Consider the following 112,459-nt stretch of genomic DNA (forward strand, 5'->3'; position numbering starts at 1 on the left):
GGCGACCGGACCGTCGTTGGTGCCGGTGATCGTGAAGGTCACCCTGGCATAGCTCAACGTTCCGTTCCCGAGGCGGATGGCGTAGACGAAGGAATCCGTCGCCGAATCTCCGACAGCGAGCGAGTTGATCTTCGCCAGGTAGTCCGGGTTGCTCCGGAAATCGATATAGACCTTGCCATTTGCAATCCAGATGCTCGCACCCCCCGCCGTCTTGTTTTCCGCGGCGGCGGCGCTGTCGCGCGCGACATTGACGTCGGTCGTCGATAGATCCTTCATGAACTCTTGCGGTGTTTCGACGCCGTCGTCCACAGAGAAAAGCGTCTTGGAATTCCCCCCCAGATCGTTGGCCATCACGTCCAGGCAGATCACTCCTTCCGTCTTTGTTTCATCAAAGGTGTACGTATCGTCCTTCGCCTGCGGCGCGTTGGAAAACGAAACCTGGTTGATGCCAAGATAGGAGTTGGTGGTACTGCTGGCCATGTTTCTCTCCTGCAAATCCGCCCATGAGGTGAGCGAAGCCGAAACCGTTATGAATGTCGGAACGACGGGGAGCGCCAGTGTAGAAGTTGACAGTCTTCTTGTAAGTGTTCGTTACAAAAACCAAGGGAAAATCCTAGGATATTCGTAGCGGCTGACTTGGTGGAGCAGCTCTCCGGACGGCGGAACCGTATTTGAGTACGTTCGTAGTATGCATTTGGAGAAGAAGGAGTGTGGCCGCCTGCACACCCAAAGATCGGCCCTGTGATCCACCGCGGTAGTTGCGGCGTTAGGCGTCTCATTGATCGGCCGGCCTCATACCCCTCCAAGCCTCAACAGTTGACTCCAGATCGCCAGCACCGCTGGGCCAAGCCTCCCGGAAGGGCTCACTGTGCTGGCTCAACGGTGCCGGCGCAATCCCTCGCTTACTCCCATGCACCCGCGTCACTGCCGCCGTCCGCGTGTACCGCAAACGCTTCTCTCGATTTGTTCCAGGTGCTTGTGCACCGTGCGCGAACTGATGGCAAGCAGCGTGGCTATAGCCACGTCGGTCTTGCCGGAGGCGAGCCAGCACATCGCATCCGCCTCACGTTGGGTCAGCGGCAGCGCCGGCAACAAGCTCAGACGTTCAGCCACGGCGAAATGCGGACAGCCCAGTCTGGATCAAGCGTCGCCCGCGGACTTGCAATCCGCCGCTTGAGAGTCATGCGCTACTGAATAAGTTGGGAGGCTGACTTCGAGTTCTGACCACGTGTAGCCATGCTGCAACTTCAGCCACGAGCATCGATGCGCTCTCCTCGGGGCGAACACCTTCGGCCGCAATCCAAGAAAACGCACGAGCGCTAACGTCCCCAATCCGGATGCTGCGAGGAAGACGAGGACTAGCTCCCAAGGAGAAGCCAAAGAGGGCAGCTGACGAGGAGCGAAATGCCGTGGCGAACGTCACGATTTGGTTGAGATCCGGCTTGTTCCAGTCAGGCGCCAAAACCCTGTACTTCACGTCCCCGACAGCCAAACTTTCCCCGAAGACTAGGTCTGGGTTCATCGAAAGTCCCGAGTCACCCAGCATCAGACGCCGCTTGGTGATCGCTGTGTCGGTCAGGCCGCTTTGGAGGATCGAGCGGAGGCCATCTTCAATGAGCTCTGGCGTCCTTACCAAGAACGCCCGCCCGAGACTTCGGCCCGATGCCACTGTGATGCCCAGGCCAGAGAGGACGAGCATCGAGAGGGGAAGCACATTGGAGTAGCTTTTAGAAAGCCGATCAACTCTAGCTCTCAGGTCCGCAACCCGTAAGGCGCCAACAGAATCCAAGCGGAACGCCACCTGACGCGCTCTCGCACGCGTAGCCACATCGATTCTGGCCGTGCTTGAAATTCTGAGGCACGCAGCCTTGACGATTCGATTCAAGGCGGTGTCCTCCGAGAACTCCTGGAAGTCGCACAGGGCGCGAGGCACTCCACTCGCTATGAGCAAAGCCGTTTCTAGGGGGAGGACACGTCCTCGAATCTCCTCGATGCCCTCGACGCAATCCGCGTAGTCGCTTAGCAGCCCGGAACGCAAGAGCTTCTCGGCGGCATCGACACACCACCGCGCGAGCACGATCGCAAAATCATTTCCTTGATCGAGAGCTACCCGAGCATCACTGAATCGTGGCGCGATTTCTGAACAGCTAGCGAGGAACGCAAAATGGTTGAAGGGGATCTTGGGCCTCACGCAAAACTGCTTAGCCCCTACGCTTACGACCCCGACTACGTCACGAAAACTGACACTGCATCTTCCGCCACGCAGACTCTCCACTGAAATCACCGAACGCGTTGGCTCGGAAGTAGAACTGCCCCACCAAGCAGCCTTGGCCGCAAGTTCCCGTCCGAGGGCAATGAGAGTATCGCCCTCCTCTTCTGTTAGCTGCAAAACCGCTACGCGAGATTCCGTCAGCTCGAATGTCTCAACTACTGGCAACACTGGGCCAGAACCTCTCACACGAAAACTCCGCAGCCAGCTCCGGCTGGTCGAAGAAGAACTCTTCGATGAGCGGAAACACCTTTCTCGTCCAAATTCCCTGTAGACCGGTAGGAGTGAGCCCTGGCCGCATAAAGAAGGCATGGCCGATCGTGTGATGTCGGTCGAGCGATATCCTCAGCGCATCATTCAGACTGAGGAATCCGTCGATGAGATCCGGAACTAGCAGATTCCCGTTCTGTTCATGAAACCGCTCAAGAATCGTCGGATCGGGTCCGAGCTCAAACACATCAAATCTGCGTCGCAAGGCGACATCGATGGAACGAATACTGCGGTCCGCCGTATTCATCGTCGCGATGAAGCGCAGGTTCCTCGGAAGCGAAAACGGACCTGAGTACTGCAGGTGAGCCACTTCGCCGCGGTACTCGAAAAGGAACATGAGCTCGCCCAGCACACGAGTCAGATTCGCGCGGTTCGCCTCGTCGATGATGATGACGTGATCTTCGCCATCGACGTCGACAACTTCCGTTCGCCTCATTCGATCCACGACGTCCAGAACGACGCCGTTCCTAAGCTCGAAACCAACAGCATTCTCTTTGGCGACCGGTCGCAGGCCTTCCATGAATGCCTCATAGCTGTAGCCCTGATGGAACTGCACAAACGTCACGTGTTCCGGTCGGTTCCCCGAAAGAAAAAGCGCGAGCTGACGAGCGACCCATGTCTTACTCGTGCCCGGCGGTCCGGCCAAGATGATCTGCGGCGCAGGGCCGCGCAGTGATTCGGTCAGTTCAGCGAGGAGCTCTCGCGAGAGCCCGGTTCTCGCTTCTAGCCAATCCATAGACAAGGCTTGTGCTGGAGCCGCTTCAATCTTGACTGATACTGAGCTGATGATCTCATTCGCCTCAGTCGCGGACTCATCAATAACGTAACCAAAGCTGTTCTGGTTGATAAGGTTCTCGGGCGTAGATAAACCGGGCGCGATCTCGAAGTCCTCCACACGCTTAGGTTCCGGAAAAACCTCGATGTTCCCAACCTTGAACCACGTCTTGCAAACATCCGATTGCCGCGGCCCTGATCGGGTTATCCCCTTCCACTCGTCGTAGGTTTGCTCCGGCCATGGCGACGCAATCCCGTCAGCGCCATTCACAGAGACATATTCGTCAACACGCAAACGAACACCGAGCCGACCGCGTCCTTGGTATCCGTACAAGAAGAATGGGGGCTTCAGTCGCCTTTTGGCTTCTTCCTTGAGAGGGAAACTCCACCAACTTGCCCAAGCTCCGTGTTCGCTGATGAAGCGCTTGATGCGGGCTGCCTCCTCCGGCAACTCGCGTGCAGTACCAATCAGGCTAAGAGCTCTCTCGTCGCGAAGTGCTGGCGCTGCGCTACCCTTCGCCTCATTCACGTAGCTCTCATACGTCTCTAGCAATGCCTCCAAGTCAGTGAGAAGCCGCCCGTCATCCGGAATCGCGTCGACCGGATAGTACTTAGAGGCAACAGTGGAAGCCTCGTAAAGCAGCCCGAGCCGCTGAGAAGTCGCCAAGTCGGTTCGCCCAGACAAGTCGAATCCCTTAGCACCGAGATGTTCGCACCGGCTCCGGATCTCATCGGCTCTCCTCCCTAGGATCTCCACCGCTTTGGCGCCATACTCCTTCTCCGCCGCAGTCACTCCCTGAGCAAGTTTGAGGTAGCAGCCCTGCCCATCTTCGCGGAAAAGGTAGACGACGTAGGTGCCACGCTGGGTCGTGCGCGTTTCGCGGTCATCGAGGAATGAGATCCATGGGATGGTCGCCCAATTACCCTTCCCGTAGGAGGCTACGACGCTTAGATGGCTGCGATGTTGCACCGTGGGTGCGTCTTGAAGGATTTTCCGCGCGCGTGAGAACAGCTCCTTGATCTCATGATGTCCTCCGAACGGCAGCGCCCGCCTTGCCGGCCCGTACCGCTCGAGGATTAGCCGAAGCGTCTCAGCGAGGGTTGACTCGCGCAGCCTGCTGACCAAGAACCCCCTTTCCGCCAAGAAGTCATTCGACTCCGGGCCACCGGAGAAGGAACCAACAGGTGCGCCAGTGGCCAGCGATATGATCTTCTTCGGGGGATACCGCTTGCCGTCGTGCACCAGAACCCACGCCTGGGCTTTGTTATCCTCCCAGCTGGACCACTCCGGAGAATTTCGAAGAGTGCGATCGAATTCATCGATAGCGCGTCGAACTGCCTCTGCGTCTACGTTTGGGATTGTCATATCAGAATGGGTGGGAGAACGCCCTTACTGTGCCATAGCGGGTCTGCTGGGGTCTGTGAAGCCGCGGCACGTCCTAACGCAGCCACTTAAGAACTTCTGAGCGCGTCCTGCCGCAGGGGTCGTTTAGGACGGACTGACAATCCGTCGGTAATGGTCTCGCTGCGCTGCACGGGAGAAGGGCTGCCGCCGGAGAGCGTCCAGGCTGCGCGTGGAGCGACGTGCCCTACCCGCCGCGCACGCGAGCCCCGCGCGATCTATCAACCCATCAAGCTGTCTTGAAATCGGCGACTGAAGCCTTAGATCCGATGCGACTTCTCAGGTAATCACGAACCCCGAGATCAGTGGCGTACACGAAGCAGCCCTTCATGCCACGGGTCATGAGTGTGCGATATGTATTACGGATGATGGCGTCTGCTTGCGCTTTTGCGGCGATCGGGTCGCGTTTGGCCATGCCGGCGTAGCCCTTCATCGTCTTGTCGTGACGTGCTCTGCCCCCTGGCACTGGTTCGAGCGAGGCTCCGGCGCTGACAAGGTCGGGGCCGATGATGACTCCAATGTAGTCGAGTTCAAGCCCCTGGCATGTGTGGATGCAGCCTACCTGGTCTACAGATTTGGGAGCGATCAACCAGAGGCTTCCGTCGTCGGTCAGGTTCCACTGACGCCGGTAAGACCCAATCACGATATCCACAGCACCGGAATTCTTCTTGCTCTTCCAGTCCCAGCAGTAACCCGCGACCACGCGCGCACGATTGCCATGATTCTTTGCTTGTACAGCCTCGTGCATCGCCGTGACGTCGTCGAACACTTGGAAGTCGTAGTCGATTCCGTCGAGAGTTGGATTGGCGGTCTCTCGGATCGCCAAGGTGTTGTCAAGCCAAGCCAGGTAGCCGTCTGACCCCGCGCACCGAAACTGCGAGCGGAGTGAGTGCTCTTCGACATGCGCTCCACGCATTTCGGCGTAGTCGCGAATCAACTGCTTCGACCCGACGTCTTTCAGCGTGACGCGTTGGTCTTCGTCGATGAAGAACACCGCGCATGATGCTGCACGGATGATCTCTTTGATCTGGTGGTCTCCCTCGTTGCCGTAGAAGCCGCTCTTTTCCGTGAGGCGGTGCGCTTCGTCGACGATCAGGGCGTCGAACGCTCCGTGGGGCGAGTTCACGAATGCACCAGACCCGGCAAACAGGTTTCGCAGGTGCGCGTTGCCGCGTCCTCCAAGCCTGTGACTGTAGACCTCGCGAGGGGCGGCGTTCCGCGACACGTACTTGACGTTCAAGCCGTCTTTCAAGGCGGCCAACAGGTTCACAGCTACTACTGACTTGCCGGTGCCCGGGCCACCTTCGATGATCACAACACGGGGGCTAGACTCTGTTGCTTGCCGTATCGCGGCACGAGCTGCCTCGAAGACTTCCTTCTGGTCGTCGATGAGGGTGAACTCCGCGTTCCCCTTCAGCAGCTTAGAAATTGAGTCAGCAAGCCCCTTCGAGGGGCGAATGCGCCCGTTCTCCAGTTTGTAGAGAACAGCTTTGCCGGCCCCGTGCTTAACGTGTTGTTTGATGAACGCCCGAAGGCGCTCGCGGTCCGCCTCGCCTTTCAGAAAAAGCGGAGCCTTTTCTACATAGGCGTGGTACTGAGGTGCATCAAGCACCCCCGAATGCGCGAAGTTGTGGAGATAGGCGCACGGGTGAAGTCCAATGCCGCCCTCATAGACGGCCTCATTAAACCCCTCCAAGAATGCTGCGTATGACCAGGCTTGATACGACGGATGGACCGTCGCCCGCTCGGCGCCTCCAAGGCGAGTGACAACCATGCCGTCGCTGCTGGTCGCCTGGGCTTCGGTCCAGCGTTTCAGTTCGACTACAACCGCCCGTCCGCGACCCTCAGCGTCAATACCAGCGAGCGTTACGTCGATGCGCTTCGAGCTCTGAGGAAGAATGAACTCGACTGCAACGCCTAAATCGTTCGGGATCTCCTCATCCCGAAGCACTTTCGCAAGCGCGTTAAGGGAGTCTCGCCACGATCCTAGCTCGCTCTGTCCGACCTTGCGCCCGGTGGCCGCTTGATAGCGCTCGTGGACCACCTGCTCGATATCATGGTGGTCGTTGTCGAACAGGAACTCACGCTTGTCCGCCTGGTAGACGATCATTCGGCCCGGCCCTCAGAAGACTTCCGACTCGATCCGCGGAACCTTTCTGCCGGGTATTTCGCAGCGTTCAAAGCGAGCTTGGCTTTAACAGCCGCATCAAGGTCGACACCAAGCACATCGGCAAGCCGTACGAGGTACAAAGTGACGTCTGCAATCTCGTCCCGAACAGCACTTGCAGTGCGGGGATCAGACGCGGCGCGACGGGATTCATCTTCCGTGGACCACTGAAAAAGCTCAGCGAGTTCTCCCAGTTCTCCCGTCAAGGCCATGACCAGGTTCTTGGGGGAATGGAACTGCTCCCAGTCGCGATCCTCTGCGAAACGGCGCAGCTCCGCCTGCAGTGGCCCGACTTCCAGCAAGGGGCTCGCCTTAGAGTCGCTCATGTCTGGTTTCTCCTGGGCTACATTCTCCCTGAACTCATCGTGGACCTAGCAATGGAGGTAGTACCGGTGGACCAGCTTCAGACTGAGTGTCTTTTTTGCTCCATTCCTCGCCAGCGAGTGATCGCAGAGAACGACCTTGCTTTCGCCATTCGAGATGCTTTCCCGGTCACTCCTCTGCACACGCTCGTCATTCCGAAGCGGCATGTGGTCGATTTCTTCGACATGACCGACGCTGAGACCGCGGCCAGCACGGGTCTCCTGCACGACTTGAAGGCGCTCATCATCCAGGAAGACGACTCCGTAAAGGGCTTCAACATTGGTATGAATGCAGGGGCAGCAGCTGGGCAGACCATCTTCCACAGCCACATACACCTTATCCCTCGTCGGCTCGGCGATGTTCAGGATCCGCGAGGCGGAGTTCGGCACCTGATCCCGGGCAAGGGCCATTACCAGGCCTGACCGTGGTTCCTGTTCCTCGGATCCATGCACAAGGTAACGCATCGGAGCCCACCCTAATCGATCAGTGGCGGGCGATCACCCTATTCGGTCGGAACGTAGCGAGCTACAAGTTCGCGCTTGAGGAGGCCCTCCTCACCTTACGACCGCCTGAAGGCAGCGTCGTCAAGCTAGGTGACTTGGCCGAGCCGTTCGCCATGGCGATCTGCCGTCACCTTAGGGTGGAGGACAAGCAGACGACGTCGCGTAGTAGTGCGTTTCTTGACGCATGCCGCCAGTTCAACGCCGGGGAGATAGAACGTTCCAAGCTGCTTTCGATAACGGAAGCTCGTGGCTTCAACAACGTTATCGACGCATTCCACATCGTCGCCGGTGCTGACGTACCAGATCGCTTCTTCCATGACGAACGCGGAACGAGTGACGGAGTCCGCGTCACAGACAACTTCAACCGCTTGCTAGAAGCCGCCGGCGGCGGCGATATCGGAAACGAGAACGAGGCTCGCTGGCGGCTGGTCGAAACGGCCTGGCGACTGGAAATCGGCAGTTCCATGCTGGCGACTTACGAGGAGACCACGGGGGCGCTCCTGTTGCCGGACCGTCACCGGCGACGCACGTCGGTCACGTCGTCGCGAGCCGCCCTGAACGGCTATCAGCAAGGTCGGTGCTTCTATTGCTCCTCGCAGATCTCGACTTCGGATCTCGCAACTCTCGCAGACGTTGATCACTTTTTCCCCCACACCTTGAAGCGGACAGAGATCGGCCAGGCTGTTGACGGCGTATGGAACCTCGTCCTCGCCTGCCGCTGGTGCAACAGAGGCTCAGGCGGCAAGTTCGACAAAGTGCCTGCCGAGTACTTACTTGAGCGCCTACACGCCCGCAACGAATTCCTGATTGGCAGCCACCATCCGCTTCGAGAGACACTGATCATGCAGACGGGGCTGACTGAGGGAGCGCGACGCTCATTCCTCCGTGACTTCGACGGCCGTGCTGTCCGGCACCTCGTACATCGGTGGAGACCCACATAGTAGGTCTCAAGCTGCCCACGTAGAGGCACCGAACCACTCCGTGGACCCGCGATCAGCCCAGAAGGGGGATGCGACCTGCGGACGTGCAATCCGTTGGTGAAATGCTGCCGTTGGGACAATACCCGTCCCAACGCCCACTCAGTCACAGCGGCTCTGTACATCGGAAACAGCCGACTCGTATTCATCTTGAGCATTCCGAGTCCGTCGGAACTCAATGCTGCAGTCGTCTGAAAGGTCGCCAGCTTCGGCGCAATTGCGGAGACGACGAGCATAGTCAGCGAGCTCGGACGCCGCCGAACGCGCCTCCGAAATTGCATCGCGACACTCTTGAGATTGACCCGAGCCGTCCTCCCTAGCCCTAAGAAGTTGGTGCACCTTCAGCACTTCCGTACGCTCTTGCGGAGAAAGCTGCTCAAGCTTCTTGCGGCCGCTCATAACCTCCTGGTAGTTACGAAGGCCACGCTGCATGTCCTGGGCCGAAGCAAGTTGACCCATTCCTAGAACAGCCACAGCCAAGACTGTAAGAAGCCACTTTGACATTTGGCGGAAACGGAGCAAGGGTGAACGATCTGCAAGCACCTAGTTGGGTCGGCAGTCGTTCTTTACTTCGGGACCCAAGACACCTTTGAGCGAATTACCGGCGTACTTGCGCTTCTTGCCATCCATAAAATCGATCTCCACAACATTAAATCTTCACACACTCAGTCGTAGCGTTGTACCAGACCGGATCCCAGCCGCGCCAAGCTGCCTCCTCACCACTTCGAAAGGGTCCTGTAGCCCGAATCCATGTTGTCGAATGGGAACCGATACGAGTCCGGAATACGTCGCCAACCGCGTTGTAGGGCGTCACTTGCAGTCGAATATACTTGATCGCCGACGACTTGTTCGGGTTCACAAAACGAGCCTCCAACTCCACTCCCCCAGCAGAATTAACTTCTTCTATACCGAAGAATTCAACGACATGTACAGGATCACGTGCCGGCAGTGTCGGAGTGAAGTTACCTGTGTCAAGCGAGGACGGGCTCTTGACGAGCGATGAACTATTCGCAGCGTCGAGCAAGCACTTGGCGACGGCGGCTCGCCGGGCAGCGCCTTCACCAAGGAAGTTCATCTCGGCCTCGCACTCGAGAGCTGACTTTGAGGCAAGTGACGCGCCCGACATACCCACAGCCAAGATGAACAACAATGGCCGAAACATCACGCCTCCAATAAAGATGAGCAAGCATTGTAGGCTCAAGCCTTAGCCGGATCTGCCAGACCGTAAGGAGCAAGATCCAAGCTTCCACTGGTGCGCTCAAACTCCGGAGCTCGCGGGACGTGCATGCAACGGCTAGAGGCAGCAGAGATTCAGTGCCCGAGTGGGCGTCACCTTCTCGGGCCCTCTTGCGTACGGCTGAAAGTGCACGTCCACCAGTCGTCCGCTGTCTGTCGACGTGATCCTTCCGCCATCCGCGCCCCTCCCTCTCCCGACCGTTCTACTTTCAAGCAACACTCAGGGTCGCCAAGCTTGACTGTGCAGGCAAGTTCGGAACACAGTCTCGTTAACCAACTGAGAGTTTATCTTGGAATTATTCGCCCTCTGGTTGCTATTCTCCGTCGTCACTTGGATTGCAGCGTCGTCTCGGGGACGATCTGGATTCGGATGGTTCCTGCTGTCGCTGCTTATTTCGCCACTGATTGCAATTATCCTTATCCTGATCCTTCCTAATCTCAAGAAAGAAGCCGAAGCAGCAGCGGGCGCCCCCAATCCCAAGACGCATGTCAAGTGTCCCGACTGCCGCGAGTTCGTCCTCCGAGATGCTCGCAAGTGCAAGCACTGTGGCACTACGCTCGTCCCACAATGAGCAGTTTGCGACCCGTAGCTGGTTTAGCCTGCTATAGCCATCCGCTGGGGCTGCACAGGTAACATCATCTTTACCAGCTTCGAAGAGCGCTCGCGAGACTCCGGCCTCTGCAGACCTCCGGACCTGAGGCACAGGTCAGTTGCTCACGAGCATTCCTCGGCTTGGGTGTTCGACAGTCTTAAACGTGACGAACTCGTGCTCGGAGATCCGTTCTGGGCAAAGAGGTCACCACCCTTTGCCTCAGGCGGTCGTGACGAAGGAAGCCCTGCACAGTGAGTGCTCGGCCCTTTTCGGAACGTCGATCACTGGAAAGTTCTTCCTGTCGACACGTCCAAGTACCACCGGTTGTTGCGATGCATGCCACCACAATACGTAAAGTAGACTCCGGCGCCTTTCTGTGTGGACTTCGACCAGCCGCCGTTGTCCTTGAAGTCCTGGAGCTTGCAACGACCGGAATCAATGAGCGCCTGTGACGCTTTGAGGAATGTCGCCGAGTGCTTTCCGAACTGATCCGAGTCCTTCAGAGCTTGTCCGAGAGGTGTACCGCCGCCTGCAACGTTGTCATCTGGAGGGCGCGTTGGGCTCAAGCTGCTGGCAGGAACCCATCGTGCCACCTGACCACTCAAGCCCTCCACCCGGCCGTCGTAGTAACGGGAGACCCGGGCCCAGCCCCCCTTGACCTCCTCAACAGAAACCTTCTGGCGTTTGTACAGCGTATTCGTGCTCTTCCCAGACTCGCTGGGCGCGAGCCGCTCCGGCACCTGTTCAAGGCTCACGTAGTAGTCGCCAGGTTTCGTTGCCGCGGCGGAAGTCACAGACGCCGCCGCCCAAAGAACGGCGGATACGACAGCTTGTCGCCTCCAATTGATGGTATCCATGAATGCAATGTAGCCCGGGACCTAACACAGTCGTTCTGGTAGAAACCATGCAGTAAATACCCAACGTGGACATGCGGTTCCAAGCTACGCGCGATGAAGCCCTGCACATGCCGCCAGGCGCGGACTGAGAGTCCGGTGGTCGTAAATCGGTTCGGCCAGCCAGTAGCATTGGGGACTCGGTGTCCACTTCCAACCGAATTTGCGGACCTAGCGCCCGTCGCGCATACGTCTCGACTGCTCGCAGAAAGTTGAGGTATGGCTTCAACCCCTCGGCGCTGCAGAAGCAATAAGCGTGTACTCTATGCCGCGCTGGCGAAATTGATCCTGCATCCAAGCCACTGTTTTCAGGACGGTAACCACCTGAGCAACAGCCAACCTCTTCTTCATATCAGCCTCTCCCCAGGGAATGGTGTGCTGCCGTCTTTCACCCGACGGACCAACACCCTCGAGCAAGAGCTCGAACTGCTCGCAGGGGACGAACCCACCACCGCCTGCAAGATCATCAACTGAACGCCTCAAAGCATCAAATGCATTCTGCTCGATCTTGTACTTCCGGCGATGAGAATAGCGATTGCGGATCGTGTTAACGCGATCTAGCACCTCTGCAAAGGATTTATCGAGCCCAAGATTCACGCACACTGACAGTTTTGTACTGAACGGGACAAACGTACCTGCGAACAGATCTTCGGTGCCAGTGAGCCGGGCAGCCCAAATGTTCAGAAACTCTTCGAGTATCAGATGCGCGCGAAGCACGACTGTCTGCTCATCAAGAGCATTCACAATGGTGAGGTAGTCCTCGGGATCGAACACGCGAGCGAAGTCGCCGCCGACCTCCACATGCGTTGGGCCAGGACCCAAATTAAGCAACATTTTAGTTGACGTCATTGCAAATTCTCGTTCGAATCGGGTTCATCAACTTCGCCTCCGCTGGTGTCGGTCTGCTCTTGGTCGGTATCATCGGCTCCTAATTGGATCTGGTCTGACGCCAGTGCCGGCTTTGCCACAACTGGGGGTACCGAGTTAACATAGATAATCCAGTTCTTGAACGTCTCGATATCGACGCGGAGACCAACCTCCTGAGCAGTTGCACTTACCGTATGAGACTGCACCGGCTGCTCGTCTACTCGAAGCTCACGAATGACTGCGCGACGGCACGAGTTCTGGCTAACCAGATAGATTTCAGCACCTACATCGACCCGGCAACTCTCGAGCGGTGCAACGCAGACTGCGCGCTCGTTGGTTTTCACGAAAGTTATTTTTCCGGCACGCGACCACTGACCATGCTCCTCATGCCACTTCAATGACGATAGAGTCAGCGCCTCCACCAGTGCTTCGGAAAGCTGCCGAATAAAGTCAGCATACGCGATGAGCAATTCTTCACCCAACACCTGGCTGACGCGCCTTGTTGCGTGCGATGCTTCATTCCGGAGCTCTACGAAAGCAACCAAGCAACGGTCGACACTTGAATGCCCAAGCACAACAAGGCTGTCGTGTCTGGATATTCGGTGCTGTTTCAGCCATTCAGCGATCTGTATCTTGATCCCGCAACCGCGGAAGATCGCCGCGAGCTCGTCAACTCGCAAATTTCTATCATGCAGCAGAAACGCATCTGGATAAAGCGTGTAGCCGCGCACCCCGGACAACGCGGCGTGATATTCACGGATGATTGCACTCGCTGACAGGCTCTCATACCGACGACCATCCAAGTTTTGTAGCAAATAGCCGATTCCATTTCGATAACCCACCTGTACTTCATCAGGAAGATCTGGATAAGGAACTAGCTGACAAAGGTCTGCAAGCCACTCCGAAACACAATCATGCACGAGCGATTCATAGACCTGGTAAAGCCTCGTTACCGTCGTCGAGTAATCCAATCGCCTCCACTCGTCGAGAGGAGGGCTCCTTGGCAACTCGGGCGGGAGCACACCCCCACCAGCAACGAACCTCCGCGCAGAGAGGTTGAAGGTAAGACTGTCCTTGAGGGCGTCGATAGCCTTCAAAGCACCGGTTAGCGGCACGTGAAACATCTAGACCTCAGCCAGCATTTCTCGGTAGAGTCGAAGACGATCAAGCAAATCTCGCTTTGTGCTCTTCCGGCCGGTGAATGTGCCGGGCTCATGCCGTTCGAAAAGCTCCTTAGTCCGGGTTAGAACGAGCTCGCGCTGTGCAAGTAGTACGTTCCGCTTCCGAAGATTCCAAGAGATTCCCGTTAGAACACAATCGGCGAAGCCTTTGTTTGGCGCACTAGCCCACTGACGTGTATCGGCATCCCACGGTCGGAATAAATGCTCCCCATAGATTTCGGCGGCTACATGCATCACATCAGTGAAAACGTCATGCAGCAGGCTCAGGTCTGCTGGCGTCGATGCTTGCATTTTGAACATATAATTATCCAAAAACTGCTGAAGCGGACCCTCGATTGCATCTGCGTGACGCAGGGCAAAGAAACGAAGCACAACTTCAAGGTCGCCCATTTTCTGGAACATCAGGTTGCGTTTTGCTTGCGACTCGTCCAGTGGAATCTTCCATGCCTCTCGGAACTGTTCTTGCTGAGCCAAGCTGTGCAGAAGCTGGTTGAAATCCGACGCGAATAGAGCATTCCGGATCTCTTGTCGCTCAAGTCGTACCCCCCCCCTGTTTAAGCGATCAAAGACTACGCGCCGAATGAGCGAAACTTCTCTATCGTCTGTCGCGGACTCCTTCAAAAGGACAATTGAAGATAGGGACCTTCGATCTATTCCCGCTCGGATCTTCTCAGGGAGCGTTGTGTACGTTCGTCCCTCGAGCTCCGGCCAGTACTCAAGATTTGTTAACCTGAAATCGTCCTCGTAGAAGTCCTTCAGTGCGCTAATCCGTTGCTGCCCGTCCATGACCTCGTATTGGTTGAACTCTTTTTCATACAAGAATACCGGAGGCACCGGAATATTCATGATAAAAGATTCAATTAGAAGGCTTTTTCGTTCAACTGACCAGCGCTCACGGCGCTGGTAGAAGGGAGCCAGTTCGATGTAGCCTGGCTTTCTCAGCGACTCTACGAATACGGACAGGCGTTCGCGATTTGTCTCGATCAAAATCCGACCTTCACCACTAACGTAACGATCGTTGATCTGTTCATCGCTCAGCCCTCCTGGAGAGGAGTGCTCTTCATCGTCGAAGATGCGTTCTTCGATAGGCGCAAGGTGGTGCATTTCAGATTCTTTCGGAGCGCAGCTTGGGCTCGGCTGCATCGCATGCGGTAAACAAACGGAAGCTGCGAGAGTCTACTCACCTGCTCAGCACCTCCACTTGAGGGCCGCCCCGGGTTTGCAGCTTGGCGGCATGCTGAAGGCCGTGACTAGAAACTGCATGCACGGAGAACGCTGGTTAATTTAGAGGTCGCATAGGCACTTCGGTGTACTCGAGCATTCCTATCCGAGTTAAGCGTGTGCCCTGCTCTGGCATGCGCGGCTGACATCGGCGGCGGCGCTCTCGGACACGGTGTAACTGTGCATATCCGGCCTCGGCGGCAGCGCGGGCTCGGTGCGAGTTGGATGCTGGGGTGTCCTATTGCCCTGAGCCGGGCCCGTGAGGTGACCTTCCCGTTTCTCGTTGAGCCTTAGGCGGCGCGCCGAAACGGACGGACAATCCGGCGGTCGCGCCCTCCTGTGCCTTCCTATCCCTGCGACATCTCGCGCAGCCGGCTGATGCGTGGACGCAGCTCATTCACAAACGCGTTCAGGGTTGCTCGCAACCATTCGCGACGCTCGTCGTCGTTTGCGAACTCCCCCCAGTCCTTCTGAATCGAAAGACGGCTTCCGGGCACGAACTCAACTCCTTCTGGGAGCTCCGCAAGAATGGAGTCGATGTCTGGCTCTAGCGCTTGGAGCAGCTGCAGTAGCGGCAACTCGCGACCGCGCAAGCTCACTCCAACCCTTGCCTTCGGCCCAGAAGTTCTATAGGCCAGCAACCATGTCCCCGGCCATGGGAGCGATCCTCGAATGTTGTGAATCCAGTAGTACCGGAAATTGGGCTGTTCTGGATCATCCAGCTTCGCTGCGAGAACGGGTGCCCACCAAGCCTCCGCTGAAGCCTTCTCCGCTGGATCGATAGACGCCGGTTCGGAGTCCGTGGACTCGCTCGGATCGACCTCTTTGAGGGTGGTCTCGCCTGACTCCTCTCGCACCACGATTACAGTCCGTTCGATGATCTGCGTCCTTACGAGTGTCCGAGGCTGAACCAGCAGTTCGCCTCGCGGTCCTCGGTAGATCGCAACCTCAAACATCCCGAACGAATAACCCGAGGTGGCGTTCCGGTTGATCAGCTCACCGAGGGCTTTTACATCCTCCCGAATGCCATCACCAGCGATGAGCAACTGGAATCTGCCACCTCGAAGGGCGCGAGCCACGGCATCTGCAAACTGGTGCTCCGAGAGCTCGGGATGTCGACTGTGAACCCGAGAGAACACGGGCAGTTCGTCGCTGCTGGTCCTAGCGCTCACCTGCCTCTGAAAGTCAGCATACGACCATGTGGAGAGCTCCTTCGCATAGTCGAGCACCTGTGCCACGACCTTGCGGCGCGCCTCAGGATTTCGCCAAAGCTTGCACTCGACCAGTGTGAGCCGTCCATGCCGATCGATGAACACGTTGTCGATCGGCCCCGCCGGCGTGCGCAGCTCTGTACAGACGGGAATCAGCGGTCCGAAGCTTGGGTCGATCTCACCGATCGGAATCAGCGAAGGGTTGGCGTGCAGGAGGTCGCGCAGCCACGCCTCGTTCCGCCCTCCGGTGTCTCCTAGCGGTAGCCGCTGCCAAAGCTGGGGAGTTCCCGCCCCTCCGTCCACCTGAACAAACTCGCCGTATGACACGTTCTCTCCTGGTCAATGCGGCACATGCCGTTGCAAGCTGACCGCGGAAGCAGAATCTACCAAGAGCCGTGCTACAGCGTGTTCGTCGGAAGGCCTGCCTGCAGACATGCCCCGGCTAGTGGATCTAGACCACCGCGGATTCGGCTGACTGAATCCGCTATCCGACGCTAACCAAGAGCCCGGAGACCGTGCCCGCCCGCCTGGTGCCCTTTAGGCCACGACGACCGCCATCCCCGGGCGAGCAGGCGATCTAGGTTCGGCTGTCACGCCCCTTCGGCTTACACGAACCGAGGTTCAGGTCGTTGATTCACTGCGTCGCAAACTGAAGAAGCGAGCTTGGTGTAATCTCGCGTCTAGCGGTGTCTAGATGCGCTGACAGGTGAGCTGGCCCGGGCTGTTAATCCGTAGGTCCCTGGTTCGAGCCCAGGTCGGGGAGCCAAAAAACAGCAAGGCCCCGCACGCAAGTGCGGGGCTTTCGCCTTTCTGAACGTGACGAAAACGGGGCGGGTCCACCCTGTTCCGTCCGACCTCCTCCCCGTTCGATCATTCGATCGCAAGGGACGGCTACTCCCTCGCCGCATCGGCCAACATCGCTTCCGTCCTTTTGCCGGCCCGATCCACTACCCAGCCGCACCCAGCCCCGAGACCATCTCCAGCAACTGCGGCCCCACCTCGCCCTCTAACTGCCCCGGCTTCACGACCGAAGCGCCGAGCACGCAGTTGAAGACGAACAGGTCACCGCGCGCCTCGTGGCGATACGGCACCCCTACGGTGCAGACGTCCGGCCTGTACTCGCCATAGGAGAAGCAGAACCCGAGCCGGCACCAATCCTCGATGGCCTGCTGCGCCGAGGCGTTGTAGGTGCGGTAGGCCTCGGGCGCTTTCACGCGAATCTCGTTCAGCAGCGTTCCGCGTTCGTGCGGCGACAGCCCCGCGAGATAGGCGCGGCCATTGGCAGTCGCGATGATCGGGTGCGACATCCCGATATCGGACCACCGCTGCGCCTGCGGTGACCGGCTTCGGCTCGTCTCCACGTAGACGATGCTCAAGCGATCGCGCATGCCCAGAGAGACCGAGCCGCCGATCTTTTCAGCAAGCTTTCGCATCGGAAAGCGCACCACCTGCCGCAGCGGAATGTTCGCGAGCAAAGGATAGGAGATGGTCAGCACCGCGGTGCCCAGCCGGTACCTGCCGGTGTCGCGGTCGGGCTGCAGGTATCCCAGCTGAGTGAGTGTGTAGGTGAAGCGCGAGACGGTCGGCTTCGACAGACCAGTGCGGTCGGCCAGCTCCCGATTGCCGAGCACAGGCTGCTCTGGCGTGAAGCAGCGCAACAGCTCCAGGCCGCGCGCAAGCGTCGTGGCGAACTGCCGGTCGCCTTCGATGTCCGGGTTGTGCGCAAGCATGCGTCAGCATAGTCAAACAGCGTTCTGCATGTCAAAACAGACATGCAGCTTGCGCAGGCTGCGGCCTAGCATTGGTTGCACCAAAGGAGACACACGCATGAACCCCATCAAGCACGTGCTGGCCGCAATGGTGAGCGTTGCTGCCCTGGCCACTCCATTGCACGCCATGGCCGCAGACGCCTATCCGACGCGGCCGATCCGGCTGCTGGTTCCATTCGGGCCCGGCGGCATAACCGACCTGATCGCACGGCAACTGGCGCAAGGCATGGGTGCCAAGCTCGGGCAACAGATCGTGGTCGAGAACAAGCCCAGCGCCGGGCATATCGTGGCCATGCAGACGACCGTGCAGGCAGCGCCCGACGGCTACACCGTCATGCTCGGCTCCAACACCGGCCTGACCGTGGCCCCCCACATGTACAAGGACCTCGGGTTCGACGTCGGCAGCCTGCAGCTGATCGCGCCGGTCATTACCGCCCCCACAGTGCTCGTCGCCCGACCCGAGTACCCGGCGAACAACATGGCCGACCTGGTGCGAATTGCCAAGAGCAAGCCCGGCGGCATCAACTATGCGTCGTTCGGCGCCGGCTCGAGTGCCCACCTGGGCATGGAAATCATCAAGAAGGACTTGGGACTCGAGGCCACGCACGTGCCCTACCGCGGCGATGCGCCGGTCTACACCGCCCTCATGGGCAAGCAGGTGGATGTGGGCTTCATGACCATGTTCAGCGCCAAGCAGCGGCTGGAGACGGGCGAGCTGAAGGCGCTTGCCACCCTGCAGGCCGAGCGCATGCCGGGATATCCGTCAATCCAGAGCACCGTAGAGGCAGGCGCGAAGAACTCCAACTTGCCGGTGTGGATCGCCCTGTTCGCGCCGCCCGGCACATCGCCCGCGATCATGACCAAGCTCGAGGAAGTCACCCGCTCGGTCGTCGCCTCCGATGAGTTCGGTCAGTTCCTGCGCAGCCGCGGAGCCGAGCCGATGACGATGACCAACGCCCGGATGCACGAGTTCATCAAGTCGCAGTCGGCAAAGATCGAGCCGATCGTCCAGGAAATCGGTTTGAAGCCGGGACAGTGAGGCAGGCCGGGATGCGCGTCATAATTGCGGGCTGCGGCATCGGCGGGGCCACCCTTGCGCTGGCACTTCAGCGTTTTGGCATCGACTGTGTGGTGCTGGAGCAGGCGCAACGCCTGGAGGAAGTGGGCGCCGGGGTGCAACTGAGCCCCAATGGCGTCGTGGTGTTGAAGCACCTCGGGGTCCATGAGGCGCTTGCCACCGTGGCGTTCGAGCCGCGTGAATTGTTGTACCGCGACTGGCAGTCGGGGGAAGTGCTCATGCGCAACCCGCTGATGCCGCAGATCGGCGTGCACTTCGGCTCTCCCTACTACCACGCACACCGTGCCGACCTGATTGCCGTGCTCACCGGCGCACTGGATGCGGCGCGCGTGCGCCTGGGATGCAGGATCACGGCGGTTGAACAGGTGGGCGACCGCGTACGTGCGCGTCTGGGCGACGGACGCTGCGAGGAAGGCGACGTTCTCGTGGGAGCCGATGGCATTCACTCCCTGGTGCGCACGCAGCTGTTCCAGGCGGATGCGCCGCACTCTTCCGGCTGCGTGGCATGGCGCGGGCTGGTGGACGCGGACGCGGCCCGGCACCTGAACATCAGCCCGTCTGCGCATGTGTGGATGGGCCCGGGCCACAGCGCAGTCATCTACTACGTGTCCGGCGGCCGCAAGATCAACTGGATCTGCATCGGAAGCTCTCCCGAGAACCGCAAGGAGTCCTGGTCCGCGACGGCGACGGTGGAGGAAGTCCTGCAGGAGCACGCCGGATGGAACGAGGAAGTGCTCGGACTGGTCCGGCTCACCGCCAAACCGTTCGTGACCGCGCTGTACGACCGCAACCCGCTCACCTCGTGGGTCCGCGGGCGCATCGCTTTGCTGGGGGACTCCGCGCACGCGATGCTTCCCTACCATGCGCAGGGTGCGGTGCAGAGCATGGAAGACGCCTGGGTGCTGGCGCGCGTGCTGCAGCTCGAGAGCGACCCGGAGCGCGCCCTCGCGCGCTACCAGGCCCTTCGCCTGGACCGCGCCACCCGGGTGCAGGCCCAATCGCGGTCCGCCGAAGAGCGGTTCCACATGAGCGATGCGGCGCAGGTTGCCGAGCGCAACGCGAAGTTCCGCAAGTACGACGCGCAGTACAGCGGCACGTTCCTGCCGCAGCAGGAGTGGCTTTTCGGCTATGACGCCGATGCCGCCGCACGCGGCACCGACGACGCATGGCGCTCCCTTCGCGCGTGGTGAGGAGAACCCCCTTGAACGAACACATCCTCTATGAGACCGACGGCGCCATCGCCCACATCTGGCACAACCGTCCGCATGCTCGCAACGCCGAAAGCCAGGGCCTGCTGCAGGAGCTGGACGATGCCTTGCAGGCGGCCAGCGCGGACGATGCCGTTCGCGTGATCGTCATCGGCGGCAAGGGCGACCACTTCTCTGCGGGCCACGACCTGAAGGAAGCGGCGGCCAAGCGCAGCAACTTCACCGTCGAAGAGCGCTGGGCCTTTGAGGAGCGCTACTACTTCCGCTACGCGATGAACATCTGGGACTGCCCCAAGCCCACCATCGCGCAGGTGAGCGGCGCCTGCATCGCAGGCGGCTTCATGGTGGCGAACATGTGCGATCTCATCGTCGCATCGGAGGACGCGTTCTTCTCAGATCCGGTGTGCCACACGCTGGGCGCCGCTGCAGTCGAGGTGCTGATTCATCCGTGGGTGATGAATGCACGCAAGGCCAAGGAGTTTCTGTTCACCGGCAGCCGCTTGACGGCGCGGGAGGCCCATGAACTCGGCATGGTCAACACGGTGGTGCCGCGCGCCGACCTCGAGGCCGAGACTTTGCGCATGGCCGGGCGCATTGCGCAGTGCGATCCGTTTGCCCTCAAGCTGGTCAAACGCTCTATCAATCGCGGCCTCGATGCGCAGGGCCTGCGCACGTCGGTGCAGGCGCACTTCGACAGCCACCAGCTGAGCCACCAGTCGGAAGGTTTCCAGCGGCGCCGCACCGAGGGCCTCGCCAATGCCATTCAACGTTCTCCCGGCGCATCGCGGAGCTGATGTCGTGGCGCAGGACCCTCTCCGTTCCATCGCCGAGGACTTTCGCCGCCTGTATGCCGGCTGGGGGCCGGGCACCACGATCGGCGAGATGCGCCGGCAGTGGGACACGTTTCTGCGCAGCGGACACGTTGCAGCGGAGCTCGAGCCGGTGGACGCGAACGGCGTGCCCTGCCGCTGGGTGCGGGCACCGGGCGCGAGCCGCGAGCGCGCGATCGTGTATCTGCACGGCGGCGGCTACCAGGTCGGCTCGCTCGATTCGCATCACAACGTGATGGTTGCCTTTTCTGCGGCGTCGGGCTGCTCGGTGCTCGGCATCGACTATCGCCTCGCCCCCGAACACCGCTTCCCTGCGCCTGTCGAGGATTCGCTGCTGGTGTGGCGCTGGCTCCTCGCGCGGGGCTTCACGGGCGAGCAGGTCGGCATCGCGGGCGACTCCGCCGGTGCGGGGATCGCGGTCGCCCTCATGACCTTGCTGCGCGACAAGTCGCTCCCGCTGCCAGCTGCAGCGGTGGCGATGTCTCCGTGGGTGGACATGGAGGCTAGCGGTGCGTCGTATGCACGCAATGCCGCGCGCGATCCGGTGACGCAGCGCACGGTGATTCTGCAGATGGCGCGAACGTACCTGGGCAAGATGGCCGACCCGCGTGAGCCGCTGGCTTCGCCGATCCACGCCAACCTGGCGCGGCTGCCGCCGCTCCTGGTGCAGGTCGGAAGCGACGAAGTGCTTCTGGACGACGCGGTCCAGCTGGTGGAACGCGCCGCCTCGCAAGGCACCGATGCGCGCCTGAGCGTCTGGAACGGCATGGTGCACGTGTTCCAGCTGTTCACCGGGCGCCTGCCCGAAGCCGACGCCGCCATCGAGCAAGCGGCAACGTTCTTGCGCGCCGCGATGGATAGCCACGCCCTGACAAGAAGCAACGCATGAAGACAGCACTCGGACACATCAAGGTTCTCGATCTCACCCGGGTTCTGGCGGGCCCGTGGGGCACGCAGATCCTCGCCGACATGGGAGCCGAAGTGATCAAGATCGAACGCCCCGGCGCGGGCGACGATCTGCGCGGCTGGGGCCCGCCATTCCTCAAGGACCCGGAGGGCAAGGACACCTCGGATGCCGCGTACTTCCTGAGCGCGAACCGCGGAAAGAAGTCGGTGACCCTCGATATAGCGACTGCCGAGGGCCAGGAGATCGTGCGACGGCTCGCGCGGGACGCAGACGTGCTGGTGGAAAACTACAAGGTCGGCACGCTGTCACGCTATGGCCTGGGCCATGAGGACCTGCGCACGCTCAACCCCCGCCTGGTCTATTGCTCCGTCACCGGATTCGGGCAAAGCGGGCCCTATGCACACCTGCCCGGCTATGACTATATTTTCCAGGGCATGGGTGGGCTCATGAGCATCACGGGGCTGCCCGACGACGAGCCGGGAGGCGGGCCGCTGAAGACCGGCATTCCGATCACCGACATCGTGACAGGCATCTACGCGGCCACGGCAATCCTCGCTGCGCTGGAACACCGGCATGTGAGCGGAGAGGGACAGCACATCGACATTTCGCTGCTGGACTGCCTCGTCAATGTCACGAGCTGCGCGGCCATGAACTACTTCCTGTCGGGACACATCCCGCAGCGGCTGGGCAACGGCCACTCGAACATGGTCCCCTACCAGGTGTTTCGCTGCAGGGAGGGCGACATCATCGTGGCGATCGGGAACGACACCCAGTACGCCACCTTCTGCAAGCTGATTGGGCGTCCCGACCTGGCCAGCGACCCGCGCTTCGAATCCCCGGCCCAGCGAAGCCGCAACCGCGAGCTGCTCGTGCCCCAGGTGGCAGAAGCCATGCTTCGCAAGACCATGGCGGAATGGGTCGCACTGCTGGAGCCGTCCAACGTCCCCTGCGGTCCGATCAACGACCTGCGCCAGGTGTTCGAAGATCCGCAGGTGCAGCACCGGGGCCTGAAGGTCACCCTGCCCCACGCCTGCGGCGTGCAGTCGCCCGCGGTCGCCAGCCCGATCCGCTACTCAGCCACCCCGATTCGCTACGGGTCGGCCGCACCGACCATCGGCCAGCACACCGAGCAGGTGCTGCGTGAGCAGGTCGGCCTGACAGAGGAACAGATCGCGAAGATGCGCGAACTGCACGTGGTCTGAAGCGCTTTCGCCAGTGCTCCTCGACAGGGCACGGCGAGTTCACGGCGTGCGCAAACGATGGGAGCGCCGAGCCGGCGCGTACCGCCGGCACTTCGCCACCTCCCCGGCCAGGGCCGCGGCCAGGTGCGGGTCGAGGCTGCCGGGGAACAAGGCTCAGCTGGGCTTCACGTCGAACTCGACGACCAGCTTGCGCCACTCCTCCACGTCGTTGCGAATCGTTCGCGCGAATTCTTCTGGCGTGGAGCCCACCGGCTCGATCCCCTGGTCCCGCATGATCTTGGACACCTCGGGGTCGGTGAGGATCTCCTTCACGTCCCGGTAGATCTTGTCGATGACGGGCTGCGGAGTGCCGGACGGCGCGAGAAAACCGAACCACCCGCCTCGCTCCATGCCCTTGATACCCAGCTCCTTGAAAGTGGGCACGTCGGGCAGGACCTTCGAGCGCTCGGACGTGATGATGCCGAGCGGTCGCACCTTGCCAGCGCGGATGTGCGGCAGCGCCGTGCCGACGGAGTTGAAGCTGGATTCGATGTGTCCGCCCAGCAGGTCGTTCATCTGCAGCGCCTCGCCCTTGTACGGCACGGGCAGCACCTGGATTCCGGCGTCGCGGCCGACCATCAATCCATACACGTGGAAACTGGAGCCGTTGCCGAAGTGTGCATAGCGAAGCGGCCTGTTGGCCGCCTTCACGCCCGCCACCAGCTCCTGGAACGTCTTGTACGGCGAGTCGGTGTGCACCGCAAAGATGGACTCCGGCGTGGCGTACTGCGTGATGGCGGCGAAGTCGTTGACCGGGTCGTATGGCGTCTGCGGATAGAGCAGCTTGACGGTGGAGTGCGTCACGAAGGTCGACAGCAGCGTGTAGCCATCGGGCGCCGAGCGGGCCACGATTTCCGCGCCCACACGCGTGGACGCGCCCGGCTTGTTGTCGATCACCACCGGCTGTCCCCACTTGTTGCTCAGGCGCTCGGCGATCAGGCGCGTGATGCGGTCCGGGCTGCTGCCCGGGGGGCCGGGAAGCACAAACTTCACCGGCTTGGTCGGCCACGCCTGGGCGATGGAGGACATGGGGGCGCATGCCAGGACGGCAGCACACACCAGGCCCCAGATGTTCTTCTTCATGCTTGTCTCTCTCTCTTTGCTAGGGTTGATGGACGGGGGTTCAGGTCAGGTCAAGAGTGCCGGAATGTGCGCTGCGTCGGCATCAGGTTTCGCTGCCGGGCGGCGCAGCCTGGCCAGCACGTGGCTGCCGAACAGGCGCGCGGATCGCTGAGAGTCTTCGCAGCGGAGATCGCCGAACGCGAGCCGACACACCAGGTAGTTGATGCCGGTGCGCTGCACTTCGTCCTCGACCCAGTGGCGGACCGTCTCCGCTGAGCCGGCGATGCCCAGGCCCGCAGCCTGCGCGTCGTCGAATTCCTCCGGGAAAGCCAGCGTGGCGGGCTTGGTGCCATGCTGGACCCACAGGTGCATCAGGCGTTCGCGCCACATCCTGTAAGCGGGCCGTGCGATGCGCACTGCCTCCGCATCGGTGTCTGCCACGACGACGTGGCGGCTCACCCCCATGCGGGGCATGGGTCCGTTCGCGCCTCTGGCAGTCCAGTGCTCTCGATAGCGATCGGTGACCGCCTTGACGCTGCCGGACGGCCCGTTGCAGACGATGTTGATCCCGTTGTCCGCGGCCCACTTGGCCCCCTCGGGCAGGCCGACGCCGTACCAGATCGGCGGGACGGGCTTCTGGTAGCACTCCAGGACCGTGGGCACGTCCCGGAAGGTGTAGTGCTTGCCGCTGAAATTGACGCTGCGCTGCGTGAGCGCCTGCAGGATGACCTGGTAGCCCTCGTGGTACAGGCCCTGCGCCTGCGCGGGATCGACGCCGTAGTACCCGACCTCGTACGGAGACACGCCGCGGCCGAAGCCGACCTCCAGCCGCCCGCGGCTCATCTGGTCCAGCATGCAGATCTCCTCGGCCACGCGTAACGGGTGGTGGAGGCTGAGCGTATACACCAGCGGGCCGAAGCGGATCCGGCTGGTGCGCTGCGCCACGGCTGCCAGGTACACGCTGGGCGACGGCGCGATGCCAAGTGGCGTCGAATGGTGCTCGGCAACGTGGTACGCATGGAAGCCCGCCTGCTCGTAGGCCTGCACCAGCTGCAGCCGCTGCTCGAACTGGTCGGCCAAGGGCAGCGGCCCGCGGTCCATGTGGTCGAAGACGCCGAAAGAGGGGTCGTGGGGAGTCACTGTGGTCATGGGGGTAGCAGCTGGAGGCCGGGGGGGAGTTCGCGGGTGGCCGGCGGGAGAACCTTCCATTGCCAGGGGCGCGCCCGGCTCCTCTCAGGCGGGGATGAACTCGCCGCTCTTGTAGAGCAACGAGCGCTGGTCCTGCTGGCTGATCTGGAGGATCTCGCCGACGAAGATGGTGTGGGTGCCGCAATCGACGGTCTGTACGACGCGGCACGCAAACGAGACGAGCGCGCCGCGCAGCAGCGGCACACCACCGATGCCGGGGTCCCACTCGGCCTCCTGGAAGCGCTGGTCGGCGTCTTCCACCGGGCGGGAGAACGCGAGCGCCAGATCGATCTGCGACTCGGCAAGGTAGTTGATGCCGAAGGCACTCGCCTGCGCGATGCAGCAGTGGGCGCGCCCGTCCTTGTTGACGCAGGCCAGCACCTGCGGCGGATCGGCGCTGACGCTGCAGACCGCCGTGGCGGTGAGTCCGCGCCTGCGCCCTTCGTGTTCCGCGGTGACGACTGCCACGGCCGAAGGCACCTTGCGCATGGCCTGGCGGTACGACGCGGAGTCCACCCAGGGCGTTTGCTCGTTTTCCACCATTTTCAACAATGTTGAAGTCTTTGATAATGATCAAAATTGTAGACGCCGGGCCGCTCCCGTGGGCCCCGGGAAAATCCGAACACATGCCTGACTCTTCAGCCGCCGATGTCCCGACTACCCGCCCCAGCGGACCACGTGGCATCCAGTCCATCGAACTCGGCTACCGCATCCTCACGGCCATCCAGCAGGGGCCGGATGCCGTGGCCCTGAAGACGATCTCCGCCCGGGCCGGCATGTCCCCCAGCGCAGTGCACAACTACCTGGCCAGTTTCATCCGCACGGGGATGGTTGCGGCGGACGCGCGGGGCCAGTACCGGCTCGGGCCGAGCCTCGCGGCGCTGGGCCTCGCGGCGGCGCGGCAGGTGGACCGATTCGAGCTGATCCGTACACGAGCGGTGGCGCTCAGCGAGCAGACCGGGCTGGGCGTGGCCGTGCTGATCTGGAGCGCGCAAGGACCGGTGATCCTCTTCAACAAGCCGGACCCGCGCAACCACATGTTCGAGCTGCGCAACGGGCCGGTGTCCATGCTGTCCACCGCCGGCGGCCACGTGTTCGCTACCTTGCTGCCGCGCGAAGCCACGCGGCCGGTGGTCCTGAAGGAACGTGGCGGCCGAATGGCGCGCGCCGAATGCGACCGCCTGCTGGACAGCATCGCCGCGGCGGTGCGCCGCACGGGCCATGCCGACGTGATGCTGGACGCCCTGCCCGGCTACGGCGCCTTGAGCGTCCCGATCTGGGACGAACGCGACGGCGTGGCGTATGCGCTCACGATCACCGCCCCCGTCGAGCTGATCGACAAGTCGCCGACCGGCAACCACGTCGCGGCACTGCACGCCGCCGGCCGCGAGCTGTCCCGGCTGCTGGGGGCGCCGGCGCAACGCTGGGCGGCCGCGGTCCCAATGCCATGAGCACCCTAGTGACCGCGCACAACCTCATCACCTTGCATCCGGCGACGCCACTGGCCTGGCACGCTGGCAACAACAAAGCGCTGGCCGACGTGCGTCGGCCGCACAAGCGGGACCGTCCGTTCGAGCTGCCCTTCGCCTGCTCAGTCGCTCAACGGCCGACGCGGCCGCCCTGCCCCCGCGATTTGGGCAGAGCATCGGCCAGCAGGAGATCATGGAAGGCCACAGCGGCAGCCGAGAGACTGCGGTCCCTTCGACGCACGAGGTAGATAGGCCGGCTCGAGTTCTCCGCCTTGAGCACGACCGCCGCCACTCCCGGCCGCTGGCACAACTGCAGGGCGAACTGCGGCACGATGCTGATGCCGAAGCCCGCCGCCACCAGCCCCCCCAGCGTGCCGAGCTGGTTGACCTCGAGCCCCGTGTCGCGTACCTCGGCGGCCTGAACGATCGGCTGCAGGTGCTGCCAGACACTGCCGGTGCGCAGCGTATGGACGAAGGGCTGGTGCCGCAGGTCACGCAGTCCGATGCTTTTCCTGGCGGCCAGCGGGTTGTCGTCTCGGCAGATGACGAAGCTCGGCTCCTGGAAAAGCAGTTGCGCCTGGAGTTCGTGTTCCGGGCCAGGCTGCGCGTTGAGCCCGAAATCGACGTCGCCGCGGGCGATCATCTGCAGGCAGCGGTCCGAGATCTCGTCGAACAGCCTCAGTTCGATGCCCGGATGCAGGCGCGCGAATTTCGCCATGCGCTCAGGCAGCCAGGCCGCGGAGAGCGTAGGCGGGGCCGCCACGCTGACCCGCCCCACCCTGTGCTGCGCACGGTCGCGCAGTGCGTCCAAGGTCGCCTTCATCTCGAGCGCGATGCGATGCGCGCCCTGGGAGAAAACCTCGCCTTCGGGCGTGAGCGAGACGTTGCGCGTGTCGCGGTCGAACAGCCGCGTGCCCACCTGATCTTCCAGGCGGCTGATCAGCTGGCTGAAGGCCGAGGGCGACATATGGCAGCGCTCGGCCGCCCGCGCGAACCGACGCGTTTCTTCCAGCGCCACGAAAGCATCGACGAGTCGCCCGGAGAGATTCATCAGAAAACTGGAACAGTCGTTCGAATAAGTCCAGTTTACTTTCATGGCGTGCCGGCGCACAGTGGCCACCGATATCGAAGGATTGAAGGGAACCTGCCGTGAAAACACTTGCCGTCGGATGCGGCGCCGGCTTCTCCGGGGACCGCGTCGATGCGGCACCGCCGGTGGTCCGCACGCTCATTGCCCGGGGTGGCCCCGCCGCCCTGATTTTCGAGAACCTCGCCGAGCGCACGCTGGCCCAGCAGCAGCTGGCGCGCAAGGCCAGGCCCGAGGCTGGCTACGAGCCGCTGCTGCAGCAGGAGCTTCGCCCGGTGCTGGCCGATTGCCTGGCTCATGGCATCACGATCGTGGGCAACTTCGGCGCGGCCAACCCGGATGGCGCGGCCCGCGCGATCGCGGCGCTCTCGGCCGAACTGGGGCTGCCCATGCCACGCATCGCCGTCGTCAAGGGCGACGACCTGTCCGATGCCAGGGGGCGCGCGATCGTGCGCGAGCACCTGGGCGCCTTCGACGACCAGCGCTTCGTCTGCGCCAACGCCTACCAGGGTGCGTTCGAGATCGCGCGCGCCATCGAGGCCGGCGCCCAGGTGGTGGTCACGGGCCGGGTGGCGGATCCGTCCCTGGTGCTGGGGCCGGCCATCGCCCACTTCGGCTGGCAACCCGATGACCTGGACCCGCTTGCCGGCGGGACCATGGCGGGCCATCTGCTCGAATGCGGCGCGCAGGTCAGCGGTGGCTATTTCGCGGACCCTGGGCGCAAGGACGTGCCGGGCCTGGAGAACGTCGGCTTCCCCATCGCCGAGATCGAGGCCGACGGCAGCTGCGTCATCGGCAAGGCCGATGCGACCGGCGGCCTGGTCGATTGCCGCACCGTCAAGGAACAACTGCTGTACGAAGTACACGACCCGGCCGCGTACCTCACCCCCGACGTGGTGGCCGACATCACCGAGGCCACCGTCACCCAGGTCGGCCCCGACCGCGTGCGGCTCGCTGGCGTCAAGGGCCACCCGCGCACGGGCACCTTGAAGGCGCTGGTGTATTTCGACGGCGGCTGGCTGGGTGAAGCGGAGATCTCCTACGCCGGCCCGAATGCCGAAGCGCGCGCGCGCCTGGCAATGGAGGTCGTTCGCAAGCGCATGGGCAGCCGCCTGCCGCTGCGGTTCGACCTGCTCGGCATCAGCAGCATCCTGGACGATGACACCGGCCAGATGCTGGCGGCGGCCCCCATCGGAAGGCACACCGATGTTCGCCTGCGGGTGGCGGGCAAGCACGAATCGGAGGGCGAAGTCGATGCGCTCCTGCGCGACGTGATGGCCCTGTGGACCGGCGGGCCGGCGGGCGGCGGCGGGGTGCGCACCGCCAAGCGCCAGCGGCTGTCGAACCGGGCCTGCCTCATTCCGCGCGAGCTGCTCGCGACCTCTTTCGCCTTCCACGCCGAGTGACCGGAGCCTCCATGAACGACGTCCTTCTCTACGACCTCGCCCATGCCCGAACGGGCGACAAGGGCAACCACATCAACATCAGCCTCATCGCCCTGCGCGAGCAGGACTATCCGCTGCTGGTGGACCAGGTGACAACCGAGCGGGTGGCCGCGCACTTCTCCGCACGCAAGCCGACGCGGGTGCGGCGCTACCTGCTGCCCAGGCTGGGGGCCATGAACTTCGTCATCGAGGACGTGCTCGATGGCGGCGTCAACGATTCGCTCAACCTCGACATGCACGGCAAGGCGCTTTCCTTCCACCTGTTGACCATGAAGGTGAGCAGCCCCGGTCCCGCCGCGTGAGCATGGACCATCACGCTTTCGCTTTCTGCATCGCTTCTTCAGGAGACAAGGCATGAAAACACGCACGTTTCTGCAATCCATCGCCGTGGGCGTCGCGCTCGCCGCGGGCGCCACATCGGCCCCGGCGCAGGGCAGCGCACCCTACCCGAGCCGGCCGGTCAAGCTGGTGGTGCCGTTCCCGGCCGGCAGCGCGACCGACCTCGCCGCGCGGGTCATCGCGCAGCAGCTCGGCACTGCACTCGGCCAGGGCTTCGTGGTGGACAACAAGCCCGGCGCCGGCGGCTCCATCGCCGCGATGGACGTGATCCGGTCGGCTCCGGACGGCTACACCCTGTTCTTCTCCTCGAACTCTGCCCTCGCCTCCAACGTGGCCCTGCTCAAGACCATGCCGTACGACCCGCTCAAGGAGCTCACGCCGGTGGCGGGTGTCGGCGAGACGACGCTCGCGCTCATGGTGAAGACCGATCACCCGGCCAAGAACATCGACGAGTTCGTCAACTACCTCAAGGAACGCCCCGGCAAGATCAATGCGGGCTTCGGCTCGTCCACCTCCCAGATCAGCATCGCCAACCTGAACCGGCTGGCCAATGTGAACGCGCTTCCCGTTCCGTACAAGGGCATTCCGCTGGCCGTGAACGACGTGCTCGCCGGGACGGTGGATTTCACCTTCGTGGACCTGGGCAACTCCCTCGCCCAGGTGAAGGGCGGAAAGATGCGGGCACTGGGCGTCACCTCGCCCAAGCGCTCGTCGCTGGCGCCCGACTGGCCGGCATTGGCCGAGACCATGCCCGGCTTCGACGTGACGGCCTGGTTCGCCATCGCGGGTCCGGCGGGCATGCCGCAGGACGTCGTCCAGAAGCTCAACGCAGCCACCACCGAGGCGCTCAGGAAGCCAGAGGTCAAGGACAAGCTGGCCGGAATCGGCCTGCAGCCCATGCCGATGCCGGCCGCCCAGCTCAAGACCTTCATGGCAGACGAAGTCACCAAGTGGAAGCGCATGGCCAAGGAAGCCAACATCCAGCCGGAATGAACATGAGCGACTCCCGAAACGCAAGAGTGATGCTGGTCACCGGCGCCAGCCGCGGTATCGGCGCGGAGATCGCGCTGCTCGCCGCGGAGCGCGGCTGGCGCGTCGCCGTGAACTACCTGCGCAGCGAGGCTGCGGCGCAGGAGGTGGTCGGGCGCATCCGCGCGATGGGCGGCGAAGCCGTGGCACTGCAGGCCGATGTCGGGAAGCTTCCGGAGGTAGTGCGCATGTTCGCGCAGCTCGACGACGCGCTCGGCCCCCTGGATGCACTCGTGAACAACGCCGGCGTGCTTGCGAGTTTCCGGATCGCCGACGTCGATGAGCACAACGTGGCCGACCTGTACGCGGCCAACGTGTTCAGCGCCTACTACTGCGCGCGCGAAGCCGTCAGGCGCATGGCCAGGTCTCGCGGCGGCAAGGGAGGCGTGATCGTCAACATGTCCTCGGTGGCGTCCCGCCTGGGTGGCCTGGCCGGCGGCTCGGCGTATGCCGGCTCCAAGGGCGCCATCGACTCGTTCAACCTGGCGCTCGCCAAGGAAGTGGGGCCTGAAGGCATCCGCGTCAATACCTTGCGTCCGGGCCTGATCGCCACGGACATACACGACGTGCACGGCGGCATCGCCCCCATGCAGCAGATGGCCAAGACCGCCGTTCCCCTGGGGCGGGACGGCAGCGCCCGCGAAGTGGCGCAGGCGGCGCTCTGGCTGGCCGAGGAGGAATCGTCCTACGTGCACGGGGCGGTCCTCGACGTCTCCGGCGGCCGCTGAAGGCTTGTCGAAAAGGAGCAGCGAAGCCATGCCATCTCCCCGGAAAGTGATCGTGACCTGCGCCGTCACCGGCTCGATCCATACGCCGTCCATGTCCCCGCACCTGCCCGTCACCGCGCAGCAGATCGCCGACGCGGCGGTGCAGGCCGCCGAGGCCGGTGCGGCCATCGTCCACCTGCACGCGCGCAATCCCGAGGACGGCCGGCCCGACCAGTCTCCCGACGCGTTCCGTGCGTTCGTGGGCGACGTGAAGGCGCGCAGCGACGTGGTGGTCAACCTGACCACCGGCGGCGCGCCCACGATGAGCGTGAAGGAACGCATGCAGCCCGCACTGCAGCTGCGCCCTGAGGTCGCGTCGCTGAACATGGGCTCGATGAACTTCGGGCTGTTCCCGATGCTGCAGCGCTACAAGGAATTCCAGCATGCCTGGGAGCGCCAGTATCTCGAGGGCACGCGCGACCTGGTCTTCAAGAACACCTTCGCGGACATCGAGTACGTGCTCACGCGCGGCACCGACAACGGCACGCGCTTCGAATTCGAGTGCTACGACACCGCGCACCTGTACAACCTGGCGCACTTCCTGGACCGCAAGCTCGCCACCCCGCCGCTGTTCGTCCAGACCGTCTTCGGCATCCTCGGGGGCATCGGCAGCCATCCCGACGACGTGGCGCACATGAAACGCACGGCCGACCGGCTGTTCGGGACCGACTATGTCTGGAGCGTGCTGGGCGCCGGTCGATCACAGATGAACATCGCCGCCACCGCCGCCGCCCAAGGCGGCAACGTCCGCGTCGGCCTGGAAGACTCGCTGTGGGATGGGCCTGGGGTGCTGGCACGAAGCAACGCCGACCAGGTGCGACGCGTGCGCGGCGTTCTCGAGGGAATGGGCTTGGAGATCGCGACGCCGGCGGATGCAAGGCAGCTGCTGAAGTTGAAGGGGTCGGCGCAGGTGGGGTTTTGAACGCGTGTGCTTTGACCGTCAGAAGGTCTTGCTGCCTGCTCCGCCCGTCGCGCATCGCGAGTCCATGCAGTACCCGGATGAGACTTATGGCCGACAGCCAAGACACACGCGCGCCGGGCCCCGCGGATGGATCGAGACGCCGCGGCACCGAACGACAATGCAGGGGCAATGGACCGACGCCTCGTAACCGCCGCGCTGCTGTGCATGCCCGGGCCGCTGCTTGCCACGACGGACGATCCCCGCCCGCGTCACAAGGTGCCTGCGGCCGAGTTGCACCAGGCGCTGACAAGCCGGTTCCCGGTGCGAGTCGGCGTTCCGGGACTCATCTTCGTCGAGGTGAGTGCCCCGCGGCTTCACCTGCTCCCCGCCCGCAACCGGCTTGGCGCGGGGTTGCAGGCCGACATCGTCAGCGCCTCGGGCCGGCTTCCGCCGGGCGACCTGGACGTGACGTTCAGCCTGCGTTACGAGGGGGCGGACCGCACGCTGCGCGCACACCAGATGACCCTCCTCGATCTCCGGTGGCCAGGCATGCCGCCCGAATGGACGGGACTCGTGCGCGATGCTCTGTCCACCATGGGTGGGGACACTGTCGGCGAGATCGTGCTCCACACCTTCAGCTCGAGTGAGCTCGCCCTGCCCGAAACCATGGGATTCCAACCCGGGCGCCTCACCGTAGTCGGCGACGGACTTGTCGTTGAGTTCGAGCCGAAAACGCGGCGCTAAGCGATTCGCTCCCACCACCAAGCCAAACCGCGCCCCCGCTGTGATCCGCCCGCCACGCACCGCGGATGCACGCGCCTGAGTCCCTCCTTCAGCTGAAGCTCGACGCCCGCGCGAAGATGGGGCGTAGGAGCGGGTCGATCGGAGAAGTGGCGCAATCCCTAGCGGGGTGCCGTTCCTGCAGCCCCATGCTCGCATGCGCGGGCCCTCGGTCCGGTTTGGAGCTGTATGAGCAACCCTTGGATGAAGAAGAACCCGTTCATGAGCATGTGGCTCAGCGGCGCCAATAGCGTCGCAGGACGTGCGCGTGGCCAGGCGACGAGTGCTGCCAAGCGGCAGGTCGCCGCGAGCCAGGCCGCCGCGACGCAGCAGGTGCTCGAGTTCTGGTTCGGCAAGCCGAAGACGCAAGGCGGCCGCCGCAAGCGCTCCAGGTGAGACGCGCGCGACGCGAAAACGGCGTCACCAGACCAGCGGCCAGGGCGAGCCCCCTGAGCCGCTACGTGTCTGTCCGCTACGTGTCTGTCCATCTGTCCGCGCGCAAAGAGGTTTCGGCTGCGGGCCTGCCGTTATTTGACGAAATGACGGCGTTGGGCGATGCCGTCCGACATGCTGGCTGTTCCGTTGGACTGCATGATGCGATGGCACCTGAAACGGAGACGACACGGATGCGAGCCTCAAAACTGCAAGCCCCGGCAGAAATCATCTCGCCGTTCGACTGGCGCCGCGATGCGCAATCCGCCGAAGCCGACGCAACCCGGCGTCCGGCCAGGAAGTCACGGCGCGTGAACGCGGCGGGGGCGGCTCCCCAGACCCCCGCATCCCGGGCCGCGCTGGTCCTGGCGCATCGCTGGGGCAGCCCGTATTCCAGGCCCGGATGGCCATGAGCTGCGCGTAGCCTTTAGGTTGCGCTCGGGTCACTCGTCCGGCTGAACCGGGTGTGCGAGCTACTTGCGCCCCTCAGTACGGCGTTCCGTCCTTGTGCCGGAAGTGCCAGCACCCGGAATGGAAAGCCGCTTCAAGGTCGTCCCGCGGGTAGCGCACCGCGTCGCCTTCGCTTCGGTCTCCGATCTCCAGCACGGTGGCCGGTGCCGCGGATCGATTAACGAGATGGTGTGCCCCGCCACCGGCTGGGAAGCCCGCGCACATTCCCGCGCTGAGTTCCGCCTCCCCATGCTCGTGCACCAGGACCAGCGTGCCTTCCAGCACGTAGACGAACTCGTCCTGGGCGGAGTGCGCATGCTGCAGGGCCGATTCGCCGCCCGGGAGGATGGTCGTGAGATTCACGCCGAAGTTGCGCAGGCCGACTGCGTCGCCGACCGGCCGCTTCTGGCGCCGCGCCATGCGTGAGGCGAACGGCTCGGGGTAGCTGGTGGGTTTCTGGCGCAGCGGCAGGTCGAGTGCGCGGATCACGGCAAGCGGTTTGGAGCGGGACATCGATGCCTCCGGGGCGCGTCAGGGGTCAAGCGGGTTGCGGCATGCGCCATGACGACCGGCGGCACACACGACACACGCGACACACGGAGTCACTGTAAGCGGCCGGACTGGCGCGTGGAATGCGAAAGGTGCCCGCGCAGCATGACGTCTGGAAATGCGACCGCGCTCAGCCCAAGCCGCGCTGCATGATGACGGTGTCCAGCCACTGCCCGAGCTTGAAGCCGACGTCTTCCAGCACCCCGACCTTGCGGAATCCATGCCGCGCGTGCAGTGCCACCGACGCGGCGTTGCGGCTGTCGCCGATGATCGCGACCATCTGGAGGAAGTCGCCGCCGCTCGCCCGTGCGATCAGTTCCGACAGCAAGCGACTGCCGATCCCCGCGCGCTGCGAGGTGGGACACACGTACACGCTGTTCTCGATGGTGTGCCGATAGGCCGCCCTCTCCCTATAGCGCGCAGCGTACGCATAGCCGACCAGCCGGCCTGCCGGCTCCTGGGCGACGAGCCACGGCAAGCCCAGTTGCTGCACCGCCCGGACTCGCTCGGACATGGCGCCGGGATCGGGCGGCTGCGTCTCGAACGTGCAGGTGCTTCCGAGTACGTAGTGGCGGTACAGCGCCGTGATGGCGGGAACGTCCTGCGCCTCGGCCTGCCGCACCGAAACGTGATCTGCCGTCATCGCTTCGCTCTCACAGGCCGCCAGCGACCTTGAGGACGCTGCCGGTCACGTACGACGCCCGGGGCGACAGGAGCCACGCGATGGCCTCGGCGACCTCCACCGCCTCGGCGGCCCGCCCCATCGGGATGCGGGACGCCACGCGCAGCGCGCGCCCCGGCTCGCCGGCCGCCGCGTGGATTTCGGTCAGCGTGGTACCCGGCGATACGCAGTTCACGCGGATGCCGCTGCCGGCAAGCTCCTTCGCCAGGCCCACGGTCAAGGCCTCGACCGCGGCCTTGGACGCAGCGTAGTGGACATACTCGCCGGGCGCACCCAGCGTCGCAGCGATCGAAGAGACGTTGACGATGGCTCCGCGGCGCCCCGCAGCCACCCAGGCGCGGGCAGCCTGCTGGCACAGCAGCATCGTGGCGAGCACGTTCACGTCCAGCACCTCCCGCATCGTGGCCGCACGCGTTTCCAGGAAACCGCCGAGCGGCCCGGTGATGCCGGCGTTGTTGACGAGGCCACCCAGCGGAGGCAGGTCGCCGGGCATGCGGTCGAGCAGCGACGCGGCCGCATCCGCGTCCGCCAGGTCCACCTGCAGAAAGCCGATGCGGTGCCCCTGCGCCCGCAGCTGCGCAGCCAGGGCGGCCGCGGCTTCGCGCCGGCTCGTGTAGGTGAAACAGACGGCGTGTCCGGCCGCGGCCAGCAAGCGCACGGTCTCGGCGCCGATGCCCCGGCTTCCTCCGGTGACCAGAATGGTGGTGCCCTGCTCCATCGTTGCTCCCTGCGACTGCCTCGATGCGCCGAATGTATCCAGCCGACGGGGGTGCGGCCAGGGCCCCGCCCTTATGGCTTGCATAACGCCGCCTTATCCGCAATCGCTGCGGGTTTGCCAGGCGATCGGAGCCGACGGGCACCGGCACACAACCTGGAGGCAATAAGCGCAAGACACGCCCAGCGCCGCCCGGATAATTCCGGCTTATGCCACGGCTCAACCCCGCCCACCTCGTCACGTTCCAGAAGGTGGTGGCCGCGAAGAGTTTTTCGTTGGCGGGCGAACAACTCGGTATCTCGCAGCCCGCGGTCAGCCAGCAGATCCGCGAACTCGAGCGCCGGCTGCAGGTGCGGCTGGTGGAGCGCACCGGGCGCCAGGTCGGGCCCACCCCTGCGGGGACCGCCTTGCTCGCACACGCCGCGCGCATCGGCATCGCCTTGGCGGACGCGGAAGCGCAGATGATGCAGTTCCACGAGCAGGCCGGCGGGCGGGTCAGGATCGGCGCGGGCGCCACCGCCTGCATCCACCTGCTGCCGCCCTTGCTGCAGCGCCTGAAGCGGCTCCATCCGTCCGTGACCATCCTGGTGAGCACGGGCAACACCGCGGACATCGTGCGCCGCGTCGAAGGCAACGACCTGGACGCGGCGTTGGTCACGATGCCGGTCGCCTCCGCTGCGCTGCACGCGACGCAGCTCATGGAAGATCGCTTCGTGGCCGTGGCGCAGCGAGGCGCGCACGATGGCCGCGCCGCGGTGACGGCCACCACGCTGGCGCGAAAGCCGCTAATCCTCTTCGAGCCTGGTGCCAACACGCGCAGCCTCGTCGATCGCTGGTTCGCCGACGCCGGCTTTCGCCCGGAGCCGCTGATGGAACTGGGGAGCGTCGAGGCGATCAAGGAGATGGTGTCGGCCGGGCTGGGCTGGTCGCTGCTGCCCGAGCTGAGCGTCGCGTCGCCCAAGCACCGCGCCCGCCTCGCGGTGCTGCGCGTGCAGCCACGGCTGACACGCGCGCTCGCGTGGATCGTTCGCAGGGACAAGCCCATGAACCGCGCGCTGCGCACGGTGCAGGATGGCGTGCTGGAGCTCGCGCAGCGGCGTGCCGCTGACTGAGCGCGTCGCTGGGCGGCAGTCGCCAGCCATGCGCCCGGCGCATGCACAGCGCGCGCCGACATCATTCCACCGGGCCGTCGGCTGCCCACAATCCGATGCATGCCCGACCACCTGCTCACTGCCCGTGAATGCCGCAGCCTCCGTGTACGCGAGGGCACGAGGGTGACGTGCACGCGTGGACTGCTGTGGCTGACATTCGAGCCGGACGCCCGGTGCGCTTGCAGCACCGACCGCCTCGCCAGTCCCGGCAGCACGTACGTGGCGCCCGCGAACGGCCATCTCTATTTGTCGCCCGTGCACACGCACGCGGAGGCCGCCTTCGAACTGCACGCCATTGATGCAGGAAGCTCCGACTGGAAGCGGCCATTGGAAGCGTTGCGCAGGTACCTGCGCCCTCGCCAGGCCCTATCGCGGCATCACGGCTAGCGGCCGGCGTCACGCCCCCGCACGGGAACTGGCGCAGGCGGCGTCCATCTGCGCACGGCTGCGGCTTCGAGCTGAATCCACTCGGCCACCTTCCGCACCTCTTCGCGCGGCTCCTCCTGCGCCGACAGAAGCCAGGTCGCGTTGGGACTTTTCATGGGCGTGCACGGCAAGTCGTCCAGCACTGCGAGTTGGTGGTCGTTGATCAGCGGCTGGATCAGCTCGAGGCGGCCGATGGCCAGGCCCTGGCCCGCAAGTGCCGCCTGGATCACCTGTTCGTACTGGTTGAAGTGGATGACCTGCCCGTGGGCGCGTGTCGATGTTGCGTTGTCCAACCAGCGCCGCCACTGCAGCCACGCGCGGGAGTCGTCGAACTCCAGCAGCGGCACGCGGTCTCCGCGCTGCACCGCCTCCCGCACGCGCGGGTGCGCCACGGGGGCAAGCGTTTCGTCGAACAGGCGCAGCGAGCCCGGTGCAACCGCTGCTTCGCGGGCGTAGCGGATGGCGAGGTCGATGCCATCGGCGCGCAGGTCGCTCACCAGGTTGCTCGCGGACAGCCGCACATCGATGCCTGGAAACCGCTCCTGCAGCCGGGGCAAGCGGGGCAGCAGCCACAGACCCATCACGCCCGTGCTGGCGGTAATCGTGACGGCGCGCGGCTTGTCGCCCGGGCGGATCTGGTCGGCGATGTCCTGCAGCTGCTGGATCGCATGGTCGGCCGCGCGAAACAGCCGCTCGCCCTCCTCCGTGAAGGCAATGCCGCGCTGCCTGCGGCGGAACAGCTTGACGCCGACCTGCTCCTCCAGCGCATGCACCTGGCGGCTCACCGCCGACTGGGTCAGGCACAGGTCGTCGGCGGCCTGGGTGATGCTCATGCGACGACCCGCGGCCACGAAGGCTTTCAACAGGTCGAGCGAGAAGAGGCGGACGAGCGAAACGGTCATCGTCAGATGTGCGGGGACTGCGACCGGAATTCAATCACACCGCAGCGCCGCCGGCACGAGCCGTGAGCTGCCCGGCGCGAGGCCGATGCAATGCGCGAGCGCATCCTCCAGCCGATCGTTGCCCCAGAACATCTCCCCTCGCGCGAAGAAGGTGGGCGCCCCGAAGATGCCGAGCGCCCGCGCCGCCTCCGTCTGGGCACGCAGGCGCAGCTTGACGGGCTCCGACTGCGCCAGGGCGATCACCTGCGCTGCGGGCTGGCCGAGCGATTCCAGCACGCCGGCCATCGCGTCGGCGTCGTCGATCTCCGTGTCCTCCACGAAGTTCAGCGCCATGGCGCGTCGGCAGAACTCGGGGCCCCATACCTGCCCGGCGCCCACCAGCGCGATGCGCGCGGGCAGCACGCTGCCGCGGGGGAAGCGGCTCGGCTGGCGCCATGGCAGCGCGAACTTCTCTGCCTGCCGCTGGAGATCGCGCCACGCGTAGTCGCCCTTCTCCTTCTGCTCGACGAACGGGGACGTCGCGAAGCCGAGCGAGCGGAAGATCGGACCGAGCAGGAAGGGATTCCACCGCACCCGCACCCCGTGCTGGCGCGCCAGGTCTTCGATGCGCATCACGCTCAGGTAGCTGTAGTGGCTGGCGAACTCGAACCAGAAATCCAGGATGGGTGTGTGCATGGCGGGCCGTGTCAAGTGATATGAAGGTGGGTGTGGGTGCGGGTGTGGGTGCGGGTGGCGTGCGACCGGCAGGAGCAGGGGCGAAGCGAAGGCACTAGAAGTCGTAGACGACCAGGCAGCGCAGCTCGATGCTCTCGCGGGGGGGATGCCCCACCGGTGCCGCCGGATGGTCGAACGCGCCGTGCGGCGTGAAGCGGGCCACCGACGGGTCCGAATCGAACTGCTTGAACACCAGCGCCTCGCCCGGGGTCACGGCGGAGAAGTAGCACCACCGGTGACGCTGCGCCCGCACCAGAAAGTAGATTTCGCCCGTGCGGCGTGCATAGCGCACTTCGGCGGCCACGAGGTCCTGCGGCTGCACCGTGCGCGCGTCGCAGAACGCGAGCGGCACGTCCAGCACGGGATGGCGTAGCGGCCGCCACACGTTGACGATGGAGAACCGCGGGATGCCCGCACGGGCCCGTGCGTCGGGCAGCACCAGCTCGAGGCGGCGCCGGCCCGATGTCTCGGTGTAGTCGCAGTGGATGCGTCCGTTCACGCCGGCGCGCGGGCCCGTCGCCCGGCCGAAGGACAGCGTGGGACTGGCCGGAGCGCGCCGCCGCAACAGGTGGTCGAACACGAAGGCGCGCGTGCCACCGGTGGCCGCGAGCGCCAGCTCCGAGGCCTCCGCGTAGTACGAGCCGGTCACCTCTTCGGCATCGTCGAAGTCGCGGACGGCACTGGGCGCATCCCAGAGCTCGAAACCTTCCGCGTCGAGGCTCGTGGGCGACGACAGCCCGCGCGCATCCGCGATCGCCACCACGGGTTCCTCGAAGCGGCCGCTCTCCCACGGCACGCCCTCGGGCGGCGCGAAGGCATAGCTGAATGGGCGTTGCTGCCCGGGGGCCAGGAAGGACAGCGCAGCCGCCACGTCCACGGCAGACGGGTGGCAGCATGCCGCGCGGCACAAGGAGGGGCTCAGGTTCATGCAGGCACTCCGCAATGGCAGGCGTCCATTGCACGGCGGCGCAGCGTCGGCCGGGACGATATCCGCGGGGCGCACACATTCCGGTTCGGAATACCGGGATGGTCCTGCCGCCCGCTCCGCACCCGCCATCGCCGCACATTCCTTGTGCGCATGGCTGGGCATCGCACTTCGCAAGCTTCACCGCAGCACGCGCCGCTACCTTCGGCAGCTTCATTTCCCCTGAGAGGTTGGTCGTGCAAGACAGCAGATCCCGGCTCGGTGGCGCGTTGCTGGTCACGCTCGTGGCCGCCTGCACCATCTCCCTCATGTCCTTCGGCGTGCGCGGCGCCTTCGGCCTGTTCACGGAGCCGCTGACGCGCGAGCTGCAGTTGTCCCGCGAGGTGTATGCCATCGCCATCGCGATCCAGAACCTGTGCTGGGGGCTGACGCAGCCCTTCGCCGGCTACGTGTCGGACCGCTGGGGCACGCGGCGCGTCATGCTCGCCGGTGCGGTGCTCTATGCGCTGGGTATCGTGGGGCTGGCGTTCGCCCGGAACGCCACGGACATCTACTGGACGGCCGGCGTGCTGGTGGGCGTGGGCATGGGCGGTGCGTCGTTCACCACCGCGGTCGCCGCGCTCGGCCGGGTGATGCCCGAGAGCCACCGCTCGTGGGCCCTGGGGCTGGGCACGGCCGCCGGCTCGCTGGGCCAGTTCGTGATCGTGCCCGTCACGCAGGCCGTGATCGATGTCGGTGCCTGGCGTTCCGGCGCCTGGCTCATGGCCGGATGCATGGCGGCGGCCTTCGTCGCCGCGTTCTTCGTGCGCTCGGGGCCGAGTGCCGCACCCCGGGCCGCGGGCAGCGCCGGCAACCTGCGCATCCTGGCCGCAGCGTTCGCACATCCGAGCTACCTGCTGCTGGTGGCGGGCTTCTTCGTCTGCGGCTTCCAGCTCGCCTTCATCACCACCCACCTGCCGCCGTACCTCATCGATCGCGGGCTCGACGCGACCGTCGCATCGTGGGGCATCGCGATGGTGGGACTGGTGAACGTCGCCGGCGCCTACATGGCCGGCGTCTGGGGTGGCCGGTACAGCAAGAAGAACCTGCTGTGCGGCATCTACCTGGCGCGCGCAGTGGCCATCCTGGCGTTCATCTCGCTACCGGTGAGCACGGCGAGCGTGCTCCTGTTCGGCGCGGCGATGGGCGCGCTATGGCTCTCCACGGTGCCGCTCACGTCCGGGCTGGTGGCCACCTTCTTCGGCACGCGCTACATGGCCACCTTGTTCGGCTTCGTGTTCCTCAGCCACCAGGTCGGCTCCTTCCTCGGCGTGTATCTCGGAGGCGCGACCTTCGCGCGCACCGGCAGCTACGAGCTGGTCTGGTGGTTGTGCATCGCCTTGTCGCTCTTCGCCGCGCTGGTGAACCTCCCGATCCGGGAGAAAGCCTCGCAACCGTTCCACGCACTGTCGGCGGCATGACCCGCGGTACTGCGCTGCGCCACGGGGTCTGCGGCCTCGCCTTCGCCGCAGCGGCCCTGGCCGGCCTCGTCGTGATCGACCAGCTGGGCCGGCGCACCGCCGCGCCCGGTGCGATCTGGGCCGTGGCGCGCGGCGAGCCCCGGGCGCTGCTCGCCGCACTGCCTCGCCAGGCCGGTGTCCGCGTGCTCGACGCATGGGCCGGCGGCCGCATCGTGCTGCTGCACGCCCCTGTGCTGAACGCAGCCTCCTTGCCGCACGAGGCCACCTGGATCGCGCTGCGGGCATCGCCGTCCGCCTTCTCGCTGCCTGCCTGCGGTTGAGGCCGCACTCACGTCTTCCCTGTTCCACCCCACCCTGAAGGAGAACCCATGCAACGTCGCTCTATCGTCCACGCGGGTGCGGCCGCCGGCCTGCTGGCCGCCACCGCCGCCCCTGCCGTCCATGCACAGCCGGTGGTGCGCTGGCGCCTGGCGTCCAGCTTTCCGAAAGCCATCGGCGCGTTTTCCGGCGCGACCGTATTCGCCAGGCACGTGCAGGCGCTCTCCGGCGGGCGCTTCGACATCTCGGTGCATCCGGCCGGCGAGCTCGTGCCGGCCTTCGGGGTCGTGGACGCCGTCCAGCAAGGCACGGTCGAGATCGCCCACACCGCGCCCTACTACTTCTTCGGCAAGGACGACGTGTTCTCGCTCGGCTGCGCCATTCCCTTCGGCATGAACAGCCGGCAGATGACCGCCTGGATGCTCGAAGGCAACGGCCTGCGGCTCATGCGCGAGTTCTACGCGGGCTACAACATCCACAACTTCCCCGGCGGCAACACCGGCGCGCAGATGGGAGGCTGGTACCGCAAGGAGGTCCACTCGCTGGCCGACATGAAGGGGCTGAAGATGCGCATCGCCGGTCTTGCGGGCAAGGTGATGGCGCGCATGGGCGTGGTGCCGCAGAACATTCCGCCTGGGGAGATCTACCAGGCGCTGGAAAAGGGAACCATCGACGCGGCGGAACTCGTAGGCCCCTTCGACGACCAGAAGACCGGCCTGAGCAAGGTCGCGCCCTACTACTACTACCCCGGCTGGTGGGAGGGCAGCACGCACGTCGAATTCTTCATCCACGACAAGGCCTTTGCCGCACTGAGCGCCGAGAACAAGGCCGTGGTGGAGGCCGCCGCCGGCCTGGCGCACCTGCAGATGCAGGCGTTCTACGACGCAGCGAATCCCCTGGCGCTGAAGCAGCTGGTGGGCAGCGGTGCGCGCTTGCGGCCGTTCCCGGCGGACGTGATGCGCAAGGCCTTCGAAGAGTCCCGCGCGCTGTGCAACGAGCTGCGCGATTCCAACCCGGCGTGGCGCAGGATCTACACGGATTTCGAGCGGTTCCGCGCCGACCAGAACCTGTGGTTCCGCTTCAGCGAGGCGGGCTTCGATCGCTTCATGCAGGCGCAGAAGCTCTAGCGTTGCGCAGCGTAGGCGGGTGCCGTGCGTGCCACCCGCTGCAACCAGAGGCGCCTCACCCCCTCGAACACCGCGAGCGCAGCGGTGTCCGAGCTGCGCGCGTCCATGCAGACCAGCAGCGTGCGCTGGGCCCACGGCTGCGCAAGTGGGACGGACACCAGCGCCGCCGTGCCCTCCTGCTGCGACAGTCCTGCCGCCGGCACCACGCTGAGGCCCCATCCCTGCGCCACCAGCGCCAGGATGTCGTCGGCACGCGTGAACGTGAAGCGCCTGCGCAGCGGCTTGCCGAGCCGATGGGCCTGCATGGCCAGATGCAGACCCAGCGCGGTGTCGTCGCCCCACGCCACCCACTCGTGCTCGAGCACCTCGCTGAAGCACACCTGCGCCCTGTGCGCCAGCGGGTGGCCGCGCGCAGTGACCACCACCAAGGGGTCCGGCCCCAGCGGCTGCACGCGCAACCCCTCGCACGAGACCGCGTCGGAGACGATGCCCACGTCCGCCAGCTGCGCCTGCAATGCACGCACGGTCGCCTCGCTCGTGCTCTCGCGCACCGTCAGCCGAGCGGCCCCCGCGTGCTCCGCAAGCCAGCCTGCAAGGGGCGTCAGCGGGGCTCCCAGTGCGGCGGTGTTGGCCAGCAGCAGCGTTGCCCGGCGGGGGCGACCGGCACGCAAGCGCTGCTCGAGCCGATCGACCTCCTGCAGGACGCGTCGGGCATGGAGCGCAAGCGCCTCGCCTGCCGCAGTCGCCTCGACGCCGCGCGCGTGCCGCCGCAACAACGGCACCCCCGCCGTCTCCTCCAGCCGGCGCAGCCGGGCGCTGACGGCCGCCACGGTGAGGCACGCACGCTCTGCGGCGGCCGTCATGCTGCCGCACTCGCAGGCATGCAGGAACACCTGGAGATCGACGAAGCTCGCACGCATGCGGCGGATTATCCCGACGCGTGCGGCGGCAGGTTCAAGCAAATGTTGATGGTGCACACCCCACCGCCACCACCACACTGCGCGCCATGCTCGGCGACGCCCTTCCCCACTACCTCCTCGTGTGCCTGATCTTCTTCGCGGCGGGCGCGGTCAAGGGCGTCGTGGGGCTGGGACTGCCTACGGTTGCCATGGGGCTGCTCGGCCTCTTCATGACCGTACCCCAGGCCGCGGCGCTGCTCACGGTGCCCTCGCTCGCCACCAACCTGTGGCAGGCGACCGCAGGACCGCATCTTGTCCAGCTGATCGCGCGTCTCTGGAGAATGCAGGTCGCCGTCGTGGCGGGCACGGTGTCCACGGCGGCGCTCTTTCCGTGGCAGGACGACGGAATGGCAAGTCGCTTCCTCGGTGCCTGCCTCATCCTGTATGCGGGCAGCGGCCTGGCCGGCTGGCGCCTGCCTGCGGCGAACGGCCGTTGGGCAGCCCTGACCGGGGTTGCGGCCGGCGCGGCTACCGGCGGCGTGACGGCAGTGACGGGTGTGTTCGTGTTGCCGGCAGTTCCGTACCTGCAAAGCATGGGGCTCACGAAGGACGAGCTCGCGCAGGCACTCGGGATGTCGTTCACCACGTCCACGTTGGCTATGGGAATCGTGCTCATCGCGCGCGATGAGCTCACGGCCGCAGCATCGCTCCAGTCGTTCGCAGTGCTGCTGCCTGCCCTGGGCGGCATGCTGGCCGGCCAGGCCCTGCGCCGGACGATGAGCGAAGCGGTGTTCCGCAGGTGCCTCTTCTGGGGCCTGCTGATGCTGGGCGCGTGGCTCGCGCTGCGCTAGCGCATGCGTGCGTGGCAGCCAGCCGCACCATCGGATCCGAAGGACCGGCACCACGCGCGCAGCTTCGGGAAGCTGCGTGGTCCGCCCGGGCGACCGGCACGAAGCGGGGGCACTCCGGGCATGCCGCTTGCCCGTGCGCTGCACCCGCAACAGGAGCCGCTGCATGAGCACCATCATCCACGCCTCTGGTCAGCCGGCGGCCGCCGGCCACGGTCACGAACACGAACACGACCACCACCACGACCCCCTCACCGGCTGGCGCCGCTGGGTCTACGCGACCAACCACAAGGACATCGGGACGATGTACCTGCTGTTCTCGTTCACCATGTTCATGGTCGGCGGCGTGCTCGCGCTCCTGATCCGCGCGGAGCTGTTCCAGCCCGGCCTGCAGCTGATGAACCCGCACCTGTACAACCAGCTGGTCACGATGCACGGGCTCATCATGGTGTTCGGCGCGATCATGCCGGCGTTCGTGGGCTTCGCGAACTGGATGATTCCGCTGCAGATCGGCGCCTCCGACATGGCCTTCGCCCGCATGAACAACTTCAGCTTCTGGCTGCTGATTCCGGCGGGCGCGCTGCTCACCTTCTCGTTCTTCATGCCCGGCGGAGCGCCCTCGGCCGGCTGGACGCTGTATGCGCCGCTCACGCTGCAGATGGGCCCGAGCATGGACATGGGCATCTTCGCGCTGCACATCCTCGGCGCGAGCTCGATCATGGGCGCGATCAACATCATCGTCACCATCCTGAACATGCGGGCACCGGGCATGACGCTCATGCGCATGCCCATGTTCTGCTGGAGCTGGCTGGTGACGGCCTACCTGCTGATCGCGGTGATGCCCGTACTGGCCGGCGCCATCACGATGACGCTGACCGACCGGCATTTCGGCACCACCTTCTTCAACCCGGCCGGCGGTGGCGACCCGGTGATGTACCAGCACATCTTCTGGTTCTTCGGCCACCCCGAGGTCTACATCATGATCCTGCCGGCCTTCGGCATCGTGAGCCAGGTGGTGCCCGCCTTCTCGCGCAAGCGGCTGTTCGGCTATGCATCGATGGTCTACGCCATCGCCGCGATCGGCGTGCTGTCCTTCATCGTCTGGGCGCACCACATGTTCACCACCGGCATGCCGGTCACGGGACAGCTCTTCTTCATGTACACGACCATGCTCATCGCGGTGCCGACGGCGGTGAAGATATTCAACTGGATCGCCACCATGTGGCAGGGCTCGCTCAGCTTCGAGACGCCCATGCTGTTCGCCGTCGGCTTCATCTTCGTGTTCACCATCGGCGGCTTCACGGGCCTGATCCTCGCGCTTGCCCCCATCGACCTGCTGCTGCAGGACACCTACTACGTCGTCGCCCACTTCCACTATGTGCTGGTGGCCGGCTCGCTGTTCGCGATGTTCGCCGGCTTCTACTACTGGGTGCCCAAGTGGACCGGCGTGATGTACAAGGAACTGCACGGCCAGATCCACTTCTGGGCATCGATGATCACCTTCAACGTCGCCTTCTTCGTGGTGCACTTCCTCGGCCTCGCCGGCATGCCCCGCCGCTACGCCGACTACCCCATGCAGTTCGCCGACTTCAACGCCATTGCGACCATCGGCGCCTTCGGCTTCGGGCTGGCGCAGGTCTATTTCCTGTTTACCGTGGTGCTGCCCTGCATGCGCAAGCGCTTCCGTCCGGCAACGCAGCGGCCCTGGAACGATCCCGACGGCCGGGGGGCCGAAGGACTCGAATGGGAGGTACCCTCGCCGGCGCCGTTCCACACCTTCGAAATCCCCCCGAAGCTGGATCCGAGCGCCACGCGCGTGCTCGATTCGCTGCCCACCGCAATCAATCCGAACGCGGGGCGGCAGCCCGGGTGATCGGTCGGGCCGCCAGCGCGTCGGCACGGTGACCCGACCGTTCGCCGCGCCGCGCGCTGCGGCCCAACTTCAGGCGGCAGGCTTCTCCCGCGTCCAGCGTGCGAGTTCTTCGTGCGCCTGCGCCGCATACCCCTGCACCACGGCCGCCTCTGCCACCTCCACGGTGAGCTCCAGCCGGAAGCCATTGGGATCGAAGAAATAGATCGAATGGATGAAGCCGTCGTGGTCGGTGATGCCCACCACGTCCACGCCGTGCGCCTCCAGGCGCGCCTTCATCGCCAGCAGGTCCTCGGCGCTCGCGACCCGCAAGGCAATGTGGTTGACCCAGGCCGGCGTGTTCGGCGAAGGCAACGCGGCGGTGTTGTCACCGAGATCGAAGAAGGCGATGCACGAGCCGTCGCGCATGCGAAAGAAGATGTGCACATAGGGGCAGTACTCGCCCGTGCTGGGCACGTGGTCCTTCTTGATGACGTGCACCAGCGGAAGCCCCAGCAGGTCTTCGTAGAAGCGGCGCGTTTCCTCCGCATCGCGGCAGCGCCAGGCGAAGTGGTGCAGACCCTGGACGGGCCGTGCGGAAGCGATGTCCATGGTCTTGTCCTCAGTCCAGGGTGATGTTCGCCGCGCGGATCACCGACGCCCAGCGTGCCGATTCGGAGCGCGCCAGCGCCTTGAACTGCTCGGGGCTCAAGCGCAGCGGCTCGAAGCCGAAGTCGGTGAACTTCTTGAGCACCGACTGGTCCGCCAGCGCCTTGTTCAGTTCCTGGTTGAGCCGCGCGACCACGGGGGCCGGCAGCCCGGCCGGGCCGACGACGCCCTGCAAGGCGAACACTTCCGAGTTCTTCACGCCCAGTTCGTCGAGCGTCGGCACGTCCGGCATGGCCGGTGCGCGCGTCTGCGAGCCGACGGCCAGCGCACGCACCTTGCCGCTCTTGATGATCGAAAGCCCCGAGGCGAGGTCCAGGAACATCACCGGCACCTGCCCGCCCAGCAGGTCCTGCATCGCCGGTGCGGCCCCCTTGTAGGGGATGTGGACCATGTCGGCCGCGGTGCGGTTCTTGAACAGTTCCATGGCCAGGTGGTGGGGCGAGCCGTTGCCCACCGACGCGTAGCTGACCTTGCCGGGATTGGCCTTCACGTACGCGAGGAACTCCTTGAAGTTCTGCGCGGGGAAGCTGGGATGCACCACCAGCATCAGCGGAAACTTGCCGATCGCTCCGACGTAGGTGAAGTCCTTTTCCGGGCTGAACGGCAGCTTCTTGAACAGGTGCTCGTTGAAGAACAGCAGCGCGTTGTCGGCCGACATGATGGTGGTGCCGTCCGGCTTGGCACGCGACACCAGCTCGGCGCCGATGTTGGTCGCCGCTCCGGGCCGGTTGTCGATGAGGACGGGCTGCCCCAGCCCGGTGCGCATGGCCTCGGCCAGCGCGCGCGCCAGGTTGTCGGTGCCCCCGCCGGCGGGGTATGGCACCACCCACTTGATCGGCTGGTCGGGGAACTGGGCTTGCGCATGCACCCAGGGCGCGGAGGCGGCGGCGGCAGCGCCGAGGGTGGAAAGGACGAAATCGCGGCGTTTCATGATGTCTCCATGGGTTGAGTGGCCGGTCATCAGGCCGAGAGGGAAGGCATGGGGAGCTCGCGCAGTGCGGCGTCGATGGCCTGCTTGCAGCGTTGCTCGTCGCCCACCTGCTCGAACAGCAGGAGCGCCAGCCGCGCGAGGAACAAGGATTCGCGCTCGCGTCCGGCGGCGGCAATGGCGTTGCTGCAGGCCGCGTACACGCTGTCCTGCGCACTTGCGTCGAAATTCATGAGAAGACTCCTTCCTGGCGGCAGGCGTTGGCGATGGCGGCGAGCAGCGTTGCCGCCTGCGGCGCGTGCCAACGGCCGCACACGTGGCCATCGGGGCGGATCAGGTAGACGGTGCCGGGCCGCGCACCGAAGCGCCGCGCCAGCTCGCCCCCCGATGGCGCGTCGGCACAGGCGCACGGCAGTGCGCTCCAGGTGCGCTCCTGCGTCCGGGCCGCCGCCTGCGCCGCGGCCTCCGAGTGCCCGAAGCACAAGGCCGTGAAGCCGGTGCGCGCGAGCAGGTCGGTGAGGTGGCGCCCGTCATGCAGCGGCGCCTCGCCCAGCGGCGCGCCGGGCGGCGGCCCGGCGTCGAAGGCTTCGCTCTCGGCCGACAGGGGCGATCCTTCGTACGTGATGGCATGGGTCTGGCGCGGGCTCACCAGCCGCGCGATGCCCTTGTGCCTGCGGGCCAGGGACAAGGCCGCTTCGCGCATCAGCTCGAAGCCGCGGTTGGGCGGCGACATGAACTCGGTGCTGCGCATCGCGTTCTCCGCGTTCACGTGGAAGGCCTGCACGCGCTCGGTGCTGTAGGTGTCCAGCAGCGTCGGCGCCCCGCGCTGCTGCACCACGGCGGCCAGTTTCCACACCAGGTTGTCGGCGTCGTCGAAGCCCGAGTTGAGACCCCGCACGCCGAAGATCGGCATGGCATGGGCCGCGTTGCCCGCGAACAGGATGCGGCCGTGCCGGTAGTTCTCCAGGGTCATGGCCCCGGCGCGGTAGACCGAGCTCCAGACCGGCTTCCAGGGCAGGTGCCCCTCGCCGATGGCGTCGAGGTGCGTCTGCACGAAGGCGCGCACCTGATCGGGCTGCAGCGCCTGCGCTGCGTCCACGCCGGCCGCGAGCTGGTAGTCGATGCGCCAGATGTTGTCGGGCTGCCGGTGCATGAGGATGGTCGTCCCCCGTGCCCAGGGCGGATCGAACCAGGCGCGCCGCTCGGTCGGGTGCTCGCTCGCGAGCTCGATGTCCACGATGGCGTAGCGGCCCTGGTAGCCGACGCCCTTGAGCTCCAACCCCAGGCTGGCCCGCACGAAGCTCTGCCCGCCGTCGCACGCGACCAGCCAGTCGCCCGCCGCCTGGTAGCGCCCGAGGGCGTTCTCGATGGTCGCCGTCACGCCGGACACATCCTGCGCGAGCGCCACCAGCCTGCTGGCCCAGCGGATCTCCACCAGCTGCGGCGTTTGCGCATTCAGCTCGGCAATGGCGTCGAGCAGGAACTGCTCCATGTAGTACTGCTCGAGGTTGATCATTGGCGGGTACTTGTCGCCCGGCGCCGAGGGCATCTCCAGCAGGAACACCTCGTCGCTACCATAGAAGCTGCGCCCGCGCGTCCAGGGCAGGCCCTTCTCCATGAACGACCGAACCGCCCCGAGCCGCTCCAGGATCTCCAGGCTGCGCCGCGAGATGCACGCGGCGCGGCTGCCTTCGCATACCGAGTCGTCCGCCTCGACCACCACGCTCGCGATGCCCCAGCGCGCGAGGCCGAGCGCGGTGGCCAGACCCACAGGCCCGCCGCCCGCGATGAGCACGCGGTGGCGCCGGTGCTCGGTGCCGTGCGCATCCACGCTCGGCAGCGAGGGCGCGTACCGCTGGTACGTGAAGGGCCCGATGCGGTCCAGTGACATGATGCGTTTTCCGTCCGTGCACGTTGTCTGCCAAGCCTGGATTGTCGGAACCGGCACCCGCCCGGATGTCCTGAAAAAACAGGACGGGCTTTCCCGCAAGCCATGCAGCTGACCCGCCTGAACAGCGACGCACTCTGCCCCGACGCAACACTGGCCGTCGCGTTGCTGGAGGCCGTAGGCACGGACGACTTCGCGGCGCGGCTGCTTGCCGCCACCCGCGAGGCGCTGCCGGCCAGCCACTGCACCGTGTTCGCCTTGCGCAGCACCGGCCGCGTCCAGGCGATCGCCAGCGCCAGCGCCATCGGCGAAGTCGCGACCGTCACGGCGATCGAGTACATGCGCCTGGGTTTCGACCGCCAGGACTCCAACATGCGCTGGCTGGCCCGGCGCAAGCCCGCCGCCGAGCGGCAGTTCTGGCTGGGCCACCAGTTCGCCTACGAGGTGGCAGACGAGGAATACCGGCGCGTGTGCTACGGCGAGACCGGCATCCGCGAGCGCCTGTCGCTGCTGTCGGTGTTTCCGGATGGCTTTCGCGTGGCGGTGAGCCTGTATCGCAACCATTCGTATGCCGACTACGCACCGCGCGATTCCGAATGGATGGGCGCCCAGGCACCCGTCATCGCGGCGGCGGTCTTGCGTCATGCGCAGCTGCAGGCAAAGGCCCAGGTTCCGGACCCGGGGTCGCAGCCCGCGATCTCCATGCTGTCGGCACGCGAGCGCGAACTCGTGGCCCATGTGATGGCCGGCTGCACGACGCGGGAGGCCGCCGAACGCATGGGCGTGTCGCTCACCACCGCGAACACCTACCGCTCGCGGGCGTTCCAGCACCTGGGCATCCGCACCCACCGCGAACTCTTCGTGCTGGTGGGACAAGGCCGCCGCTGAGGCGCGGCACGCGTTGGCCTTGTCACCGGCTCATGCCCATGCGCGTCCTCGGGCCGGCGGCCCACCTTGTCGGCGCACTCGACGGCCGAAAGAAGCAGCGCGGCGCGGTGCTCAATAGCGGTAGGGGTTGTGCGGGGCGCGGTCATGGCGGTTCGGCACGCCGTCGCGGTCCCGATCGCCGCGGCCTGCCTGCCAGTTCGCGCGCCCGTCGTGCCGATGCGGGTGCCGATCGTGAGCGTTGGGGATGCCGTCGCGGTCGGCGTCGCCCCACGGCCCTCGCCGCCCATGGCCGTGTCCGCGGCCATGGGACCAGCCGCTGTGCAGGTGCGGATGATGCGGGGCGGGCTGCACGAACACCGGACCGGGCGCATAGATGGGGACGGGCCGCCCGTAGACCGGCGCCGGTTGCACATACACGGGAGCGGGTTGCACATACACCGGCGCGGGGACCACCACGTGCGGGGCCGGCAGCCCGATCGACAGGTGGATGTCGGCGCGCGCATGCGCGGCGGATGCTGCGATCAGGCTGCCCAGGGCAGCCACTACGGCAATCAGCGAGCGGGAAGTGGCACGGGGTCGCATGGAGGCTCCTCAGGGGTTGGGGTGTGCCGATGGTGCGGCGCGCACGATGAACCGAAGCTGAACAGAGCAGGCGCATCGAGTGGCCACTTGTCGCGCATCGTGTTTCCAAACGTGGAGTCCACCAAGGCCACGTAAGGGTGCTCGCGCACGCCCCACCTTCCCATCGCGTTCCCGGCACCGGCCGTTGCTTTGCGGTGCAGCGGCACTGCCCTGAACCCAGCCTCCTCCGACAGCATGCGTCATCATTGGCCGGCACGCGCCGGCGCAGCCGGCCTGCACGATGCAGGGAGCCATCCGCATACGCGGAGAGGCCGACTGCAACCGCACGGTCCACGAACGCCCAGATCGCCTTCGACCTCAACCCTAGGGCCCGACGGCGTCCGAAGACCACGGTATCAATCCCGTTTACGGAAAAGGAGAACCTCCGCATGCCCCACGTCCGAGCGCCCGCACCCATCGTCCTCTGTTCGCTCGCCGTGCTGCTTGCACTGGGCCCGGCGGGGCGTGCGATGGCGCAGGCTGCGCCCCCCGCTCCCGTTTCCTCTTCCGCTGCCTCCACTGCGGGGACCACGGCCTCTCCAGCTGCGGTTCCCACCACAGCCCCCGCGGCCTCTTCCACCCCCGCTGCCACGGATCCGAAGGCCGCCGCTTCCCACTCCGCGACGGCGCACGTTTCGGAGTTCCGTGCGCTGCGGCTGTCTCGCCTGGTCGGGATGCCGGTGCGTACGGCGCAGGGAGAGCCCGTCGGCTCGGTGCACGACGTCATCGTCAACGCGGCCAATGGCCGCGTGCGCTACGCCCTCGTGTCGCTGGGCGGGAAGGACGCGGGCGGCGCACGGCTGGCTCCGGTGCCGGTGGGCGAGTTCCGAATGAGCTCGCAGCGCGATGCCCTGCTGCTCGCTGCGCGCGCCCGGCCGCGCCTGGACCCGCTGGCGTTCGCCGCCAGCGCATGGAGCGACGCATGGCTTCGCGAGCCCGGCCGGCTGGCGCAGCTCGACCGCGCCTGGGGCTTGCCGGCACGCACCGGCAGCGCCATCGCGGTGCGACGTGGCAGCACGCTGCTGCGCCGGGCTGTGTCCACCCCGGGCGGAGAACCGCTCGGTCAGCTCGAGGAGGTCGTGGTCCATCTCAACCAGCAGCGGGTGAACTACGCCGTGCTGCGGCTGACATCCGCGGCCGGCGGTGGCGGCGACAAGCACGTCGCAGTGCCGATGATGCGCCTGCGCAGCGGCCCCGCCGAGGGCGCTGCGCTGGTGCTGGAAGTCGATGCGCGGCAGCTCGCGGCGATGCCTGCGCTCGACTATGCGCAGCAGCAGAACCCGAACGATCGCGCTTTCACTGCCGAGATCGGCCGCCAGCTATCGCGTTTCGCCGGGGTCGGCGGCGCGGGACCGGGCGCCGCACGCACAGCGCCTCAGGCCAACTGAGCACGCGGGCCGCGTCAGGCGCGCCCGGATTCACGCCGGCTGCGTCAGCGGCAGCACGAGGGTGAAGGTCGAGCCTTCGCCCAGGCCGTCGCTCTGGGCGCTGAGTGTGCCCCCGTGCATCTGCGCGAGCCGGCGCGCGAAAGCCAGTCCGATTCCCAGGCCGGCGCTGCCGCGTCCGAGCTCCGCGTTCAGGGGGGAGAACATCTCGAAGACGGCATCCAGCCGCTCGCAGGGGATGCCGACCCCCGTGTCGCACACCGCGACGCTCGCCTGTGCGCCATCGTCCGCCACCTCCAGCATCAAGGCGACACGGGAGCCGGGCGACGAGTAGCGCGACGCGTTGGTGAGCAGATTGGTGATGACCTGCGTAATGCGCACCGGATCGGCCTCTACCGCCACCGGCGCCGACGGCAGCGCCATCTCGAGCACTTGGTCGCGCTCGTCGAACAGCGCCTGCGCAGTCTCGCGCGCCCGCTCCACCAGCAGGCGCAGATCGGCCTGCTCCTTCTGGAGCTCGATGCGGCCACGGGTGATGCGGGCGAGGTCCATCAGGTCGTCGATCAGGCGGACCATGCCGGCGAGCTGGCGCTCCATCACCGGCATGGCACGCGCGGCGGCCGGGCTCGAGGGTGCCGCCCGCAGGATGTGCAAGCCTGCGCTGAGTGGCGCCAGCGGGTTGCGCAGCTCGTGGGCCAGGGTCGCCAGGAACTCGTCCTTGCGCCGGTTGGCTTCCTGCAGCAGCAGTCCCGCCTGCTGCTTCTCCAGCTCGGCCTGCTTGCGCTGCGAGATGTCGATGACATGCCCGACGTGCCCCAGGAAACTGCCTTCCTCATCGACATGCGGCTCCCCCTGGTCGAGGAACCAGCCGTAGCTGCCGTCGCGCAGCCGCAGGCGGTATTCGAAGTTCAGTCCGCTGCGGTCTTGCAGTGCCCGCTCGAAAGCGGCCCCGGTGTGCGCCCGGTCCTCGGGATGCGTCGCCTCGAGCCATCCGCGGTCGCGACCTCCATCCGAGCACTGCCCCGTGAGCTCGTACCAGCGGCGCGACAGGTAGGTGCAGCGTCCCTGCGCATCGGTCACCCACAGGATGCCGGGCGACACATCGACGATGTCGGCGAACCAGCGCTCGCGCTCTTGCAGCGCCCGTTCGGCGGCCTTGATGTCCGTGATGTCGAAGCTGCAGCCGATGTAGCCACAGAACTCGCCGGCTTCGGAGCGTGGCAGTCCCACGGTCTTGAGCCAGCGGTACTCGCCGTCGTAGCGGCGAAAGCGGAACTGCGCCTCGAAGCGCGCCCGCCGCTCGTAGGCCGCGCGGTAAGCGGACAGGTAGCCGTCGGCGTCCTGCGGGTGCAGGGCCGACGCCCAGCCCATGGCGAGCAGATCCTGCAGCGGCTTGCACACGAAGTCGCGGTAGGCCCTGTTCATGAAAACGGCGCCGCGTTCGTCGGTCTGCCACACCAGCACGGGCGCGCTGTCGACCAGTTCGCGGAAGCGGTGCTCGACGACTTCGCCCGGCGTTCGGGCGGGGGTGTGGCGCAACGCCTCCAGCACCACCCGGCCGCCGCCCGTGCGCTCGAGTTCCTGGATGTCCTGCGCCCGCAGGGCGCCGTCTTGCAGCAACTCCTGCAGCCTCGAGTAAATCGGCATACGAGAAGGGATTCGGAAGTCGGAAAACGGCCGGCGATTCTAGAAACAGCGGTCGCGAGGCCGACCGAAGCGCCGCGCCTGCGCATGGCCCGCGATGCGCCTCACGTCGGATGCGCCGGCAGGGCCCGCTTGTGGCGACTGGCCAGGTAGAAGCGGCGGATGGTTTCCACGACCTCCTCGGGCACCGGCTTGCCCTCGAGGAAATCGTCGATCTGGCCGTAGGTGATGCCGTACGCAGCCTCGTCCGGCAACTGCGGGCGCAACTCTTCGAGATCGGCCGTGGGCACCTTCTCGACCAGCGAGGCCGGTGCGCCCAGATGCGCCGCGAGCGCCCGCACCCGGCGCTTGTTCAGTCCGGTGAGCGGCGCCAGGTCGCAGGCACCGTCGCCGTACTTGGTGAAAAAGCCCATCACTGCCTCGGCCGCATGGTCGGTTCCTACTACGAGTCCGCGGCGGGCGCCGGCGACTGCGTACTGCGCGATCATGCGCTGGCGCGCCTTGACGTTGCCCATCACGAAGTCTTCCTGCGCCGGGCTGTCGAAGCCCAGCGGTCCCTCGCGCAGCCCCGCGAGCATGCCCTGCACCGCGGGCGCGATATCGACGTTCAGCGTCTCGTCGGGCCCGATGAACCGCAGTGCCTGCTGGGCATCGTCCTCGTCGCGCTGCACGCCGTGCGGCAGTCGCATGGCGATGAAGCGTGCGCGTCGCCCCTGCCCGCGCAGCCGCTCCACCGCCAACTGGCACAACCGCCCCGCGGTGGTGGAATCGACCCCCCCGCTGATGCCGAGCACCAGCGCCTCCATACCCGACGCGGCAAGGTATTCGGCGATGAACCCGATACGCCGCTGCGCTTGCGCGGCGGCATCGAAGGTGGGCGCCACCAGCAGCTCGGCGGCGATGTCTTGCGCTGTGAAGTCGTTCTGGGTCATAGATGTCCAGGGCGCGGCCAACCCGGCAAGGACGGCATCAGCCTCCTGGGGTGCCCGCGTGCAATGTCACACCGTAGCCGGGCCAGAGCACCCGGCCGGTCGGACATGCCCAATGTGGCGTGTAGGGCAGCGACACACCGGCGGCACGGGGCGTCGCTCAGCAGTGCTCAGGCCGCCGCTACCACGCCGGTGATGGCGCGCAGCAGCACGTGGGGCGCCACCGGCTTGCTCAGGTGGACATCGAAGCCCGCCTGCAGCATGCGTTCGCGGTCCTGGGGCCGGCCGAACGCGGTGAGCGCGATCACCGGCAGCCGCTTGCCGCCCGGCGGCGCCGGGTCGCGCTGGCGCACCTTCGCGAGCAGTTCGTAGCCGTCCTGCCCTGGCAGGCCGATGTCGCTGATCATGACCTGCGGCCAGCGCTGCGCGAGCGCCACCAACGCCGCATCGTGGTCCCTCACGGAGCGCACCCGCGCCCCGCGCTCGGACAGCACCAGCTGCAGCATCTCCACGGCTTCGCTGTCGTCCTCCACCACCAGCACGTCGAGGTCGGTGATGTCGAAGACTTCGCCGTCTTCGTCCGCGCGCGCAGCCATCTCCTCGGCGCTGGCCGCACTTGCGCGGACCGGCAGGCGCACCGTCATCGTCGCGCCCTGCCCCACGCCCGCGCTGTGTGCAGATACCGAGCCGCCGTGCAGATCGACCAGGTGCTTGACGATGGACAGCCCCAGCCCTAGGCCGCCATGGCGCCGGCTGCCGGGGGCGTCGCTTTGCGAGAAACGGTCGAACAGGTGCGGCAGGAACGCCGGGGCGATGCCCTGGCCTTCGTCGCGGACTTCGAGTTCCAGCGTCTGGCCGGCACGGCGCAGCGTCACCTGCACGAGCCCACCCTCGGACGAGAACTTGATGGCGTTCGTCATCAGGTTGAAGACGATCTGCTGGAAGCGCGTCGCGTCGAGCCATGCGGGGCCGCGGGCGCCTTCCAGATCGGCGACGAGGCGCAGCTTCCGGGCGGAGACCGTCGAGTCGAGGGACGCGAGCGCGCTTGCGACCACCTCGACCGGATCGATCTCGTCGATGTGCAGGTTCAGCTTGCCGGAGTTGATGCGCGACACGTCGAGGATGTCCGAGATGATGCGCGCCTGCGTGTTGACATTGCGTTCGATCGCGTCGAGCCCACGTGCCGCCTCGGGGGTCACTTCGCGCCGCTTCAGGATGTGGACCCACCCCATGATGGCGTTCAACGGCGTGCGCAGCTCGTGCGACAGCACGGCGATGAAATCGTCCTTGGTGCGGTTGTGCCGCTCGGCGTTGGCACGCGCCGCCTGCTCGCGGTCGAGCACCTCGCGGCGCCGCTGGTCGAGGTCATGGCGGTCGGAGACATCGATCACGACGGCGATGCGCCGCCCAGGCTCGACTTCGGCCGAGATGCTCCACTCGAGGTGCACCGCCGTACCGTCGGGCCGCAGCAGCGGGAATTCACCGCGCCAGCCTCCTTCGCCGCGGGCCTGCGCGGAGCGCATCCCAGCCGCCGCTGCCGAATCGGCGCCGCCTGGAGCGAACTCGGTCAGGGCACGCCCCTGGACCTCCTGGGGCGAGCGGCCCAGCATGCGCAGCATGGCCGGGTTCACCTCACGGAAGCGGCCGCTTCCGTCGAGCACCGCGATGCCGCTTTGCGCATGGTTGTAGATGGCGCGGAAGCGCTGCTCGCTCTGGCGCAGCTGCACCTCGGCCGTGCGCGCGCGGATCAGGGCCTGCACGGTCCCGATCAGCAGCGGCGGCTCGACAGGGTGCACCAGGTAGGCGTCGGCGCCGGAATTCAGGCCGTGGATGCGGTCGGTGTCCTTCACGTAGGCCGCCGACAGATGCACCACCGGCAGCAGCGCGGTGTCGGGCCGCTCGCGGATGCTGCGGCACACGATGAAGCCATCCATGTCCGGCAAGTGCACGTCCAGCACCACGGCGGACACCCCTTCGGCACTGCGCGCGAGGCCGTCCGCGCCGGTGGCCGCCTCCTCGGTCTTGAAGCCCGCGGCCCGCAGCACGCGCGCGGTCGCGTAGCGCGTGCCGGCGTTGTCGTCCACCACGAGCACGGTGTGCGCGGCGCGATCGATGGTGGTGCTGATGGACTCCACGTCGGTCATGCTCCCTTGTCGCCTCCCAGGCGAAACGGGATGGTCACCGAGAAGACGGAGCCGCGGTCCGGCTCGCTGTGCAGGTAGACGTTGCCACCGAGCAGCTCGGCCAGTCGCTTGCTCAGGGACAAACCGAGCCCCGTGCCGCGCAGGCGCTTTTGCAGCGGCGACTGCAGCTGCGAGAAATCCTGGAAGAGCGAGGCCTGCAACTCCGGGGCGATCCCGATGCCCGTGTCGCGAACCGAGAAGCGGACGAACTCGGCGCCATCGCGCGCGGCGCTCACCCGCACCTCGCCGCGCGGAGTGAATTTCAGCGCGTTGGAGATGAAGTTGCGCAGGATCTGCGAGAGCTTGCGGTCGTCGGTGTAGAGCTTGGGAACGTCGGTGGGCTCCTCGAAGACCAGATGCACGTCGGGGTTGGTCAGCACGGGCCGGAACATGCCCCGCAATGCCGAGAACAGATCGACCATCTCGAACCATGCGGGCGAGATCTCCACGCGCCCCGCCTCCACCTTGGCCAGGTCCAGCAGGTCGTCCACCATGTCCGAGAACTCGGCGGCCGTCTGCTGGATGAACTCCACCTGCCGCTTCTGTTCGTCTCCGAGCGGCCCATCGACCTCGTCGATGAGCAGCCGCGAGATGCTGCGGATGGAGCTGATCGGCGTGCGGAACTCGTGGCTCATGTAGGCCAGGAACTGGCTCTTGAGCTCGGTGGCGCGGCGCAGCTGCTCGGCCTGCTCGTCGAGTTCGGCGTAGAGGGCCACCACGCCGCGGTTGGTTTCGTCGAGCTCGCTGCGCAGGGCCTCGAGCTCACGCTCGAGATCCGCTTCCCGGCCGCTGCCGTGAGGAGGTTTGCCAGAGTCCATGGTCAGTCCTTGCGCCGCATCACGACGACGGTTGCATCGTCACGACCGCGGCAATGGTCGCGCAGGAGCACGGCGGCGGCAAGTGTCGGATCGCGCTGCAGGAGTGGAACCAGGGTCTGCGCCTGCCAGCGGCTTTCGATGCCGTCGGTGTGCGCCACCAGGAGCGCGTGCTGCGGCCACTCCACCTGCGCCGGCTCGACGGTGCGGATGGTGAGGCCGGCCGTTCCGTGCTGGGTCACGAGGCTGCGGTCGCTCACCCCGGAGATCAGCCGGCCGAGTACGTTGCCCGCGCCGGCGTAGCGCACCACGCCGGCCGCGGCGTCCAGGTGCATCACCGCGAGCGCGGCGCCCCGGGTGGCGCGCAGCCGTGCATGCGCCTGCTGCACGAAGGTCCGGCAGTCGGCGAAGGGGTCCTTGGCGAAAACCTCCACGGCCGCGGCGCTCGCTTCGGCGGCCATGGGGCCGTGGCCGAGGCCGTCCGCCAGCAGGATGCTGCCGCGCTCGCCGTCGTGGGCGATGCACCAGGCATCGCCGCAGACACTCTCGCCCGGCGCGTTCAGCGACACGGCGCCGGCGCACAGGGCGTGCGCACCCGAAGCACGCCGCACCCTGCCGGCATGGATGCGGGCGAGCGCAACGGTGCCCTGCGGCACCGAACTGGTGATGTCGAAGTCGTCGGCGAGCCGCCGGACGGCGCCAAGCCCCGTTCCGGGCGTGCCGCCCGTGGAGTAGCCGTCGGCCAGGCTGCGGCCCAGGTCGGCGATCCCCGGGCCCTGATCGATCGCGATGAGCTCCACGGTGGCTTCGTGCCGGCACACCAGCAGGCGCCCTTCGCGTGCGTGGCGCAGCAGGTTGGTCGCCAGTTCGGTGGCGACCAGGGCCACCCGGCCGGCATCGACGTCGTCCATGCCCGCCTCGCGCGCAAGCTGCGTCGCGTGCCGTCGCGCCTCGCCGAGCCGGCTCTGCTCCGTCAGCGGAAAGCTGGCGTGCGCGGTGCCGCGGATCACTTCCACCGGGTGATGCTCACGGTTGTGCCCTGGCCGGGAGTGGAGTCGATCGCGAACTCATGGACCAGCCGCTTGCTGCCTGGCAAGCCAAGGCCCATGCCGCCGCCCGAGGTCCAGCCGTCGGTGAGGGCCTGCGCAATGTCGGTAATGCCGGGGCCCCGGTCGCAGAAGTGCAGCCGCAGTCCCCGGCGCAAGCCATCGTCGAGCAGTTCCCAGCGCATCTCGCCGCCGCGTCCGTGCACGAGCGTATTGCGCGAGAGCTCGCTGGCCGCCGTCACCATCTTGGTCTGGTCCACCAGCGAGAACTTGAGTTGCTGCGCCAGGCTGCGCACCTTCTGGCGCCCGATGACGATGTCCTCCTCGGACTGCAGCGGCAGCGTGCCGGCGCCGAGGTCAGCGGACAAGCCGGGTCTCCTGCCGCGTGCGCTGGAGCAGGTCCATGCCGAGCTCCACGTTCAGCGCGGTGCGCACGCCTTCGAGCGACAAGCCCAGCTCGACCAGCGTGATAGCCACCGCCGGCTGCATGCCGACAACCACCGTGGTTGCGTCCAGGATGCGCGCGATGCCGGAAATGCTGGCGAGCATGCGGCCGACGAAGGAATCGACGATCTCCAGTGCGGAAATGTCGATCAGCACGCCGCGCGCGCCGGACGACGCGATCTTCTCGGCCAGGTCGTCCTGGAGCGCCATGGCCGTCTGGTCCTGCATATCGACCTGGATGGTCACCAGCAGGAACTCCCCCATGCGCAGGATCGGGATGCGATACATGCTCAGCTCGTTGCGCTCTCGCGCTGGATGGTGTAGCCGCGCTGGTGCAGGGCCAGCGCCAGCGCATCGGCAAGGCTGGCCTTGGTGGCGATGCCCTGCAGGTCGATGCCGAGGTGCACGATGGTCTGTGCGATCTGCGGGCGGATGCCGCTGATGATGCACTCCGCACCCATGAGGCGGATCGCGCTCACCGTCTTGAGCAGGTGCTGGGCCACCAGCGTGTCCACGGTGGGAACGCCGGTGATGTCGATGATGGCGAGGGTGGAGCCGGACTCGACGATGCGTTCCAGCAGGGTCTCCATCACGACCTGGGTGCGCCCGCTGTCGAGGGTGCCGATCATGGGCACCGCCAGCACACCCTCCCACAGCTTGATCACGGGCGTGGACAGCTCCAGCAGGTCCTGCTGCTGGCGCCGGATGATCTCTTCACGCGTTTGCTGGTAGGTCGAAACGGTCCACTGGGCAAGCCGGTCCACCAGCAGCGAAACCGCCCAGACGGTGCCCAGCGCCGCCCGGGGGTCGGAGCCCTGCAGCCGGGTGAAGAGGGGACGCTTGAACGACAGGATGAAGAGGCTGGTGTCCGCCGCGTTCTGGCCCTGCGCAGCACGTGAACGGGACAGCGATTCGAGGACTTCGCGCACGCGCGACCAGGCGGGGTCGGCAAGCCGGGCGGCATCGGCGCCCGAGCGCAGCGCCTCTCGCAGCGTCCCGAGCAGTTCGGTGGCTTCGGCCTGCAGCGTGCGCCGGCCGGCGTCGCTAGCACCGGATGCGCCGCTCAGGGTTTCCTGGATCCACTCCCGGACAATTGCCTCCTCATCCTGCATCGCGCTGAGGAGAGCCTGCCGCTCGGTATCGTTCATGCACGCTCCATCGTGAAAATAGCGCGCAAGCATAGCGTGCGGCTGAGTACTTGCTGTGGGACAAAGTCGCGTAGGACAAGACCTTCAAGCTCTGCCCCGTCAATACGGAGCCGACGCAGCACTGGTCCGGGGCTGGTCGGACACGCTCAACCGACAGTTTCCCGCGGCCTCGCCATGCGCCCGGATGCAATCAGCTCGGCGCCCTTCTCCCCGATCATGATTGCTGCCGCGTTGGTATTGGTCGACACCATGGTGGGCATCACCGAGGCGTCCACGACCCGCAGGCGCTCGATTCCGCGAACCCGCAGCTGCGGATCGACCACCGAGCGCGCGTCGCCGCCCATGCGGCAGGTGCTGGTGGGATGGAACACCGTGCCGCCGCGCAGGCGGGCGAACTGGGCGAGCTGCTCCTGCGTCTGAAGCTCGTTGCCCGGCAGGTACTCGTCGCCCGTGACGAGATCGCGGAAAGACGGCTGCCGCACGATGTCGCGCAGCATCTGCAGCCCTGCCACCAGCACACGCACGTCCTGCGCCTCGCACAGATAGTTGGAGGTGATGCGGGGCAGCTGCAGCGGGTCCGCCGAGCGCAGCTCCACGGATCCGCGCGAGAGCGGCCGGCACTGGGCGGCCGACGCGGAGAAGCCCGAGAAGCGGTGCAGCGGATCGCCCGGCTTGTCCACCGACAGCGGCATGACGTTGAACAGCAGGTCCGGGCGGCCACCCTGCGCATACGGGGAGCACACCATGCCCCCGACCTGCCCCGCCCCCACGGTGAGGGGGCCGCGCTGCCCCGCGCACCATTGCCAGCCCATCGCGGCGAGCGCGAGCGGATTGCGCACCTGGTCGTTGAGCGACATCCGGCGCTTGAGCTTGACGATCACCCGGGCCTGGTAGTGGTCCTGCAGGTTGGCGCCGACCTCGGGCGCGTCCACCTGCACCGCAATGCCATGGCGCTGCAGCAGCGCGGCCGGGCCGATGCCCGAGAGCTGCAGCAGCTGCGGCGACTGCAGCGCACCCGCGGACAGCAGCACCTCGCCGTCGGCCGTGGCCGTGTGGCGCGCGCCCTGCTCGAGCCACTCGACGCCGCGCGCCTGGCCGGAGTCGATCAGTACGCGGGTGACGTGCACGCCGGTGCGCACCGTGAGGTTGGGCCGGTGCAGCGCCGGCGCGAGGAAGGCGGTGGCTGCATCGCAGCGCCAGTGCCCGCGCAGCGTGAGCTGGTAGGCGCCGAGGCCCTCGGTGCGCGCGCCGTTGAAATCGGGGTTGCGGCCATGCCCCGCTTCGACGCCGGCCGCGATCCAGGCGTCGCAATAGGGATGCTCGTTGCGCAGGTCGGACACGCACAGCTCGCCGCTCGCGCCGTGGTATTCGCTCTCGCCGCCCTCGTAGCGCTCGGAGCGCTTGAAGTACGGCAGCACCTCGCGATAGCTCCAGCCCGAGGCGCCGGCGGCGGCCCAGTCGTCGAAGTCGGCGTGCTGGCCGCGGATGTACAGCAGCCCGTTGATGGCGCTGGAGCCACCCAGCACCTTGCCCCGGGGCCACAGGATCTCGCGGTTGCCCGTGGCCGCCTGCGGCTCCAGCGGAAACTGCCAGGTGAAGCGCGGGTCGTAGATGCTGCGGAAATAGCCGATCGGCAGGCGCAGCCAGAAGTGGCCGCCCTTGCCTCCCGCCTCCAGCAGCAGCACGCGGCAGGACGGGTCGGCGCTCAGGCGGTTGGCCAGCACGCAGCCGGCCGAACCCGCGCCGACCACGATGTAGTCGTAGCCCGCCGCGCTCACCGCATCAGGCCTTCACCGTGGCCAGGAAAGGCGCCGAGTCGAAGTAGCGGTCGGCCTTGAGCGCATTCTGGATCTTGGCGTTCTCGACGAAGAAGTCGGTGACCTGCTGCAGCCACTTGACGACGGTGCCGTCCTGGTAGCGGGTGCGCCATTCGGCGTTGGTGTAGTACTTGGACGCCTTGAACTGCTCGCGGAAGTCGGGCAGCGGCACCTGCTTGTACTGCGTCTTCTGCAGCAGCTCGGCGGCCTCGTCGGGCTTGGACGTGATGAAGGCATTGGCCTCGGACCATGCGGCGATCAGGCGCTCGATCACCGGGCGGTTGGCCTCGTAGTAGTCGTTGCGCGCGGCCCAGCCACCCATGATGGCCGCTTCGGGGAAGAAGGCCGACGCGTCGGTGAGCTTGCGCGCATTGGGCATCTTCTGCTTGATGGTGCTGTCGAACGGCACCCACAGCGCCACCGCCGGCACCGCGCCCGAGATGAAGGAGGTCACGGCTTCGGTCATGCGCTGGTTGACGATCTGCACGTCCTTGCCCGGATCGAGCTTGGCTGCGCGCAACGCGCGGTCGAGGAACACGTGCGCGGTGGTTCCGGTGGTGGTGGAGATCTGCTTGCCCTTGAGGTCGGCGACGCTGCGGATGTCCTCGCGCACCCACAGCTGCGCGGTGGCGTACTCGATGTTGTTCATCAGGAACACCTTGCCCTGGCCGCGCGCGGGGAAATTGGAGACCACCGCGCCGGTGGACAGCATCTCGAGGCTGCCGCCGACCATCGCCTGGAACAGCTCCAGGCCGGTGGTGAACTGCACCATCTCGAGCTCCAGCCCGTGCTTGGCGAAGCTGCCGTTGTGCTGCCCGACCCAGATGTGCCCGTCCACCGCCGGCGTGTGCAGGTAGCCGACCTTCACCTTGGTGCGCGCCTGCGCGAAGGACGGCAGTGCCGCGACGGCAGCGGCCGCAGCCGCCGAGCGAATCAGATGCCTGCGATGAATGGCCATGGAACGTCTCCTGGTTGGGGTTGGGAACGAAGGACGAGGATCAATCCGAAAGCCGGACGGTCTGCTGCTGGCGCGACTGCGCGACGTACTCCTGCATCACCAGCTCGCGGATGTGGGAGCGCAGCTCGCCGAAGCGCGGGTCTTCGTGCACGCCTTCGGAGCGCGGATAGCCGAAGGGCACGTCGATGACGGTGCGGATGCGCGCGGGCCGGGCCGTGACGACCACGATGCGCGAGGACAGGTAGATCGCCTCCTCCACCGAATGGGTGATCAGGAGCACGGTCTTACTCTCGGTCTGCAGCACCTCGAGCAGCAGGTCCTGCATGGCCGAGCGGGTCTGGGCGTCGAGCGCGCCGAAAGGCTCGTCCATCAGCAGGAACTCGGGCTTGACCGCGTAGGCGCGGGCGATGCCCAGGCGCTGGCGCATGCCGCCCGACAGGTGCTTGGGGTAGTGGTCGGCGAAGTCCGCCAGGCCCATCAGCCGCATGTAGCGTTCGGTGATCTCGCGGCGCTCGCCGGCGCCGACGCGGTTGGCCTTGAGCCGCAGTCCGAACTCGATGTTCTCGCGCACCGTGAGCCACGGAAACACGCCGTATTCCTGGAAGATCACGCCGCGGTCCGGGCCGGGTCCAGGGACCGGCTGCCCGTCGAGCAGCACGCGCCCTTCGGTGGGCGCGACGAAGCCGCCCAGGATGTTCATGAGCGTGGTCTTGCCGCAGCCCGAGGGGCCGATGATCGAGACGAACTCGCGGTGGCGGATATCCAGGCTGATGTCGTCCAGCACCCGCATCGGGCCCTGCGTGGTGGGGAACTCGACCGAGACGTTCTCGAACCGGATGCGTGCCGGCGCCGTGGCACCGTCCTCGGCAGGCTGCACGAGCGCGCTCACCGCGTGGGCTCCGTGCCGATAGTCGCGCCGGCTTGGCCGGCGGAAGAAGCAAGGGCTCTCATGCGATGCGGTCCTGCCAGGCGACCAGGCGCCGCGTCGCGAACCGCAGCGCAAGGTCCATCAGCAGGGCGATGATGCCGATGCAGATGATGCCGACGTAGATGATGTCCAGCTGGAAGAACGACGAGGCGTTCTGGATCAGCGCGCCCAGTCCCTGCTGGGCGGCGATCAGCTCGGACGCCACCAGCGTGGCCCAGGCCACGCCGAGGGCGACCCGCACGGCGGTGAGGATGTGCGGCACCGTCAGCGGAACGATGACCTTGCGGAAGATCTCGGTGTCGCTCGCACCCAGCGTGCGGGCCACCTTGACGAAGATGGGACTGATCTGCGCGATGCCTTCGTACATCACGATGACACCGGCGAAGAACGAGGCGTAGAAGAGGATGGCGGTCTTGGCTGCCTCGCCGATGCCGAAGTAGACGATCACCAGCGGAATCAGCGCGATCGGCGGCAGCGCCCGGAAGAAGTTGATGACCGGGTCCATGAAGCGGCGCAGGCCGCGATACCAGCCCAGGCAGAAGCCCACCGGCACGGCCAGCGCCACGCCCAGCGTCACGCCCAGAAACACCCGCTGCGTGGACATCAGCACGTCCATCCACAGGCGGTCCTGGGAGAGCTCCAGGAACTTCGAGAACACCTGGTGCGGCGCGGGCACGAGGGCCGGGTTGATGAAACCGCTGGCGCGGATCGCGTACCAGATGGCCACGATCAGCACCCACGGCGCGAGCAGCCACAGAGCGTGTTTGCCTAACATCCTATCGACGGTACTATCCGCCGGTGCTCGCGTCATCCCGTCTTTCCCTAACGCCGCCCCGCTTCCAGGACAGCCCGGTTCCGCGCTACCTGCAGCTGGCCGACCTGATGCGCGCGCGCATCGAGCGCGGGCAATGGCCGCAGGGCCACCGGCTGCCCTCGCTCGAAGCGCTGATGGAAGAGTTCCAGGTGGCACGCGTCACCGTCCGCCAAGCGGTCGATCTGCTGGCGCGGGACGGCCTGCTGTCGCCACAGCGCGGCCGCGGCACGTTCGTCACCGGGCTGCCGCGGCGCAACCGCATCATCAACGTGGTGACCACGCTGGACGAGCTGGCCCGCGTGTACGAGGACACGCAGCCGCGGGTGGTGAACATCGACGAATCGGTGACCGCGCTGCCCGTCGTCCCCGCCGCCGGTCGCCCCGCCGAGCGCTACGCCTACATGCGCCGCGTGCACCTGCGCGACGGCAAGCCCTATTGCGTGATCGACATCTACCTGGACGAGCGCATCTTCCGCCGCGCGCCGGCGAAGTTCCGCGCGAGCACCGTGATCCCGCTTCTCACCAGGATGCCCTCGGTGCACATCCAGGATGCCCACCAGGTGCTGACCATCGGCACCGCGGACGTCGAGGTGGCGCACCTGCTGGAGCTGCCCGTGAACGCGCCCACCGCCGAGGTGCGCCGCGTCTTCCGCGACCGTGACGACGTGGTCGTGTACTTCGCCGATGTGGTCTACCGGGGCGACGCGATCCGGCTGGAGATGGATCTGCAGCCTTGAGCCGCCGCTGGCGAACGGGGCCGTTCCCTCGGGGGGCGTGCGTTGTTCCTGCGGTGAGCGCCCCCCATCGGGTCACCCTCACGCAGTTGCGCTTCACTTACCTCGCTGTGGCCAGCTCGGCGGAGGACTTGCACCTCCAGGATCGCGCCCATGCTGGGCGCACATGGAAAAGGCCGCCCGAAGGCGGCCTGTCAGCGAGCGGTCGGCGGCAGCTTATTTCTTGCGCGCGGCGATCGACTTCTCGGCGGTGTTCACCAGCTCGGCGCCGATGGTGTTCTTCCACTTGTCGTAGACCGGGCGGGTGGCCTTGACGAAGGCTTCGCGCTCGGCGGGGCTCAGCTGCGTGACGTTCACGCCCAGGGCGGAGATTTCCTTGAGCAGGGGCTTGTCGGCCTCGGCCAGGCCCTTGCGGGCGATGGCGATCTGCTGCTTGCCGGCATCGACGGCGGCCTGGCGCACGATCTCGCGGTCGGCGGGCGTCCAGGAGTTCCACACTTCCTTGTTGACGACGAACACCAGCGGATCGGCCACATAGCCCCACATGGTCACGTTCTTCTGGCCCACCGTGTGCAGCTTGGCGGCCGTGAAGATCGACATCGGGTTCTCCTGCCCGTCCACCGCACCGCTGGCGAGCGCCGGCTGCGCGTCGGCCCAGCTCATCTGCGTGGGGTTGGCGCCCAGGGCGGTGAAGGTGTCCAGGAACAGCGGCGAGCCGACCACGCGAATCTTCATGCCCTTGAGGTCTTCGGGGGACTTGATGGGCCGCTTGGAGTTGGTGATCTCGCGGTAGCCGTTCTCGCCCCAGGCCAGCGGCACGACGCCGGCCTTGTCCAGCGTGGCGAACATCTGCTTGCCGACCTCGCCCTGCGTGAGCGCGTCGATGGCGGCGTAGTCGGGCATCAGGAAGGGCATGGAGAACAGGTTGAGCTCCTTCACCTGCGGCGACCAGTTGATGGTCGAGCCGACGGCCACGTCGATGACGCCCTGGCGGATGGCGGTGAATTCGCGGGTCTGGTCGCCCTGCACCAGCGACACGCCCGGGTACAGCTTCATGTTGATGCGGCCTTGCGTGCGCTCGCGCACCAGGTCGGCCCAGATCTCGCCGCCCTTGCCCCAGGGGAAGGCCGTGCCCACCACCAGCGACATCTTGTACTCGGGCTTGTAGTTCGTCTGCGCCGGTACCGCGGCGGCAAAGGCCAGCGCGGCGCCCGCGGCGGCGAACTGGAGGAAGGATTTGAGTTTCAACATTGCAATGTCTCCTTGGGTTCTCAGGTCATCAGCGGAAGGGAACGGGAAGAAACGGTACCACTCAATAGCCCAGGCTTCGCGGGAGCCAGAGTGCCAGCGAGGGAAATGCGATCACCAGCAGTGCCACCATCAGCATGGCCGCGAGCAGCCAGCCGACCCATCGCAGGGTGGATTCGATGCCGACCCCGGCGATGCGGCAGGACACCATGAGGTTCACGGCCATGGGCGGTGTGAACTGGCCTACGGCCACCAGCAACGTCAGCAGCACGCCGAACCAGACGGTGTCCCAGCGGAAGTGGTTCACGATCGGCATGAGCAGCGGAATGAAGATCAGGAAGATCGAGACGCCGTCCAGCACCGTGCCCACCAGCACCAGCAGCAGCACGATCAGCGCCAGCACGCTCCACTCGCCCAGCCCCGACTGCGTGATCGCCCGCGTGATGGGGTCGATGATGCCCAGCGTGGAGAGCGAGTAGGCGAACACGCCTGCCAGGGCCACCACCAGCAGGATCACGGCCGACAGCTCGCCCGCCTCCCGCAGGATCACGAACAGGTCGCGCACGCGGATCGTGCGGTGGATCACCATGCCGACGAACAGCCCGTAGAACACGGCCACCACCGCCGCCTCGGTCGGCGTGAACCAGCCGGCGCGCATGCCTCCAAGGATCAGCACCGGGGCGGCCAGGCCCCAGCTGGCGTCGCGCAGGCTGGCCCAGAAAGGCGGGCGCGGGATGTCCGCCTCCGCGTGACCCATGCCGTGCCGACGCGCCAGCCACACGGCCGGCACGATCAAGGCGAGGCCGGCGAGCACGCCCGGCACGATGCCGCCGGCGAACAGCGCAGGCACGGACGCGCCGGGCACCAGCACCGAATAGACGATGAACGCGATCGATGGGGGGATCAGGATGTCGGTCGATGCGGCCGCGCCGACGATGGTGGCCGAGTACCCCGGCGGATAGCCGGCGCGTGCCATGGCGGCGATCATCACGCCGCCCACCGCCGCCGCGTTGGCCGGGCCCGAACCGGACACCCCGCCCAGGAACATCGCCACCGCCACCGCGACCAGCGGCAGCATGCCGGGGCCGCGGCCGACCATCGAGACCGCGAAGTTCACCAGGCGCGAGGCCACTCCCGAGCGGTCGAAGATCGAACCGACCAGCACGAACATGGGGATCGCCAGCAGCGGGTATTTGCCCAGACCGGCATAGAAGTTCTGCGGAACGGCCAGCAGGCCGAACCACTGCGTGTCGAGGTTGGCCAGGCCGATGGCCAGTGCACCGGCGAGGCCGAGCGCGACGCCGACGGGCACCCCCAGCACCATGAGGCCGATGAAGCACGCAAAGAGGACGACGCCGATCATGGCTGGCGGCCCCGGCGCAGGAAGAGCCCGAACGCGCGCGCGGCGATCGCCACCGACATCACCGGCAGCCAGATCGAATACCACCACTGCGGCACGCCGATGCCGGGCGACGTCTCTTCATAGCTCCAGTGGTCCCACACGATGCGGGTGCTCAGCGCGGCCAGCAACAGGAACATGACGCTCACCGTCAGCGCGCCGAATCGCGCCAGCGTCCTGCTCCGCGCGGTCGATCCTCCGTCGGCGAAGAATTCGATGCGGATCTGCCGGTTGCGCGCCACCGAGGCCGAGCCGGCCACCAGGGCCAGCACCATCATCAGGAAGACCGAAATCTCTTCGGTCCAGGCGAAGGACTGGCTGGTGAGGTAGCGCACCAGCACGTTGGCGAAGGTGATGAGCGCGAGCAGCGACATCACGATGACGGTGAGCCAGTCCTCTATGGCGAGCGGAACGCGCGTGGGTTCGTCGGGAACGCCTTGCGCGGGCAACTCCTCCGGCAGGGGGCGGGCGCTGTCGTGATGGGGTGTGGCCATGGGGCGCGTCTCAGCCGAGCAGCGCGCGCGAGGCCTGCGCGACGGCAGCGGCATCGATGCGCGACTGCGCCTCGAGCACGGGCGCGTAGCCCACCGGAATGCGCGGAGCGCCGAGCCGGCGGACGCGGCAGCCGCAGGCTTCGGCGGCCGTCGCGGCGATCTCCGCGCCGAAGCCCGCCACCTGCACCGCTTCGTGCACCACCAGCAGGCGACCGGTGCGGGCGCACGAGGCCAGCACCGCCTCGCGGTCCCAGGGCCAGATGCTGCGCAGGTCGATGAGTTCGGCCTCGATGCCTTCGCGCGCCAGCGCCTCGCAGGCTTCGGCGCAGGCCTGCACCTGGCGGCTCCAGCTGACGATCGTCAGGTCTTTGCCCGAACGCAGCACGCGGGCGCGGCCCAGTTCGGCCGCCTGGCCGGGATCGACTTCGCCGGTCACGCCCCAGAGCGTCTTGTGCTCCATGTAGACGACCGGATCGCCGCTGGCGAGGGCCGCACGCAGCATGGAGTAGTTGTCCTGCGGCGTGCCGGGACAGAGCACCACCAGCCCGGGCATGTGCGCAAACCAGCTTTCCAGCGACTGCGAGTGCTGCGCCGCCGAAGCATCCCAGATGCCGATGGGCATGCGCGCCACCAGCGGCACCCTGCCCTGGCCGCCGAACATGAAGCGGTTCTTGGCGCCCTGGTTGACGATCTCGTCCATCGCGCACAGCGCGAAATCGACGACGCGCATTTCGATGACGGGGCGCAGGCCCGCCAGCGCCATGCCGACGCCGGCGCCCATGATGGCGGCCTCGCTGATGGGGGTGTCGATCACGCGTTCGGCGCCGAAGCGCTCCTGCAGCCCGCGGTACTGGCCGAAGATGCCGCCCCGGCCGACGTCTTCACCGAGGACCACCACGCCGGGGTCGGCCTCCATCTCGTGCTGCAGCGCCAGCGCCGCGGCCTGGGCGTAGCTCATCATCGCCATGTGCCGGCTCCGGTGGTCTGGATGTCCGTGAATGCGGCCTGCGGATCGGGCCAGGGCGCGGCGTCGGCCTGGGCGAGCGCACGGCGCACCTCCTCGGCCGCCTCCCGCTCGACGGCGTCGAGCGCGCCAGCGTCGGCGCCGGAGCGCGCCATCCACGCCGCGCGGGCCCGGACGATCGGGTCGTCCTGCAACGCGGCTTCGAGTTCTTTCGGGTCGCGATAGGCGGCGAGGTCGACCGAGACGTGGCCCTTGACGCGGTAGGTGATGGCGTGCAGCAGGCGCGGCCCGCCGCCGGCGCGCACCTGCGCGACCAGTTCGGCGGCTGCCTGGTGCACGGCCAGCACGTCGTTGCCGTCCACCTGCACGGAGGGGATGTCCAGGCCACCCGCACGTACCGAAGCGCCGCCGCCTGCGGTGAGCGGACCGGTCGGGGTGGTGGCGCTCCAGCGGTTGTCCTCGCACACGAAGAGCACCGGCAGCGCGTAGACGCGGGCCCAGTTCAAGGCTTCGAGGAAAGGCCCGCGGTTGATCGCGCCGTCGCCGAAGAAGCAGGCCGTGATGCCCTCGCGCCGCTGCAGCTTCTGCGCGTGCGCCGCACCCACGGCGATGGGCAGGCCGGCGGCCACCACGCCGTTGGCGCCCAGCATGCCGACGGAGAAGTCGGCGATGTGCATGGAGCCGCCCTTGCCGCCGTTGTAGCCGGTGGCCTTGCCGAACAGCTCGCACATCATGCGCGCGAGGTCGGCGCCCTTGGCCAGCGTGTGGCCGTGGCCGCGGTGGGTGGAGGTGAGGTAATCGTCCGGGCGCAGGTGGGCGCAGACGCCGGCCGGCACGGCTTCCTGGCCGGTGGACAGGTGCAGCGGGCCGCGCACGCGGGCACTGCCGTCGGCGGACTTTCCGTAGGCGCTCACGCCGCCCTGGCTTGCGGCTTCGGCCGCATCCTCGAAGGCCCTGATGCGGACCATGGTCCGGAACAGGGACAGCAGGGTCTCCGTCTCGTTGTTGTTGTCGCTCATCACTTCACGAGCATGGTTGTGGTGGCCGCCATTCTAGTGAGGGCGCGCGCCCTCCCCCGCGCCGCGCGCCGGCGGCAACAGGCGTCCGGTCGCCGGCTCAGGAAACCACCTGGTAGTACAGGTTCTGCGGATGCCGCGCCTGCGCGAAGAAGAACCAGCGCTCGGCCAGCACGCCGGCCAGCTGCAGCGGCACCGCAATCAGCCAGGCCGCGCCGCCGCCCAGGGCAAGGCCCCACGCCACCAGCGCCGCCGGGAGCAGGAACGCGCCGAGCAGAAAGCCGAGCTTGATGCGGCGCAGCGCGAGCAGCGAGGCGTGGTGGAAGAACTCGCGCGTGTTGAACGAACCCGCCGACATGCCCATGGACTTCTGCACCACGCGGGCACCCTGCAGCCCGGTGGCGGACTGTGTGGTCGAGCGCGGCTTGAGCCGCGCGTTGCGCCGCAGGGACAGGAGCCGGGTGCACAGGGCCACCACCGTCGCGAGCAGCGCCCACGGCCCGGTGGCCGCCACGAACGCCCCCTCGCCCGCGAGCACGCCCACGGCGCCGGCCAGCACCAGCCCGGACGAGAGCCCGATCAGCGTGTAGTTGATGACGGTGAGCGGGTGCGCCCATTCCTGCACGAAGCGCAGGCACACATAGATCATGGCGGTGCAATACCAGAGCAGCGCCGCGCCTGCGATGGCCGCGAGGGCCAGCGCCACCTGCAGGCCGGCATCGGTCGCGCCGAAGAGCAGCGAGAGCGCCCAGAGGCCGACGATCGCGATGAAGGCCGGAAGCACGATCACCTCGCGCGACATCCAGGAGGTGCGCCACATCAGCACGGCACGCCAGGCGCGCGCCGGGCGCCCCAGGTGCAGGAACGACGCACCCAGGGACACCAGCAGCATGACCAGCGACACGAGCAGCGCCCGCGTGAGGAACCCCTGCGAAGGCGCGGCCCCGACGAGCACGGAGAAAGCCAGGGCGACGACCAGGCCCTGCGCGGCGCCGGCAAGGGTGGTGAAGACGACGATGGAGAGCGCCGGATTCATGGCTCAGGCTCCTCGCACGAACGCCACTGCGGGCTGGGCTTGCGCCGCCGCTTCTTCGGTCGCGGTGCGCGCGCGCGCCGGCTGGGGCGCGAGCTGCTGCGGCTCGGGCTGCGCATCCGGCGCCTTGGTGATGCTGCGCGGCAGGTACTGATTGGCCGGCTGCGTTTCCCACTCGGGCATCAGCGCGTAGCCGCCGCGTTCGCGGATGGCTTGCGACACCACGGAGTCGGGGTCCTTCACGTCGCCGAACAGGCGCGCGCCCGTGGGGCACGCCTTGACGCACGCCGGTTGCCGGTCGGCCGGGGGCATGGACATGTCATAGATGCGATCGACGCAGAGGGTGCATTTGGTCATGACCTTGCGCTCTTCGTCGAACTCGCGCGCGCCGTAGGGGCAGGCCCAGGCGCAGTACTTGCAGCCGATGCACTTGTCGTAATCGACCAGCACGATGCCGTCTTCGGCCCGCTTGTAGCTCGCGCCCGTGGGGCACACCGGCACGCATGGCGGGTCTTCGCAATGCAGGCAGCTCTTGGGGAAGTGCACCGTCTGCGTGTCGGGGTAGCTGTCGACCTCGTAGGTCTGCACCCGGTTGAAGAAGGTGCCGGTCGGGCCGGCGCCGTAGGCGTTCAAGTCGGCCAGCGGGCCGGCGGAGCCGGAGGTGTTCCACTCCTTGCACGAGGTGACGCAGGCGTGGCAGCCCACGCATACGTTGAGGTCGATCACCAGCGCCAGCTGCTTGGCCAGCGTCTCGGGCACGGGGAACTCGGCGGGGGAAGTGGTGGTGCTCATGGCTTGCTGCTGATGCTGCGGTGAGTGCCGGTGGCGAAGTACTGCACGACGCGCTGCGCGACGCCGCGCACGCCGGGCACGGGCGGCATGGCCGCGACCTGCGGGTACGTCTCTTCGGGCTCCTCCGGGTCGGCCGGGCGCAGGCGCACGCGCACGTCGTACCAGCCGGCCTGGCCGGTGATGGGGTCGGAGTTGCTGATGGTGCCGCCCGCGAAGGGCAGCTCCTCGCTGATCAGGTGATTGAGCAGGAAGCCCTTGCGCGACTCGTCGGACCCGGGCGCGAGCTGCCAGGCGCCGCTGGCCTTGCCGATGGCGTTCCAGGTCCAGACGGTGCCCGGCTCCACCGCATCGCTGGTGCGCAGCATGCAGCGCACGCGTCCCCAGGGGCTCTCCACCCAGCACCAGCTGCCGTCGGCAATGCCGGCCGCCTGCGCGGTGATCGGGTTGACGTGCAGGTAGTTGTGGCTGTGGATCTGCCGCAGCCAGGCGTTCTGCGAGTCCCAGGAGTGGTACATCGCCATCGGCCGCTGCGTGATCGCGGCCAGCGGATAGGCGTCGGTGTCGGTGCAGGCCTGCTCCAGCGGGGGGTACCAGAAGGGCAGCGGATCGAAGTAGGTGGCGATGCGCTCGCGCAGCGCATCGGGCGGCTGGCGCCCGGAGGTCTTGCCCTGCGCCGCGAGCCGGAAACTCTGCAGGGTGTCGCTGTACAGCGCCAGCTGCACCGGGTCGTTCTTCTGGCGCCAGCCCTTGTCCTTGGCGAAATCGAGATACGGCCGGTTCCAGTTGCGCATGTACTGCTGGTCGGCCGGCATGTGGTACTGGAAGACGCAGTTGTTCTTTGCGTACATCTCCCACTGGTTCGGGTTCGGCTCGCCGCGCAGGTGCTCGGTGCCGTCCTTGCCGCGCCAGCCCATGAGGAAGCCCACGCCGGGCTGCGCCTGGAAGTTGACGACGAAGTCGGGGTAGTCCTTGAACTTGCGGCTGCCGTCTGCCTGCGTGAACGCCGGGAATTTCAGGCGCGAGGCGAGCTCGATCAGCACCTCCTGGAAGGGCTTGCAGTCGCCGGTGGGCGGCACCACGGGCACGCGCACCGAATCGACCGGGCCGTCGTACTCGGAGATCGGCCGGTCGAGCATGCTCATGACGTCGTGCCGCTCGAGGTAGGTGGTGTCGGGCAGCACCAGGTCGGCGAACGCCACCATCTCGCTCTGGAAGGCGTCGCACACCACCAGGAACGGGATCTTGTAGTCGCCGTCGGCGTCGCGCGCATTGAGCATGTCGCGCACCGCCATGGTGTTCATGGTGGAGTTCCAGGCCATGTTGGCCATGAAGATCAGCAGCGTGTCCAGCCGGTACGGATCGCCGCGCGTTGCGTTGGTGATGACGTTGTGCATCAGCCCGTGCGCCGACAGCGGATGCTCCCAGGAGAACGCGTGGTCGATGCGGATGGGGTTGCCAGCCGCGTCGATGGCGAGCTCGTCCGGGTTGGCCGGAAAGCCCAGCGGCGCCGCGTTCAGCGGCGTGTTGGGCTGGATCATGTCCGGGTCGTTGAACGCCCGGTAGTTCGGCACGATGTGGCGCGGGTACGGCGCCTTGTGGCGAAAGCCCCCAGGCGCGTCGATGGTGCCGAGCACGCTCATGAGGACGGCCAGCGCACGCACGGTCTGGAAGCCGTTCGAGTGCGCCGCCAGGCCGCGCATGGCGTGGAAGGCAACCGGGCGTCCGGCGGTGGTCGGGTGCTGCTTGCCCCAGGCGTCGGTCCAGGGGATGGGCAGCTCGAAAGCCTGGTGCAGCGCGGTCTCGCCGATCTCGCGCGCGAGGCGGCGAATGCGCTCGGCCGGAATGCCCGTGATGTCGGCCGCCCAGTCGGGCGTGCAGCTCGCGACGCGCTCGCGCAGCAGCTGGAACGAGGGTGCCACGCGGGTGCCATCCGGCAGCGTGTAGTGCCCCTCCAGCGCGAGGTCGCGCCCGTCTTCCACGCCCTGCGGGTAGGCCGCGACGAAGCTGCCGCTGGCCTTGTCGAAGGCCAGCTTGTTGTGCGGGTTGCGGCCGTCGCCGGGCGGGCCTGCGGCCGGATCGAAAGCGAAGAGCCCTTCGCGCTCGCCTTCGTCCAGCACCACCAGCTGCGGCGCGTTGGTGAAGCGCTGCAGGAAGGGACGGTCGATCAGGTCGGCGGCGATGAGCTCGTGCAGCAGCGCCATGAACAGCGCCCCGTCGGTGCCGGGGCGGATCGGGATCCACTCGTCGGCGATCGCCGAATACCCGGTGCGCACCGGGTTGATGGAGATGAACCGGCCGCCCGCGCGCTTGAACTTGCCGAGCGCCATCTTCATGGGGTTGCTGTGGTGGTCCTCGGCGGTGCCGATCATCACGAACAGCTTGGCCTGCTCCAGGTCGGGCCCGCCGAATTCCCAGAAGCTGCCGCCCACGGTGTAGATCATCCCGGCGGCCATGTTGACCGAGCAGAAGCCTCCGTGCGCCGCGTAATTGGGCGTGCCGAACTGGCGCGCGAACAGGCCCGTGAGCGCCTGCATCTGGTCGCGGCCGGTGAAGAGGGCGAACTTCTTCGGGTCCGTGGCGCGGATGCGGCCCAGCCGCTCGGTGAGCAGCTCGAATGCACGCTCCCAGGAGATCGGCTCGAACTCGGCGGCGCCGCGCTCGCTGCCGGCCTTGCGCAGCAGCGGCTGCGTGAGCCGCGCGGGCGAGACCTGCTTCATGATGCCCGCGCTGCCCTTGGCGCAGATCACGCCCTTGTTGATCGGGTGGTCGGGGTTGCCGTCGATGTAGCGCAACTCGCCGTCGCGCAGGTGCACGCGGATGCCGCAGCGGCAGGCGCACATGTAGCAGGTGGTGGTCTTGATCTCGGTCTGCGCGCCCGGCAGCGGCGGTGCCGTCGGGTCGTGCAGGGGCTCGCGCGAGAACAGCTTCAGCATGGGCCTTGTCTCCTCATATGCTTATGCTACGGCGCGCGGGTGAAAAGAAAAAGCGGACAATTCTTCTCACCATGATCGATAAAACAGATCAAGCCACGGGCCTGCTGAAACTCACGCTGCGCCAGCTCGAGGTGTTCGTCGCCACGGCCCGCGAGGGCTCCACCCGCGGCGCCGCCCAGAAGGTGTCGCGCTCGCAGTCGGCCGCCAGCAGCGCGCTGGCCGAGCTGGAAACCGTGCTGGGCGTGCACCTGTTCGACCGCGTGGGCCGGCGCCTGCTGCTCAACGAGAACGGCCGGGCGCTGCTGCCGAAGGCGGCGGCACTGTGCGACCTGGCCGTCGAGCTGGAGCACCTGTTCGACACCGAGCATGCGGTCACGCTGCGCATCGCGGCCAGCCTCACGGTCGGCGAATACCTGCTGCCGCCGCTGATCGCGCACTGGAAGACGCTGAACCCGGCCAGCAGCGTGCACCTGCGCATCGGCAACAGCAGCGCAGTGATCGATGCGGTCGCCGCGTTCGAGGTGGAGGTCGGCTTCATCGAAGGCCCGCTCACGCATCCCGACCTGCTGGTGCGCCCCTGGCACTCCGACGAGATGGCCATCGTCGCCGCGCCCGGTCACCCGCTCGCGCGGGGCACCGCCAGCCACGCCGCGCTGCGGCAGGCGGTGTGGGCCTTGCGCGAGCCTGGCTCCGGTACGCGCGAGGCGGCCGACCGGTGGCTTGCCGAGCACCTGGGACCGGTGCACGTCGAGTTCGAATTCGGCAGCGCCGAAGCGCTCAAGCGCCTGGTGGCCGCAGGAGACGCGCTCGGCTGCCTCTCGCGCCAGGCAGTCGAGCAGGAGCTCGCACACGGCACGCTCGTGGAGTTGCGCACCCGGCTGCCGCGCGCCCGCCGGCGCCTGGCGCTGGTGGTGCACCGCGACCGCACGCTGGGCCGTGGCAGCCAGGAGTTCGTCGAGCACTGCATGCGCGCCGATGCGGCGGGCACGCGCCATGTGCGTGGCGCTCCTTGAGGGCACGCGCCTCGTGCGTGGCGCTCGCCTGGCGCCCGCGTCACACCGGTCGCGACAGCAGCTGCACGTAGTCGTGCTGGGTGGTGTTGACGGTCGAGACGCGGTACTCCACCGGCCGATCCCCGAAGGTCAGCGCGGTACGCCGCAGCTGGAGCACCGGCGCCCCGGCGGGCAGGCCCAGCAGGCGCGCTGACGTGCGGTCGGCAGCCACGGCGCGGGCCCGCTCGCGGGCCTGGGTGACCGTGATGCCGAACTCGGTCTGGTAGAGGTGGTAGATGGTGCTCGGCCGCTCGCGCAGGCGCCGCTCGGTCAGGCCCTTGAAGTTGTTGGCGGCCAGCGTGATGCGGTCGTGAATGACGGCTCGGCCCTGCAGCAGCAGGCGGTTGTCCATCTGGAAGGCCGGATCGCCGGGACGCACCTGCAGCGCCAGCGCCTCCTCTTCCTCGATGCGCACGCGGGCAAAGCTGACCAGCTCGACCTGCGGCGCGCCGCGCAGGCCGTCGGAGCGCTCGACGTGGAAGAACTGGAACAGGAAACGGTCTTCGGTGTGCAGCGCCACGAAGGTTCCCAGGCCCTGCCTGCGCACCAGGATGTGTTCGGCCACGAGCTCGTCCACCGCGTGCCGCAGAGTGCCGATCGACACGCCGAAGGAGGCTGCGAGCGTGGCCTCGCTCGGCAGTGCCTCGCCGGCCGGGCAGGCACCGCTTTCGATGGCGCGCAGCAGCGAGCGCTTGACCACGCGGTACAGCGGAAGGCCGCCCGAGTCGTGGGCGATGGAAGGGAAGGTGGCGGAGAGGTCGTGCATGGCTCGGCAACCATTCTGCGGCCGCGCCGCAAGGTGGTCCAGGTCATTTAGATGACCTGTTTGATCGTAGGACATGCTGTGCCAGACACTGCACCGGTCGTCATTTATTCCCACCCAGTGGACAGGAGACATCGAATGATTCATTTCGTTCTGCACGACGCGCGGGACACCGTGGCCGTCGTGGTCGTCGAAGGCGTGAAGGCCGGCATGGAGCTCAACGGCTGGATCATGGACGAGGACAAGACCACCTCGGTCGTGGCCAGGCAGGACATCCCGATCGGCCACAAGGTGGCGCTCGCGGACATGCAGCCCGGCGATACGGTGTGCAAGTACGGCATCGACATGGGCAAGGTCGTGGCCCCGATCCGCGCGGGCGAGCACGCCCACGTGCACAACATCAAGACCAAGCGCTGGTAAGCCGCCCTCCCCGTCACGCAAGAGAAGGAATTTCCATGTCCGTCATTTCCAAAGACACCACCTTCCTGGGCTATCGCCGGGAGAACGGCCGCGTGGGCGTGCGCAACCACGTGATCATCCTGCCGCTGGACGACCTGTCCAACGCCGCGGCCGAGGCGGTCGCGCACAACATCAAGGGCGCGCTGGCCATCCCCCACCCCTACGGCCGCCTGCAGTTCGGCGCCGACCTGGAGCTGCATTTCCGCACGCTGATCGGGGCGGGCTGCAACCCCAACGTCGCCGCGGTGGTGGTGATCGGCATCGAGGACAGCTGGACCAAGAAGGTGGTCGATGGCATCGCCACCACGGGCAAGCCGGTGGTGGGCTTCGGCATCGAGGGCCACGGCGACCACGAGACCATCATGCGCGCCAGCAAGGCGGCGCGCGAGTTCGTGCAGTGGGCCAGCGAGAAGCAGCGCGAGGTCTGCCCGATCTCCGAGCTGTGGGTGTCCACCAAGTGCGGCGAGAGCGACACCACCTCCGGCTGCGGCTCCAACCCCACCGTGGGCAACGCCTTCGACAAGCTGTACGAACTGGGCACGACGCTCGTGTTCGGCGAGACTTCCGAGCTGACCGGCGGCGAGCGCATCGTGGCCGACCGCTGCAGTTCGCCCGATGTCAAGGAACGCTTCATGTTCATGTTCAACCGCTACCAGGACATGATCAACCGCCACAAGACCAGCGATCTCTCCGACAGCCAGCCGACCAAGGGCAACATCGCCGGCGGCCTGACCACCATCGAGGAGAAGGCGCTGGGCAACATCCAGAAGATCGGCAAGAAGTGCCGGGTCGATGGCGTGCTGGACAAGGCCGAGATGCCCACCCACCCCGGGCTGTGGTTCATGGATTCGTCCAGCGCCGCCGCCGAGATGGTGACGCTGTGCGCGGCCTCCGGCTATGCCGTGCACTTCTTCCCCACCGGCCAGGGCAACGTGATCGGCAACCCCATCCTGCCGGTGATCAAGATCTGCGCCAATCCGCGCACCGTGCGCCTCATGAGCGAGCACATCGACGTCGACAGCTCCGGCCTGCTGCAGCGCGAGCTCACGCTGGACCAGGCCGGCGACAAGCTGCTCGAATGCATGCTGCGCACGGTGAACGGGCGCCTCACGGCGGCCGAGGCCCTGGGGCACCGCGAGTTCGTGATGACGCGGCTGTACGAGTCGGCCTGAATGAAGGCGCTTCTCGCCAGCCACTCGGGCGCCTGCCCCGCGGCGCGGCGCCTGGGGCGCGCCCGCGCGGTGGCCCGCGGTTCGAGCCGCAGCGCCGGTGGCTGCGGCGTGTCCGCCGCCTCCAGGGGTTGATGCCATGCGCATCGTCATTTCCGAGTTCATGGACGAAGCCGCGGTGGAGCGCCTGCGGGCGCGCCACGAGGTGCTCTACGACCCGGCGCTGGCGGACGAAGCACAGCGTCTGCACGCGATTGCCGGCGAGGCCGACGCGCTGATCGTGCGCAACCGCACCCAGGTGCGCGGCGATCTGGTGGCGGCGCTGGCGCGCTGCCGCATCGTCGGGCGGCTGGGCGTGGGCCTGGACAACATCGACGTGGCCGCCTGCGAGGCGCGCGGCATCCGCGTGGCTCCTGCCACCGGCGCGAACGCGCTCAGCGTGGCCGAGTACGTCATCGGCACGGCCATGCTGCTGCTGCGCGGGGTCTATCTCTCCACGGAGCAGGTGGCAGCCGGCACCTGGCCGCGTGCGGCGCTGTCGAACGGGCGCGAGTTGAACGGCAAGACGCTGGGGCTGGTCGGCTTCGGCTCGATCGGCCAGTTGACGGCGCGACTCGCGCGTGCCCTCGGCATGCAGGTGGTCGCGTACGACGCCATGCTGGCCGCCGATGCGCCCGCCTTTTCCGCTTCGGGCGTGCAGCCCATGGCGCTGGAGCCGCTGCTCGCGGCCGCCGATGTTGTGAGCCTGCACCTGCCGCTGGTCGCATCGACGCGTGGCCTGATGCACGCCGAGCGGATCGCGGCGATGAAGCCGGGCGCGGTCCTGGTGAACACCTCGCGCGGCGGCATCGTCGATGAGGCCGGGCTCGCCCGGGCGCTGCGCGAAGGCCGCCTTGGTGGCGCGGCGCTCGACGTGTTCGACACCGAACCGCTGCCGGCGCAGGAGCACTTCGCCGGCTGCCCCAACCTCGTGCTCACCCCCCATGTTGCCGGCGTGACGCGCGAGTCCAACGAGCGGGTCAGCGACGTGATCGCGACCCTGGTTCTGGAGGCATTGCACTGATGGCGACACTCACCATGCACGAAGCCCGCGAATGGGTGGAGGCGGTCCTGCAACGCGCCGGCGCAGGCGAGGAGATGGCACGCAGCACCGCGCACGCGCTGGTGCTCGCCGAGGCACAGGGGCTCGGCTCGCACGGCCTCTCGCGCGTGCCGCAGTACGCCACCCACTTGCGCAACGGCCGGGTTGCCGGCGGCGCCCTGCCCCGCATCGCGCGCTCCAAGGGCGCCGCGCTCCTGGTGGACGCGCAGGAAGGGCTTGCCTTCCCGGCCTGCGAGCTTGCGGTGCGCGAGGCCACGCAGCGCGCCGCCGAACTGGGAGTCGCCTTCGCGGGCGTGACCAACAGCCACCACTGCGGCGTGCTGGTCAACCACCTGCTGCCGGCCGCCGGGGCCGGCATGGTGGGCCTGGCCTTTGCCAATTCGCCGGCTGCGATGCCCATGGCGGGCGGCCGTCACCCCATCTTCGGCACCAACCCGGTCGCGGCGATCTTTCCGCGCCGTGGCGGCGAGCCGCTGATGATCGATCTCAGCCTCTCGGAGGTCGCGCGCGGCAAGCTCATGGTCGCGGCCAAGGAGGGCCGGTCCATCCCTGAGGGCTGGGCGCTGGACGCGCAGGGCCAGCCCACCACCGATCCACGCGCCGGCCTGGAGGGCTCGATGCTGCCCATCGGGGCTGCGAGCAGCGCCAAGGGCGCGATGCTCGCGCTGATGGTGGAGTTGCTGGTCACGGCACTCATCGGGGCGCAGTTCGGCTTCGAAGCGTCGAGCTTCTTCGTCGATGAAGGCAACCGGCCGCGCATCGGACAGGCGTTCATCGTGGTCGATCCCGGGGCGCTGGCCGGATCGGACGTGTTCGCCGAGCGCATCGAAACGCTGGTCGCCGAGATGCAGCGCGACGAGGGTGTGCGCCTGCCGGGCGCCCGCCGCGAAGAACGGCGCCGCAGGGCGCAGGTGCAAGGGCTGCCGGTGCCCGATGCGCTGCTGGCGCAGTGGCCGGCAAGGGGGTGAACTCCCGCTTGCCAGCCGGGCGCTCGCTGATCAAGATGCGGCGACCCCTCCTGGCCGAGGGCACTGGCATCGGGCAGTCCGCAACCGGCGCCGCCGCCGGATCGGAGTGAAGCGCCACAGCCCGACGCTGTGGCGCGATCAGAGCGCCAGGCTTCAGGCCGCGGCGCGATCGGTTGGTCGGCGCTGGCGCCGGCCGGGTTGGGGAGACGCGTCCAGGGACAACGCGCGACCCAGGGTTCAACGTCCTGAGACAACGAGACTGGAGACACAGACATGGGTTCCTTCGCACGTACCACAAGGCGCACTTTCGGGCTGGCCGCGGCCAGCGCCTTGATCGCCTCGTTTTCGAGCCCGCTGCTGGCGGCCGCCCCGAACTGGCCCACGAAGCAGGTCACCATCGTGGTGCCGTTCACGGCGGGCGGCTCGACCGACGTGGTGGCGCGCATGCTGGGCCAGAAGCTCGGCGAAATGTGGGGCCAGACGGTGGTCATCGACAACCGCGCCGGCGCCGGCGGCAACATCGGCACCTCCCTCGTTGCGAAGGCTCCCGCAGACGGCCACACGCTGCTGATGGCCTCGGGCAGCATCTTCACCGTCAACCCGCACCTCTACAAGAAGCTGCCATTCCAGGTGAGCGAGTTCGCGCCCGTCACCAAGGTCGCGAGCGGCCCCATGCTGGTGGTCGTGCCCTCCAGCTACAACGTCAAGGACCTGCAGGAGCTGATCGCGCGCGCCAAGGCCGCACCGCGCACGATCAACTTCGGCTCGGCCGGACTGGGCAGCCAGGTCCACATGGCCGGCGAGAACTTCGCCAATGCCGCGGGCATCGACATGGTGCACGTGCCCTACAAGGGCGAAGCGGCGGCCTATACCGACCTGATGGCCGGGCAGGTGCAGGTCGTCGTGGGCAACATCGCCGCCGCAAGCAACCTGGTCAACGGCGGCCGCCTGAAGGCGCTGGCGGTGACCGGCAAGGAGCGCTCGCGCATGATGCCCAACGTGCCGACCGTCTCCGAGAGCGGCGTCCCCGGCTTCGAGAACACCGGCTGGTTCGGCTTCATGGCGCCCGCCGGCACCCCGAAGGAAGTGATCGACAAGATCCAGCGCGACACCGCCAAGGTGCTCGCCAGCCCCGAGGTCCAGGCCAAGCTGGCCGACCAGGGCATGACCGCCGTGGCCGACAAACCCGAGGAGTTCGCCGCGGCCATCGAGCAGGAATCGCGCAAGTGGGCCAGCGTGGTGCGCGACCGCAAGCTCTCGGCTGAGTAAGTCTCTCCACGGAGCCGGGCCGACGCGCCCGGCTCCGTACTCCCCCGCGGCGCATTGGCCCGCGTGACAATGGCCTATGGGTCACGGGCACGGTCACCACCATCACAGCCACGATCACGGCGCCGGCGCGCCGACACGGCGCCTCGCGATGGCGCTGGGCCTCACCTGCGTGGTGCTGGTCGCCGAGGTCGTCGGCGCCTGGATCTCCGGCAGCCTGGCGCTGCTCTCCGATGCGGCGCACATGTTCACCGACGCCGCGGCGCTGGCCATCGCCCTGTCTGCCGCCCGGCTCTCGCAGCGTCCAGCCGACGCACGGCGCAGCTTCGGCTATCACCGCTTCGAGATCCTGGCGGCGGCACTCAATGCGGTGCTGCTGCTGCTCGCATCGGCCTACATCCTGTTCGAGGCCGCGAGCCGGGCGTTCGATCCACCCCGCGTGGAGTCGAACGCAATGCTGGCCGTGGCCGTGCTGGGCCTGCTCACCAATCTTGCCGGCATGTGGCTGCTGTACTCCGGCCGCGAGCAGAACCTGAACCTGCGCGGCGCGTACCTCGAAGTCTGGAGCGACATGCTGGGCTCGGTCGGCGTCATCGCCGCAGCGCTGGTGATCGGCGCGACCGGATGGCTCTGGGTAGACCCGCTCGTGGCGGCCCTGATCGGGCTGTGGGTGCTGCCGCGTGCGTGGCACCTGCTGCGCGCCAGTGCCCACGTGCTGCTGGAGGGCACACCCGAACACATCGATCTGCAGGCGCTGGAGCGGGACCTGCTCGCAACCGCGGGCGTGCGCGGCGTGCACGACCTGCATGTCTGGTCGCTGGGTAGCCGCTCGGTCAGCCTCAGCGTCCACCTGGTGATGCACGAAAGCGTGGATCGGCCGGAGGAACTGCTGGAGCGTGTGCGGGCGCAGCTGGCATCGCATTTCGGCATTCACCACAGCACCGTGCAGCTGGAGCGAAGGGCCTGCGACCAGGCCCATCTGCCGCACAGCTTCGAAGCCGGCGGGCACGCGCATTGAGCGCGCGCCATCCGGCCACCTAAGGCTCGCGAGGCGCCGGTCCGTCCTGGTGCGCGACGCCGCGCAGGGTGCCCTCCCCCGGGCCCGGCACGCTGGGCAATACATGCATGGAGCCGTCGGTTTCCATCACCACGGCGCCCACGTCCTCCAGCCGGCCGATGCCGCTGCCGCGGATGCTGGACAGCACCTCCTCGCGAGTTACCCGCTCGCGCGCGAGGGCACGCTCCAGGAACTCACCGCGCAGCACCAGCAGCCGAGGCTCGGAGCGCACCGCGTGGGCAAAGCGCGGCGACCAGACGGAGAGCTTCGCGATCAGCCACTGGCCACCAGCGAGCACGAAGAAAGCCGCCAGCGCCTCGGCGTACGCCACGTCCCTGGACAGCAGTGCGGTGGCGAGAGTCGAGCCCATCGCCACGGTCACGACGAAGTCGAAAGCGTTGAGCTTGGACAGCGTGCGTTTGCCCGACACCCGCAGCACGAGGATGAGGGTGACGTACGCAGCGAAGCCGACCGCCAGTACCTTGCCGATGTCGCCCCAGGAACTCCACCACATGTGCCCTCCACGTCGGTCCACGCACCCCGCTCCCGTGGGGCGCGACTGCACGCAGTGTAGGCAGGCCATCGAGCGGTCGGGGTCGCTCCATGGGGCTCCTGTCCACGTCCTACAGCCGACCGGGGATCGCTCCCACAGCACAGCCAGTGCCACGCCAGACACGGATCGGCCATCCTGCTCTGCCCATAATGCGCGCATGGAACTCTGGCACGTGCCGCTGCACATGCAGGCCGACGCGATGGCGTCGGCGCTCGAGGTGCTCGACGCCGGCGAACGCGCTCGTGCCGACCGGTTCCGCGCAAGCTCCGACCGCATGGCTTTCGTCGCCGCCCACGCCGCCATGCGGCACATCCTCGCTGAAGCGAGCGGGCACCCTCCCCGCACGCTGGCGTTCGTTCCGGGCCCTGCGGGGAAGCCGCGGCTCGCGAACGCGCACCTCGGCAACCTGCACTTCAGTCTCTCGCATTCCGCGGACCACGCGCTGGTGGTCGTCTGTCCGGGGCGCCTGGTCGGGGTCGATCTGGAGGCGCTGCCGGCGCGGCAACTGGTGGCCGACGACATGGAAGCCGTCTTCAGCGCGGCCGAACTGGCTGCCATCCGTGCCCTGCCGCCCGAAGCGCAGGCACTCGCCATCCTGCGCTGCTGGGTGCGCAAGGAAGCCCTGCTCAAGGCGGTGGGCTGCGGGCTCGAAGACGACGTACGCCGGGTGACCGTGAGCGTGTCGGCCGAGGCCCGGCTGCTGGCATCGGAGCATCCGCAGGTCGCCGCCGGCGACTGGGCGCTGCTGGCGCTCGAATCGCCAGGTCGCTGGGTCGGCGCCATCGCTGCGCAGGACGCGGCCACGCCCATCGCACCTCGCTGGCGGCAGTGGCGCTGGCCGGCGGGTGTGCAGGGGCTGGCCGCATGACGCGCCGACAGGTGCCGCTGCCGTGGCTGGCGCCGGGCGACGCATTTCCGGAACCGGACCGGGCCTGGGGGCACGAGACGCCGGCGCCAGGGCTGCTGGCCGCCGGAGGCGTGCTCGATGTCGAGACCCTCAGCCGCGCCTATGGCAGCGGCATCTTTCCCTGGTTCGGCGACGGCCAACCCATCCTGTGGTGGAGCACCGACCCGCGCATGGTGCTCTACCCGGGCGAATTCCGCCTGCACCGGTCGCTGCGCAAGACCCTGGTGCGTTTCGTGCACGACAGCGCGCGCTGCGTCGTGCGCTTCGACTCCGATTTCGGCGCCGTCGTGCGCGCCTGCGCCGGCAGCCCGCGAGAAGGACAGAGCGGCACCTGGATCGTTCCGGAGATGGTCCAGGCCTACGAGGGGCTGCACCGGGCGGGGCTCGCCCACAGCGTGGAAACCTGGATCGACGGCCAGTTGGCCGGTGGCTTGTACTGTGTCGGGATCGGTCGGGCCGTGTTCGGCGAATCGATGTTCACCCGCGTCCCCGATGCTTCGAAAATCGCCTTGGCCGCGCTGGTGGCGTTCTGTCGTGCACAGGGCGTCGAGCTGATCGACTGCCAGCAGAACACCAGGCACCTGGCCTCGCTGGGAGCGCGGGAAATAGAGCGGCGTGACTTCCTCGCATCCACCAGGCGCCACGCCGCCGCGCCGGCCATGCTCTGGCATTTCGAGCCCGTATACTGGAGCGAACTCCTGCTGCTTAAGGCTTAAAGCGTGACCCTTCTCAAGGATCTTCCGCTCCAGACACTGCAGTTCTACGCCACGGCGCCCTACCCGTGCAGCTACCTGCCAGGCAAGCAGGCCCGCTCCCAGGTCGCTACGCCCAGCCACCTGATCCACAACGACGCCTACTCCGAGCTGGTCACCAGCGGCTTTCGCCGCAGCGGCATGTTCACCTACCGGCCCTATTGCGACGGCTGCCGTGCCTGCGTGCCCTTGCGTGTGCTGGCCCACGCGTTCAAGGCCGACCGCAGCCAGCGGCGCGCCTGGCGGCAACACCAGGGGCTGCAGGCGCGGGTGCTCAAGCTGTGCTTCGTGCCCGAGCACTACCAGCTCTACCTGCGCTATCAGAGCGGACGCCACGCGGGCGGTGGCATGGACCACGACAGCATCGACCAGTACACGCAGTTCCTCTTGCAAAGCCGGGTGAACTCGCGGCTGGTCGAGTTTCGCGACACCCTGCCCGACGGCACCGCGGGAGCTCTTCGCATGGTGTCCATACTCGACGTGCTGGGCGACGGATTGTCCGCCGTGTACACCTTCTACGAGCCAGACGCGCACGCGAGCTACGGCACCTACAACGTGCTGTGGCAGATCGAGCAGGCGCGCCAGCTCGGCCTGCCGCACGTCTACCTCGGCTACTGGATTGCCGAGAGCGCCAAGATGAACTACAAGGCGCGCTTCCGCCCGTTCGAGGTCCTGCACGACGGCGCCTGGTCTGCGGCGTCAATCGAGGCAAGCGAAGGCAGTTTCACAAGATAAAATGCGGGCAAGCTTCACGGTTTGCCTATGAGAAAGTCCGACAGCACCAAGGCGGCAACGCCCACCATCCAGGTCATCGAGCGCATGTTCGCGCTGATCGACGTGCTGGCATCCCGTGAGGAGCCGATGCCGCTCAAGGAGATTGCCGAGCGCACGGGCCTGCATCCCTCCACCACGCACCGCATCCTCAATGACCTCACCATCGGGCGCTTCGTCGAGCGGCCGGAGGCTGGGAGCTACCGGCTCGGCATGCGACTGCTGGAGCTCGGCAATCTCGTGAAGGGCCGGCTGAACGTGCGCGACGCGGCGCTCGCCCCCATGCGCGAGCTGCACCGCCAGATCCAGCAGCCGGTGAACCTCAGCATGCGCCAGGGCGACGAGATCGTCTATATAGAGCGGGCCTACAGCGAGCGCTCGGGGATGCAGGTGGTGCGCGCCATCGGCGCGCGTGCGCCGCTGCACCTGACCTCGACAGGCAAGCTGTTCCTTGCCGCCGATGACCCGCAGCGCGTGCGGGCCTACGCTGCCCGCACCGGACTTCCGGGCCACACGCGCAACAGCATCACCCAGCTGCCCGTGCTGGAGCGAGAGCTGGCGCGCGCGCGGCAGCAGGGGATCGCCCGTGACAACGAAGAGCTCGAACTTGGTGTGCGGTGCATGGCCGCCGGCATTTACGACGACCAGGAGCGGCTGGTGGCCGGCCTCTCCATCTCAGCGCCGGCCGACCGCCTGGACGAAGGCTGGGTGGCCAAGCTGCAGGCTACTGCCAAGGAAATCTCAAGCGCCCTCGGGCACAGCCAATCGAGCGCGCGGGCGGCCTGATGCGGGCCTGATCCGGCCGCCTGGAGCGAACGGCTTGACGCCGGTTGACGCCGGTTGACGCCGGTTGACGCCGCTCGATGCGAGGTGATGAGCCTAACGCAGCCTGGCTGCGGTGCGCCGCGGTTCAGAAGCCCGCTGCGACCCACCGACTGCTCTCAGCCGCCTTGGCGTCCGAGCTGAATGCCGGTGCTGGCCGCCGGGCTGTGCACCTCGACCCAACGCCGCACGCGCTCGGCGTCCGCAATGCGGCTGAGCTTTCCGGCCGAATCGAGGAACACCATGATGAGCTTGCGACCGGCCACCTGGGCCTGCATGACCAGGCATTGCCCTGCCTCGGAGATGTAGCCCGTCTTCTGCAGGCCGATGTCCCAATCAGGGTTCTTGACCAGGCGGTTGGTGTTCTTGTATTGCAGGGTCTGCTTGCCCACGGCCACCTGGTAGCCGGTGGAGGTGGAGTACTCGCGCAGCAGGGGATCGGACGCGGCTGCCGTGACGAGCAGGGCGAGATCGCTGGCGCTGGACTGGTTGCGACTGGACAGGCCGGTCGGCTCCACGAAAGTGGACGTTGCCATGCCGAGCTGGCGGGCCTTGGCGTTCATCAGGTCCACGAACAACGGCAGGCCGCCCGGAAAGGTCCGGCCGAGAGCGTGTGCCGCGCGGTTTTCGCTGGACATGAGCGCCAGGTGCAGCGCCTCCGCACGGGTGAGCTGGGCCCCGACGCGCAGCCGGGAGCCGCTCCATTTTTCGGTATCGACGTCGTCCTGGGTGATCGTGATCACCTCGTCCATCGGCAGCTTGGCCTCACTGATGACGATGCCGGTCATCAGCTTGGTGAGCGATGCGATGGGAAGCACGGCCGTCTGGTTTTTCGACAGCAGCACTTCACGTGTGTCCTGGTCGATCACCAGTGCCACGCTGGAGGCGAGATCGAGCTGGTCTTCGGTGCTGTGGAGTCCGGCGAGCTGGCCGTAGGAGAGGCGGGGCGCCACCGCAGCGCTGGGTGCCACGGCGCGCTGCCGGACGACGCTGCGGCTCACCCGCTTGGGCTTGGCCTTCACGGTGGCCTGCTTCTTCTTGGCCACCGGCCGCTGGGAGGTTGCGGCGCTCGCTTCGACGGGAACGAAGCCCGCCAGGATCAGTGCCGTTGCAACAACATGTACGAAACGCTTGAGTTGTTTGGTCATTGCATTCGAATTCGGCAGTGGGTCGAACCGGGCCTTCTCATGCGTGAGTGCACGAAAAGGTACTAATAAAACCGGCAAAAACTCACAAAATCAACGACTTAGGCGGTTTTCCTAAGGCGTTTCCGAATTATAGAGAGTGCAACTAACCTTGTGCAGCTACCCGATCAGCTTTACTTTGTAACTTGTTTAAAGCACTTAGATACGCCTTGGCCGACGCGACCACGATGTCCGGGTCTGCGCCGACGCCGTTGACCACCCGGCCGGCGTTCTGCAGACGCACAGTGACCTCCCCCTGGCTCTCGGTCGAACCGCTGATCGCATTGACCGAGTAGAGGACCATCTCCGCGCCGCTGCGCGCGTGGCTTTCGATGGCCTTGAGCGACGCATCGACGGGCCCGTTTCCGTCCGATTCGCCACGCACCTCGTGGCCATCGACCGTGAACACGATCTGCGCATGCGGGCGCTCGCCGGTCTCGCTGTGCTGGGAGAGCGACACGAACCCGTACTTCTCCTTGTGTGCCGCGGCGCCCTCTTCGCTCACGAGGGCCAGGATGTCCTCGTCAAAGACCTCGCTCTTGCGGTCGGCCAGTTCCTTGAAACGGGCGAAGGCGGCGTTGACCTCCGACTCGCTGTCCAGGGCGACACCCAGGTCCTGCAGCCGCTGCTTGAAGGCGTTGCGCCCGGACAGCTTGCCCAGCACGATCTTGTTGGCCGTCCAGCCGACATCCTCCGCACGCATGATCTCGTAGGTGTCGCGGGCCTTGAGCACGCCGTCCTGGTGGATGCCGCTCGCATGGGCGAATGCGTTCGCGCCCACTACGGCCTTGTTCGGCTGGACCACGAAGCCGGTGGTCTGGCTCACCATGCGGCTGGCGGCGACGATGTGCTGCGTATCCACGCCCACGTCGAGCCCGAAGTAGTCGCGCCGCGTCTTCACCGCCATCACGATTTCCTCGAGCGAGCAGTTGCCGGCGCGTTCGCCGAGGCCGTTGATGGTGCATTCGACCTGCCGCGCGCCGCCGACCTTCACGCCCGCAAGCGAATTGGCCACCGCCATGCCGAGGTCGTTGTGGCAATGCACCGACCACACCGCCTTGTCGGAGTTGGGTATGCGCTCGCGCAGCGTCTTGATGAAGTTTCCGTACAACTCAGGTACGGCGTATCCCACCGTGTCGGGCACGTTGATGGTCGTGGCACCCTCCTCGATCACCGCCTCCAGCACGCGGCAGAGGAAATCGACCTCGCTGCGGTAGCCGTCCTCTGGCGAAAACTCGATGTCGGCGCACAGGTTGCGCGCAAAGCGCACCGACAGGCGCGCCTGCTCCAGCACCTGTTCGGGCGTCATGCGCAGCTTCTTTTCCATGTGCAGCGGCGACGTGGCGATGAAGGTGTGGATGCGCGAGCGCTCGGCGCCGGCGAGCGCTTCGGCCGCCCGTGCGATGTCGCGGTCGTTGGCGCGGGAGAGCGAGCAGATCGTGCTGTCCTTGATGGCGCGCGCGATGGCCTGCACGGCCTCGAAGTCGCCGTTGCTGCTGGCGGCGAAGCCGGCCTCGATGACATCGACCTTCAGCCGTTCGAGCTGGCGCGCGATGCGCAGCTTCTCGTCCTTGGTCATCGAGGCGCCGGGCGACTGCTCGCCGTCGCGCAGCGTGGTGTCGAAGATGATCAGTTTGTCGGACATACGCCCTCCTGGAGCTGCTGGCGGGACTGCGCGCGCTCGAAGCCGCAGATGATGGCCTTGAGCGAGGCCGCCACGATGTTGGCGTCGCGGCCCACGCCGAACAAGGTCCGCTCGCCGACCCGCAGCTCGAGGTAGGCCACCGCCTGCGCATTGGCGCCCTCGCCCACGGCGTGCTCATGGTAGTCGAGCACGCGCAGGGACTGTCCGGTGGCCGCATTGAGCCCCGCGACGAACGCATCGATCGGCCCATTGCCGCTGCCCCGCACCTCGACGCTTCGGCCGGCGACCAGCGCCTGCGCCATCAGGTGCACCTGCTTGCCGCTTGCCTGCTCCACCTGGTGGCGCGGCGACTCGATACGCTGCAGCCCGTACTCACGCTCGAACAGCGCGAAGATCTGCTGCGCGCTCAGTTCCTTGCCGGTGGCGTCCATCACGTTCTGCACGATGTGGCTGAACTCGATCTGCAGCCGCCGGGGCAGCTCCAGCCCGTACTCGCTTTCGAGCAGGTACGAGATGCCGCCCTTGCCCGACTGGCTGTTCACCCGGATGACCGCTTCGTAGCTGCGCCCGAGGTCCTTGGGATCGATCGGCAGGTAAGGCATGTCCCAGACTTCGCCGTCCCTGCGCGCGCCGAAGGCCTTCTTGATCGCATCCTGGTGCGAGCCCGAAAAGGAGGTGTAGACCAGGTCGCCTGCGTAGGGGTGGCGCGGGTGCACGGGCAGCTGGTTGCAGTATTCGACCGTGCGGCGGATGTCGTCGATGTCGCTGAAGTCGAGCCCCGGATGCACGCCCTGCGTGTAGAGGTTCAGCGCCACATTGACGAGGTCGAGGTTGCCGGTGCGCTCGCCATTGCCGAAGAGGCATCCTTCGAGCCGGTCGGCGCCGGCCATCACCGCGAACTCGCCGGCTGCGGTGCCCGTGCCGCGATCATTGTGCGGATGCACCGACAGCACGATCGCGTCGCGCCGCGCCAGGTGGCGGTGCATCCATTCGATCATGTCCGCGAAGATGTTGGGCGTGGAGTGTTCCACCGTGGAGGGCAGGTTCACGATGCACTTGCGCTGCGGCGTCGGCTGCCACACCTGGGTCACCGCATCGACCACGCGCTTGGCGAAAGCGAGCTCGGTACCGGAGAACATCTCGGGCGAATACTGGAAAACCCATTCGGTCTCGGGCTGCGCCGCTGCATGCACGGTGAAAAGGCGCGCATGCTGCGCAGCCAGCTCGACGATGCCGTCTTCGTCGAGGTTCAGCACCACCTTGCGCATGACCGGCGCCGTGGCGTTGTACAGGTGAACAATCACGCGCCGTGCGCCGCGCAAGGCCTCGAAGGTGCGGGCGATGAGGTGCTCGCGGGCCTGGGTGAGCACCTGGATCGTGACGTCATCGGGGATCAGCCGCTCCTCGATGAGCTTTCGCACGAAATCGAACTCGACCTGCGACGCCGAGGGGAAGCCCACCTCGATTTCCTTGAAGCCGATCGCCACCAGCGCCTCGAACATGCGCAGCTTGCGCTCGATGTCCATGGGCTCGATCAGTGCCTGATTGCCGTCGCGCAGATCGACGCTGCACCACACGGGCGGTCGGGTGATCACGGCGTCGGGCCAGGTGCGATCGCTGAGGCGCACCGGCGCGAAGGCGCGGTACTTGCTGGCGGGGTTCTTCAACATGTCGATCTCTCGCTCGATTCAGGTGAACCAGCAGCCCCAAAGACAAACGGCCCGCTGCTGGTGCAAACGGGCCGTGAGGGGTGTATGCGCGTGCGCTACGGTCTCCGCCCGTTGGGCAGTAGAAGTAGGGCCAGGGCAATACGGTTCATGAACGGCGAATGTAGCACAGTGTTTTTTACCTGTGCAGGCCGCGCTCGTCCGGCTCGTCGGTGGACGTGCTGATCACGCTGGTCTGCATGCCCTTGGCCTTGCGCCAGCCATACACCACGTACCCCGAGAGTCCGTAGGCGACGAACAGCGCAAAGAGCACGATGGGCGGGTGAATGTTGATGACCGCGATGGCGAGCGCCATGAGCACGACTACCGCGAACGGCACCGAGCGCTTCATGGAAATGTCCTTGAAGCTGTAGAACGGCACGTTGGTGACCATGGTGAGGCCTGCGTACAGCGCCACGGCGAACATCACCCACGCGGCTTCGAGGCGGTTGTAGCCGTAGTCGTCGAGCAACCAGACGAAGCCGGTGACCAACGCCGCGGCTGCCGGAGAGGGCAAGCCCTGGAACCAGCGCTTATCGACGACGCCGGTATTGACGTTGAAACGCGCGAGGCGCAGTGCCGCGCAGGCGCAATAGACGAACGCCGCGATCCAGCCCCATCGGCCCAGCGCCTGCAGGGACCACACATAGGCAATGAGCGCAGGCGCAGCGCCGAAAGACACCATGTCGGAGAGCGAGTCCATCTGCTCGCCGAAGGCGCTCTGGGTATTGGTCATGCGGGCGACGCGCCCGTCGAGGCTGTCCAGCACCATGGCGCCGAAGACACCGGCGGCTGCGAGGTCGAAACGCCCGTTCATGGCCATGACCACGGCATAGAAGCCACCGAAAAGCGCTGCCAGCGTGAACAGGTTGGGAAGGATGTAGATACCCTTGCGGCGCTTGCGCACGACGACCCCTTCGGGCGTGCTGGGCGGCGGCAGGTTGGAGTCGTGCATGGCGGCAGTGTAACCACGCGTGCAGGGGCCATTCGCCTGCCGCGTCACTTCAGCGCGGCGGCACCACACGAAAAAAAAAGCGGCCCCGCAGGGCCGCTCTTGTGGAAGGCGCCGGTCGCGTGCGCGAGCCGGCCCCGCGCTCAGTTGCGCGTCTGATCGACCAGCTTGTTCTTGGCGATCCACGGCATCATGGCGCGCAGCTGGGCGCCCACTTTCTCGATGCTGTGCTCGGCGGTGTTGCGGCGCCGCGCGGTCATGCTGGGATAGTTGGTGCGGCCTTCCAGGATGAACATCTTGGCGTAGTCACCGTTCTGGATGCGCTTGAGCGCGTTGCGCATGGCCTCGCGCGACTGCTCGTTGATCACCTCGGGACCGGTCACGTACTCACCGAACTCGGCGTTGTTGGAGATCGAGTAGTTCATGTTGGCGATGCCGCCTTCGTAGATCAGATCGACGATGAGCTTGAGCTCGTGCAGGCACTCGAAATAGGCCATCTCGGGCGCGTAGCCGGCTTCGACCAGGGTCTCGTAGCCCATCTTGATCAGTTCGACGGCGCCGCCACACAGCACGGCCTGCTCGCCGAACAGGTCGGTCTCGGTTTCTTCCTTGAAGTTGGTCTCGATGATGCCGGCCTTGCCGCCGCCGTTGGCCATGGCGTACGACAGCGCCAGGTCACGTGCCTTGCCGCTCTTGTCCTGATGGACGGCCACCAGGTGGGGCACGCCGCCGCCCTGGGCGTAGGTGGAACGCACGGTGTGGCCGGGCGCCTTCGGAGCGACCATCCAGACGTCGAGGTCGGCGCGCGGCACCACCTGGTTGTAGTGCACGTTGAAGCCGTGGGCGAAGGCGAGCGAGGCGCCCTCGCGGATGTTCGGCTCGACGTTGTTGCGATAGACCTCTGCGATCTGCTCGTCGGGCAGCAGGATCATGACCACGTCGGCCGACTTCACGGCCTCATTCACTTCCATGACTTTCAGGCCGGCCTTGCCGACCTTGTCCCACGAGGCGCCGCCCTTGCGCAGCCCGACCACGACCTTCACGCCGCTGTCGTTGAGGTTCTGTGCGTGGGCGTGGCCCTGGGAGCCGTAGCCGATGATGGCGACGGTCTTGCCCTTGATCAGGCTCAGGTCGCAGTCCTTGTCGTAGAAGACTTTCATTTTTCTCTCTCCGGTTGAAGTGTTGCCGCCGTTCGTCATGAGCCTGTCGAAGGGCTCGAGAAGTCCTGTGGTGCAGGGCTTCGACAGGCTCAGCCCGAACGGGCGAATGGCTGGGCCTTGGTGAGGGACAGACGGTTCAGACCCGCAGGACGCGCTCGCCGCGCCCGATGCCGCTCGCGCCGGTGCGCACCGTCTCGAGGATGGCGGTGCGGTCGATCGCCTCGAGGAAGGCATCGTTCTTCGCCTGGTCTCCGGTGAGCTCGACGGTGTAGCTTTTGTCGGTCACGTCGATGATGCGCCCGCGGAAGATGTCGGCCATGCGCTTCATCTCCTCGCGTTCCTTGCCGACCGCGCGGACCTTCACCATCATGAGCTCACGCTCGGTATAGGAGCCTTCGGTGAGGTCCACCACCTTCACGACCTCGATCAGCCGGTTCAGGTGCTTGGTGATCTGCTCGATGACATCGTCCGACCCGGTGGTCTGGATGGTCATGCGCGAGAGCGACGCGTCCTCGGTGGGTGCGACGGTGAGCGACTCGATGTTGTAGCCGCGGGCCGAGAACAGCCCCACGACGCGGGAAAGCGCGCCCGGCTCGTTCTCGAGCAGCACGGCGATGATGTGTTTCATGTCTGCATGACTCCTCTTTTCGCCGCCCTCCCCCGCGCACGGTAATGCGCGGGCTCGGCGGGCAATAGATTCGTTCGAAGTTGGTGGGGATGCGGGAAGACGATGTTCAGAGGTCTTCGGAGCCGAGCAGCATCTCGGTGATGCCCTTGCCGGCCTGCACCATCGGGAACACGTTCTCCGTGGGGTCGGTGCGGAAATCCATGAACACGGTGCGGTCCTTGAGCTTGCGCGCTTCGCGCAGCGCGGGCTCGACGTCGCGCGGGTGCTCGATCAGCATGCCGACGTGGCCATAGGCCTCGGCGAGCTTCACGAAGTCGGGCAGCGCGTCCATGTAGCTGTGGCTGTAACGGCCCTCGTAGTCGAGCTCCTGCCACTGGCGCACCATGCCCAGATAGCGGTTGTTCAGCGAAAGCACCTTGATGGGAGTCTTGTACTGCAGGCAGGTGGAGAGCTCCTGGATGCACATCTGCACCGAGCCTTCGCCGGTGACGCAGTACACCTCGGAGTCGGGCCGCGCCATCTTGATGCCCATGGCATAGGGAATGCCCACACCCATGGTGCCCAGGCCACCCGAATTGATCCAGCGGCGCGGCTCGTCGAAGCGGTAGAACTGGGCCGCCCACATCTGGTGCTGGCCGACATCGGAGGTGACGTACGTATCGACGCCGCGCGTCATGTTCCACAGCGTCTCGATCACGTACTGCGGCTTGATGACCTGCTGGTTGTTGCGGTCATAGCGCAGGCAGTCGCGCTTGCGCCAGCCTTCGATGGTGTCCCACCAGCTGCCCAGCGCCTGCGCGTCGGGCTTGAGGCCGGACTCCTTGATCATGGCGATCAGCTCGCCGAGCACTTCCTTCACGTCGCCGACGATCGGGATATCGACCTTCACGCGCTTGGAAATGCTGGAAGGGTCGATGTCGATGTGGATGATCTTGCGCTCGTTCTGCGCGAAGTGCTTCGGGTTGCCGATTACGCGGTCATCGAAGCGGGCACCCACCGCCAGCAGCACGTCGCAGTTCTGCATGGCGTTGTTCGCCTCGAGCGTGCCGTGCATGCCCAGCATTCCCAGGAACTTGGGGTCGCTGGCCGGGAAGGCGCCCAGCCCCATCAGGGTGTTGGTGCAGGGGGTGCCCAGCATGCCCACCAGTTCGCGCAGCTCGGCGCTGGCGTTGGCGAGGATGACGCCGCCTCCGGTGTAGACATAGGGGCGCTTGGCCCCCAGCAGCAGTTGCAGCGCCTTGCGGATCTGGCCTCCATGGCCTTTGCGCACCGGGTTGTAGGAACGCATCTCCACCTTGTCCGGATAGCCGGTCCAGGGCACCCGGTTGAACGACACGTCCTTGGGAATGTCCACCACGACCGGACCGGGCCGGCCGCTGCGCGCGATGTGGAAGGCCTTGCGCATCGTCTCGGCGATGTGCCGCGCGTCCTTGACCAGGAAGTTGTGCTTGACGATGGGCCGGGTGATCCCGACGGTGTCGCACTCCTGGAAGGCATCGAGGCCGATCGCAGCCGTAGGCACCTGCCCGGTGATGATCACCATCGGAATGCTGTCCATGTAGGCCGTCGCAATACCGGTGACTGCGTTCGTGACGCCCGGACCCGAGGTGACCAGCGCCACGCCGACGTCGCCGGTAGCGCGGGCGTAGCCGTCGGCGGCGTGCACTGCTGCCTGCTCGTGACGCACCAGCACGTGCTGGATGGTGTCCTGCTTGTAGAACGCGTCGTAGATGTGGAGGACGGCCCCGCCCGGATAGCCCCAGACGTAGCGGACGTTCTCTGCCTGCAGGCACTTGATGAGGATTTCGGCACCGCGCAGGTCCTGCGTGGGGGCGCCAGCGGCGGCTGCCGAAGCGATCTCGGCCTTGGAAACTTCCATGATCAACCTTTCGATTTTTCTCTGACGAAAAACGTGGGGTGCCCCTTCGCCCACTCTCGTGAAGCAGCGTCGGGACTTAGAGCACCTGACCATGGGCGGCGGATCGCGCGCCGGATCAGGACTCGTTTGCCTTTTGACTTGCAGCGGCGATTATCGCACCGCAGCACACCCCTATCCCCGCGGCCCGTGGGGCCGGTGCCATAATCCGGCGCCGCTGGGGCCGCGCTACGCGCCTGGGGCACCCGAGAAGACATCCGACGCCGCGCCCTTGGCCACCGAACAAGAACTCTCCGATTTCCTCAAGAGCGTCGAGAAGCGGGCGTTCAAGCGCTCCGTCTACCATGTGCGCAACGAGGACGCCGCCCTGGACATCGTGCAGGACAGCATGATGAAGCTGGCCGAGCACTACGGGGACAAGCCGCCGTCGGAGCTCCCGATGCTGTTCCAGCGCATCCTGTCCAACACCACGCTGGACTGGTTTCGCCGCCAGAAGACCCGTGGCGCCATCTTTTCGAACCTGAGCGATTTCGAGGCGTCGGGCGACGACGGCGGGAGCGGCGGAGAATTCGACCTGCTGGAAAGCTATCTCGCCGCCGACGTGTCTCAGCGTGTGGAGAGCGCGGAGGACACGACGCGCCGGGCCCAGATCCTGCGAGAGATCGAAGCGCAGCTGCAGGAACTGCCCGCCCGTCAACGAGAGGCTTTTTTGCTGCGTTACTGGGAGGACTTGGACGTCGCCGAAACGGCTGCGGCCATGGGCTGCACGCAAGGCAGCGTCAAGACGCACTGCTTTCGGGCAGTCCAGGCCCTCAGCAAGGCCTTGAAGGCCAGGGGGATACAAGCATGAACACGACGAACGCACCCGTTTCACGGCCCGGACGGGCGCCCACGCCGTCCGACGCTTTCGGAGAACGCGTGGCCGCGCGGCTCGCGGCCGGCGCAGAGGAACTGCCGCACGACATCACCGAGCGGCTCCGGGCAGCACGGGAGCAGGCAATGGCTCGCCGCAAGCCGGCCGCGGTGCAGCCACTGCGCGCGCGAGCCGCAGCTTCCGCCGCAGCCCCCCTCGGCAGCGCCGACGGAAGCTTGGGCCTCTGGGGCCGCATCGCCGCGGCACTGCCGGCCGTGGTCCTGGCAGCCGGGCTGGTCGCCCTGCACCTCGCGCACAACGACGAGCGGGCGCGGCAGGTCGCCGAAGTCGATGCCGCGCTCCTCACCGACGAACTTCCACCGGCGGCCTACACCGACCCCGGGTTCCTTGCCTTTGTGCGTCGCGCGCAGTGAACGCAGCTTCGCCACCACCTGCATCATCGACGCGTCGGACCGGCTTCGACCGTCCGCCGTTTGCGCGCGCCCTGGTGGCCGCCGTCTTTTTCGCGGTAGGCGGCGCAATCGCCGGTGGCGGGCCCTCCGCCCCCGCCAGCGCTGCCGTCGCCCAGAAGGCGGCACCCGCTCCGACGCAGACCCGCGCGCCGCGTCCTGCCACCCGGCCCTCCTGGAGGGAGCTCCTGCCGGCACAGCAGGCGGCGCTCCGTCCGCTTGCGGCGCGCTGGCCCAGCCTCTCCGAGGCGCAGAAACGCAAGTGGATCGCCATCGCCGACAACTTCGACGCGCTCACGCCCGAAGAACAGGCCAAGCTGCACAGCCGCATGGCGGAGTGGGTTGCGCTCAGCCCGCAGCAGCGCGCCCAGGCGCGCCTGAACTTCGGCGAGGCGGGGCAGCTCACGGCCGCCGAAAAGAAGGCGCGCTGGGAGGCCTACCAGGCGCTGCCGGACGACGAGAAGCGGCGCCTCGCGATCGATTCCCGGCCGCGCACGCCCACCACCGCGGCGCCCGTACGGCCCGTGAGCCCCGACAAGCTCGCCACCGTGCCGCGCAGTTCGCACGACGAAGCGAAGCCCCCGCGCATAGCCGCGCCCGAGCCGAGCACCCCGCCCCCCGCCGCACCCGACCAGTGACGCGGCAGCCCTGCATCTTCGAAGGATTGCTCTCGTGAATACCCCATCCAGGCCCGACGTGGCCGGATCCAGTTCCCTGCCCGACCTGCGGGCGCCCGGCATCTGGCGCCGCATGGCCTGCTGGATGTACGAGGGCGTGCTGCTCTTCGCGGTCGTCTTCATGGCGGGCTGGCTATTCAGCACGCTCGGGCAGATGCGTGACGCCATGGACCCGCGCCGCCCGCTGCTGCAGGTGTTCGTGTTCGTGGTGTTCGCGGTGTACTTCTCGTGGCTCTGGTCGCGCGGCCAGACGCTGGCGATGAAGACCTGGAACATCCGCATCGTGGACCGGTTCGGGCGACCGATCACCCAGGCCCGCGCCCTGCTGCGCTACGTTCTGAGCTGGGTATGGTTCCTGCCGCCGCTGGCGGTCCTCGGGCCGCTGCACCTGGGCGGCGGCGAAGTTGCCGTGCTGGTGGCGGGCTGGGTCGCGGTCTGGGCCCTGCTCAGTCGCTTCCATCCGCAGGGCCAGTTCTGGCACGATGCGCTGGCCGGCACCCGGCTCGTGCCCTCGAACGACTGATTCACTTCCTTTCTCCCGGACCGCGCCCGCGATCCGCAGCCGCTCTTTCTTCTTCCATGACCCCTTCGTTTTCCATTTGTGTCTACTGCGGCTCGCGCCCCGGCGCGACGCCGTCCTTCCTGCAGTCAGCCGAGGCTGTCGGCCGCTGGATCGGCGCCCACGGCGGACAGCTCGTCTACGGCGGCGGCAACACCGGCCTGATGGGCACCGTCGCCGAAGCCACGCTGCGAGCCGGCGGGCGCGTCGTCGGCATCATTCCGCAGAGCCTGGTGGACCGGGAGATGGCCAAGCGCGAATGCACCGAGCTGCACGTGGTGCACAGCATGCACGAGCGCAAGCACATGATGGCCGAGCGGGCCGACGCGTTCCTGGCCTTGCCGGGCGGCATCGGCACCTTCGAGGAGCTGTTCGAGGTCTGGACCTGGCGCCAGCTCGGCTACCACGACAAGCCGGTCGGACTGCTGGACGTCGAGGGCTACTACCAGCCCCTGCTCAGGTTCCTGGACGACAGCGTCGCCACCGGTTTCGTCAGCGAGCAGGTCATGTCGATGCTGCGCGTGGGGCACGAGGTGCCAGCGCTGCTGCAGGAGCTGGTGAGCGCCAGCCGCGCAGCACCTCAGGGAGAGGACCTGTCGCGGATCTGAGGCAGCCCTGCGACGGCTGCGCGGGCGCCCAGCGAATTCAGCCCGGGCCGCTCGCCCTTCGCTTCAGACGGCCGACTCGTCGGTCTCGCCGGTGCGAATGCGCACGATGCGCTCCACCGATGTGACGAAGATCTTGCCGTCACCGATCTTGCCGGTGCGCGCGGCCTTCACGATCGCATCGACGCAGTTATCGACATCGTCGTCGCGCACGACGACTTCGATCTTCACCTTGGGCAGGAAATCGACGACGTACTCGGCGCCGCGATACAGCTCCGTGTGTCCCTTCTGCCGCCCGAAGCCCTTGACCTCGGTCACCGTGAGTCCGGTGACGCCGCACTCGGCCAAGGCCTCCCGGACCTCCTCCAGCTTGAACGGCTTGACGATGGCGGTGATCTGCTTCATGGGGGAAAGGCTCCGTGTTCTCGTGTGCGTCAGGGGCGAAACCGCCCGGTAATAGGATAGCGCCAATCCTTGCCGAAGCTGCGGTGCGTCACGCGGATGCCTACCGGCGCCTGGCGGCGCTTGTACTCGTTGATGCGGATCAGCCGGGCCACTCGCTCGACCACAGCCCGCTCGTACCCGGCGGCGGCGATCGCGTCCAGGTCCTGGTCTTCCTCCATGTAGCGCTCGAGGATCGCATCGAGCACCTCGTACGGCGGCAGGCTGTCCTGGTCCGTCTGGTCGGGCCGCAGCTCGGCGCTCGGCGGCCGGGTGATGATGCGCTCGGGGATGGGGTTGGCGCCCCGACCGTACGGGTCGTGCCGGTTGCGCCATCGCGCCAGCTGGAACACGCGCGTCTTGAGCAGGTCCTTGATGACCGCGAAGCCGCCGGCCATGTCGCCGTAGAGCGTGCAGTAGCCGGTGGCCATCTCGCTCTTGTTGCCGGTGGTCAGCACGATGCTGCCGAACTTGTTGGACATCGCCATCAACAGCACGCCGCGGATGCGAGCCTGCAGGTTTTCCTCGGTCGTGTCCTCCGTGAGGCCCGCGAACTCGCCGGCCAGCGCCTCGCGGAACGCCTCGAACATGGGCGCGATGGCGATCTCGTCATAGCGCACGCCCAGCCGCTGCGCCATCTCGCGGGCATCGATGCACGAGATGTCCGCGGTGTACGGCGACGGCATCATCACCGCGCGCACGGCCTGCGGCCCCAGCGCATCGACCGCGACCGCCAGCACCAGCGCGGAATCGATGCCTCCGGACAGCCCCAGCAGCACGCCCGGAAACCCGTTCTTGCCGACGTAGTCACGCACGCCGAGCACGAGCGCGTGCCACAGCTCGGCCTCGTCCGCGGGCGCTTCGGCCACGGCGCCGGACACATGCACGCTGCCGCGCGAATCGGTTTCGGCCTGCACCATGAACAGGTCTTCGGCGAAGGCCGGCGCCCGCGCCGCCAGAGCGCCGTCGGCGCCCACGGCGAAGGAGCCGCCGTCGAACACGACCTCGTCCTGGCCACCGACCAGGTGCGCGTACAAAAGCGGCAGACCCGCCTTGCGTGCGCGCGCCCCCATGCGGGCCAGGCGCTCGCCGCCCTTACCGGCATGGAAGGGCGAGGCGTTGGTCACCACCAGCACCTGCGCCCCGGCCGCACACGCGTGCTCGACCGGCTCGTCGAACCACGCGTCTTCGCACACGAGCAGTGCGAGGCGCACCCCTTCGATCTCGAACACCACCGCCTCGCTTCCGGGCGTGAAGTAGCGGCGCTCGTCGAAAACCTGGTAGTTGGGAAGCTCGCGCTTGGCGTAGCGGGCGACGACGCGCCCCTCCCGAAGCACGCTGGCGGCGTTGTGGCGCTGCTGCACCTGCACCGATCGGCTGCGCATGTCGCCTCCGCTCGGATGGCCCACCACCACGTGCAGGCCCTTCAACCCCGCAAGCTCACGGGCCACTGCGGCGACGGCATCATCGCAGGCCGCGATGAACGCGGGCCGCAGGAAAAGGTCTTCGGCCGCATAACCGCAAATCGAAAGTTCGGGAGTGACCACCAGCCGCGCGCCGAGGGCGTAGGCTTGGCGGGCCGCATCGATGATCCTGCGGGCGTTGCCGGGCATGTCGCCCACCACGTAGTTCAGCTGGGCGGTACAGATTGTGAGGGGCATACCAGCAGTGAGAAACGACTCGAACGATTATGTCATTCGCGTGTTGCACGACCCGGCGTGCATCGACCGCGCAGCCTGGAACGACCTGCTTGCGGCGCAGGACCAGCCCACGCCCTTCATGCGCCACGAGTACCTGTGTGCCTTGCACGAGAGCGGCAGCGCCACACCGGATTCCGGGTGGAGCCCGGCCTTCGTCACCGTGTGGCGCGGCGACGCCCTGCAGGCGGCCTGCGCGCTCTACTACAAGGCCCACTCCTTCGGCGAGTACGTCTTCGACTGGGCCTGGGCCAACGCCTACGAACAGCACGGGCTCGCGTACTACCCCAAGGGCCTGGTGGCCGCGCCCTTCACGCCGGTACCGGGCGCGCGCCTGCTCGCGAAGGACGATGAGACGCGCGCCCTGCTGCTGCGTGGACTGCTCGCACACTGCCGTGCCCAGGGGCTGTCCTCGCTGCACCTCCTGTTCCTCTCCGACGCCGACCTGCGCGCCTGCGACGCCGCAGGCCTGATGGCGCGGCACACGGTGCAATTTCACTGGCTCAACGCATCGGCGGGCGGCGCCCCCTATGCCGATTTCGACGACTTCCTCGGCGGACTGGCCCAGGACAAGCGCAAGAAGATCCGGCAGGAGCGCCGCAAGGTCGCCCAAGCGGGCGTCACGTTTCGCGTCCTGCGCGGGCGCGAGATCGGCGCATTCGAGTGGGACTTCTTCTATCGCTGCTACGCGCGCACCTACCGCGAGCACGGCAACCCGCCCTATCTCACCGCCGCGTTCTTTCGCCGCATGGCGCGCGACATGCCCGAGCACTGGCTGCTGTTCCTCGCCGAACGCGAAGGCAGGCCCATCGCCTGCAGTCTCGTGGCGATCGGAGACGACGGCGTCGCCTACGGGCGCTACTGGGGCGCGCTCGAACGCGTCGATTGCCTGCACTTCGAAGCCTGCTACTACCAGCCGCTCGCCTGGTGCATCGCGAACGGTTTCAGCCGCTTCGAAGGCGGCGCGCAGGGGGAACACAAGATGGCACGCGCGCTGATGCCGGTGAAGACGCACAGCGCGCACTGGCTCGCGCACCCGGCCTTCGCAGACGCCGTCGAACGCTTCCTGGAGCGTGAGGGCCAGGGCATCGAAAACTACCTGGAGCACCTCGAGGAACGCAGCCCGTTCCGGCGGGGCGAGGAAAGGGGCGGATAGGCGGCTCTCGTGGAGGGCTCGCCAGCGCCATCACTGGACGGTTCATCCAGCCGGACGAAGGCAGCCGACCGTGGTCCGCGCCGAGCTTACTTTCGCAGGAGCTCTGCTGGCGGAGCCAGTCCCTTACGCCGGCTGCCGCTTGTAGTTCTCGATCCCGTCCAGCACTTCCTTCTTGGCCGACTCCGGACCTTCCCAGCCCAGCACCTTGACCCACTTGCCGGGCTCCAGGTCCTTGTAGTGCTCGAAGAAGTGCGCGATGGTCTTCAGGCGCAGCGGGTTCATGTCCTCCGGCTTCTGCCAGTGCGTGTAGATCGGCAGGATCTTGTCGATCGGCACGGCGAGCACCTTGGCGTCGTCGCCCGCCTCGTCCTGCATCTTGAGGATGCCGATCGGGCGGCAGGGAACCACCACGCCCGGGATCAGCGGCACCGGGGTGATCACCAGCACGTCCACGGGGTCGCCGTCGCCGCTGATGGTCTGGGGCACGTAGCCGTAGTTGGTGGGGTAGTGCATGGCCGTGCTCATGAAGCGGTCCACGAAGATCGCACCCGTCTCCTTGTCTACTTCGTACTTCACGGGATCGGCGTTCATCGGGATCTCGATGATCACGTTGAACGCGTCGGGAACATGCTTGCCGGGGGTGACTTGATCGAGCGACATGGTGCGATTGCTTAGCGGGTGAGCCTAGGAAAAACCCTGATTCTAGGTTCAGGAGCACGGCAGCCGGGTCCACGCACCGATGGGTTCGCGGGCTTCGCTTGTATATTGCGCCGGTTGGCCAATCGTCTCCGCCCACGGGGAGCCACGAGGAAGCAACGCAGCGGGGGTGCCGCTTGCGTTGCCCCCTCCAAGCTCAACAACCGTAGGAGATTCTCATGACAGGCAACTCGGCGCTGGTTCTGGCGCTGGTCTGCGGCCTCGCGGCCGTGGTGTATGGCTTCTGGGCGCGTAGCTGGATTCTTCGCCAGGACCCCGGCAATGCACGTATGCAGGAGATCGCCGCCGCGATCCAGGCGGGCGCAGCGGCCTACCTCGCTCGGCAGTACAAGACCATCGCCGTCGTCGGCATCGTCCTTGCCATCCTCATCGGCATCTTCCTCGGCGCGAGCACCGCGATCGGCTTCCTGATCGGTGCCATCCTCTCGGGCGCCTGCGGCTTCATCGGCATGAACGTCTCGGTGCGTGCGAACGTGCGCACCGCGCAGGCCGCCACCCGCGGCATCGGGCCGGCGCTGGACGTGGCCTTCCGCGGCGGCGCCATCACCGGCATGCTGGTGGTGGGCCTGGGCCTGCTGGGCGTGACGAGCTTCTTCTGGTTCCTGGTGGGCAACGGCAACCTCACGCCCGACCGTCCACTCGCCTCGCTGCTCAACCCGCTGATCGGCTTTGCGTTCGGCTCGTCCCTCATCTCCATCTTTGCCCGACTCGGCGGGGGCATCTTCACCAAGGGCGCGGACGTGGGCGCCGACCTGGTCGGCAAGGTGGAAGCGGGCATCCCCGAGGACGACCCGCGCAACCCGGCGGTGATCGCCGACAACGTGGGCGACAACGTCGGCGACTGCGCCGGCATGGCGGCCGACCTGTTCGAGACCTATGCGGTCACCATCATTGCCACGATGGTGCTCGGTGCGCTGCTGGTGGGCGCAGCCCCCATGAACGCGGTGGTGTATCCGCTCACGCTGGGCGCCGTGTCGATCATTGCGTCCATCATCGGATGCTTCTTCGTGCGCGCCAGTCCCAACACGCGCAACGTGATGCCGGCGCTGTACAAGGGCCTGGCCATCTCCGGCGTGCTGTCGCTCATCGCCTTCTACTTCGTGACCATCGCCGTCATGCCCGACAACGCGATCACGGCAGCGGGCTCGCAGATGCGCCTGTGGGGCGCGTGCGTGGTCGGACTGGTGCTCACCGGCGTGCTGGTCTGGATCACCGAGTACTACACCGGCACCCAGTACAAGCCGGTGCGCCACATCGCCCAGGCATCGACCACCGGCCACGGCACCAACATCATCGCCGGCCTCGGCGTCTCGATGCGCTCCACGGCCTGGCCGGTGCTGTTCGTCTGCGCCGCCATCATCAGCGCGTATTCGCTGGCCGGCCTCTACGGCGTGGCCATCGCGGCCACCTCCATGCTGAGCATGGCGGGCATCGTGGTCGCGCTGGACGCCTACGGTCCCATCACCGACAACGCCGGCGGCATCGCCGAGATGGCGGAGCTGCCGGCCGCCGTGCGCGACATCACCGACCCGCTCGACGCGGTGGGCAACACCACCAAGGCCGTCACCAAGGGCTACGCCATCGGCTCGGCCGGCCTCGCAGCACTGGTGCTGTTCGCCGACTACACCTACAAGCTCGAGAGCTACGGCAGCGCGATCCGCTTCGACCTGTCCGACCCCATGGTCATCATCGGCCTGTTCATTGGCGGCCTGATCCCCTACCTCTTCGGGGCGATGGCCATGGAAGCCGTGGGCCGGGCGGCCGGCGCCGTCGTGGTCGAGGTGCGCCGCCAGTTCAGCACCATCAAGGGCATCATGGACGGCACGGGCAAGCCCGAGTACGGCCGGGCGGTGGACATGCTCACCACCGCCGCCATCAAGGAAATGATCATCCCTTCGCTGCTGCCGGTGGTCGTGCCCATCGCGGTCGGCCTGCTGCTCGGCCCCGCCGCGCTGGGCGGGCTGCTCATGGGCACCATCGTCACCGGCATCTTCGTGGCGCTGTCCATGTGCACCGGCGGCGGCGCCTGGGACAACGCCAAAAAGTACATCGAGGACGGCAACTACGGCGGCAAGGGCTCCGAGGCCCACAAGGCGGCCGTAACCGGCGACACGGTGGGCGACCCCTACAAGGACACCGCCGGCCCCGCCATCAACCCGCTGATCAAGATCATCAACATCGTCGCGCTGCTGATCGCGCCGCTGGTGGTGCAGTTCCACGGTACCGGCAGCAACGCCGGCGCGGTCGCTCCCGCGTCCGGCGTCATCCTGGTGGTGCCCCAGGGCGCGACCACCGGCCGCTGAGGACGCAAGGGGGCCACCTCTCCTGCGCTTGCTTCGCGCCACGCGGCGCAAGCGCAGGGCGGGAGCCGGCCCCCTGCTTCCCCCATCCTGGGCCCGCCGTGCGCGGGCCTTTCTCTTGCTGTTTCGCCGAACGCGGGCACCTTCCCCGCCCTGCGTGGCCCGCGCACGGCCACCACGCGCGATGCTCGCGCCCGGCATGCCCCCAAAGCCAGGCACCCGGCATCTGCCGCGCGCGCGGCCCCCCTGTTTTCCCCGCGGCAGCCTGCCTCGCTGCGGGCACAATCCGGCCCCATGCAGTTCCACTTCATCGCGAACGCGGCGCAGGAAGCCTCCTCAGGCCGCACCCTCCCCGTGATCGATCCCTCGGACGGGCAGGCCTTCGACGCCATCCAGCGCGGCACACCCCAGGACATCGACCGTGCCGTGCGGGCCGCGCGCCAGTGCTACGACTCCGTCTGGAGCCGGCTCAGCGGCGCGGAACGCGGCCGGCTGCTGATGCGCCTTGCCGAAGCGGTGGCCGACAACGCCGACGAGCTGGCAGGGCTCGAGCAGCGCGATTGCGGCAAGCCCACGCGGCAGGCCCGCGCCGACGCGGTGGCGCTGGTGCGCTACTTCGAGTTCTATGCCGGCGCCTGCGACAAGCTGCACGGCGAGACCATCCCCTACCAGGACGGCTACACGGTGCTGACCTGGCGCGAGCCGCACGGGGTCACGGGGCACGTGATCCCGTGGAATTACCCCATGCAGATCTTCGGCCGCAGCGTGGGCGGCGCCCTGGCCGCCGGCAACGTCTGCGTGGTCAAGCCGTCGGAGGACGCCTGCCTGTCGCTGATCCGCCTGGCCCAGCTCGCGGCCGACTGCGGGTTCCCGGCCGGCGCCATCAACATCGTCACCGGCCTGGGCCACGAGGTCGGCGACGCGCTGGCCCGCCACCCCGGCATCGACCACATCAGCTTCACCGGCAGCCCGCGCGTGGGCACGCTGATCCAGCAGGCTGCCGCCGAGCGGCATTGCCCGGTAACGCTCGAGCTCGGCGGCAAGAGCCCGCAAATCCTCTTCGAAGACGCCGACCTCGACGCCGCGCTGCCGGCGGTGGTCAACGCCATCGTGCAGAACGCCGGCCAGACCTGCTCGGCGGGTTCGCGCCTGCTGGTGCACAAGTCCATCTACGAGGCGGTGCTCGACCGCCTGGGCGAGGCCTTCAGCAACCTGCGGGTCGGGCCCGCCGCCATGGACCTCGATGTCGGCCCGCTGATCCGCGCGACGCAGCAGCAGCGGGTGTGGGACTTCCTGTCCGACGCCCAGACCGCGCACATCCCGATGGTGGCGCAGGGCCAGATCGTCGAGGAGGCGCCCGACGGCGGCTTCTACCAGGCGCCGGCGCTGCTGCGGGACGTTCCGATCGATCACCGGCTCGCGCAGGAAGAAGTGTTCGGCCCGGTGCTCGCCGCCATGGCCTTTCGCGACGAGGACCAAGCCGTGCAGCTGGCCAACGCCACGCAGTTCGGACTCGTCGCCGGCGTCTGGACACGCGACGGCGCGCGTCAGTTGCGCATGGCCCGGCGCGTGCACTCGGGCCAGGTCTTCATCAACAACTACGGCGCCGGCGGCGGCGTCGAGCTGCCTTTCGGCGGCGTGAAGTCCTCCGGCTACGGCCGGGAAAAGGGCTTCGAGGCGCTCTACGGCTTCACCACGCTCAAGACCGTCGCGATCCGCCACGGCTGAAGGTCGCAGCCGCAGCACCAGCGCCAGCGGCGGGCATCGAACAACAGGAGACACGGCACATGCGCATCGAGAACAAATCCATCATCGTCACCGGCGCGGGCAGCGGCATCGGCGAGGGCATCGCCCGGCGCCTTGCCGAAGAAGGCGCGCAGGTCCTCGTGAACGACATCAACGCGGCCCAGGGCGAGCGCGTGGTGGCGGCCATCCGCGAAGCGGGCGGCCGCGCGTCCTTCTTCGCTGGCGACGTGACCCGCTCGGCCGACGTGCAGGCCCTGGTACAGACGGCGGTCCAGCGCCACGGCAAGCTCGACGTCATGGTCAACAACGCCGGCTGGACCCACCGCAACCGCCCCGCCCTCGAGGTGAGCGAAGACGAGTTCGACCGCTGCTATGCGGTCAACATGAAGAGCATCTACCTGGCGACCATCCACGCGGTGCCCGTGTTCCGCGCCAACCGGGGCGGCAGCTTCATCAACATCGCCTCCACGGCCGGGATCCGGCCGCGTCCCGGCCTCACCTGGTACAACGGCTCCAAGGGCGCGGTGATCACCACCAGCAAATCGCTCGCGGCCGAGTTCGGGCCCGACAACATCCGCGTCAATTGCATCAACCCGGTCTTCAACCCCGACACGGGGCTTGCCGCCGAGTTCGCGGGCGGCCCGGTCGATGAAACGCGCCGCGCGAAGTTCCTGGCCACCATTCCGCTCGGGCGCTTCTCCACGGCGCTCGACGTGGCCAATGCGGCCCTCTACCTCGCCAGCGACGAAGCGGCTTTCGTCTCGGGCGTGTGCATCGAAGTGGACGGCGCCCGATGCGTCTGAGCCGGAAGCCGCGCACCGCGCCCGCGCCGAGCGCGGGCTAAACCAGCCCGCCGGCAGGCCCATCGGCCACCAGCCGCCGCGCCTGCCGCCACCCCGACGACAATCGCATCACCATGGCCGAACGCGTCATCCCCGTCATTGCCCACCGCCCCGCCGGGCGGCCGGTGCGCGCGCCCGATCACGCGCTGCCGGCCAGCGGCCGCGTGGCCGACCGGCTCGGACGGCCCTTGCGCGACCTGCGCATCAGCGTCACCGACCGCTGCAACTTCCGCTGCAGCTACTGCATGCCCAAGGAAGTGTTCGACAAGAACTACCCCTACCTGCCGCATGCCGAACTCCTGAGCTTCGAGGAAATCACGCGGCTGGCCCGGCAGTTCGTCGCCCACGGCGTGCGCAAGATCCGCCTCACGGGTGGCGAGCCGCTGCTGCGCAAGAACATCGAGGTGCTGATCGAGCAGCTCGCTGCGCTGCGCACACCCGAGGGCGCGCCGCTGGACCTGACCCTCACCACCAACGGCTCCCTGCTCGCGCGCAAGGCCCGTGCGCTGAAAGAGGCGGGCCTGCAGCGCGTCACCGTGAGCCTCGACGGACTCGATGACGCGGTTTTCCGACGCATGAACGACGTGGACTTTCCCGTCGCCGAGGTGCTCGCCGGGATCGACGCGGCGCGCGAGGCGGGTCTGGGCCCGATCAAGGTCAACATGGTGGTCAAGCGCGGCACCAACGACCACGAGATCCTGCCGATGGCCCGCCACTTCCGCGGCACCGGCCACGTGCTGCGCTTCATCGAATACATGGACGTGGGCGCCACCAACGGCTGGCGCATGGACGAGGTGCTGCCCTCGGCCGAGGTGGTCCGGCACATCGGCGCCGAGATGCCGCTGCGCGCGCTGGACGCGTCCGCCGCGGGAGAGACCGCCGAGCGCTGGTCCTATGCGGACGGCAGCGGCGAGATCGGCGTCATCAGCAGCGTGACGCAGGCCTTCTGCGGCGACTGCAACCGCGCGCGCCTGTCCACCGAAGGCCAGCTGTACCTGTGCCTGTTCGCCAGCCAGGGGCACGACCTGCGCGGGCTGCTGCGCGGCGGCGCGAGCGACGAACAGCTCGCCGGCGCCATCGCCCACATCTGGCAGGGCCGCAGCGACCGCTATTCGCAGTTGCGCGGCCAGCAGGCTCCGGATGCATCAGCGCCCGGCGCCCGGCGTGTCGAAATGAGCTACATCGGAGGCTGATGAACCCCCAAGACGTGACGGGCCTGATCCTTGCCGGCGGCCGCGGCAGCCGCATGGGCGGCGTGGACAAGGGACTGCAGAACTTCAACGGACTGCCCCTGGCCGTCCACACCCTCATGCGCCTCGCGCCGCAGGTGGGCGAGGTCATGGTCAACGCCAACCGCAACCTCGGCGCATACGAGGCCTTCGGCGTGCCGGTCTGGCCAGATGCCCTGCCCGACTTCGCCGGCCCGCTGGCGGGGTTTCTCACGGGCCTGGAGCACTGCGAGACGCCCTACCTGGTCACCGTGCCCTGCGACACCCCTCTGTTTCCGCTCGACCTGGTGCAGCGCCTGGGCGAGGCGCTGGAAACAGCGGACGCCGACATCGCCATGGCCAGCGCGCCCGAGCAGGATGGGCAGCTGCGCACGCAACCGGTCTTCTGCCTGCTGCGGCGCGAGCTGCTCGAAAGCCTGGTGCGCTTCACCCACGAAGGCGGGCGCAAGATCGATGCCTGGACCGGCTCGCACCGCACCTGCATCGTTCCGTTCGACCGGCCCGAGGACATGCCGCGCGCCTTCTTCAATGCCAACACGCTGGACGAGCTGCGCCAGCTCGAAGCGCCATGAAGACGCTGGAGCAGATCGGCGCCGAGCTGCAGGGCTACGACCCGCAGGCCCTCAGCGCCGAGGCGGTAGGTGAGTTCCTCGCCCGCCTGGTTCAGCCGCTCGACCAGCACGAAACGATCGACCTCACCGATGCGCTGGACCGGGTGCTGGCCAACGACATCGTGTCGCCGTTGAGCGTGCCGCCCCACGACAACTCGGCCATGGATGGCTATGCCTTCGACGGCGCGCAACTGCGCGCCGAGCGTCCGCTGGAGCTGGAGGTAGTGGGCACCGCGCTGGCCGGCAAGGCCTGGCAGGGCACGGTGGGTGCCGGTCAGTGCGTGAAGATCATGACCGGCGCGATCATGCCGCCGGGCTGCGACACCGTGGTGCCGCAGGAGTTCACGCAACCCGCCGCAGAAGGCCGCGTGGCGGTGCCGCCCGGGCTGCTGCGCGCCGGCGACAACCGCCGCCGCAAGGGCGAGGACCTCACCGAGGGACTGCCGGCGCTGCGGCGCGGCGAGCGGCTCACGCCGGCCGCCTGCGGCCTCGTCGCCAGCCTGGGCATCGCGCGCGTCGCGGTCGCGCGCCGCCCACGCGTCGCCTATTTCTCCACGGGCGACGAGATCCTCTCGCTCGGCCAGGCGCCGCGCGAGGGCGCGGTCTACGACAGCAACCGCTACACCGTGCGCGGGCTGCTCGCGCGCCTGGGGTGCGAGCTGATCGACCTGGGTGTGGTGCGCGACGAACCGGTGCAGCTCGAAGCGGCGTTCCGGCGCGCGGCGGCCGAGGCCGACGCCATCATCACCAGCGGCGGCGTGAGCGTCGGCGAGGCCGACTACACCAAGGCCATGATGCGCCAGCTCGGCGACGTCGCCTTCTGGCGCATCGCCATGCGTCCCGGACGCCCGATGGCCGTGGGCCGCATCACGCAGGGCGAACGCAGCGCGGTGCTGTTCGGGCTCCCGGGCAACCCGGTGGCGGTGATGGTGACCTTCCTGGCGTTCGTGCGCCCTGCCCTGTTGCGGATGATGGGCACGCGTGCCGAGCCGCCCGTGCTGCTCAAGGCCCGCAGCGCCGAGCCCATGCGCAAGAAGCCGGGTCGCACCGAATACCAGCGCGGCATCGTCAGCACGCTGGCCGATGGTTCCCTGCAGGTGCGCACCACCGGCAACCAGGGCTCGGGCGTGCTCAGCTCGATGGTGCAGGCCAACGGTCTCATCGTGCTGCACCACGCACAGGGCAACATCGATGCCGGCGACGAGGTCGATGTGATGATGTTCGACGGCGTGATCTGAGCCGGGTGCGGCGCGCGGTGCTCGCCACCTCGCCGACCTCGAGTTCCCCGGCTTCCAGGCGGCATCGCGCTCGCGCGAGCCCGATCGCTACATCCCGACTCAGTCGAAGATTTCGCTAAGCCACGACTTGGGCTTCTTGCGCTGGTATCCCGAGGCATAGCCCGGAGGCTGGCTGTAGCCCGGCTGGTACGCCGGCGCCGCCTGCGTGGGCTGCGGCGGTGCCGATTCGGCAGCGCTGCGCTCGATCAGCTTGTCGAGCTCGCCGCGGTCGAGCCACACGCCGCGGCACTGCGGGCAGTAATCGATCTCGACGTTCTGGCGTTCGCTCATCACC

110 protein-coding genes (1 of these 110 cut by a window edge) are annotated in these 112,459 nt (G+C 67.0%); 49 read left to right on the plus strand and 61 right to left on the minus strand.

The features are described from left to right. The 6 genes from WG922_RS16735 to WG922_RS16760 all read right to left on the minus strand — a co-directional run. Positions 1-480 (minus strand): VCBS domain-containing protein (locus tag WG922_RS16735; protein WP_340283909.1); only part of this gene is annotated, 480 nt, incomplete at its 3' end. A gap of 441 nt (positions 481-921) precedes the next feature. Next, positions 922-1,113: a LuxR C-terminal-related transcriptional regulator gene (locus WG922_RS16740; protein ID WP_340283910.1), complete on the minus strand. Its 192-nt coding sequence runs from the start codon at positions 1,111-1,113 to the stop codon at positions 922-924. 67 nt (positions 1,114-1,180) lie between these two features. Continuing rightward, the gene (locus WG922_RS16745) at positions 1,181-2,458 is read right to left on the minus strand and encodes a 5-methylcytosine restriction system specificity protein McrC (protein ID WP_340283911.1); all 1,278 of its coding nucleotides are present in this window, start codon (positions 2,456-2,458) and stop codon (positions 1,181-1,183) included. Continuing rightward, entirely contained in the window at positions 2,424-4,679 is a 2,256-nt protein-coding gene (locus WG922_RS16750) for an MrcB family domain-containing protein (protein WP_340283912.1), read from the minus strand. Before WG922_RS16750 ends, WG922_RS16745 begins: the two co-directional genes overlap by 35 nt. A gap of 265 nt (positions 4,680-4,944) precedes the next feature. Beyond that, positions 4,945-6,825 (minus strand): DNA/RNA helicase domain-containing protein, encoded by a 1,881-nt coding sequence (locus WG922_RS16755; RefSeq protein WP_340283913.1) that lies wholly within the window; start codon positions 6,823-6,825, stop codon positions 4,945-4,947. Then, a complete protein-coding gene (locus WG922_RS16760; RefSeq protein WP_340283915.1) occupies positions 6,822-7,208 on the minus strand; it encodes a nucleotide pyrophosphohydrolase in 387 nt (128 codons plus the stop codon). The genes WG922_RS16755 and WG922_RS16760 overlap by 4 nt, the downstream gene beginning before the upstream one ends. Before the next feature lie 66 nt (positions 7,209-7,274). Here WG922_RS16760 and WG922_RS16765 point away from each other — a divergent pair, with 66 nt between their 5' ends. After that, positions 7,275-7,667 carry an HIT family protein gene (locus WG922_RS16765; protein ID WP_340283916.1) on the plus strand — a complete coding sequence of 131 codons (393 nt, stop codon included), beginning with the start codon at positions 7,275-7,277 and terminating at the stop codon, positions 7,665-7,667. A gap of 176 nt (positions 7,668-7,843) precedes the next feature. Next, a complete protein-coding gene (locus tag WG922_RS16770; RefSeq protein WP_340283917.1) occupies positions 7,844-8,689 on the plus strand; it encodes a hypothetical protein in 846 nt (281 codons plus the stop codon). Positions 8,690-10,835: 2,146 nt separating this feature from the next. Here WG922_RS16770 and WG922_RS16775 read toward each other — a convergent pair. The 6 genes from WG922_RS16775 to WG922_RS16800 form a co-directional block, all read right to left on the minus strand. After that, a complete protein-coding gene (locus WG922_RS16775; RefSeq protein ID WP_340283918.1) occupies positions 10,836-11,411 on the minus strand; it encodes a hypothetical protein in 576 nt (191 codons plus the stop codon). 261 nt (positions 11,412-11,672) lie between these two features. Beyond that, on the minus strand, positions 11,673-12,296 hold the full coding sequence (locus WG922_RS16780) for a hypothetical protein (protein ID WP_340283919.1): 624 nt from the start codon (positions 12,294-12,296) through the stop codon (positions 11,673-11,675). Beyond that, positions 12,293-13,438, minus strand: coding sequence for a hypothetical protein (locus tag WG922_RS16785; protein WP_340283920.1), 1,146 nt, complete (start codon positions 13,436-13,438; stop codon positions 12,293-12,295). The genes WG922_RS16780 and WG922_RS16785 overlap by 4 nt, the downstream gene beginning before the upstream one ends. Then, positions 13,439-14,599 carry a DUF262 domain-containing protein gene (locus WG922_RS16790; protein ID WP_340283921.1) on the minus strand — a complete coding sequence of 387 codons (1,161 nt, stop codon included), beginning with the start codon at positions 14,597-14,599 and terminating at the stop codon, positions 13,439-13,441. Positions 14,600-15,063: 464 nt separating this feature from the next. After that, a complete protein-coding gene (locus WG922_RS16795; RefSeq protein WP_340283922.1) occupies positions 15,064-16,254 on the minus strand; it encodes a hypothetical protein in 1,191 nt (396 codons plus the stop codon). A 620-nt stretch (positions 16,255-16,874) separates the two neighbouring features. Beyond that, positions 16,875-17,657 carry an IclR family transcriptional regulator gene (locus tag WG922_RS16800; RefSeq protein ID WP_340283923.1) on the minus strand — a complete coding sequence of 261 codons (783 nt, stop codon included), beginning with the start codon at positions 17,655-17,657 and terminating at the stop codon, positions 16,875-16,877. Between the two features lie 97 nt (positions 17,658-17,754). On the opposite strand from WG922_RS16800, the gene WG922_RS16805 reads away from it, so the two are divergent. Genes WG922_RS16805 through WG922_RS16825 form a run of 5 tightly spaced genes read left to right on the plus strand, consistent with a single transcriptional unit; the run spans position 17,755 to position 22,921 of the window. Further along, on the plus strand, positions 17,755-18,735 hold the full coding sequence (locus WG922_RS16805; protein WP_340283924.1) for a Bug family tripartite tricarboxylate transporter substrate binding protein: 981 nt from the start codon (positions 17,755-17,757) through the stop codon (positions 18,733-18,735). An 11-nt stretch (positions 18,736-18,746) separates the two neighbouring features. Next, the gene (locus WG922_RS16810; RefSeq protein ID WP_340283925.1) at positions 18,747-19,964 is read left to right on the plus strand and encodes an FAD-dependent monooxygenase; all 1,218 of its coding nucleotides are present in this window, start codon (positions 18,747-18,749) and stop codon (positions 19,962-19,964) included. 11 nt (positions 19,965-19,975) lie between these two features. Continuing rightward, positions 19,976-20,776 (plus strand): enoyl-CoA hydratase, encoded by an 801-nt coding sequence (locus tag WG922_RS16815; RefSeq protein ID WP_445322847.1) that lies wholly within the window; start codon positions 19,976-19,978, stop codon positions 20,774-20,776. A 4-nt stretch (positions 20,777-20,780) separates the two neighbouring features. Further along, positions 20,781-21,701: an alpha/beta hydrolase gene (locus tag WG922_RS16820; protein ID WP_340283926.1), complete on the plus strand. Its 921-nt coding sequence runs from the start codon at positions 20,781-20,783 to the stop codon at positions 21,699-21,701. Next, on the plus strand, positions 21,698-22,921 hold the full coding sequence (locus tag WG922_RS16825; protein WP_340283927.1) for a CaiB/BaiF CoA transferase family protein: 1,224 nt from the start codon (positions 21,698-21,700) through the stop codon (positions 22,919-22,921). Before WG922_RS16820 ends, WG922_RS16825 begins: the two co-directional genes overlap by 4 nt. 153 nt (positions 22,922-23,074) lie before the next feature. On the opposite strand, the gene WG922_RS16830 is transcribed toward WG922_RS16825, so the two are convergent. From WG922_RS16830 to WG922_RS16840, 3 genes are all read right to left on the minus strand, one after another. Beyond that, positions 23,075-24,043 carry a Bug family tripartite tricarboxylate transporter substrate binding protein gene (locus WG922_RS16830; protein WP_340283928.1) on the minus strand — a complete coding sequence of 323 codons (969 nt, stop codon included), beginning with the start codon at positions 24,041-24,043 and terminating at the stop codon, positions 23,075-23,077. A gap of 45 nt (positions 24,044-24,088) precedes the next feature. Further along, a complete protein-coding gene (locus WG922_RS16835) occupies positions 24,089-25,171 on the minus strand; it encodes an LLM class flavin-dependent oxidoreductase (RefSeq protein ID WP_340283929.1) in 1,083 nt (360 codons plus the stop codon). 84 nt (positions 25,172-25,255) lie between these two features. Next, positions 25,256-25,750 (minus strand): flavin reductase family protein, encoded by a 495-nt coding sequence (locus WG922_RS16840; RefSeq protein ID WP_340283930.1) that lies wholly within the window; start codon positions 25,748-25,750, stop codon positions 25,256-25,258. A gap of 86 nt (positions 25,751-25,836) precedes the next feature. On the opposite strand from WG922_RS16840, the gene WG922_RS16845 reads away from it, so the two are divergent. After that, the gene (locus tag WG922_RS16845; protein WP_340283931.1) at positions 25,837-26,661 is read left to right on the plus strand and encodes an IclR family transcriptional regulator; all 825 of its coding nucleotides are present in this window, start codon (positions 25,837-25,839) and stop codon (positions 26,659-26,661) included. 148 nt (positions 26,662-26,809) lie between these two features. Here WG922_RS16845 and WG922_RS16850 read toward each other — a convergent pair whose 3' ends face one another. Continuing rightward, positions 26,810-27,730, minus strand: a complete 921-nt coding sequence (locus WG922_RS16850) for a LysR family transcriptional regulator (protein WP_340283932.1) — start codon at positions 27,728-27,730, stop codon at positions 26,810-26,812. Between the two features lie 98 nt (positions 27,731-27,828). On the opposite strand from WG922_RS16850, the gene WG922_RS16855 reads away from it, so the two are divergent. The 7 genes from WG922_RS16855 (at position 27,829) to WG922_RS16885 (ending at position 33,423) form a co-directional block, all read left to right on the plus strand. Then, positions 27,829-29,172, plus strand: a complete 1,344-nt coding sequence (locus WG922_RS16855) for an acyclic terpene utilization AtuA family protein (protein ID WP_340283933.1) — start codon at positions 27,829-27,831, stop codon at positions 29,170-29,172. Between the two features lie 11 nt (positions 29,173-29,183). Next, the gene (locus WG922_RS16860; RefSeq protein ID WP_340283934.1) at positions 29,184-29,513 is read left to right on the plus strand and encodes an AtuA-related protein; all 330 of its coding nucleotides are present in this window, start codon (positions 29,184-29,186) and stop codon (positions 29,511-29,513) included. Between the two features lie 52 nt (positions 29,514-29,565). After that, complete coding sequence (locus tag WG922_RS16865) at positions 29,566-30,543, plus strand: Bug family tripartite tricarboxylate transporter substrate binding protein (RefSeq protein ID WP_340283935.1); 978 nt, start codon at positions 29,566-29,568, stop codon at positions 30,541-30,543. A gap of 2 nt (positions 30,544-30,545) precedes the next feature. Then, entirely contained in the window at positions 30,546-31,307 is a 762-nt protein-coding gene (locus WG922_RS16870; RefSeq protein WP_340283937.1) for an SDR family oxidoreductase, read from the plus strand. Positions 31,308-31,335: 28 nt separating this feature from the next. Then, entirely contained in the window at positions 31,336-32,268 is a 933-nt protein-coding gene (locus WG922_RS16875; protein WP_340283938.1) for a BKACE family enzyme, read from the plus strand. A 168-nt stretch (positions 32,269-32,436) separates the two neighbouring features. Beyond that, positions 32,437-32,991 carry a DUF1439 domain-containing protein gene (locus WG922_RS16880; protein WP_340283940.1) on the plus strand — a complete coding sequence of 185 codons (555 nt, stop codon included), beginning with the start codon at positions 32,437-32,439 and terminating at the stop codon, positions 32,989-32,991. Between the two features lie 225 nt (positions 32,992-33,216). Continuing rightward, positions 33,217-33,423 carry a hypothetical protein gene (locus tag WG922_RS16885; RefSeq protein WP_340283941.1) on the plus strand — a complete coding sequence of 69 codons (207 nt, stop codon included), beginning with the start codon at positions 33,217-33,219 and terminating at the stop codon, positions 33,421-33,423. 522 nt (positions 33,424-33,945) lie between these two features. On the opposite strand, the gene WG922_RS16890 is transcribed toward WG922_RS16885, so the two are convergent. The 3 genes from WG922_RS16890 to WG922_RS16900 all read right to left on the minus strand — a co-directional run bounded on the left by WG922_RS16890 (position 33,946) and on the right by WG922_RS16900 (position 35,858). Continuing rightward, positions 33,946-34,422, minus strand: coding sequence for a cupin domain-containing protein (locus WG922_RS16890; RefSeq protein ID WP_340283942.1), 477 nt, complete (start codon positions 34,420-34,422; stop codon positions 33,946-33,948). 166 nt (positions 34,423-34,588) lie between these two features. Then, positions 34,589-35,101: a GNAT family N-acetyltransferase gene (locus tag WG922_RS16895; RefSeq protein WP_340283943.1), complete on the minus strand. Its 513-nt coding sequence runs from the start codon at positions 35,099-35,101 to the stop codon at positions 34,589-34,591. A 10-nt stretch (positions 35,102-35,111) separates the two neighbouring features. Continuing rightward, on the minus strand, positions 35,112-35,858 hold the full coding sequence (locus tag WG922_RS16900; protein WP_340283944.1) for an SDR family oxidoreductase: 747 nt from the start codon (positions 35,856-35,858) through the stop codon (positions 35,112-35,114). Positions 35,859-36,064: 206 nt separating this feature from the next. Between WG922_RS16900 and WG922_RS16905 the strand changes: the two genes are divergently transcribed. Together WG922_RS16905 and WG922_RS22030 are read left to right on the plus strand one after the other, a co-directional pair. Then, positions 36,065-36,967, plus strand: coding sequence for a LysR family transcriptional regulator (locus tag WG922_RS16905; RefSeq protein WP_340283945.1), 903 nt, complete (start codon positions 36,065-36,067; stop codon positions 36,965-36,967). Between the two features lie 99 nt (positions 36,968-37,066). Next, the gene (locus WG922_RS22030; protein WP_445322848.1) at positions 37,067-37,393 is read left to right on the plus strand and encodes a DUF2917 domain-containing protein; all 327 of its coding nucleotides are present in this window, start codon (positions 37,067-37,069) and stop codon (positions 37,391-37,393) included. Here the strand turns inward: WG922_RS22030 and WG922_RS16910 are convergent. The 3 genes from WG922_RS16910 to WG922_RS16920 form a co-directional block, all read right to left on the minus strand. After that, complete coding sequence (locus WG922_RS16910) at positions 37,390-38,334, minus strand: LysR substrate-binding domain-containing protein (protein WP_340283946.1); 945 nt, start codon at positions 38,332-38,334, stop codon at positions 37,390-37,392. The two genes, WG922_RS22030 and WG922_RS16910, sit on opposite strands and share 4 nt — an antisense overlap. A gap of 30 nt (positions 38,335-38,364) precedes the next feature. Next, positions 38,365-39,009 (minus strand): 2-hydroxychromene-2-carboxylate isomerase, encoded by a 645-nt coding sequence (locus tag WG922_RS16915; protein WP_340283947.1) that lies wholly within the window; start codon positions 39,007-39,009, stop codon positions 38,365-38,367. Positions 39,010-39,103: 94 nt separating this feature from the next. Then, complete coding sequence (locus tag WG922_RS16920; protein WP_340283948.1) at positions 39,104-39,976, minus strand: CmcJ/NvfI family oxidoreductase; 873 nt, start codon at positions 39,974-39,976, stop codon at positions 39,104-39,106. Between the two features lie 233 nt (positions 39,977-40,209). Between WG922_RS16920 and WG922_RS16925 the strand changes: the two genes are divergently transcribed. Genes WG922_RS16925 through WG922_RS16935 form a run of 3 tightly spaced genes read left to right on the plus strand, consistent with a single transcriptional unit; the run spans position 40,210 to position 42,878 of the window. After that, a complete protein-coding gene (locus WG922_RS16925) occupies positions 40,210-41,433 on the plus strand; it encodes an MFS transporter (protein ID WP_340283949.1) in 1,224 nt (407 codons plus the stop codon). Continuing rightward, positions 41,430-41,753, plus strand: a complete 324-nt coding sequence (locus WG922_RS16930; RefSeq protein ID WP_340283950.1) for a hypothetical protein — start codon at positions 41,430-41,432, stop codon at positions 41,751-41,753. Before WG922_RS16925 ends, WG922_RS16930 begins: the two co-directional genes overlap by 4 nt. A 48-nt stretch (positions 41,754-41,801) precedes the next feature. Beyond that, a complete protein-coding gene (locus tag WG922_RS16935) occupies positions 41,802-42,878 on the plus strand; it encodes a TRAP transporter substrate-binding protein (protein ID WP_340283951.1) in 1,077 nt (358 codons plus the stop codon). Here the strand turns inward: WG922_RS16935 and WG922_RS16940 are convergent. After that, positions 42,875-43,798, minus strand: coding sequence for a LysR family transcriptional regulator (locus WG922_RS16940; RefSeq protein WP_340283952.1), 924 nt, complete (start codon positions 43,796-43,798; stop codon positions 42,875-42,877). The genes WG922_RS16935 and WG922_RS16940 overlap by 4 nt on opposite strands. A gap of 86 nt (positions 43,799-43,884) precedes the next feature. On the opposite strand from WG922_RS16940, the gene WG922_RS16945 reads away from it, so the two are divergent. Both WG922_RS16945 and ctaD read left to right on the plus strand, forming a co-directional pair. After that, a complete protein-coding gene (locus WG922_RS16945; protein WP_340283953.1) occupies positions 43,885-44,628 on the plus strand; it encodes a sulfite exporter TauE/SafE family protein in 744 nt (247 codons plus the stop codon). 163 nt (positions 44,629-44,791) lie between these two features. Beyond that, a complete protein-coding gene (gene ctaD / locus WG922_RS16950; protein ID WP_340283954.1) occupies positions 44,792-46,498 on the plus strand; it encodes a cytochrome c oxidase subunit I in 1,707 nt (568 codons plus the stop codon). A gap of 69 nt (positions 46,499-46,567) precedes the next feature. On the opposite strand, the gene WG922_RS16955 is transcribed toward ctaD, so the two are convergent. The 4 genes from WG922_RS16955 to WG922_RS16970 are packed head-to-tail and all read right to left on the minus strand — an operon-like array spanning position 46,568 to position 49,962. After that, on the minus strand, positions 46,568-47,086 hold the full coding sequence (locus tag WG922_RS16955; RefSeq protein ID WP_340283955.1) for a VOC family protein: 519 nt from the start codon (positions 47,084-47,086) through the stop codon (positions 46,568-46,570). Between the two features lie 10 nt (positions 47,087-47,096). Continuing rightward, positions 47,097-48,074: a Bug family tripartite tricarboxylate transporter substrate binding protein gene (locus WG922_RS16960; RefSeq protein ID WP_340283956.1), complete on the minus strand. Its 978-nt coding sequence runs from the start codon at positions 48,072-48,074 to the stop codon at positions 47,097-47,099. A gap of 29 nt (positions 48,075-48,103) precedes the next feature. Beyond that, positions 48,104-48,304: a hypothetical protein gene (locus tag WG922_RS16965; protein ID WP_340283957.1), complete on the minus strand. Its 201-nt coding sequence runs from the start codon at positions 48,302-48,304 to the stop codon at positions 48,104-48,106. Then, complete coding sequence (locus WG922_RS16970; RefSeq protein ID WP_340283958.1) at positions 48,301-49,962, minus strand: FAD-dependent monooxygenase; 1,662 nt, start codon at positions 49,960-49,962, stop codon at positions 48,301-48,303. The genes WG922_RS16965 and WG922_RS16970 overlap by 4 nt, the downstream gene beginning before the upstream one ends. A gap of 102 nt (positions 49,963-50,064) precedes the next feature. On the opposite strand from WG922_RS16970, the gene WG922_RS16975 reads away from it, so the two are divergent. Further along, positions 50,065-50,847 carry a helix-turn-helix transcriptional regulator gene (locus tag WG922_RS16975; protein ID WP_340283959.1) on the plus strand — a complete coding sequence of 261 codons (783 nt, stop codon included), beginning with the start codon at positions 50,065-50,067 and terminating at the stop codon, positions 50,845-50,847. Between the two features lie 111 nt (positions 50,848-50,958). On the opposite strand, the gene WG922_RS16980 is transcribed toward WG922_RS16975, so the two are convergent. Continuing rightward, positions 50,959-51,429, minus strand: a complete 471-nt coding sequence (locus tag WG922_RS16980; RefSeq protein WP_340283960.1) for a hypothetical protein — start codon at positions 51,427-51,429, stop codon at positions 50,959-50,961. Positions 51,430-51,857: 428 nt separating this feature from the next. Between WG922_RS16980 and WG922_RS16985 the strand changes: the two genes are divergently transcribed. Then, positions 51,858-52,856, plus strand: a complete 999-nt coding sequence (locus WG922_RS16985) for a PRC-barrel domain-containing protein (protein WP_340283961.1) — start codon at positions 51,858-51,860, stop codon at positions 52,854-52,856. 30 nt (positions 52,857-52,886) lie between these two features. Here WG922_RS16985 and WG922_RS16990 read toward each other — a convergent pair whose 3' ends face one another. The 12 genes from WG922_RS16990 to WG922_RS17045 form a co-directional block, all read right to left on the minus strand. Further along, entirely contained in the window at positions 52,887-54,500 is a 1,614-nt protein-coding gene (locus WG922_RS16990; RefSeq protein ID WP_340283962.1) for a sensor histidine kinase, read from the minus strand. A gap of 101 nt (positions 54,501-54,601) precedes the next feature. Beyond that, the gene (nadE, locus tag WG922_RS16995) at positions 54,602-55,429 is read right to left on the minus strand and encodes an ammonia-dependent NAD(+) synthetase (RefSeq protein WP_340283963.1); all 828 of its coding nucleotides are present in this window, start codon (positions 55,427-55,429) and stop codon (positions 54,602-54,604) included. A 167-nt stretch (positions 55,430-55,596) separates the two neighbouring features. Continuing rightward, positions 55,597-57,570: a hybrid sensor histidine kinase/response regulator gene (locus WG922_RS17000; protein ID WP_340283965.1), complete on the minus strand. Its 1,974-nt coding sequence runs from the start codon at positions 57,568-57,570 to the stop codon at positions 55,597-55,599. Next, positions 57,567-58,427, minus strand: a complete 861-nt coding sequence (locus tag WG922_RS17005; RefSeq protein ID WP_340283966.1) for a sensor histidine kinase — start codon at positions 58,425-58,427, stop codon at positions 57,567-57,569. Before WG922_RS17005 ends, WG922_RS17000 begins: the two co-directional genes overlap by 4 nt. Positions 58,428-58,429: 2 nt before the next feature. After that, positions 58,430-59,440: an ATP-binding protein gene (locus WG922_RS17010; RefSeq protein WP_340283967.1), complete on the minus strand. Its 1,011-nt coding sequence runs from the start codon at positions 59,438-59,440 to the stop codon at positions 58,430-58,432. Further along, entirely contained in the window at positions 59,431-59,838 is a 408-nt protein-coding gene (locus WG922_RS17015) for an anti-sigma regulatory factor (RefSeq protein WP_340283968.1), read from the minus strand. Before WG922_RS17015 ends, WG922_RS17010 begins: the two co-directional genes overlap by 10 nt. Further along, the gene (locus tag WG922_RS17020; RefSeq protein WP_340283969.1) at positions 59,828-60,202 is read right to left on the minus strand and encodes an STAS domain-containing protein; all 375 of its coding nucleotides are present in this window, start codon (positions 60,200-60,202) and stop codon (positions 59,828-59,830) included. The genes WG922_RS17015 and WG922_RS17020 overlap by 11 nt, the downstream gene beginning before the upstream one ends. 2 nt (positions 60,203-60,204) lie before the next feature. Continuing rightward, positions 60,205-61,062, minus strand: a complete 858-nt coding sequence (locus WG922_RS17025; protein WP_340283970.1) for an STAS domain-containing protein — start codon at positions 61,060-61,062, stop codon at positions 60,205-60,207. Positions 61,063-61,208: 146 nt separating this feature from the next. After that, positions 61,209-62,840, minus strand: a complete 1,632-nt coding sequence (locus WG922_RS17030) for a GMC family oxidoreductase (RefSeq protein WP_340283971.1) — start codon at positions 62,838-62,840, stop codon at positions 61,209-61,211. Positions 62,841-62,844: 4 nt separating this feature from the next. Then, complete coding sequence (locus WG922_RS17035; RefSeq protein ID WP_340283972.1) at positions 62,845-63,837, minus strand: ABC transporter substrate-binding protein; 993 nt, start codon at positions 63,835-63,837, stop codon at positions 62,845-62,847. 40 nt (positions 63,838-63,877) lie between these two features. Beyond that, a complete protein-coding gene (locus WG922_RS17040) occupies positions 63,878-64,726 on the minus strand; it encodes an ABC transporter ATP-binding protein (protein WP_340283973.1) in 849 nt (282 codons plus the stop codon). Between the two features lie 58 nt (positions 64,727-64,784). Beyond that, a complete protein-coding gene (locus WG922_RS17045) occupies positions 64,785-65,540 on the minus strand; it encodes an ABC transporter permease (RefSeq protein ID WP_340283974.1) in 756 nt (251 codons plus the stop codon). Between the two features lie 23 nt (positions 65,541-65,563). On the opposite strand from WG922_RS17045, the gene WG922_RS17050 reads away from it, so the two are divergent. Then, positions 65,564-66,316, plus strand: a complete 753-nt coding sequence (locus tag WG922_RS17050; protein ID WP_340283975.1) for a GntR family transcriptional regulator — start codon at positions 65,564-65,566, stop codon at positions 66,314-66,316. 213 nt (positions 66,317-66,529) lie between these two features. On the opposite strand, the gene WG922_RS17055 is transcribed toward WG922_RS17050, so the two are convergent. From WG922_RS17055 to WG922_RS17090, 8 genes are all read right to left on the minus strand, one after another. Further along, a complete protein-coding gene (locus WG922_RS17055) occupies positions 66,530-67,561 on the minus strand; it encodes a DctP family TRAP transporter solute-binding subunit (RefSeq protein ID WP_340284054.1) in 1,032 nt (343 codons plus the stop codon). A gap of 64 nt (positions 67,562-67,625) precedes the next feature. Beyond that, on the minus strand, positions 67,626-68,924 hold the full coding sequence (locus tag WG922_RS17060; RefSeq protein WP_340283976.1) for a TRAP transporter large permease: 1,299 nt from the start codon (positions 68,922-68,924) through the stop codon (positions 67,626-67,628). Further along, the gene (locus WG922_RS17065; RefSeq protein WP_340283977.1) at positions 68,921-69,454 is read right to left on the minus strand and encodes a TRAP transporter small permease; all 534 of its coding nucleotides are present in this window, start codon (positions 69,452-69,454) and stop codon (positions 68,921-68,923) included. Before WG922_RS17065 ends, WG922_RS17060 begins: the two co-directional genes overlap by 4 nt. A 10-nt stretch (positions 69,455-69,464) precedes the next feature. Next, positions 69,465-70,421 (minus strand): alpha-ketoacid dehydrogenase subunit beta, encoded by a 957-nt coding sequence (locus tag WG922_RS17070; RefSeq protein WP_340283978.1) that lies wholly within the window; start codon positions 70,419-70,421, stop codon positions 69,465-69,467. Next, positions 70,412-71,437 carry a thiamine pyrophosphate-dependent dehydrogenase E1 component subunit alpha gene (locus tag WG922_RS17075; RefSeq protein ID WP_340283979.1) on the minus strand — a complete coding sequence of 342 codons (1,026 nt, stop codon included), beginning with the start codon at positions 71,435-71,437 and terminating at the stop codon, positions 70,412-70,414. The genes WG922_RS17070 and WG922_RS17075 overlap by 10 nt, the downstream gene beginning before the upstream one ends. Positions 71,438-71,534: 97 nt before the next feature. After that, positions 71,535-72,470, minus strand: a complete 936-nt coding sequence (locus WG922_RS17080) for a dimethyl sulfoxide reductase anchor subunit family protein (RefSeq protein WP_340283980.1) — start codon at positions 72,468-72,470, stop codon at positions 71,535-71,537. A 3-nt stretch (positions 72,471-72,473) separates the two neighbouring features. Continuing rightward, entirely contained in the window at positions 72,474-73,259 is a 786-nt protein-coding gene (locus WG922_RS17085; RefSeq protein ID WP_340283981.1) for a 4Fe-4S dicluster domain-containing protein, read from the minus strand. Next, positions 73,256-76,192 (minus strand): molybdopterin oxidoreductase family protein, encoded by a 2,937-nt coding sequence (locus WG922_RS17090; protein WP_340283982.1) that lies wholly within the window; start codon positions 76,190-76,192, stop codon positions 73,256-73,258. The genes WG922_RS17085 and WG922_RS17090 overlap by 4 nt, the downstream gene beginning before the upstream one ends. A 71-nt stretch (positions 76,193-76,263) precedes the next feature. On the opposite strand from WG922_RS17090, the gene WG922_RS17095 reads away from it, so the two are divergent. Then, complete coding sequence (locus WG922_RS17095; protein WP_340283983.1) at positions 76,264-77,205, plus strand: LysR family transcriptional regulator; 942 nt, start codon at positions 76,264-76,266, stop codon at positions 77,203-77,205. Between the two features lie 40 nt (positions 77,206-77,245). Here WG922_RS17095 and WG922_RS17100 read toward each other — a convergent pair whose 3' ends face one another. After that, complete coding sequence (locus WG922_RS17100) at positions 77,246-78,010, minus strand: GntR family transcriptional regulator (protein WP_340283984.1); 765 nt, start codon at positions 78,008-78,010, stop codon at positions 77,246-77,248. 135 nt (positions 78,011-78,145) lie between these two features. Between WG922_RS17100 and WG922_RS17105 the strand changes: the two genes are divergently transcribed. From WG922_RS17105 to WG922_RS17135, 7 genes are all read left to right on the plus strand, one after another. Continuing rightward, entirely contained in the window at positions 78,146-78,427 is a 282-nt protein-coding gene (locus WG922_RS17105) for a UxaA family hydrolase (protein WP_340283985.1), read from the plus strand. A 35-nt stretch (positions 78,428-78,462) separates the two neighbouring features. Continuing rightward, positions 78,463-79,638, plus strand: a complete 1,176-nt coding sequence (locus WG922_RS17110; RefSeq protein WP_340283986.1) for a UxaA family hydrolase — start codon at positions 78,463-78,465, stop codon at positions 79,636-79,638. Continuing rightward, positions 79,639-79,770: a hypothetical protein gene (locus WG922_RS17115; protein ID WP_340283987.1), complete on the plus strand. Its 132-nt coding sequence runs from the start codon at positions 79,639-79,641 to the stop codon at positions 79,768-79,770. A gap of 4 nt (positions 79,771-79,774) precedes the next feature. Next, positions 79,775-80,698: a hydroxyacid dehydrogenase gene (locus WG922_RS17120; protein ID WP_340283988.1), complete on the plus strand. Its 924-nt coding sequence runs from the start codon at positions 79,775-79,777 to the stop codon at positions 80,696-80,698. Further along, positions 80,698-81,705: an Ldh family oxidoreductase gene (locus tag WG922_RS17125; RefSeq protein WP_340283989.1), complete on the plus strand. Its 1,008-nt coding sequence runs from the start codon at positions 80,698-80,700 to the stop codon at positions 81,703-81,705. Before WG922_RS17120 ends, WG922_RS17125 begins: the two co-directional genes overlap by 1 nt. Positions 81,706-81,978: 273 nt before the next feature. Next, on the plus strand, positions 81,979-82,974 hold the full coding sequence (locus WG922_RS17130; protein ID WP_340283990.1) for a tripartite tricarboxylate transporter substrate binding protein: 996 nt from the start codon (positions 81,979-81,981) through the stop codon (positions 82,972-82,974). A gap of 76 nt (positions 82,975-83,050) precedes the next feature. Next, complete coding sequence (locus tag WG922_RS17135; protein ID WP_445322849.1) at positions 83,051-83,989, plus strand: cation diffusion facilitator family transporter; 939 nt, start codon at positions 83,051-83,053, stop codon at positions 83,987-83,989. Between the two features lie 19 nt (positions 83,990-84,008). Here the strand turns inward: WG922_RS17135 and WG922_RS17140 are convergent, their stop codons facing one another. Further along, positions 84,009-84,563, minus strand: coding sequence for a DUF421 domain-containing protein (locus WG922_RS17140; protein ID WP_340283992.1), 555 nt, complete (start codon positions 84,561-84,563; stop codon positions 84,009-84,011). A 175-nt stretch (positions 84,564-84,738) separates the two neighbouring features. On the opposite strand from WG922_RS17140, the gene WG922_RS17145 reads away from it, so the two are divergent. Genes WG922_RS17145 through WG922_RS17160 form a run of 4 tightly spaced genes read left to right on the plus strand, consistent with a single transcriptional unit; the run spans position 84,739 to position 87,797 of the window. Further along, positions 84,739-85,449, plus strand: a complete 711-nt coding sequence (locus tag WG922_RS17145) for a 4'-phosphopantetheinyl transferase family protein (protein ID WP_340283993.1) — start codon at positions 84,739-84,741, stop codon at positions 85,447-85,449. Then, entirely contained in the window at positions 85,446-86,204 is a 759-nt protein-coding gene (gene aat / locus WG922_RS17150; RefSeq protein ID WP_340283994.1) for a leucyl/phenylalanyl-tRNA--protein transferase, read from the plus strand. The genes WG922_RS17145 and aat overlap by 4 nt, the downstream gene beginning before the upstream one ends. 3 nt (positions 86,205-86,207) lie before the next feature. Then, positions 86,208-86,975 carry an arginyltransferase gene (locus WG922_RS17155; RefSeq protein ID WP_340283995.1) on the plus strand — a complete coding sequence of 256 codons (768 nt, stop codon included), beginning with the start codon at positions 86,208-86,210 and terminating at the stop codon, positions 86,973-86,975. Between the two features lie 27 nt (positions 86,976-87,002). Continuing rightward, on the plus strand, positions 87,003-87,797 hold the full coding sequence (locus WG922_RS17160; RefSeq protein WP_340283996.1) for an IclR family transcriptional regulator: 795 nt from the start codon (positions 87,003-87,005) through the stop codon (positions 87,795-87,797). A 155-nt stretch (positions 87,798-87,952) separates the two neighbouring features. On the opposite strand, the gene WG922_RS17165 is transcribed toward WG922_RS17160, so the two are convergent. The 7 genes from WG922_RS17165 to WG922_RS17195 all read right to left on the minus strand — a co-directional run bounded on the left by WG922_RS17165 (position 87,953) and on the right by WG922_RS17195 (position 96,987). After that, positions 87,953-88,981, minus strand: a complete 1,029-nt coding sequence (locus WG922_RS17165; protein ID WP_340283997.1) for a serine hydrolase — start codon at positions 88,979-88,981, stop codon at positions 87,953-87,955. A gap of 142 nt (positions 88,982-89,123) precedes the next feature. Then, on the minus strand, positions 89,124-90,662 hold the full coding sequence (locus WG922_RS17170; protein WP_340283998.1) for a 2-isopropylmalate synthase: 1,539 nt from the start codon (positions 90,660-90,662) through the stop codon (positions 89,124-89,126). Beyond that, on the minus strand, positions 90,647-92,332 hold the full coding sequence (gene leuA / locus WG922_RS17175; RefSeq protein ID WP_340283999.1) for a 2-isopropylmalate synthase: 1,686 nt from the start codon (positions 92,330-92,332) through the stop codon (positions 90,647-90,649). Before leuA ends, WG922_RS17170 begins: the two co-directional genes overlap by 16 nt. Positions 92,333-92,507: 175 nt before the next feature. Further along, on the minus strand, positions 92,508-93,323 hold the full coding sequence (pssA, locus tag WG922_RS17180; protein WP_340284000.1) for a CDP-diacylglycerol--serine O-phosphatidyltransferase: 816 nt from the start codon (positions 93,321-93,323) through the stop codon (positions 92,508-92,510). Between the two features lie 140 nt (positions 93,324-93,463). Further along, entirely contained in the window at positions 93,464-94,480 is a 1,017-nt protein-coding gene (gene ilvC, locus WG922_RS17185) for a ketol-acid reductoisomerase (RefSeq protein ID WP_340284001.1), read from the minus strand. 136 nt (positions 94,481-94,616) lie between these two features. Next, positions 94,617-95,108, minus strand: a complete 492-nt coding sequence (ilvN, locus tag WG922_RS17190; protein ID WP_340284002.1) for an acetolactate synthase small subunit — start codon at positions 95,106-95,108, stop codon at positions 94,617-94,619. A gap of 106 nt (positions 95,109-95,214) precedes the next feature. Next, positions 95,215-96,987: an acetolactate synthase 3 catalytic subunit gene (locus WG922_RS17195; protein ID WP_340284003.1), complete on the minus strand. Its 1,773-nt coding sequence runs from the start codon at positions 96,985-96,987 to the stop codon at positions 95,215-95,217. A 268-nt stretch (positions 96,988-97,255) separates the two neighbouring features. On the opposite strand from WG922_RS17195, the gene WG922_RS17200 reads away from it, so the two are divergent. From WG922_RS17200 to WG922_RS17220, 5 genes are all read left to right on the plus strand, one after another. Then, on the plus strand, positions 97,256-97,834 hold the full coding sequence (locus tag WG922_RS17200; RefSeq protein ID WP_340284004.1) for an RNA polymerase sigma factor: 579 nt from the start codon (positions 97,256-97,258) through the stop codon (positions 97,832-97,834). Continuing rightward, positions 97,831-98,271 (plus strand): DUF3619 family protein, encoded by a 441-nt coding sequence (locus tag WG922_RS17205; RefSeq protein WP_340284005.1) that lies wholly within the window; start codon positions 97,831-97,833, stop codon positions 98,269-98,271. Before WG922_RS17200 ends, WG922_RS17205 begins: the two co-directional genes overlap by 4 nt. 74 nt (positions 98,272-98,345) lie before the next feature. After that, positions 98,346-98,945, plus strand: a complete 600-nt coding sequence (locus WG922_RS17210; RefSeq protein ID WP_340284006.1) for a DUF3106 domain-containing protein — start codon at positions 98,346-98,348, stop codon at positions 98,943-98,945. A gap of 34 nt (positions 98,946-98,979) precedes the next feature. Next, positions 98,980-99,507, plus strand: a complete 528-nt coding sequence (locus WG922_RS17215) for an RDD family protein (RefSeq protein WP_340284008.1) — start codon at positions 98,980-98,982, stop codon at positions 99,505-99,507. A gap of 56 nt (positions 99,508-99,563) precedes the next feature. Further along, the gene (locus tag WG922_RS17220) at positions 99,564-100,151 is read left to right on the plus strand and encodes an LOG family protein (RefSeq protein WP_340284009.1); all 588 of its coding nucleotides are present in this window, start codon (positions 99,564-99,566) and stop codon (positions 100,149-100,151) included. Positions 100,152-100,214: 63 nt separating this feature from the next. On the opposite strand, the gene WG922_RS17225 is transcribed toward WG922_RS17220, so the two are convergent. Together WG922_RS17225 and WG922_RS17230 are read right to left on the minus strand one after the other, a co-directional pair. Continuing rightward, the gene (locus WG922_RS17225) at positions 100,215-100,553 is read right to left on the minus strand and encodes a P-II family nitrogen regulator (protein ID WP_340284010.1); all 339 of its coding nucleotides are present in this window, start codon (positions 100,551-100,553) and stop codon (positions 100,215-100,217) included. 29 nt (positions 100,554-100,582) lie between these two features. Further along, entirely contained in the window at positions 100,583-102,250 is a 1,668-nt protein-coding gene (locus WG922_RS17230; protein WP_340284011.1) for an NAD+ synthase, read from the minus strand. A 40-nt stretch (positions 102,251-102,290) separates the two neighbouring features. On the opposite strand from WG922_RS17230, the gene WG922_RS17235 reads away from it, so the two are divergent. Beyond that, positions 102,291-103,442, plus strand: coding sequence for a GNAT family N-acetyltransferase (locus tag WG922_RS17235; RefSeq protein WP_340284012.1), 1,152 nt, complete (start codon positions 102,291-102,293; stop codon positions 103,440-103,442). Positions 103,443-103,565: 123 nt separating this feature from the next. On the opposite strand, the gene ppa is transcribed toward WG922_RS17235, so the two are convergent. Continuing rightward, entirely contained in the window at positions 103,566-104,102 is a 537-nt protein-coding gene (gene ppa / locus WG922_RS17240) for an inorganic diphosphatase (protein ID WP_340284014.1), read from the minus strand. Between the two features lie 215 nt (positions 104,103-104,317). On the opposite strand from ppa, the gene WG922_RS17245 reads away from it, so the two are divergent. The 6 genes from WG922_RS17245 to moeA all read left to right on the plus strand — a co-directional run bounded on the left by WG922_RS17245 (position 104,318) and on the right by moeA (position 112,125). After that, positions 104,318-106,462, plus strand: coding sequence for a sodium-translocating pyrophosphatase (locus WG922_RS17245; RefSeq protein ID WP_340284016.1), 2,145 nt, complete (start codon positions 104,318-104,320; stop codon positions 106,460-106,462). Between the two features lie 291 nt (positions 106,463-106,753). Continuing rightward, on the plus strand, positions 106,754-108,187 hold the full coding sequence (locus tag WG922_RS17250) for an aldehyde dehydrogenase family protein (RefSeq protein WP_340284017.1): 1,434 nt from the start codon (positions 106,754-106,756) through the stop codon (positions 108,185-108,187). Positions 108,188-108,246: 59 nt separating this feature from the next. Next, complete coding sequence (locus WG922_RS17255; RefSeq protein ID WP_340284018.1) at positions 108,247-109,008, plus strand: SDR family oxidoreductase; 762 nt, start codon at positions 108,247-108,249, stop codon at positions 109,006-109,008. A 113-nt stretch (positions 109,009-109,121) separates the two neighbouring features. Beyond that, the gene (moaA, locus tag WG922_RS17260; RefSeq protein ID WP_340284019.1) at positions 109,122-110,240 is read left to right on the plus strand and encodes a GTP 3',8-cyclase MoaA; all 1,119 of its coding nucleotides are present in this window, start codon (positions 109,122-109,124) and stop codon (positions 110,238-110,240) included. Beyond that, entirely contained in the window at positions 110,240-110,848 is a 609-nt protein-coding gene (gene mobA / locus WG922_RS17265) for a molybdenum cofactor guanylyltransferase MobA (RefSeq protein WP_340284020.1), read from the plus strand. Before moaA ends, mobA begins: the two co-directional genes overlap by 1 nt. Next, positions 110,845-112,125 carry a molybdopterin molybdotransferase MoeA gene (gene moeA, locus WG922_RS17270; RefSeq protein ID WP_340284021.1) on the plus strand — a complete coding sequence of 427 codons (1,281 nt, stop codon included), beginning with the start codon at positions 110,845-110,847 and terminating at the stop codon, positions 112,123-112,125. Before mobA ends, moeA begins: the two co-directional genes overlap by 4 nt. Before the next feature lie 99 nt (positions 112,126-112,224). On the opposite strand, the gene WG922_RS17275 is transcribed toward moeA, so the two are convergent. Further along, positions 112,225-112,459: the 3' portion of a TFIIB-type zinc ribbon-containing protein gene (locus tag WG922_RS17275; RefSeq protein ID WP_340284022.1), read on the minus strand. 32 nt of this gene lie beyond the right edge of the window; 235 of the gene's 267 nt are visible here — the last part of the coding sequence; the start codon falls outside the window, past its right edge; the stop codon is at positions 112,225-112,227.

The organism is Ramlibacter sp. AN1015, assembly GCF_037726105.1.
In the GTDB taxonomy this organism is placed as follows: Bacteria; Pseudomonadota; Gammaproteobacteria; order Burkholderiales; family Burkholderiaceae_C; genus Ramlibacter.

Excerpts from the sequence above, each read along its gene's own strand:
- WG922_RS17220 (WP_340284009.1), top strand. The coding sequence starts at position 99,564 with ATGACCCCTTCGTTTTCCATTTGTGTCTACTGCGGCTCGCGCCCCGGC.
- WG922_RS16915 (WP_340283947.1), bottom strand. The coding sequence starts at position 39,009 with ATGCACACACCCATCCTGGATTTCTGGTTCGAGTTCGCCAGCCACTAC.
- WG922_RS17100 (WP_340283984.1), bottom strand. The coding sequence starts at position 78,010 with ATGCACGACCTCTCCGCCACCTTCCCTTCCATCGCCCACGACTCGGGC.
- WG922_RS16875 (WP_340283938.1), top strand. The coding sequence starts at position 31,336 with ATGCCATCTCCCCGGAAAGTGATCGTGACCTGCGCCGTCACCGGCTCG.
- WG922_RS17125 (WP_340283989.1), top strand. The coding sequence starts at position 80,698 with ATGGCGACACTCACCATGCACGAAGCCCGCGAATGGGTGGAGGCGGTC.
- ilvC (WP_340284001.1), bottom strand. The coding sequence starts at position 94,480 with ATGAAAGTCTTCTACGACAAGGACTGCGACCTGAGCCTGATCAAGGGC.
- WG922_RS16850 (WP_340283932.1), bottom strand. The coding sequence starts at position 27,730 with ATGAATCTCTCCGGGCGACTCGTCGATGCTTTCGTGGCGCTGGAAGAA.
- WG922_RS17170 (WP_340283998.1), bottom strand. The coding sequence starts at position 90,662 with ATGTCCGACAAACTGATCATCTTCGACACCACGCTGCGCGACGGCGAG.
- WG922_RS16785 (WP_340283920.1), bottom strand. The coding sequence starts at position 13,438 with ATGTTTCACGTGCCGCTAACCGGTGCTTTGAAGGCTATCGACGCCCTC.
- WG922_RS16845 (WP_340283931.1), top strand. The coding sequence starts at position 25,837 with ATGCCTGACTCTTCAGCCGCCGATGTCCCGACTACCCGCCCCAGCGGA.
- WG922_RS16965 (WP_340283957.1), bottom strand. The coding sequence starts at position 48,304 with ATGAATTTCGACGCAAGTGCGCAGGACAGCGTGTACGCGGCCTGCAGC.
- WG922_RS16935 (WP_340283951.1), top strand. The coding sequence starts at position 41,802 with ATGCAACGTCGCTCTATCGTCCACGCGGGTGCGGCCGCCGGCCTGCTG.
- WG922_RS16805 (WP_340283924.1), top strand. The coding sequence starts at position 17,755 with ATGAACCCCATCAAGCACGTGCTGGCCGCAATGGTGAGCGTTGCTGCC.
- WG922_RS22030 (WP_445322848.1), top strand. The coding sequence starts at position 37,067 with ATGCCCGACCACCTGCTCACTGCCCGTGAATGCCGCAGCCTCCGTGTA.
- WG922_RS17165 (WP_340283997.1), bottom strand. The coding sequence starts at position 88,981 with ATGACCAAACAACTCAAGCGTTTCGTACATGTTGTTGCAACGGCACTG.
- WG922_RS16880 (WP_340283940.1), top strand. The coding sequence starts at position 32,437 with ATGGACCGACGCCTCGTAACCGCCGCGCTGCTGTGCATGCCCGGGCCG.
- WG922_RS16975 (WP_340283959.1), top strand. The coding sequence starts at position 50,065 with ATGCAGCTGACCCGCCTGAACAGCGACGCACTCTGCCCCGACGCAACA.
- WG922_RS17110 (WP_340283986.1), top strand. The coding sequence starts at position 78,463 with ATGTCCGTCATTTCCAAAGACACCACCTTCCTGGGCTATCGCCGGGAG.
- WG922_RS17065 (WP_340283977.1), bottom strand. The coding sequence starts at position 69,454 with ATGGCCACACCCCATCACGACAGCGCCCGCCCCCTGCCGGAGGAGTTG.
- WG922_RS17160 (WP_340283996.1), top strand. The coding sequence starts at position 87,003 with ATGAGAAAGTCCGACAGCACCAAGGCGGCAACGCCCACCATCCAGGTC.
- WG922_RS17085 (WP_340283981.1), bottom strand. The coding sequence starts at position 73,259 with ATGAGCACCACCACTTCCCCCGCCGAGTTCCCCGTGCCCGAGACGCTG.
- WG922_RS16865 (WP_340283935.1), top strand. The coding sequence starts at position 29,566 with ATGAAAACACGCACGTTTCTGCAATCCATCGCCGTGGGCGTCGCGCTC.
- WG922_RS16750 (WP_340283912.1), bottom strand. The coding sequence starts at position 4,679 with ATGACAATCCCAAACGTAGACGCAGAGGCAGTTCGACGCGCTATCGAT.
- WG922_RS17230 (WP_340284011.1), bottom strand. The coding sequence starts at position 102,250 with ATGCCCCTCACAATCTGTACCGCCCAGCTGAACTACGTGGTGGGCGAC.
- WG922_RS16800 (WP_340283923.1), bottom strand. The coding sequence starts at position 17,657 with ATGCTTGCGCACAACCCGGACATCGAAGGCGACCGGCAGTTCGCCACG.
- WG922_RS16780 (WP_340283919.1), bottom strand. The coding sequence starts at position 12,296 with ATGACGTCAACTAAAATGTTGCTTAATTTGGGTCCTGGCCCAACGCAT.
- WG922_RS17075 (WP_340283979.1), bottom strand. The coding sequence starts at position 71,437 with ATGAGCGACAACAACAACGAGACGGAGACCCTGCTGTCCCTGTTCCGG.
- WG922_RS16990 (WP_340283962.1), bottom strand. The coding sequence starts at position 54,500 with ATGCCGATTTACTCGAGGCTGCAGGAGTTGCTGCAAGACGGCGCCCTG.
- WG922_RS17120 (WP_340283988.1), top strand. The coding sequence starts at position 79,775 with ATGCGCATCGTCATTTCCGAGTTCATGGACGAAGCCGCGGTGGAGCGC.
- mobA (WP_340284020.1), top strand. The coding sequence starts at position 110,240 with ATGAACCCCCAAGACGTGACGGGCCTGATCCTTGCCGGCGGCCGCGGC.
- WG922_RS16955 (WP_340283955.1), bottom strand. The coding sequence starts at position 47,086 with ATGGACATCGCTTCCGCACGGCCCGTCCAGGGTCTGCACCACTTCGCC.
- WG922_RS17025 (WP_340283970.1), bottom strand. The coding sequence starts at position 61,062 with ATGAACGATACCGAGCGGCAGGCTCTCCTCAGCGCGATGCAGGATGAG.
- WG922_RS17225 (WP_340284010.1), bottom strand. The coding sequence starts at position 100,553 with ATGAAGCAGATCACCGCCATCGTCAAGCCGTTCAAGCTGGAGGAGGTC.
- WG922_RS17070 (WP_340283978.1), bottom strand. The coding sequence starts at position 70,421 with ATGGCGATGATGAGCTACGCCCAGGCCGCGGCGCTGGCGCTGCAGCAC.
- WG922_RS17245 (WP_340284016.1), top strand. The coding sequence starts at position 104,318 with ATGACAGGCAACTCGGCGCTGGTTCTGGCGCTGGTCTGCGGCCTCGCG.
- WG922_RS16775 (WP_340283918.1), bottom strand. The coding sequence starts at position 11,411 with ATGGATACCATCAATTGGAGGCGACAAGCTGTCGTATCCGCCGTTCTT.
- ilvN (WP_340284002.1), bottom strand. The coding sequence starts at position 95,108 with ATGAAACACATCATCGCCGTGCTGCTCGAGAACGAGCCGGGCGCGCTT.
- WG922_RS16890 (WP_340283942.1), bottom strand. The coding sequence starts at position 34,422 with ATGTCCCGCTCCAAACCGCTTGCCGTGATCCGCGCACTCGACCTGCCG.
- WG922_RS17095 (WP_340283983.1), top strand. The coding sequence starts at position 76,264 with ATGATCGATAAAACAGATCAAGCCACGGGCCTGCTGAAACTCACGCTG.
- WG922_RS16905 (WP_340283945.1), top strand. The coding sequence starts at position 36,065 with ATGCCACGGCTCAACCCCGCCCACCTCGTCACGTTCCAGAAGGTGGTG.
- WG922_RS16895 (WP_340283943.1), bottom strand. The coding sequence starts at position 35,101 with ATGACGGCAGATCACGTTTCGGTGCGGCAGGCCGAGGCGCAGGACGTT.
- WG922_RS16810 (WP_340283925.1), top strand. The coding sequence starts at position 18,747 with ATGCGCGTCATAATTGCGGGCTGCGGCATCGGCGGGGCCACCCTTGCG.
- WG922_RS17105 (WP_340283985.1), top strand. The coding sequence starts at position 78,146 with ATGATTCATTTCGTTCTGCACGACGCGCGGGACACCGTGGCCGTCGTG.
- leuA (WP_340283999.1), bottom strand. The coding sequence starts at position 92,332 with ATGTTGAAGAACCCCGCCAGCAAGTACCGCGCCTTCGCGCCGGTGCGC.
- WG922_RS16900 (WP_340283944.1), bottom strand. The coding sequence starts at position 35,858 with ATGGAGCAGGGCACCACCATTCTGGTCACCGGAGGAAGCCGGGGCATC.
- WG922_RS17045 (WP_340283974.1), bottom strand. The coding sequence starts at position 65,540 with ATGTTAGGCAAACACGCTCTGTGGCTGCTCGCGCCGTGGGTGCTGATC.
- WG922_RS17145 (WP_340283993.1), top strand. The coding sequence starts at position 84,739 with ATGGAACTCTGGCACGTGCCGCTGCACATGCAGGCCGACGCGATGGCG.
- WG922_RS17130 (WP_340283990.1), top strand. The coding sequence starts at position 81,979 with ATGGGTTCCTTCGCACGTACCACAAGGCGCACTTTCGGGCTGGCCGCG.
- WG922_RS16940 (WP_340283952.1), bottom strand. The coding sequence starts at position 43,798 with ATGCGTGCGAGCTTCGTCGATCTCCAGGTGTTCCTGCATGCCTGCGAG.
- WG922_RS17035 (WP_340283972.1), bottom strand. The coding sequence starts at position 63,837 with ATGGCCATTCATCGCAGGCATCTGATTCGCTCGGCGGCTGCGGCCGCT.
- WG922_RS17000 (WP_340283965.1), bottom strand. The coding sequence starts at position 57,570 with ATGACCGACGTGGAGTCCATCAGCACCACCATCGATCGCGCCGCGCAC.
- WG922_RS17115 (WP_340283987.1), top strand. The coding sequence starts at position 79,639 with ATGAAGGCGCTTCTCGCCAGCCACTCGGGCGCCTGCCCCGCGGCGCGG.
- nadE (WP_340283963.1), bottom strand. The coding sequence starts at position 55,429 with ATGACCCAGAACGACTTCACAGCGCAAGACATCGCCGCCGAGCTGCTG.
- WG922_RS17090 (WP_340283982.1), bottom strand. The coding sequence starts at position 76,192 with ATGCTGAAGCTGTTCTCGCGCGAGCCCCTGCACGACCCGACGGCACCG.
- WG922_RS16755 (WP_340283913.1), bottom strand. The coding sequence starts at position 6,825 with ATGATCGTCTACCAGGCGGACAAGCGTGAGTTCCTGTTCGACAACGAC.
- WG922_RS16910 (WP_340283946.1), bottom strand. The coding sequence starts at position 38,334 with ATGACCGTTTCGCTCGTCCGCCTCTTCTCGCTCGACCTGTTGAAAGCC.
- WG922_RS16835 (WP_340283929.1), bottom strand. The coding sequence starts at position 25,171 with ATGACCACAGTGACTCCCCACGACCCCTCTTTCGGCGTCTTCGACCAC.
- WG922_RS16790 (WP_340283921.1), bottom strand. The coding sequence starts at position 14,599 with ATGCACCACCTTGCGCCTATCGAAGAACGCATCTTCGACGATGAAGAG.
- WG922_RS16930 (WP_340283950.1), top strand. The coding sequence starts at position 41,430 with ATGACCCGCGGTACTGCGCTGCGCCACGGGGTCTGCGGCCTCGCCTTC.
- WG922_RS17135 (WP_445322849.1), top strand. The coding sequence starts at position 83,051 with ATGGGTCACGGGCACGGTCACCACCATCACAGCCACGATCACGGCGCC.
- aat (WP_340283994.1), top strand. The coding sequence starts at position 85,446 with ATGACGCGCCGACAGGTGCCGCTGCCGTGGCTGGCGCCGGGCGACGCA.
- WG922_RS16885 (WP_340283941.1), top strand. The coding sequence starts at position 33,217 with ATGAGCAACCCTTGGATGAAGAAGAACCCGTTCATGAGCATGTGGCTC.
- ppa (WP_340284014.1), bottom strand. The coding sequence starts at position 104,102 with ATGTCGCTCGATCAAGTCACCCCCGGCAAGCATGTTCCCGACGCGTTC.
- WG922_RS16870 (WP_340283937.1), top strand. The coding sequence starts at position 30,546 with ATGAGCGACTCCCGAAACGCAAGAGTGATGCTGGTCACCGGCGCCAGC.
- WG922_RS16960 (WP_340283956.1), bottom strand. The coding sequence starts at position 48,074 with ATGAAACGCCGCGATTTCGTCCTTTCCACCCTCGGCGCTGCCGCCGCC.
- WG922_RS17195 (WP_340284003.1), bottom strand. The coding sequence starts at position 96,987 with ATGGAAGTTTCCAAGGCCGAGATCGCTTCGGCAGCCGCCGCTGGCGCC.
- WG922_RS16980 (WP_340283960.1), bottom strand. The coding sequence starts at position 51,429 with ATGCGACCCCGTGCCACTTCCCGCTCGCTGATTGCCGTAGTGGCTGCC.
- moeA (WP_340284021.1), top strand. The coding sequence starts at position 110,845 with ATGAAGACGCTGGAGCAGATCGGCGCCGAGCTGCAGGGCTACGACCCG.
- WG922_RS17080 (WP_340283980.1), bottom strand. The coding sequence starts at position 72,470 with ATGAATCCGGCGCTCTCCATCGTCGTCTTCACCACCCTTGCCGGCGCC.
- WG922_RS17205 (WP_340284005.1), top strand. The coding sequence starts at position 97,831 with ATGAACACGACGAACGCACCCGTTTCACGGCCCGGACGGGCGCCCACG.
- WG922_RS17250 (WP_340284017.1), top strand. The coding sequence starts at position 106,754 with ATGCAGTTCCACTTCATCGCGAACGCGGCGCAGGAAGCCTCCTCAGGC.
- WG922_RS17005 (WP_340283966.1), bottom strand. The coding sequence starts at position 58,427 with ATGGACTCTGGCAAACCTCCTCACGGCAGCGGCCGGGAAGCGGATCTC.
- WG922_RS17255 (WP_340284018.1), top strand. The coding sequence starts at position 108,247 with ATGCGCATCGAGAACAAATCCATCATCGTCACCGGCGCGGGCAGCGGC.
- WG922_RS16970 (WP_340283958.1), bottom strand. The coding sequence starts at position 49,962 with ATGTCACTGGACCGCATCGGGCCCTTCACGTACCAGCGGTACGCGCCC.
- WG922_RS17020 (WP_340283969.1), bottom strand. The coding sequence starts at position 60,202 with ATGTATCGCATCCCGATCCTGCGCATGGGGGAGTTCCTGCTGGTGACC.
- moaA (WP_340284019.1), top strand. The coding sequence starts at position 109,122 with ATGGCCGAACGCGTCATCCCCGTCATTGCCCACCGCCCCGCCGGGCGG.
- WG922_RS16945 (WP_340283953.1), top strand. The coding sequence starts at position 43,885 with ATGCTCGGCGACGCCCTTCCCCACTACCTCCTCGTGTGCCTGATCTTC.
- WG922_RS16860 (WP_340283934.1), top strand. The coding sequence starts at position 29,184 with ATGAACGACGTCCTTCTCTACGACCTCGCCCATGCCCGAACGGGCGAC.
- WG922_RS16830 (WP_340283928.1), bottom strand. The coding sequence starts at position 24,043 with ATGAAGAAGAACATCTGGGGCCTGGTGTGTGCTGCCGTCCTGGCATGC.
- pssA (WP_340284000.1), bottom strand. The coding sequence starts at position 93,323 with ATGCACGACTCCAACCTGCCGCCGCCCAGCACGCCCGAAGGGGTCGTC.
- ctaD (WP_340283954.1), top strand. The coding sequence starts at position 44,792 with ATGAGCACCATCATCCACGCCTCTGGTCAGCCGGCGGCCGCCGGCCAC.
- WG922_RS17060 (WP_340283976.1), bottom strand. The coding sequence starts at position 68,924 with ATGATCGGCGTCGTCCTCTTTGCGTGCTTCATCGGCCTCATGGTGCTG.
- WG922_RS16760 (WP_340283915.1), bottom strand. The coding sequence starts at position 7,208 with ATGAGCGACTCTAAGGCGAGCCCCTTGCTGGAAGTCGGGCCACTGCAG.
- WG922_RS16825 (WP_340283927.1), top strand. The coding sequence starts at position 21,698 with ATGAAGACAGCACTCGGACACATCAAGGTTCTCGATCTCACCCGGGTT.
- WG922_RS16920 (WP_340283948.1), bottom strand. The coding sequence starts at position 39,976 with ATGAACCTGAGCCCCTCCTTGTGCCGCGCGGCATGCTGCCACCCGTCT.
- WG922_RS16985 (WP_340283961.1), top strand. The coding sequence starts at position 51,858 with ATGCCCCACGTCCGAGCGCCCGCACCCATCGTCCTCTGTTCGCTCGCC.